This is a genomic window from Rhizobium sp. P2_G2, from assembly GCF_056403555.1.
Window position 1 is genome coordinate 1 of the sequence record NZ_JBFUFF010000017.1, and the last position, 99,593, is coordinate 99,593.

The 99,593-nt window shown below is 59.9% G+C and carries 99 protein-coding genes, 1 tRNA gene and 1 pseudogene; 55 read left to right on the plus strand and 46 right to left on the minus strand.

The genetic code is table 11. The features are described 5' to 3' along the window. Positions 1–609: pseudogene (locus AC1D06_RS15000) on the minus strand (hypothetical protein); the annotation flags it as partial. 61 nt (positions 610–670) lie between these two features. On the opposite strand from AC1D06_RS15000, the gene AC1D06_RS15005 reads away from it, so the two are divergent. Genes AC1D06_RS15005 through AC1D06_RS15025 form a run of 5 tightly spaced genes read left to right on the plus strand, consistent with a single transcriptional unit; the run spans position 671 to position 2,373 of the window. After that, positions 671–1,135, plus strand: coding sequence for a MaoC family dehydratase (locus AC1D06_RS15005; protein ID WP_477986822.1), 465 nt, complete (start codon positions 671–673; stop codon positions 1,133–1,135). Further along, complete coding sequence (locus AC1D06_RS15010) at positions 1,132–1,599, plus strand: MaoC family dehydratase (protein ID WP_477875594.1); 468 nt, start codon at positions 1,132–1,134, stop codon at positions 1,597–1,599. The genes AC1D06_RS15005 and AC1D06_RS15010 overlap by 4 nt, the downstream gene beginning before the upstream one ends. A 43-nt stretch (positions 1,600–1,642) precedes the next feature. Then, on the plus strand, positions 1,643–1,849 hold the full coding sequence (locus AC1D06_RS15015; protein WP_477986823.1) for a hypothetical protein: 207 nt from the start codon (positions 1,643–1,645) through the stop codon (positions 1,847–1,849). A 43-nt stretch (positions 1,850–1,892) separates the two neighbouring features. Next, positions 1,893–2,117: a type II toxin-antitoxin system RelB family antitoxin gene (relB, locus tag AC1D06_RS15020; protein WP_477875593.1), complete on the plus strand. Its 225-nt coding sequence runs from the start codon at positions 1,893–1,895 to the stop codon at positions 2,115–2,117. Then, positions 2,101–2,373: a type II toxin-antitoxin system RelE family toxin gene (locus AC1D06_RS15025; protein WP_477875592.1), complete on the plus strand. Its 273-nt coding sequence runs from the start codon at positions 2,101–2,103 to the stop codon at positions 2,371–2,373. The genes relB (AC1D06_RS15020) and AC1D06_RS15025 overlap by 17 nt, the downstream gene beginning before the upstream one ends. A 21-nt stretch (positions 2,374–2,394) precedes the next feature. Here AC1D06_RS15025 and AC1D06_RS15030 read toward each other — a convergent pair whose 3' ends face one another. The 4 genes from AC1D06_RS15030 to petA form a co-directional block, all read right to left on the minus strand. Continuing rightward, on the minus strand, positions 2,395–2,937 hold the full coding sequence (locus AC1D06_RS15030; RefSeq protein WP_477986824.1) for an adenine phosphoribosyltransferase: 543 nt from the start codon (positions 2,935–2,937) through the stop codon (positions 2,395–2,397). A 118-nt stretch (positions 2,938–3,055) separates the two neighbouring features. After that, a complete protein-coding gene (locus AC1D06_RS15035; protein ID WP_477986825.1) occupies positions 3,056–3,940 on the minus strand; it encodes a cytochrome c1 in 885 nt (294 codons plus the stop codon). Between the two features lie 17 nt (positions 3,941–3,957). Next, positions 3,958–5,217, minus strand: a complete 1,260-nt coding sequence (locus AC1D06_RS15040) for a cytochrome b (protein ID WP_477986826.1) — start codon at positions 5,215–5,217, stop codon at positions 3,958–3,960. 17 nt (positions 5,218–5,234) lie between these two features. Then, positions 5,235–5,807, minus strand: coding sequence for a ubiquinol-cytochrome c reductase iron-sulfur subunit (gene petA, locus AC1D06_RS15045; RefSeq protein ID WP_477875588.1), 573 nt, complete (start codon positions 5,805–5,807; stop codon positions 5,235–5,237). Positions 5,808–6,147: 340 nt separating this feature from the next. On the opposite strand from petA, the gene AC1D06_RS15050 reads away from it, so the two are divergent. After that, positions 6,148–7,107, plus strand: a complete 960-nt coding sequence (locus tag AC1D06_RS15050; protein WP_477986827.1) for an endonuclease/exonuclease/phosphatase family protein — start codon at positions 6,148–6,150, stop codon at positions 7,105–7,107. A gap of 23 nt (positions 7,108–7,130) precedes the next feature. Here AC1D06_RS15050 and AC1D06_RS15055 read toward each other — a convergent pair whose 3' ends face one another. Continuing rightward, complete coding sequence (locus AC1D06_RS15055) at positions 7,131–8,990, minus strand: ABC transporter ATP-binding protein (protein WP_477986828.1); 1,860 nt, start codon at positions 8,988–8,990, stop codon at positions 7,131–7,133. A 119-nt stretch (positions 8,991–9,109) separates the two neighbouring features. Here AC1D06_RS15055 and denD point away from each other — a divergent pair, with 119 nt between their 5' ends. Genes denD through AC1D06_RS15070 form a run of 3 tightly spaced genes read left to right on the plus strand, consistent with a single transcriptional unit; the run spans position 9,110 to position 10,780 of the window. Further along, entirely contained in the window at positions 9,110–10,102 is a 993-nt protein-coding gene (gene denD, locus AC1D06_RS15060; RefSeq protein WP_477986829.1) for a D-erythronate dehydrogenase, read from the plus strand. 26 nt (positions 10,103–10,128) lie between these two features. Continuing rightward, positions 10,129–10,425, plus strand: a complete 297-nt coding sequence (locus AC1D06_RS15065; protein ID WP_477986831.1) for a type II toxin-antitoxin system RelE/ParE family toxin — start codon at positions 10,129–10,131, stop codon at positions 10,423–10,425. A gap of 1 nt (position 10,426) precedes the next feature. Next, complete coding sequence (locus tag AC1D06_RS15070; RefSeq protein WP_477986832.1) at positions 10,427–10,780, plus strand: addiction module antidote protein; 354 nt, start codon at positions 10,427–10,429, stop codon at positions 10,778–10,780. Between the two features lie 54 nt (positions 10,781–10,834). Here the strand turns inward: AC1D06_RS15070 and AC1D06_RS15075 are convergent, their stop codons facing one another. Further along, positions 10,835–12,694 (minus strand): ABC transporter ATP-binding protein, encoded by a 1,860-nt coding sequence (locus tag AC1D06_RS15075; protein WP_477986833.1) that lies wholly within the window; start codon positions 12,692–12,694, stop codon positions 10,835–10,837. A 356-nt stretch (positions 12,695–13,050) separates the two neighbouring features. On the opposite strand from AC1D06_RS15075, the gene AC1D06_RS15080 reads away from it, so the two are divergent. Next, positions 13,051–13,515, plus strand: coding sequence for a tRNA (cytidine(34)-2'-O)-methyltransferase (locus AC1D06_RS15080; protein WP_477986834.1), 465 nt, complete (start codon positions 13,051–13,053; stop codon positions 13,513–13,515). 14 nt (positions 13,516–13,529) lie between these two features. On the opposite strand, the gene AC1D06_RS15085 is transcribed toward AC1D06_RS15080, so the two are convergent. Next, positions 13,530–15,518: a putative bifunctional diguanylate cyclase/phosphodiesterase gene (locus AC1D06_RS15085; protein WP_477986894.1), complete on the minus strand. Its 1,989-nt coding sequence runs from the start codon at positions 15,516–15,518 to the stop codon at positions 13,530–13,532. Positions 15,519–15,826: 308 nt separating this feature from the next. Between AC1D06_RS15085 and hemF the strand changes: the two genes are divergently transcribed. Both hemF and AC1D06_RS15095 read left to right on the plus strand, forming a co-directional pair. Next, entirely contained in the window at positions 15,827–16,738 is a 912-nt protein-coding gene (gene hemF, locus AC1D06_RS15090; protein ID WP_477986836.1) for an oxygen-dependent coproporphyrinogen oxidase, read from the plus strand. A 194-nt stretch (positions 16,739–16,932) separates the two neighbouring features. After that, complete coding sequence (locus AC1D06_RS15095; RefSeq protein ID WP_477875579.1) at positions 16,933–17,142, plus strand: hypothetical protein; 210 nt, start codon at positions 16,933–16,935, stop codon at positions 17,140–17,142. A 37-nt stretch (positions 17,143–17,179) separates the two neighbouring features. Here the strand turns inward: AC1D06_RS15095 and AC1D06_RS15100 are convergent, their stop codons facing one another. The 3 genes from AC1D06_RS15100 to AC1D06_RS15110 are packed head-to-tail and all read right to left on the minus strand — an operon-like array spanning position 17,180 to position 19,688. Beyond that, positions 17,180–18,424 carry a CCA tRNA nucleotidyltransferase gene (locus AC1D06_RS15100; protein WP_477986837.1) on the minus strand — a complete coding sequence of 415 codons (1,245 nt, stop codon included), beginning with the start codon at positions 18,422–18,424 and terminating at the stop codon, positions 17,180–17,182. Beyond that, positions 18,421–19,068, minus strand: a complete 648-nt coding sequence (locus AC1D06_RS15105; RefSeq protein ID WP_477986838.1) for an NUDIX hydrolase — start codon at positions 19,066–19,068, stop codon at positions 18,421–18,423. The genes AC1D06_RS15100 and AC1D06_RS15105 overlap by 4 nt, the downstream gene beginning before the upstream one ends. Next, positions 19,065–19,688 carry a DUF1285 domain-containing protein gene (locus tag AC1D06_RS15110; protein ID WP_477986839.1) on the minus strand — a complete coding sequence of 208 codons (624 nt, stop codon included), beginning with the start codon at positions 19,686–19,688 and terminating at the stop codon, positions 19,065–19,067. Before AC1D06_RS15110 ends, AC1D06_RS15105 begins: the two co-directional genes overlap by 4 nt. Before the next feature lie 151 nt (positions 19,689–19,839). Here AC1D06_RS15110 and AC1D06_RS15115 point away from each other — a divergent pair, with 151 nt between their 5' ends. From AC1D06_RS15115 to AC1D06_RS15130, 4 genes are read left to right on the plus strand one after another with little or no spacing between them, the layout of a single operon-like run. After that, positions 19,840–20,853, plus strand: a complete 1,014-nt coding sequence (locus AC1D06_RS15115) for an AAA family ATPase (protein ID WP_477986840.1) — start codon at positions 19,840–19,842, stop codon at positions 20,851–20,853. 15 nt (positions 20,854–20,868) lie between these two features. Next, complete coding sequence (locus tag AC1D06_RS15120; protein WP_477986841.1) at positions 20,869–21,786, plus strand: DUF58 domain-containing protein; 918 nt, start codon at positions 20,869–20,871, stop codon at positions 21,784–21,786. Positions 21,787–21,789: 3 nt separating this feature from the next. After that, positions 21,790–24,570, plus strand: a complete 2,781-nt coding sequence (locus AC1D06_RS15125; RefSeq protein ID WP_477986843.1) for a DUF4159 domain-containing protein — start codon at positions 21,790–21,792, stop codon at positions 24,568–24,570. 1 nt (position 24,571) lies between these two features. Beyond that, entirely contained in the window at positions 24,572–26,641 is a 2,070-nt protein-coding gene (locus AC1D06_RS15130; protein WP_477986844.1) for a hypothetical protein, read from the plus strand. 46 nt (positions 26,642–26,687) lie between these two features. Here AC1D06_RS15130 and AC1D06_RS15135 read toward each other — a convergent pair whose 3' ends face one another. Beyond that, complete coding sequence (locus AC1D06_RS15135) at positions 26,688–27,242, minus strand: GNAT family N-acetyltransferase (RefSeq protein ID WP_477986845.1); 555 nt, start codon at positions 27,240–27,242, stop codon at positions 26,688–26,690. 248 nt (positions 27,243–27,490) lie between these two features. Here AC1D06_RS15135 and AC1D06_RS15140 point away from each other — a divergent pair, with 248 nt between their 5' ends. Both AC1D06_RS15140 and AC1D06_RS15145 read left to right on the plus strand, forming a co-directional pair. Then, complete coding sequence (locus AC1D06_RS15140) at positions 27,491–28,444, plus strand: glutathione S-transferase family protein (protein ID WP_477986846.1); 954 nt, start codon at positions 27,491–27,493, stop codon at positions 28,442–28,444. 205 nt (positions 28,445–28,649) lie between these two features. Then, positions 28,650–30,347 carry a methyl-accepting chemotaxis protein gene (locus AC1D06_RS15145; RefSeq protein WP_477986896.1) on the plus strand — a complete coding sequence of 566 codons (1,698 nt, stop codon included), beginning with the start codon at positions 28,650–28,652 and terminating at the stop codon, positions 30,345–30,347. Between the two features lie 51 nt (positions 30,348–30,398). Here the strand turns inward: AC1D06_RS15145 and AC1D06_RS15150 are convergent, their stop codons facing one another. Beyond that, complete coding sequence (locus tag AC1D06_RS15150; RefSeq protein WP_477986847.1) at positions 30,399–30,890, minus strand: NUDIX domain-containing protein; 492 nt, start codon at positions 30,888–30,890, stop codon at positions 30,399–30,401. Positions 30,891–30,934: 44 nt separating this feature from the next. Here AC1D06_RS15150 and AC1D06_RS15155 point away from each other — a divergent pair, with 44 nt between their 5' ends. Beyond that, a complete protein-coding gene (locus AC1D06_RS15155; protein ID WP_477875567.1) occupies positions 30,935–31,963 on the plus strand; it encodes a metallophosphoesterase family protein in 1,029 nt (342 codons plus the stop codon). Positions 31,964–32,034: 71 nt separating this feature from the next. Here AC1D06_RS15155 and AC1D06_RS15160 read toward each other — a convergent pair whose 3' ends face one another. The 4 genes from AC1D06_RS15160 to AC1D06_RS15175 are packed head-to-tail and all read right to left on the minus strand — an operon-like array spanning position 32,035 to position 35,688. Then, a complete protein-coding gene (locus AC1D06_RS15160) occupies positions 32,035–33,171 on the minus strand; it encodes an ABC transporter permease (RefSeq protein ID WP_477986848.1) in 1,137 nt (378 codons plus the stop codon). Continuing rightward, entirely contained in the window at positions 33,168–34,085 is a 918-nt protein-coding gene (locus tag AC1D06_RS15165) for an ABC transporter ATP-binding protein (RefSeq protein WP_477986849.1), read from the minus strand. The genes AC1D06_RS15160 and AC1D06_RS15165 overlap by 4 nt, the downstream gene beginning before the upstream one ends. Beyond that, positions 34,082–35,035: an HlyD family secretion protein gene (locus AC1D06_RS15170; RefSeq protein WP_477875564.1), complete on the minus strand. Its 954-nt coding sequence runs from the start codon at positions 35,033–35,035 to the stop codon at positions 34,082–34,084. The genes AC1D06_RS15165 and AC1D06_RS15170 overlap by 4 nt, the downstream gene beginning before the upstream one ends. Continuing rightward, on the minus strand, positions 35,035–35,688 hold the full coding sequence (locus tag AC1D06_RS15175) for a CerR family C-terminal domain-containing protein (protein ID WP_477875563.1): 654 nt from the start codon (positions 35,686–35,688) through the stop codon (positions 35,035–35,037). Before AC1D06_RS15175 ends, AC1D06_RS15170 begins: the two co-directional genes overlap by 1 nt. Before the next feature lie 211 nt (positions 35,689–35,899). Here AC1D06_RS15175 and AC1D06_RS15180 point away from each other — a divergent pair, with 211 nt between their 5' ends. The 5 genes from AC1D06_RS15180 (at position 35,900) to AC1D06_RS15200 (ending at position 39,657) form a co-directional block, all read left to right on the plus strand. Next, on the plus strand, positions 35,900–36,481 hold the full coding sequence (locus AC1D06_RS15180; RefSeq protein ID WP_477986850.1) for a tetratricopeptide repeat protein: 582 nt from the start codon (positions 35,900–35,902) through the stop codon (positions 36,479–36,481). Positions 36,482–36,701: 220 nt separating this feature from the next. Beyond that, entirely contained in the window at positions 36,702–37,220 is a 519-nt protein-coding gene (locus tag AC1D06_RS15185; protein WP_477875561.1) for an RNA polymerase sigma factor, read from the plus strand. A 3-nt stretch (positions 37,221–37,223) separates the two neighbouring features. Then, entirely contained in the window at positions 37,224–38,120 is an 897-nt protein-coding gene (locus AC1D06_RS15190; protein ID WP_477875560.1) for an anti-sigma factor family protein, read from the plus strand. A 159-nt stretch (positions 38,121–38,279) separates the two neighbouring features. Next, a complete protein-coding gene (locus tag AC1D06_RS15195) occupies positions 38,280–38,768 on the plus strand; it encodes a CYTH domain-containing protein (protein ID WP_477875559.1) in 489 nt (162 codons plus the stop codon). After that, positions 38,758–39,657, plus strand: a complete 900-nt coding sequence (locus AC1D06_RS15200) for a CHAD domain-containing protein (RefSeq protein ID WP_477875558.1) — start codon at positions 38,758–38,760, stop codon at positions 39,655–39,657. The genes AC1D06_RS15195 and AC1D06_RS15200 overlap by 11 nt, the downstream gene beginning before the upstream one ends. Before the next feature lie 250 nt (positions 39,658–39,907). Here AC1D06_RS15200 and leuA read toward each other — a convergent pair whose 3' ends face one another. The 4 genes from leuA to AC1D06_RS15220 all read right to left on the minus strand — a co-directional run bounded on the left by leuA (position 39,908) and on the right by AC1D06_RS15220 (position 44,852). After that, entirely contained in the window at positions 39,908–41,626 is a 1,719-nt protein-coding gene (gene leuA / locus AC1D06_RS15205) for a 2-isopropylmalate synthase (RefSeq protein ID WP_477875557.1), read from the minus strand. Positions 41,627–41,965: 339 nt separating this feature from the next. Further along, complete coding sequence (locus AC1D06_RS15210; protein WP_477986851.1) at positions 41,966–43,150, minus strand: benzoate/H(+) symporter BenE family transporter; 1,185 nt, start codon at positions 43,148–43,150, stop codon at positions 41,966–41,968. A gap of 56 nt (positions 43,151–43,206) precedes the next feature. Next, entirely contained in the window at positions 43,207–44,109 is a 903-nt protein-coding gene (locus tag AC1D06_RS15215) for an alpha/beta hydrolase family protein (RefSeq protein WP_477986852.1), read from the minus strand. Positions 44,110–44,261: 152 nt separating this feature from the next. After that, positions 44,262–44,852, minus strand: coding sequence for an ATP-dependent Clp protease proteolytic subunit (locus tag AC1D06_RS15220; RefSeq protein ID WP_477875554.1), 591 nt, complete (start codon positions 44,850–44,852; stop codon positions 44,262–44,264). 233 nt (positions 44,853–45,085) lie between these two features. On the opposite strand from AC1D06_RS15220, the gene AC1D06_RS15225 reads away from it, so the two are divergent. Further along, positions 45,086–45,658: a HupE/UreJ family protein gene (locus AC1D06_RS15225; RefSeq protein ID WP_477986853.1), complete on the plus strand. Its 573-nt coding sequence runs from the start codon at positions 45,086–45,088 to the stop codon at positions 45,656–45,658. Between the two features lie 160 nt (positions 45,659–45,818). Beyond that, positions 45,819–46,646 (plus strand): DUF2076 domain-containing protein, encoded by an 828-nt coding sequence (locus tag AC1D06_RS15230; RefSeq protein WP_477986854.1) that lies wholly within the window; start codon positions 45,819–45,821, stop codon positions 46,644–46,646. Between the two features lie 28 nt (positions 46,647–46,674). Here AC1D06_RS15230 and queF read toward each other — a convergent pair whose 3' ends face one another. From queF to AC1D06_RS15255, 5 genes are all read right to left on the minus strand, one after another. Continuing rightward, complete coding sequence (queF, locus tag AC1D06_RS15235) at positions 46,675–47,139, minus strand: preQ(1) synthase (RefSeq protein WP_477986855.1); 465 nt, start codon at positions 47,137–47,139, stop codon at positions 46,675–46,677. A gap of 19 nt (positions 47,140–47,158) precedes the next feature. After that, a complete protein-coding gene (locus AC1D06_RS15240) occupies positions 47,159–48,061 on the minus strand; it encodes a cation diffusion facilitator family transporter (protein WP_477986856.1) in 903 nt (300 codons plus the stop codon). Between the two features lie 439 nt (positions 48,062–48,500). Beyond that, entirely contained in the window at positions 48,501–49,067 is a 567-nt protein-coding gene (locus AC1D06_RS15245) for a DUF2199 domain-containing protein (RefSeq protein WP_477986857.1), read from the minus strand. Between the two features lie 72 nt (positions 49,068–49,139). Further along, complete coding sequence (locus AC1D06_RS15250) at positions 49,140–51,329, minus strand: anthranilate synthase (protein WP_477986858.1); 2,190 nt, start codon at positions 51,327–51,329, stop codon at positions 49,140–49,142. A 238-nt stretch (positions 51,330–51,567) separates the two neighbouring features. After that, complete coding sequence (locus AC1D06_RS15255) at positions 51,568–53,085, minus strand: M10 family metallopeptidase C-terminal domain-containing protein (RefSeq protein WP_477986859.1); 1,518 nt, start codon at positions 53,083–53,085, stop codon at positions 51,568–51,570. A 371-nt stretch (positions 53,086–53,456) separates the two neighbouring features. Here AC1D06_RS15255 and AC1D06_RS15260 point away from each other — a divergent pair, with 371 nt between their 5' ends. From AC1D06_RS15260 to AC1D06_RS15270, 3 genes are read left to right on the plus strand one after another with little or no spacing between them, the layout of a single operon-like run. Next, on the plus strand, positions 53,457–54,170 hold the full coding sequence (locus AC1D06_RS15260; protein WP_477986860.1) for an extensin-like domain-containing protein: 714 nt from the start codon (positions 53,457–53,459) through the stop codon (positions 54,168–54,170). 45 nt (positions 54,171–54,215) lie between these two features. Then, a complete protein-coding gene (locus tag AC1D06_RS15265; RefSeq protein WP_477986861.1) occupies positions 54,216–54,506 on the plus strand; it encodes a type II toxin-antitoxin system TacA family antitoxin in 291 nt (96 codons plus the stop codon). Further along, the gene (locus tag AC1D06_RS15270) at positions 54,499–55,017 is read left to right on the plus strand and encodes a GNAT family N-acetyltransferase (RefSeq protein WP_477986862.1); all 519 of its coding nucleotides are present in this window, start codon (positions 54,499–54,501) and stop codon (positions 55,015–55,017) included. The genes AC1D06_RS15265 and AC1D06_RS15270 overlap by 8 nt, the downstream gene beginning before the upstream one ends. 18 nt (positions 55,018–55,035) lie before the next feature. Here the strand turns inward: AC1D06_RS15270 and AC1D06_RS15275 are convergent, their stop codons facing one another. From AC1D06_RS15275 to AC1D06_RS15300, 6 genes are all read right to left on the minus strand, one after another. Then, positions 55,036–55,440: a VOC family protein gene (locus tag AC1D06_RS15275; RefSeq protein ID WP_477986863.1), complete on the minus strand. Its 405-nt coding sequence runs from the start codon at positions 55,438–55,440 to the stop codon at positions 55,036–55,038. Between the two features lie 210 nt (positions 55,441–55,650). After that, entirely contained in the window at positions 55,651–57,330 is a 1,680-nt protein-coding gene (locus tag AC1D06_RS15280; protein WP_477986864.1) for a formate--tetrahydrofolate ligase, read from the minus strand. 179 nt (positions 57,331–57,509) lie between these two features. Continuing rightward, positions 57,510–58,430, minus strand: coding sequence for a bestrophin family protein (locus AC1D06_RS15285; RefSeq protein ID WP_477986865.1), 921 nt, complete (start codon positions 58,428–58,430; stop codon positions 57,510–57,512). A gap of 163 nt (positions 58,431–58,593) precedes the next feature. Next, positions 58,594–58,669, minus strand: a tRNA-Thr gene (locus AC1D06_RS15290). Positions 58,670–58,805: 136 nt separating this feature from the next. After that, complete coding sequence (locus AC1D06_RS15295) at positions 58,806–60,857, minus strand: SPFH domain-containing protein (RefSeq protein ID WP_477875540.1); 2,052 nt, start codon at positions 60,855–60,857, stop codon at positions 58,806–58,808. A 327-nt stretch (positions 60,858–61,184) separates the two neighbouring features. Next, a complete protein-coding gene (locus AC1D06_RS15300) occupies positions 61,185–62,156 on the minus strand; it encodes a COG3904 family protein (protein WP_477986866.1) in 972 nt (323 codons plus the stop codon). A gap of 211 nt (positions 62,157–62,367) precedes the next feature. Here AC1D06_RS15300 and AC1D06_RS15305 point away from each other — a divergent pair, with 211 nt between their 5' ends. Continuing rightward, on the plus strand, positions 62,368–62,919 hold the full coding sequence (locus AC1D06_RS15305; RefSeq protein WP_477875538.1) for a TIGR00645 family protein: 552 nt from the start codon (positions 62,368–62,370) through the stop codon (positions 62,917–62,919). A gap of 28 nt (positions 62,920–62,947) precedes the next feature. Here the strand turns inward: AC1D06_RS15305 and AC1D06_RS15310 are convergent, their stop codons facing one another. From AC1D06_RS15310 to AC1D06_RS15335, 6 genes are all read right to left on the minus strand, one after another. After that, entirely contained in the window at positions 62,948–63,697 is a 750-nt protein-coding gene (locus AC1D06_RS15310) for a helix-turn-helix transcriptional regulator (RefSeq protein WP_477875537.1), read from the minus strand. A gap of 646 nt (positions 63,698–64,343) precedes the next feature. Then, positions 64,344–64,661, minus strand: a complete 318-nt coding sequence (locus AC1D06_RS15315) for an ArsR/SmtB family transcription factor (protein ID WP_477875536.1) — start codon at positions 64,659–64,661, stop codon at positions 64,344–64,346. A gap of 113 nt (positions 64,662–64,774) precedes the next feature. Next, on the minus strand, positions 64,775–65,530 hold the full coding sequence (locus AC1D06_RS15320; RefSeq protein ID WP_477986867.1) for a HugZ family pyridoxamine 5'-phosphate oxidase: 756 nt from the start codon (positions 65,528–65,530) through the stop codon (positions 64,775–64,777). Between the two features lie 23 nt (positions 65,531–65,553). Beyond that, the gene (gene choV, locus AC1D06_RS15325) at positions 65,554–66,591 is read right to left on the minus strand and encodes a choline ABC transporter ATP-binding protein (protein ID WP_477986868.1); all 1,038 of its coding nucleotides are present in this window, start codon (positions 66,589–66,591) and stop codon (positions 65,554–65,556) included. Next, positions 66,588–67,481, minus strand: a complete 894-nt coding sequence (gene choW / locus AC1D06_RS15330; RefSeq protein ID WP_477875533.1) for a choline ABC transporter permease subunit — start codon at positions 67,479–67,481, stop codon at positions 66,588–66,590. The genes choV and choW overlap by 4 nt, the downstream gene beginning before the upstream one ends. Positions 67,482–67,544: 63 nt before the next feature. After that, positions 67,545–68,495: a choline ABC transporter substrate-binding protein gene (locus tag AC1D06_RS15335; RefSeq protein WP_477875532.1), complete on the minus strand. Its 951-nt coding sequence runs from the start codon at positions 68,493–68,495 to the stop codon at positions 67,545–67,547. A gap of 285 nt (positions 68,496–68,780) precedes the next feature. Between AC1D06_RS15335 and AC1D06_RS15340 the strand changes: the two genes are divergently transcribed. The 13 genes from AC1D06_RS15340 (at position 68,781) to aptA (ending at position 80,499) form a co-directional block, all read left to right on the plus strand. Continuing rightward, a complete protein-coding gene (locus AC1D06_RS15340; protein WP_477875531.1) occupies positions 68,781–69,209 on the plus strand; it encodes a c-type cytochrome in 429 nt (142 codons plus the stop codon). A gap of 116 nt (positions 69,210–69,325) precedes the next feature. Further along, positions 69,326–69,721, plus strand: coding sequence for a c-type cytochrome (locus tag AC1D06_RS15345; RefSeq protein WP_477986869.1), 396 nt, complete (start codon positions 69,326–69,328; stop codon positions 69,719–69,721). A 188-nt stretch (positions 69,722–69,909) separates the two neighbouring features. Further along, complete coding sequence (locus AC1D06_RS15350; RefSeq protein WP_477986870.1) at positions 69,910–70,998, plus strand: hypothetical protein; 1,089 nt, start codon at positions 69,910–69,912, stop codon at positions 70,996–70,998. Between the two features lie 72 nt (positions 70,999–71,070). Next, complete coding sequence (locus tag AC1D06_RS15355) at positions 71,071–71,958, plus strand: prohibitin family protein (protein ID WP_477875528.1); 888 nt, start codon at positions 71,071–71,073, stop codon at positions 71,956–71,958. Positions 71,959–71,973: 15 nt separating this feature from the next. Beyond that, a complete protein-coding gene (locus tag AC1D06_RS15360; protein WP_477875527.1) occupies positions 71,974–73,119 on the plus strand; it encodes a hypothetical protein in 1,146 nt (381 codons plus the stop codon). A 142-nt stretch (positions 73,120–73,261) separates the two neighbouring features. After that, a complete protein-coding gene (locus AC1D06_RS15365; protein WP_477986871.1) occupies positions 73,262–75,175 on the plus strand; it encodes an AAA family ATPase in 1,914 nt (637 codons plus the stop codon). A gap of 59 nt (positions 75,176–75,234) precedes the next feature. Beyond that, a complete protein-coding gene (locus tag AC1D06_RS15370) occupies positions 75,235–75,489 on the plus strand; it encodes a type II toxin-antitoxin system RelE family toxin (RefSeq protein WP_477986872.1) in 255 nt (84 codons plus the stop codon). Between the two features lie 5 nt (positions 75,490–75,494). Further along, positions 75,495–75,887, plus strand: a complete 393-nt coding sequence (locus AC1D06_RS15375; protein WP_477986873.1) for a helix-turn-helix domain-containing protein — start codon at positions 75,495–75,497, stop codon at positions 75,885–75,887. After that, positions 75,884–76,117 carry a type II toxin-antitoxin system RelB family antitoxin gene (relB, locus tag AC1D06_RS15380; RefSeq protein ID WP_477875523.1) on the plus strand — a complete coding sequence of 78 codons (234 nt, stop codon included), beginning with the start codon at positions 75,884–75,886 and terminating at the stop codon, positions 76,115–76,117. Before AC1D06_RS15375 ends, relB (AC1D06_RS15380) begins: the two co-directional genes overlap by 4 nt. Then, positions 76,101–76,370 (plus strand): type II toxin-antitoxin system RelE family toxin, encoded by a 270-nt coding sequence (locus AC1D06_RS15385; RefSeq protein ID WP_477875522.1) that lies wholly within the window; start codon positions 76,101–76,103, stop codon positions 76,368–76,370. Before relB (AC1D06_RS15380) ends, AC1D06_RS15385 begins: the two co-directional genes overlap by 17 nt. 15 nt (positions 76,371–76,385) lie before the next feature. Continuing rightward, a complete protein-coding gene (locus AC1D06_RS15390) occupies positions 76,386–77,675 on the plus strand; it encodes a DUF6638 family protein (RefSeq protein WP_477875521.1) in 1,290 nt (429 codons plus the stop codon). Between the two features lie 3 nt (positions 77,676–77,678). Further along, entirely contained in the window at positions 77,679–78,800 is a 1,122-nt protein-coding gene (locus AC1D06_RS15395; protein WP_477986874.1) for a DUF2333 family protein, read from the plus strand. 370 nt (positions 78,801–79,170) lie between these two features. Beyond that, complete coding sequence (aptA, locus tag AC1D06_RS15400) at positions 79,171–80,499, plus strand: omega-aminotransferase AptA (RefSeq protein ID WP_477986876.1); 1,329 nt, start codon at positions 79,171–79,173, stop codon at positions 80,497–80,499. 217 nt (positions 80,500–80,716) lie between these two features. Here the strand turns inward: aptA and betI are convergent, their stop codons facing one another. Further along, positions 80,717–81,355, minus strand: coding sequence for a transcriptional regulator BetI (betI, locus tag AC1D06_RS15405; RefSeq protein ID WP_477875518.1), 639 nt, complete (start codon positions 81,353–81,355; stop codon positions 80,717–80,719). Between the two features lie 102 nt (positions 81,356–81,457). On the opposite strand from betI, the gene choX reads away from it, so the two are divergent. From choX to ade, 4 genes are all read left to right on the plus strand, one after another. After that, positions 81,458–82,396, plus strand: a complete 939-nt coding sequence (gene choX, locus AC1D06_RS15410; protein ID WP_477986877.1) for a choline ABC transporter substrate-binding protein — start codon at positions 81,458–81,460, stop codon at positions 82,394–82,396. Positions 82,397–82,412: 16 nt separating this feature from the next. Then, complete coding sequence (locus tag AC1D06_RS15415) at positions 82,413–83,423, plus strand: alcohol dehydrogenase catalytic domain-containing protein (RefSeq protein ID WP_477986878.1); 1,011 nt, start codon at positions 82,413–82,415, stop codon at positions 83,421–83,423. 304 nt (positions 83,424–83,727) lie between these two features. Next, complete coding sequence (locus AC1D06_RS15420) at positions 83,728–84,696, plus strand: CorA family divalent cation transporter (RefSeq protein ID WP_477875664.1); 969 nt, start codon at positions 83,728–83,730, stop codon at positions 84,694–84,696. Positions 84,697–84,822: 126 nt separating this feature from the next. Beyond that, entirely contained in the window at positions 84,823–86,517 is a 1,695-nt protein-coding gene (gene ade / locus AC1D06_RS15425) for an adenine deaminase (RefSeq protein ID WP_477986879.1), read from the plus strand. Positions 86,518–86,623: 106 nt separating this feature from the next. Here the strand turns inward: ade and rpsU are convergent, their stop codons facing one another. The 3 genes from rpsU to AC1D06_RS15440 form a co-directional block, all read right to left on the minus strand. Then, positions 86,624–86,860 (minus strand): 30S ribosomal protein S21, encoded by a 237-nt coding sequence (gene rpsU, locus AC1D06_RS15430; RefSeq protein WP_477875514.1) that lies wholly within the window; start codon positions 86,858–86,860, stop codon positions 86,624–86,626. 419 nt (positions 86,861–87,279) lie between these two features. Next, positions 87,280–87,489, minus strand: a complete 210-nt coding sequence (locus AC1D06_RS15435) for a cold-shock protein (RefSeq protein WP_477875513.1) — start codon at positions 87,487–87,489, stop codon at positions 87,280–87,282. Positions 87,490–87,725: 236 nt separating this feature from the next. Further along, positions 87,726–88,706, minus strand: a complete 981-nt coding sequence (locus AC1D06_RS15440) for a DMT family transporter (protein ID WP_477875512.1) — start codon at positions 88,704–88,706, stop codon at positions 87,726–87,728. A 68-nt stretch (positions 88,707–88,774) separates the two neighbouring features. Between AC1D06_RS15440 and AC1D06_RS15445 the strand changes: the two genes are divergently transcribed. Continuing rightward, the gene (locus AC1D06_RS15445; protein WP_477986880.1) at positions 88,775–89,602 is read left to right on the plus strand and encodes an AraC family ligand binding domain-containing protein; all 828 of its coding nucleotides are present in this window, start codon (positions 88,775–88,777) and stop codon (positions 89,600–89,602) included. Positions 89,603–89,637: 35 nt separating this feature from the next. Here AC1D06_RS15445 and AC1D06_RS15450 read toward each other — a convergent pair whose 3' ends face one another. Continuing rightward, a complete protein-coding gene (locus tag AC1D06_RS15450) occupies positions 89,638–90,537 on the minus strand; it encodes a LysR family transcriptional regulator (RefSeq protein WP_477986882.1) in 900 nt (299 codons plus the stop codon). 144 nt (positions 90,538–90,681) lie between these two features. Between AC1D06_RS15450 and AC1D06_RS15455 the strand changes: the two genes are divergently transcribed. The 5 genes from AC1D06_RS15455 (at position 90,682) to AC1D06_RS15475 (ending at position 95,496) form a co-directional block, all read left to right on the plus strand. Continuing rightward, a complete protein-coding gene (locus AC1D06_RS15455; RefSeq protein WP_477986883.1) occupies positions 90,682–91,446 on the plus strand; it encodes an SDR family oxidoreductase in 765 nt (254 codons plus the stop codon). 251 nt (positions 91,447–91,697) lie between these two features. Beyond that, positions 91,698–92,780: a YheC/YheD family protein gene (locus AC1D06_RS15460; protein WP_477986885.1), complete on the plus strand. Its 1,083-nt coding sequence runs from the start codon at positions 91,698–91,700 to the stop codon at positions 92,778–92,780. A 287-nt stretch (positions 92,781–93,067) separates the two neighbouring features. Beyond that, a complete protein-coding gene (locus AC1D06_RS15465) occupies positions 93,068–93,862 on the plus strand; it encodes a YheC/YheD family protein (protein ID WP_477986898.1) in 795 nt (264 codons plus the stop codon). 17 nt (positions 93,863–93,879) lie between these two features. Next, positions 93,880–94,134, plus strand: a complete 255-nt coding sequence (locus AC1D06_RS15470) for an acyl carrier protein (RefSeq protein ID WP_477986886.1) — start codon at positions 93,880–93,882, stop codon at positions 94,132–94,134. 9 nt (positions 94,135–94,143) lie between these two features. Continuing rightward, on the plus strand, positions 94,144–95,496 hold the full coding sequence (locus tag AC1D06_RS15475; protein WP_477986887.1) for a hypothetical protein: 1,353 nt from the start codon (positions 94,144–94,146) through the stop codon (positions 95,494–95,496). 179 nt (positions 95,497–95,675) lie between these two features. Here AC1D06_RS15475 and AC1D06_RS15480 read toward each other — a convergent pair whose 3' ends face one another. Together AC1D06_RS15480 and AC1D06_RS15485 are read right to left on the minus strand one after the other, a co-directional pair. Continuing rightward, a complete protein-coding gene (locus tag AC1D06_RS15480; RefSeq protein WP_477986888.1) occupies positions 95,676–96,050 on the minus strand; it encodes an Atu4866 domain-containing protein in 375 nt (124 codons plus the stop codon). Continuing rightward, positions 96,043–96,171, minus strand: a complete 129-nt coding sequence (locus tag AC1D06_RS15485; protein WP_477875503.1) for a hypothetical protein — start codon at positions 96,169–96,171, stop codon at positions 96,043–96,045. The genes AC1D06_RS15480 and AC1D06_RS15485 overlap by 8 nt, the downstream gene beginning before the upstream one ends. A 201-nt stretch (positions 96,172–96,372) precedes the next feature. Here AC1D06_RS15485 and AC1D06_RS15490 point away from each other — a divergent pair, with 201 nt between their 5' ends. Both AC1D06_RS15490 and AC1D06_RS15495 read left to right on the plus strand, forming a co-directional pair. Then, on the plus strand, positions 96,373–97,266 hold the full coding sequence (locus AC1D06_RS15490) for an AraC family transcriptional regulator (protein ID WP_477986889.1): 894 nt from the start codon (positions 96,373–96,375) through the stop codon (positions 97,264–97,266). A 145-nt stretch (positions 97,267–97,411) separates the two neighbouring features. Next, positions 97,412–99,238, plus strand: a complete 1,827-nt coding sequence (locus AC1D06_RS15495) for a glycoside hydrolase family 113 (RefSeq protein ID WP_477986891.1) — start codon at positions 97,412–97,414, stop codon at positions 99,236–99,238. Between the two features lie 38 nt (positions 99,239–99,276). Here the strand turns inward: AC1D06_RS15495 and vapC are convergent. Further along, the coding region (gene vapC, locus AC1D06_RS15500) for a type II toxin-antitoxin system VapC family toxin (protein WP_477986893.1) at positions 99,277–99,593 on the minus strand (317 nt) is incomplete at its 5' end.

The window sequence follows — 99,593 nt, forward strand, 5'->3', positions numbered from 1 at the left end:
GCTAAACACGGCCGCGCCATAGCCTGCGACCAAGCCTGTGGCCAACGCGATCGGCGCCTGGTAACGCCAGAAAAAGATGAGCGCGACGATCGCAATGATCGCAAGAACGATAACCGGCTGCCATATCTCCGGCAGCTTACCCCCAAGGTCCTCGATCACCGGGTAGATGCCGAAGCTGCAGGCAATGGAAAAGGCCACGGTCAGCACGACGGCCGGCAATGCGAGGCGCTGCCGGCGCACGAGAATCTCCGCCAGCACAATGGCTGCCGGTATCACGGCATAGACAGTGGCGAGACCGGCAAGCCCCAACAGTACGACGACAACGCCGATGGTGATGAGGATATCATGGAAGCCGCGGATGAAGCGTGGCACCTCGCTTTCCTCGACGGCGGGCGCCGGTTCCGACGCAATCGGCGTATCCAGGCCATCTGCCGATAGCGCTGCTGCTGCGACGCTGTCGCCGATCCGCACGCCGCGCCCGAGCAGGAATTCGGCAAGCCGGCCGAGTTGGTCGCGCCCGATCAGCCCTTCATTCGCCGCCGCATCCAGGACAGGCAAAAGCGTGGCCTTGCGCCTTTCCCAATCGCCGAGATCATATTTCTCTTGCATCGCCCCTCCTGAAGTGATCTGCGAAGCAAAAAAGAGATTTTGGGAGGACGATGCAAGCAAAATGTCCGAAATCCGTTATTGGTACGAAGATCTGACGCCCGGGCGTGTCTTTGATCTCGGCTCCCGCACCGTCACCGCCGAAGAAATCATCCACTTCGCCAACGAATTCGACCCGCAGGATTTCCACCTCGATGCGGAAGCCGGCAAGGCAAGCATCCTGGGCGGGCTCTCCGCCTCAGGCTGGCATAGCTGCGCCATGTGGATGCGCATGTTCTACGACAATCTGCTGCACTATTCGTCCAGCCAAGGCTCGCCGGGCGTCGACATCGTCGAATGGCGCAAGCCGGTACGAGCCGGCGATACGCTGTTCGGCACGACCACAGTGGTCGACTCGCGGCCGTTGAAATCGCGCCCCGGCATCGGGCTTGTGCGCATGCAGCACACGGTGACCAACCAGAACGGCGATGTCGTCATGTTCATGGAAAATCCCGGCATGTTCCGCATGCGCGCGGAGGCCGCCGCATGAGGATGCGCGAATTGCTTGAGGTCGGCAAGCCGGTGGTCATCGGCACCTACGAATTCACCGCCGACCTGATCGTGGAATTCGCCAGGGAATTCGACCCGCATTCCTTCCACACCGATCCGGAACTCGCCAAGCAATCGCTGTTCGGCGGCCTCTGCGCCTCGGGCTGGCATGTCTGCGCCGCAGCGATGAAATGCAACGTCGCCAGTATCTACCACCAGAACGAAGCGATCCGTGCCGATGGCGGCACGCCGCCCAAACTCGGCCCTTCCCCCGGCATCCGCAATCTCAAATGGCTGAAGCCAGTCTTCGCGGGAGATACCGTCACCTATTCGATGCAGTTCAACGGCGACGCTCCGGTTCCGCACCGCCCGGGCCGGCATATCTGCAATCTGACCTATGAGGGGGTCAACCAGCACGGTGAGACGGTGATGCGGTTTGACTGCGGCGTGGTGGAGTTTGAGTGAATTTTCCCGGCGATGACAAAAGACAATAGGTTGGGGCAGAGCCATGTTAAAAAGTGAATCGGCACCGGAACAAGGCGTCGACAAATGGATTGCAAAGGAAATACCAGCAAGGGAAGCGTGGCTTTTCGAAAGCGCAGATGGACTCGAACGCGTTTTGAAGGGTCTCTCTGACACTAGCGCAGGAAAAACGCGGGTTCGCAGCAATTTTGTACCGTTCATCGATGATAGTGCCGAAGAACACTGTCGTTGAAGACTGCTGCTGGTTCCGTTAGAGTTGGGGAAAGGAGCATCGAATGATCGCACTCAACCTTCCTCCGGAAATAGAACGTCGGCTTGATCAGCTGGAGAAAGCGACTGGTCGCACCAAGTCGTCATTTCTTGAGGAGGCGATCATCGAATATCTGGGAGATCTTGAAGACCTCTATCTTGCCGAGCAGGAATTGCAGGATATCAAAGACGGCAAATCCGGTACGACGCCACTCTCCGAGGTTATGAGGCGTTATGGTCTGGGAAATTGAACTTTCCAACCTGGCCATAAGAAATCTCGACGATATCGATCACGTACAGTCCCAGCGAATATTGAAGTTCCTCTTTGAGCGTGTCGCCAAACTGGACGACCCACGCGGCATCGGCGAGGCCTTAAGAGGCTCGAAACTCGGGAATTTCTGGAAATACCGAGTCGGTGACTACCGCGTTATCGCCGACATCGAAGACAAAGTTCTCAAAATCGTCGTTGTCCGGATAGGTGACCGGCGAGACATCTATAAGCGGTGATCTCCGCACCTCTCGATCGCGTCAATGCCCCGCGAAATCGATCAGCGTCAACACGTTGACGCCGAGCGCTTCCAGCTTCTTCCGGCCGCCAAGCTCCGGCAGGTCGATGATGAAGCAGGCGGCAACGATATCCGCCCCCATCTGCTTGAGCAGCTTGGTCGCGCCCTCAGCGGTGCCACCCGTCGCAACCAGGTCGTCGACCAGGATCACCTTTTCGCCGGGCTGCACCGCGTCGCGATGCATTTCCATCTCATCGACGCCGTATTCGAGACTGTAGGCGATCCGCACGGTGTCGTGCGGCAGCTTGCCCTTCTTGCGGATCGGGATAAAGCCTGCCGACATCTGGTGCGCCATGGYGCCGCCGAGGATGAAGCCGCGCGCCTCGATGCCGGCGATCTTGTCGATCTTCATGCCAGCAAAAGGGTGCACCAGCTCGTCGATGGCACGCCGAAACGCCTGCGGATTGCCGAGCAGCGTGGTGATGTCACGAAACATGATCCCCGGCTTCGGATAATCCGGAATGGTGCGGATCGCCGCAAGCAGTGTTTCCCGAGCTGAGCTCATATCACCGTCCATGAGTTGGAAATTCGAAAAGAAAGGCCGACGGACATTATCAAGCCACCGGCGTTTTGGCAGCAAAAAAGGCGGCACGAGGCCGCCTTTCGCAAATCTCAGCAATCGATCAGTGCGCGCCGCCGGTGATCGAGCGCTTGGTGAGCCAGACCAGCACGGCAAGGCCCAGCAGGAAGATCATCACCATGAAGCCGGTCCGCTTGCGTTCCTCAAGCTTCGGTTCAGCCGCCCACATCATGAAGGATGCGACATCCCGCGAATATTGGTCGACAGTCTGCGGCGTACCGTCTTCGTACTCGACCTGATCCTTGGCAATCGGCGGCGGCATTTTCAGCGCCGGGCCGCTGGCGAAGTGCGGATTGAAATGCGTGCCTTCCGGAACCTTGAAGCCTGCCGGTGGATCGACATAGCCTGTTATCAGCGAGTGGATATAATCCGGCCCGCCTTCCTGGTAGCCGCCGACGATCGGGATCATGTCGAAGATGAATTGCGGGAAGCCGCGCTCCACGCCGCGTGCCTTGGCAAGCAGCGAGAAGTCCGGCGGCACCGCGCCGCCATTGGAAGCGGCAGCCGCTTCGTCATTCGCGAACGGGGGCGGGAAATAGTCGGACGGAACCGCCTTGCGGGTGAACATCTCACCGGCGGCATTCGGCCCGTCCTGCACTTCATATCCGGCAGCGAAGGCTTTCACCTGCGCTTCGGTATAGCCGAGGTCTTCCAGGTTGCGGAAGGCGACGCGCTTCATCGAATGGCAGTTCGAACAGACTTCCTTGTAGACCTTGAGGCCGCGCTGCAGCTGCCCCTTGTCGTATTTGCCGAAGATACCGGCAAAGGTCCACTTTTCCTGCTCCGGTTCGAGGATCGGATAATGTCCCGCCTCCGTGGCATGCGCCACGGCAGTCGCCAGATCATCCTTCTTTTCCTCGGCCGCGAAGGCGATGCCTGCGCCGGCAACGGCGGCAGCGAGGACGATGCTCGTAATAAGCTTTTTCATCGGTCCCATCCCCTCCATCAAGCCCTGGCAGTCTTTTCAAGCACGGCTTCCGTAATCGAGTTCGGAATTCGTCTTGGTGTCTCTACCAGGCCCAGGACAGGCATGATGACGAGGAAGAAGGCGTAGTAGTAAAGCGTGCCAAGCTGCGCCATCAGCGTGAAGACGCCGCTTGGCTGCTGCGAGCCGAGCCAACCGAGCATCAGCGCATTGGCGACGAACAGCCAGAAGAACAGCTTGTACCAGGGACGATAAACCGCCGACCGAACCTTGGACGTATCGAGCCAAGGCAGGAAGAACAGCACGAGGATCGAGCCGAACATCACCAGAACGCCACCGAGCTTGGAGTCGATCGGGCCGACATTGAAGGTGATGGCGCGCAGCATGGCGTAGAACGGCAGATAATACCATTCCGGAACGATATGGGCCGGCGTCTTCAGCGGGTTGGCGTCGATGTAATTGTCCGGATGGCCGAGGAAGTTCGGCATGTAGAAGACGAACCAGGCAAAGGCCAACAGGAAGATCACCGTGCCGAACGCGTCCTTCAGCGTCGCATAGGGCGTGAACGGAACGGTATCGGTCTTCGACTTGACTTCAACGCCCGTCGGGTTCGTCTGGCCGGTGACATGCAGCGCCCAGATGTGCAGGATGACGACGCCGGCGATCATGAACGGCAGCAGGTAATGCAGCGAGAAGAAGCGATTGAGCGTCGGGTCGCCGACGGCGAAGCCGCCGAGCAGGAATTGCTGGATCCACTCGCCCACCCATGGGAAGGCCGAGAAGAAGCCGGTGATGACCGTCGCACCCCAGAAGGACATCTGACCCCAGGGCAGAACATAGCCCATGAAGCCGGTTGCCATCATCAAGAGGTAGATGACCACGCCGAGAATCCAGAGGATTTCGCGCGGCGCCTTGTAGGAGCCGTAGTAGAGGCCGCGGGCGATGTGCAGGTAGACGGCGATGAAGAAGAACGAGGCGCCGTTGGAATGCATGTAGCGCAACAGCCAGCCGTGATTGACGTCACGGGTGATCTTCTCGACCGATTCGAACGCGACCGTGGTATCGGCTGCATAGTGCATCGCCAGCACGACGCCGGTCAGGATCTGCACCACCAGCATCACCGCCAGCATGGCGCCGAAAGTGTAGGCGTAGTTCAAATTCCGCGGCACCGGATAGGCAACAAAGGAATCGTAGACCATGCGCGGCAGCGGCAGGCGGGAATCCACCCATTTCTCAATGCCCGTGCGTGGCTCGTAGGTTGAATGATGATCAGCGCTCATATCTAGTGTGTCCCCTCTCAACCGATACGAATGACCTTGTCCGAAATAAAGGCGGCCTTCGGGATCGCCATATTCTCCGGAGCAGGACCTTTGCGGATGCGGCCGGCTGTATCATACTGCGAGCCATGGCAAGGACAGAACCAACCGCCGAATTCCCCCGATTCGCCGAGCGGCACGCAGCCCAGATGCGTACAGACGCCAACCATCACCAGCCAGTCTTCCTTACCCTGCATCGAGCGATCCGCGGCCGTGGCAACGGCGTCAGCGGGCAGGTTGGCGTTGCGTGCGACCGGATCCTTGAGATCGTCGATCTTGACGGTCTTGGCGTCAGCGACTTCCTTCTCGGTGCGGTTGCGGATGAAGACCGGCTTGCCGCGCCACTTGACCGTCAGCGACTGGCCCTTTTCCAGCGCGCCGACATCCACTTCAATCGAGGCGAGCGCGAGCGTCGAAGCGTCCGGGCGCATCTGATCGATAAACGGCCAGGCAACTGCAACCGCGCCGACAGCGCCTGCCATGCCCGTGGTCAAATACAGGAAATCACGGCGGGTCGGACCCGCTTCCCCACTCGTCGTGTCGTGTCCGCTCACGGCTTCTCCATCCTCTCAACGAAAGAATTCGTCCCTAGCACTCCCAAGAGAAGGCTCCCCCTTGGCCACAAAGCGACCATAGATTCCCCCACTTTCGGGCGCGTTCTAAGCTTGATTGCCGGATAAGTCCAGACTTGGCAAGGGGCCACGGGCACAATGTCGCGGTAATTTTGCCGCAGCATGCGAGCCATTTGCAGGAATTGACTTTTTTGCCCAAAACCGTATCGAAAATGTCATAGAAATCGGTTCAAAAGGCCTGCCGCACAGGGTCAAACCAGCACATTTGCCGGTATCTGACCCGTCCATCCACAGATCCCCATCAAGCTCATCCGGAAAGTCCATGAAAAGCATTTCCCTCGTCCTTGGCACGCTTGCCACGATCGTGCTCGCGCTCGTCGCCGCGCGCTATGTCTCCGGCTGGTGGCTGTTCTGGACGTTCGCCAGCATGCAGATCCATCTGGCGATTGTGGCCTTCGTCCTCGGCCTGCTGAGCTTCATCTTCCGCCGCCACATCCTCAATGTCCTGATCATGCTGGCAGCGATTGCCATCGCCGGCCACGGCTTCGTCATGCTGGGCGAATTCCGCCAGCCGGCGCTGGAAAACTATGGCGACATACCCACGGCAAAACTCCTGTCGCTCAATATCGAGGGCGACAATTCCTTCGCCAATGGCAAGAAGATCGCCGACTATATGATCAGCTCCGGCGCCGACGTGATCTTCATCCAGGAATCGGCACCGCTCTTCCCCGAACTCGCGCGCATCAGCGTCGCTTATCCCTACCGGCTCGGCTGCGGCAATTTCACCATCACCTGTGACAGCTCGGTCTGGTCGAAGAAGCCGTTCGTCAACAGCCTGGTCAAGACGGCGAGCCCGATCTACCGCGACCGGCTGCAGATCGCCTCGATCGAATTCGGCGGCAAGGTGATCAATTTCGCCAATGTCCACCTCACCAAGCCCTATTTCGATAATTTCCAGGCAATCGAGCTGAAGAAGATCACCGAGTGGCTGGACAAGGTCCAGGGCCCGCTAGTGCTGGAAGGCGATTTCAACTCCACCGTCCTGAACCCCGTTGTCCAGCGCTTCATCCGGGACAGGAAATTGATGACCGTAGACAACGAGCCCGCCACCATTCCGGTGCAGTTGCCACAACTCGGCATGGCCATCGACCACCTCTTCGTGCAAGACCCGATGCGCATCACATCGCTGAAGCGTGTGCCGGACCCGATCGGCTCGAACCATTTCGGCCTGATGTCTGAAGTCACGCTGATCGACCCCACAGCCAGCTATCCGCCGAAGTGATTCAGCGATGCATTCGCGGCAGTTCAGGTATCGGCGGCGATAAATCCGCCCGACTGCCGCGCCCAGAGTTCCGCATAAAGTCCGCCGCGCGCCAGCAGCGACTGATGCGTCCCATCCTCGACGATCTTGCCCTTGTCCATCACCACCAGCCGATCGAGATGGGCGATGGTCGACAGCCGATGGGCAATGGCGATCACCGTGCGGCCATGCATCAGCCGTTCGAGATTTTGCTGGATCGCCGCCTCGACTTCCGAGTCGAGCGCCGACGTCGCTTCGTCCAGCACCAGGATCGGCGCATTCTTGAGCAGCATGCGGGCGATCGCCACACGTTGTCTCTGGCCGCCGGACAGTTTCACGCCACGCTCGCCGACATGGGCGTCATAGGCCTTGCGGCCCCGAAAATCGACGAGACCGGCGATGAACGCATCGGCCTCGGCTTCCTCGGCAGCGCGATGCATCGCCTCCTCCGTCGCTTCCGGCCGGCCGAACATGATGTTGTCACGGATCGATCGGTGCAGGAGCGCGGTATCCTGTGTCACCATGCCGATCTGCCTGCGAAGCGATTCCTGCGTCACGCTGGCAATGTCCTGGCCGCTGATCAGAATGCGGCCGTTTTCAAGATCGTAAAAGCGCAGCAGCAGGTTGACGAGCGTCGTCTTGCCCGCCCCCGAACGCCCGATAATGCCAACCTTTTCACCCGGCGCTACCGACAGGCTGAACTTGTCGAGGACCTCGGCGCCCTTGCCGTAATGGAAGCTGATATTGTCGAAAGTGATCGACGGCGCGCGCATGACCAGTGGAGGGGCACCCGGCTTGTCGACCAGCCCGATAGGCTGCGAGATCATTTCAGCTGCATTCTGGATGGTGCCGATATTGCGCATGGTCGCGTTGAAACTGCTCATCATCCGGCCGAGCAGCATGTTCAGGCGCAGCACCAGACCAAGCGTGAAGGCAACTGAGCCGGTGGTGATCGCCCCGTCCAGCCAGAGTTGGATCGTCATAGCTCCAACTGCCGTGATCATCACCCCCGACAGGAAAGCAAGCGACGAGCGCACGCTGGTCAGATAGCGTGTGAAGGGTATCAGCGATTGCTGAAAGATATCGAAGCCGTCGCGGATATAGCGATCATTGTCCTCCTCGCGGCCGAAGAGTTTCAGCGTCTGGATATTGGAATAGGAATCCGTCAGCCGCCCGTTGAGCATGGAGGAAACTTCCGCTGTGTCGCGCGCATGTTTGCGCACATACGGCACGTAGTAACGCGCCAGGCAAAGGAAGATGACGATCCAGGCGACAATGATCGCGCCGAGCCGCCAGTCGAGGCGCGTTACAAGCAACACCGTCGTCAGCGTGTAGATCACCATGAACCAGGCGACCTGCATCAGCGACACCATGAGATCACCGACCGCCTGCCCGCCGGACCAGACCTTGGCAACGATGCGGCCGGCAAAATCATTATGGAAGAAGGTCAGCGACTGGCGCGAGATATGCACATGCGCCTGCCAGCGCGTCAGGTTGAAGAAACCGGGCACCACGGTCTGCTCTTCGACCAGGGCATTGAGTGCGATTGCCGCAAAGCGCACGCCCATCACCACGAAGGCCATGCCGAGGATTTCCAGCCCATGCGTCTGAAAGAGACCACTCCACCCCTTGTGCGGCCCGACGCTATCGAGAATGTCGACCAACCCGCCCGTGAACCAGAAGAGCGCCGCCTCCAGCATCGCGGTGATGCCGCCGAGCACCAGCATCGCCAGGAACGGCCCTTTGGCCTGCGACACATAATACCAGATGAAGGCGAGCGTGCTTTCCGGCGGCCGATAACTCGGCCTTGGGCGGAATGGATCGATCCAGGTTTCGAAGAATTGAGCGACGCGGCGAAAGATCATGGGCAGGATATAGGCGGATTCTGTGGCGCGGCAAAGACATGGACTGCGGCGTGTCGCCTATGCTTGCAAAGTCTTGTCGGGCGGCTCTATTGGTATGACAAATCATCGGAGGAATTTCCATGCATATCGCGACAATCGGCGCCGCCGGCATGATCGGCCGCAAGCTCACCGACAGGCTGGTCAGGGATGGCGCACTCGACGGCAAGACAATCGACCGTCTCACGCTCGCTGATGTCGTGCCAGCGGACAGTCCAGCCGGATTTTCCGGCCAGGCCGATGTCCGGAGCGGCGATTTTTCCGACGCGGGCGAGATCCAGAAGCTGGTCGACATTCGTCCCGACGTGATCTTTCACCTTGCCGCGATCGTCTCCGGCGAGGCTGAGGCGGATTTCGAGAAGGGCTACCGCATCAACATGGACGGCATGCTGCACTTGCTCGAAGCCATTCGGCTCGCCCATCTTTCGGACGGCTACAAGCCGCGCCTGGTATTCACCTCCTCGCTCGCCGTTTTCGGCCCGCCCTTCCCCGCAATCATCCCCGATGAATTCCACCTGACGCCCGCCACCAGCTACGGCACGCAGAAGGCAATCTGCGAACTGCTGCTGTCAGACTATAGCCGCAAAGGCTTCGTCGACGGCGTCGGTATCCGCCTGCCGACCATCTGCGTGCGGCCCGGCAGACCCAACCGCGCCGCCTCCGGCTTCTTCTCCGGCATCATCCGCGAACCACTCAACGGCGTCGAAGCGATCCTGCCCGTGGCCGACACCGTACGGCATTGGCACGCCTCCCCCCGCTCCGCCGTCGGCTTCCTCATCCACGCCGCCGGCCTCGATACAAGCCGGCTCGGCAACGACCGCAGCATTTCCATGCCCGGCGTCTCCGCCACCGTCGGCGACGAGATCGAAGCACTGAGGAAGGTTGCCGGTGAAAAGGCCGTCAGCCTGATTCGGCGGGAGCCGGACGAGACCATTCAGCGGATCGTCGGAGGATGGGCTGAGCAGTACGACCCGCGCCGGGCGCTGGAATTGGGGTTCCGGGCGGATGCGTCGTTCGAGGCGATCATCCGGGCACATATAGAAGATGAGATGGGAGGCAGAGTCGCGGTCGGTTGATATATTGTGATTTATAGGTTACATTGATGTATGAGATTGTCCAATCGGAAACATACCGGAAGTGGGAAACGGGTTTGCGCGATCGGCTGGCGCGTGCTTTCATTGCCGCAAGGTTGGATAAACTCCGCTACGGGTTGATGGGCGATGTTCGACCTGTGGGTGAAGGCGTAAGCGAATTGAAGATTCACTACGGACCGGGTTATCGAATCTACTTTCAGATGCACGGCAGAGAAATGATCATTCTGCTTTGTGGCGGCGACAAGAGCAGCCAAGCACGTGACATAAAGCGAGCCAAAGAATTGGCCGGTATGCGAGATTATTGAAATGAAAGAAAAATTCGTTCCCTACGATCCGGCCGAAGCGCTCACTTCCGACGCAGCCGTCGAAGTTTTTATGAATGACGCATTCGAGACCGATAATACAGGCTACATCGTGCATGCCATCGGGGTCGCCGCCCGCGCCAAGGGTATGTCCAAGATCGCTGACGAGACCGGTCTCGCGCGTGAGGCGCTCTACCGCTCCTTCAGTGAGGAAGGCAATCCCAGCCTAAAATCAACGATAGCCGTACTGAAATCGCTAGGGCTTGTTTTATCCGTACGATCACTGGCGGTAGTCGAGGCCGAGCGCCAGAAAATGACTGGTGACAACGAGGACACCGCCTCCGAGGCGGCCGAATAAAAATGCCGGAGCTCTCACCCCGGCATTTCTTTACCCTCAAGCGGCTTCGACCTTCTATTCCGCAGCCGCCTCGACCTCTGCCTCTGCATCGTCCGCGATGAATCCGCCGGATTGCCGGCGCCAGAGGTCGCTATAGATGCCGCCGCTGGCAACGAGTTCGGCATGCGTGCCCTCCTCGCGGATCACACCCTTGTCGAGCACGACGAGCCTATCCATTTCCGTCAGCGTCGACAGACGATGGGCGATCGCGATCACCGTCTTGCCCTCCATCAGCTCGAACAGGTTCTCCTGGATCGCCTGTTCGACTTCCGAGTCGAGCGCCGAAGTCGCTTCGTCCAGCACCAGGATCGGCGCGTCCTTGAGGAAGACGCGGGCGATCGCGACGCGCTGCCGCTGTCCACCTGATAGCTTGACGCCACGTTCGCCGACCTGGGCATCGAGCCCGACGCGGCCCTGCGGGTCGACGAGGCTCTCGATGAAGTCCCAGGCGTTCGCCCGCTTTGCCGCCTCGATCACCTCGGCGTCGCTGGCGCCCGGCTTGCCATAGGCGATGTTATCGCGCACGGAGCGATGCAGCAGCGAGGTGTCCTGCGTCACCACACCGATCTTGCTCCTGAGGCTATCCTGCGTCACACGGCTGACATCCTCGCCATCGATGCGGATCTGCCCACTCTCGATGTCGTAGAAACGCAAGAGGATGTTCATCAGCGTCGTCTTGCCGGCGCCAGACCGGCCGACCAAGCCGACCTTCTCACCCGGCTGAATCGAAAGGGTGATGTCGCTGATCACGCCCTTGGCTTTGCCGTAGTGGAAATTGACGCGGTCGAACTCGATCCGGCCCTTCGGCGCGGCAAGGGGTTTGGCGTCCTCGACGTCGCTGATCTCCTGCTTCTTCGACAGCATTGCCATGCCGTCATAGACGGTGCCGACATTCTCGAACAGCGCCGAGACTTCCCACATGATCCACTGCGACATGCCGTTGACGCGCAGCGCCAGCGAAATCGCCACGGCAATCACGCCGGTCGAGATCGAGCCATGCATCCAGAACCAGATCGACAGTCCCGCCGTCAGCAATGCCAGAACCGCATTGTTGAAATAGACGAGCGCCTGGAACATCGTCACATAGCGCATCTGGCCATGCACGGTGTGCAGGAATTCATCCATCGCCGACTTCGCATAGTCCTCCTCGCGACCGGCATGCGAAAACAGCTTTACCGTCGCGATATTGGTGTAGCTGTCGACGATGCGGCCGGTCATGCTCGAACGCGCATCGGCCTGCCGCTCGGAAATCTTGCGGAGACGCGGAATGAAGAACCAGAGGATCGACGAATAGACGATCAGCCACAGCCCCAGCGGGCCTATCAGCCGCCAATCGGCCGAACCGATGATGACGAACATCGAGATGAAATAGCTCAACACATAGACGAAGACGTCGAGCACCTTCATCGCCACTTCGCGCACGGCGAGCGATGTCTGCATCACCTTGGTCGCGACGCGTCCGGCAAACTCGTTGGCAAAGAAGCTCATGCTCTGCCGCAGCAGATAGCGGTGCATCTGCCAGCGGCCGATCATCGGATAGTTGCCGAGCAGGACCTGATGGATCATGAAGGCCTGCAGGATGACCAGGCTTGGCAGGCCGATACCGGCAAACAGGCCCATGCAGAGCAACCGCCAGCCTTCCTTGTCCAGAAAAGTCTTCGGATCGGATTTCGACAGCCAATCGACGATCTGGCCGAGGAAATTGAACATAATCACTTCGCCGACGCCGATCAGAGCGGTTGCCATCGCCATGCCGACCAGCCACCAAAGGACGGGACGCGAATAGTGCATGATGAATGGGAACAGCCCTTCCGGTGGCCGTGTCGGCTCTTCGGACGGATAGGGGTTTACGCGTTTTTCGAACCAGGCGAACATTTTGAAGCTCTCCAGAGAAGAGACATGATCGGCATGTCTCCCGGGGCCGATCGGCAAGAAAATCGCAGCAAAAGCCATGCTGCAAATGTCAATCGATGATTTTCAGAAGGCGAAGGAATTGAAATTCAGGATGAATATGGGGTCATCCGGCGGAGGCGCCAAGCGTGGGTTACAATATCCATAACGGCCTCCTTTTCCTTCGTGTTGGAGATGCGCTTCAATAACCTGATTTTTGCCAGATCGCCAGAGCCTTGCCCAAACTTTCGGCAGAATGTGGTGATGCCGGAGGGGATGTTGCCAAATAGGCACAGACCGTCTACCGCATCCCAGCGCTGCCAACCCGGATCAGGCCTACCATGCCCAAGCTCTCTATTGCCCTCTACCAGCCTGATATTGCCGGCAATACCGGCACGATCCTGCGACTGGCAGCCTGTCTTGGACTGACCGTGGACATCATCGAGCCGGCCGGCTTCGACACGTCGGATCGCAACCTCAGGCGCTCCGGCATGGACTACCTGCACACCGTGCTCCTCACCCGCCATGTCGACTGGCAGCATTTCGAGGCGTGGCGCGCCGGCGCGGGCCGACGTCTCGTCCTTGCATCGACCAAGGCGGCCATGCCCTACGTCGATTTCGAGTTTGCGCCGGACGACATCCTGCTTTTCGGCCGCGAGAGCGCCGGTGTGCCCGAACATGTCCATGAGGCGGCGAACGCACGCATCCTGATCCCGATGGTGGAAGGCCAGCGGTCGATCAATGTTGCCATGTCGGCGGCGATGATTGCCGGCGAAGCGCTGCGACAGGTGGGTTTTGCGAGTTGAGGTGAACCGCGCGCTCAGGCCCGGATCGCCGTATTCATCTTGCCGATGCCGGTGAAGCCGATGAAATCCTCGATCGGCAGCGGCTTGGCCCAGTAGTAACCCTGGCCGAAATCGACGCCCAGCAGGCCGAGAATATTGGCCGCACGCTGGTTCTCGACGCCTTCCGCAACAATCTTCAAGCCCAGCGACTTGGCCATCCTGACGATGGCCTCCACCAGGGCGGCGTTTTGCGGCGTGTCGAACATCTGGAAGACGAAGGACTGGTCGATCTTCAGGACCTCGACGTCGAACTTGGAAAGGTTGCCCAGGTTCGAATAGCCCTTGCCGAAATCGTCGACGGCGAAGGAAATGCCCTTCTCGGCCAAACGGCTGATCTGGCCCTTGATGTCGTATTCGTCCTCGAGCAGCAGCGATTCTGTCAGCTCGAGTTCGAGGAACTGCGGCGCAAGCCCACTCGCCTCCAGTGCATCGAGGACGATATGTTCCAGATTGCCGCGCTTGAACTGCACCGCCGAGATATTGACGGCCATGGAGAAATCGGGCGCGCCGAGCTCTTGCAGGCGCTTGCACTGCATGCAGGCATCGCGGATCACCCACTCGCCGATTTCGACGATCATGCCGGTCGACTCGGCGACAGGGATGAAGAGGTCCGGACGCACCGGCACCGTTGCCTCGTCGGGGAACCACCGGAGCAAGGCCTCGGCGCCATGGATCTTGCCGGTTTCCAGCTCGAGCTTCGGCTGGAAGAACAGTCGAAATTCCTTCTTGTCGATGGCCGTCTTCAGCTTGGCCGCCATCGATACCGAGGCCATGGTCTGGCTGCTCATCGTCTCGTCATAGAGCTTGAAGACATTGCGTCCCGAGCTCTTGCCCTTGTTCATGGCAATATCGGCTTCGCGGCGCAGGCGCTCGAAATTCGTGGCGACCTCCTCGCGGATTGCGGCACCGATCGAACAGGTAAGCAGGATGAACTGATGGCCGGATCCAAGCGGCTCGGAGCATTTCTTGCGAATCACCTCCGCCATTTCGGCCACAGCTTCAGGCGTGACCGCACGCGAGGTCATGATGCCGAACACGTCGCCGCCGATGCGGAAGATGAAGCAATCCGGCGTCGCAATGCTGAGCAACCGCTCCGCAATGGTCTTCAGCACGCTATCGCCAAAGACGTGGCCGAGCGAGTCGTTGACGGTCTTGAAATTGTCGAGCCCGATCATAAACAGCGTGCATTTGGGGCTGTTGGCAGCCGAATGCTCGTCGCGGTATTTCTTCTCGGCCATGAACAGGTTGGGCAGGCCAGTCAGCGTGTCGTGATTGGCGAGCCGGTAGATCTCGTCCTCGGAAGCCTTGGCTTTGCGATATTCGCTGTTGTAGCGTGAGAGCAGATGCCGCATGTCATTGGCGAGCATGAACACAGTCACCGCCGTGACCGAATAAAGCAGCACGGCATCGCCGACATTCGACCAGTCGAAATAGAACTGGCCATAGTCGACCCAGTGGTATTCATTGGCCACGCCAAGCGCGATGGCGTTGGCAATGACTGCCAGATACATGATGGCGAAATGCCTGGGTGTTGCCAGGATGGCGGTAAACACCAGCGAGATGGAATTGCCGAGAATGATCTGATCGCGCAGGCCGTCGCCCTGCCAGGTGATATAGGTGACGGCGGTGAAGATCGTCCAGATGAAGATGAACTGCGCCGCTGTCGGCCGGTCGCTGTCATAGTAGCGGCGTGCCACGAACAGCACACCGAAAGTCAGGGCAGCGGCAGCGGTTAACCAAATACCGCGGTCGAAGATTAGATTGTTGACAATCGATAGGACGACCAACAGATTGATCGCCACGATCATCTGTTTGACGCGGCGGGCATTGTATCGGGCAAGAGCCTGGATGACGTCGAACCGGCCGGCATCACTTCCCTGGAGCACATCGGGCGCAGTCCGACGATCGGAAAGCTTGCCGCTTGCCGCATCCTTGTCCTGCTTCTTGAACCAGTTAAATGACATGTTCAACCTGACCGCCTAAATTCTGCCCAAGACCAGGGGCCTTAGGCCTTCCTTCCTGCGCCCCGTCGCGCTGGTTCCCATCATGGATCAGTGCGACGAAATTCCGAATACCTCCCGCACTCGTAGACAGGGCACCATGCAGGACCGTATGTCTGGAATTAAGCCCGATGTTCTATCAAACGCTTAAAGTCGGCAAAAAAAATTCGCCACTTTCAAACTATCGGAACCAATGGTTGATTTTGCGTTTACAATTTTCGTTCAAGTTAACCCAGTTCTCGCCGCATCTGATTGATGGAATTTGACAGACTATGGAACGACCCGTTCTACCCACCGGCCTGCCGGCCGATATCGCCGAAAAGCAGGAAACCGCCCGCCTGTGGTTCGAAAGCCTGCGCGACCATCTCTGCGCCAGTTTCGAGGCGCTCGAAGACGAGCTCAGCGGCCCGCTTTCCGACCTGCCTGCAGGGCGCTTCGTCCGCAAGCCATGGCAGCGCCAGGACGGGCGCGGCGGCGGCGGCACGATGTCGACGCTCGAAGGCCGGGTCTTCGAAAAGGCGGCGATCCATACTTCCACCGTTCATGGCGAATTTTCGGCCGAGTTCCGCCAGCAGATGCCGGGTGCCAATGACGACCCGCGCTTCTGGGCGTCGGGAATTTCGCTGATTGCCCATCCGGTCAATCCCAATGTCCCGGCCGTTCACATGAACACCCGCATGGTGGTCACCAGTTCCTGGTGGTTCGGCGGCGGCGCCGACCTGACGCCGGTGCTGGAGCGCCGCCGCACCCAGGAGGATGCGGATTCGCGCATCTTCCATCGCGGGCTGGAGATCACCTGCTCCCGGCATCCTGTCGCGGACTATCCGAAATTCAAAACATGGTGCGATGAGTATTTCTTCCTCAAGCATCGCAATGAAGCGCGCGGCATCGGCGGCATTTTCTACGACTGGCAGCATTCCGACGATACGGCCGGCGGCTGGGACGCCGATTTCGCGCTGACTCGCGAGATCGGCCGTGCCTTCGGCGTCATCTATCCCAAGATCGTGCGCGACAATTTTAACACGCCCTGGACTGAGGAAGACAGGGACGAGCAACTCGTCCGCCGCGGGCGCTACGTCGAATTCAACCTGCTCTACGACCGCGGCACGACCTTCGGACTGAAGACCGGCGGCAATGTCGAAGCCATCCTATCGTCGCTTCCGCCCGTGGTGCGCTGGCCTTGAATCACTCGGCCGGCGAACACCGCATCATGCTTGATCTGGATCAATGGCGGCCGACAGCGGGAATGTAAAATTCAGGTTGCCGGCCGAATGGTTCAAAACCAGTGGATAAAAAACATTTCGTATCCTGCGTCATGCTAATGGAACAAAAGTATGCTATGAATCATTTCGTTCGTGATGCGCCGGAGGAGGTAATCATGACTGTGCAAGACAATAAGACGATCAATCAGGCCAAGGCGACGGAGAAGCCGCTTGACCCTGCGTCGCTCGACTTCATCGACCGCATCTCCTATTTCGAGCGTTTCAATCCCAAGGCAGCCGACAACGACAATAAGAACGTTCCGGCGAGCGCCAAGGGTTCGGATTGCTTCAATGCTTGGGCGATGCCGGACTTTTCGCACGGCTGAGGCCGTGTAAATTGAACGTGGAAGCGACGTTGGCTTCTTAAGACGTCAGCGTCGCCAGAAGATTTTCCTTTGAGCGTTGAAAATCGGATGCGATCCATGCGCGTTCGAGACGATTGAGAACCTCTCCCATTTCGGGGCCGGGGGATATGCCCCGTTCGATCAGATCCGAGCCCTTCAGCGGAAACACGGGTTTCCGCCAGGTTTCAGCGATTTTCAAAAGCTTTCCGAACGCCGCGATGCGTCCGAGAGCCTCGAAATCGTCGTCGCCTTTCGCCACCGCCGAAGCAATCTTGAGCTTCAGTCGGGCAATTGCGCCTTCCGGCCCGTTTTCATAGAGCAGGATACGGAACTGCGCTTCAGAGATAGTCTCAGCCACATCAGGAAAATCCGCAAACTGCTGCAGGAATTTCCGCTCGGCACCCGACATCTTCAGCCGCTCCGCCATGGCGTTCAGCCGATCGGCGACCGGCGGCACGATTGCCTCGAGCCGAAGCATCGGGTTCGCTACCCAGCCGAATTTACTTTCGGCAAGCATGAGGCCCGGAATACCGTCAATGCCCCACTTTTCCGTCTCCGGCAGGATTTCGGTGAGCACGCCCGCAGTGCGCATCCAGAGCAGCGCCCGGAACGGATCGGCGGCACCCAGGAGCTTCTTCATTTCGCTCCACACCCGTTCGGCAGAAAGCGAACTGAGCTTCTTGCGCGCCGCCGCACTGGCGCGCAGGCCCTCGGCATCGGGCCGGCCGCGGCCATAAATGGCAAAGAAGCGGAAGAAGCGCAGTACGCGCAGGTAGTCCTCGGCGATCCGATCTGTAGCGGAGCCGATGAATCGGACCGTCGCCGTCTCTATGTCCTGCAACCCGCCGACATAGTCGTGCACCATGCCGTCCTTGTCTGCATAGAGCGCGTTGATCGTCAGATCGCGCCGCTCGGCATCGGCCTTCCAGTCGCGCGTGAACTCCACGGTCGCATGCCGGCCGTCGGTCTCGACGTCGCGGCGCAGCGTCGTCACCTCGAAGGGCCGGCTGTCGATGACCAGCGTCACCGTGCCGTGTTTCAAGCCGGTGGGCACGCATTTGACGCCAGCCTTTTCGGCGCGCTCGATCACCACGTCCGGCAGAAGCGTGGTGGCAATGTCCATGTCGCTGACCGCCAGGCCCATAAGGCTGTTGCGCACGGCCCCACCGACAATCCGGGCCTCGCCATTCTCATCGTTGAGCAAGCTCAGCACCCGTTGCAGGGCCGGGTCCTGGAACCAGGCATGGCCGGCAATGCTGGTCATTCATAAAGCCTTTCATAGACGGACCGGACGATACCGGCGGTGATCCCCCAGATGCGGCGATCCTCATAGGGCATGACGTAGTAATACCATTCCCGCTCGCCAAACTTTCGGCGCTCCCGCCTGTGATTGACCGGGTTCATCAGAAAAGACAGCGGTGCATCGAAGACGAATTCGACCTCGTCGGGATTGAGCGTCAGTTCGAACCCAGGCCGCACAGTCGCGAGAACCGGCGTGATGCGAAAACCCGACATGACAGGGATCGACGGCAGATGGCCGATCACGTCGACGAAATGCCGCGCCAGCCCGATCTCCTCTTCCGCCTCGCGCAGAGCCGCAATTTCCGGCGTCTCGCCGGAATCGAGCTTGCCGCCAGGAAAGGCGATCTGGCCGGAATGTTTCCTCAGTGTCGATGTCCTCTGGGTGAAGATCACCCGCGCATCGTCATCCTGTTCCACGACACCGATCAGGACCGCCGCATCCTTCAGATCCATGGTTTCGAGGCCAAGCTCGGTGCCCGCATTGAGCTTGTAGTCTCCATACTGCAGGAAATCGCCCGGCGCCCCCGCGATATGCACTTCGGCGCGGCGACGGAACTCCTCGGCCGAATAGCGCGGAACGGCTGACAGCGCCGGATGTGGCTTCATCTCGACAATCTTTCCAGCTCGTCGACCGGCATGACCGGGAAGAGCACGCCAGCGGAGCGGATGGCAAACATCCGCCGGCCGTCGATATCGATCTCCTCGCCGAGTTCCACGAGATCGTACATGACCGGCCGCGACACCAGCGCTTCCAGCCGGCCGCGGACATGCAGATAGGGCTTGAGCTCCTGGTTTTCGCCGGCGATCTCGAAGCGCAACTCATGGTCAGGCCCGGCTTCCGCGACATCGCCGACATTGGTGCGGAACGTGAGCCTCTGCCCCTCGTCCGTTCCTGTCACGGCCATTTCGACGGCGAGGAACGGCGCATCCTCGATCTGTATGCCCACTTTTTCGACCGGCGTGACGAGATAGGTTTTACCGTCCTCGTCCTTCCGCAGCACCGTGGAAAAAAGCCGAACCAGGGGGTGCCGGCCGATCGGCGTGCCCATATAGAACCATGTCCCGTCGGTGCGGATGCGCATGTCGATATCGCCGCAGAACGGCGGATTCCATCTGTCGACCGGCGGCAGGCCTTTGCTGGGATCATTGGTATCGGCCGCCGCACGCGCGATCAGCGAGGCCAGATCGCCGGCATTCGTCTGCGCGCTAATTTGGCCGCCTGCCATTCTTCTGTCCTCATTGCCGGTGCATAAGGCATACGCAATCTTGATCGGAATCGCGCTTGTCAGCCGTTGATACCCCTGTCAGTTTAGAAAGCAACACAACACAAGTGGTTATTTCGATTCGAACTTCAAACGTGTGGACCAGGAGAATTTCATGGGCGCATTGACACCGGTGGATGGTGCCATCGACGAAAAGGCCGTTGCGGCCGAAGCCGAGAAAGCCCTCGCCGACATCGCGCTCATCAAAACCGAAACCGGCAAGGTGATCTTCGGCCAGGAGAAGGTGGTCGAGCAGACGGTGCTCGCCGTGCTCGCCGGCGGCCATGCGCTTCTGGTCGGTGTGCCCGGCCTCGCCAAGACCCGGCTGGTTGCGACTTTGGCCACCGTTCTCGGCCTTGCCACCAACCGCATCCAGTTCACGCCCGACCTGATGCCCTCCGATATCCTCGGTTCCGAAGTGATGGACCAGGACGAAGCCGGCCGCCGCTCCTTCCGCTTCGTCAAGGGTCCTGTCTTCACAGAACTGTTGATGGCAGACGAAATCAACCGCGCCAGCCCGCGCACCCAGTCAGCGTTGCTGCAGGCCATGCAGGAATACCATGTGACCATCACCGGTCAGCGCTATGACCTGCCGCAGCCTTTCCATGTGCTCGCCACCCAGAACCCGCTGGAGCAGGAAGGCACCTATCCGCTGCCCGAAGCCCAGCTTGACCGCTTTCTCCTGGAAATCGATGTCGAATATCCGGATCTCGATGCCGAACGCCGCATCCTGCTCGAAACCACCGGCGTGACCGAAGCGCAGGCCTCGCGCGTCATCGATGCCTCCAGGCTGATGGAAATCCAGACGCTGATCCGCCGTATGCCGGTACCGGAAAGCGTGGTCGAGGCGATCCTGAAGCTCGTCCGCTCCGCCCGCCCCGGCGAAGGCAACGAGCTCGCCAACAGCCGTATCGCCTGGGGTCCCGGCCCGCGCGCCGGCCAGTCGCTGATGCTGACCGCCCGCGCACGCGCGCTCTATCAAGGCCGCTTCGCACCGTCGATCGACGATGTCATTGCGCTTGCCGGTCCCGTGCTGCAGCATCGCATGGCCCTGACCTTCGCCGCGCGCGCCGATGGCGTAACGATGAAGGACGTGATTTCCCGGCTGGTCGAGCCGCTGCGAAACTAAGGACACGAAAAGAAGTTGGCTCCGATTGGCCAGACCGTCACGCCGACCACGCCGGGTGCTGCCCTCGCCCGGGCGCGCGAGCGTGCGCGCACGCTGCCCGATTGCCTGGTCGAGGCGCGCCGCATTGCCAATACGGTGATTGCCGGCTGGCACGGCCGCAAGAAGCGCGGCGTCGGCGAGAATTTCTGGCAGTTTCGACCCTTCGTCGAAGGCGACAGCCTGTCGCGCGTCGACTGGCGCCGCTCGGCCCGCGACGACCACACCTATATCCGCGACCGCGAATGGGAAGCGGCGCACACGATCTGGCTCTGGGCCAGCCTGTCGCCGTCGATGATGTACAAATCCACCCTCGGCAATGTCTCCAAGGAAAGCCGGGCGCTGGTGCTGATGCTGGCGACGGCAGAGATCATGGCCCGCTCCGGGGAACGGATCGGCTGCCCAGGGGTTATGGAGCCCGTCGCCGCGCGCAACGCGGCTGAAAGGCTTGCCCATGCGCTTGCCCTTGCCGATCCCACAGACACATTGCCGGATACACGCATGATCCGGGGGTCGAGCGACATTGTTCTGTTCGGTGACTTCCTCGAGCCGGTGCCGGACGTGCTCACCGGATTGCAGCCCCTCTCCCGTCGCGGCCTGCGCGGTCATGTCGTCGAAGTCGCCGACCCCGCGGAAGAAACCTTCCCCTATGCCGGCCGCGTCGAATTCCGCGACCCCGCGACGGGTGCGAAATTCCTCTCCGGCCGCTCAGAAGCACTGCAGGAGGAATATCGCGCCATCTATTTTGCCCGCCGCGATGCCTTGCGTGAAGGATTGCAGCATATGGGCTGGAATTTCATCGCCCACAATACCGGCCGGCTCGCCTCCGAGGCGCTCGTGGCCGTGCACACCTATCTCTCCGGCCAGCCGGGCCGTGCCGCAATCGGGGGCCACTGACCGATGGGTACCCTCGCTTTCACCGCACCGCTGGTCCTGATCGCGCTTGCCGCTTTGCCGGTGATCTGGTGGCTGCTGAGGATCACGCCGCCGCAGCCCGAGCGTGAAGTCTTCCCGCCCTTCCGCATCCTTTTGGCACTCACCCGTCGCGAGGAAACGCCGGCGACGACGCCCTGGTGGCTGCTCGCACTGCGCCTGCTGCTCGCCGCTGCCTTGATCATCGCGCTTGCCGGCCCGGTCATTAATCCCAATGCCGCCCTGGTTGGCGGGAAAGGTCCGCTTGCCATCGTGCTCGACAACAGTTGGGCAAGCGCACCGAGCTTCGAAAAGCGCCGCCACACGGCCGAAATGCTGATCCGCGAGGCTGATGCCAGCGACGCACCGGTGAGCCTTGTTTTCACCGCCGACAGCGCCCATGACGCGACCTTCAAGCATGCCGACGATGCAATGAAGATGCTCGCTGCAGCAAAACCCGAGCCGCTGCCCGCCGATCGCGACCGCGTGGTCGGTGCCCTGCAGACCGCCTTCAAGGACGAAAAGCCCGGCACCCTCGCCTTCATCACCGACGGCATCCAGTCATCGAAGGATGCCGCCTTCTACGACGCGCTCAAGGTGCTGGCGCCAGGCGAGGTCCACCTGATCGGCCGCCAGAACCCGGATGCAATCGCCATCACCAAAGCGGTCAACTCCGCCGAACGCCTGACGATCGACGCCACGCGCCTGGAAGCGACGCAGCCGCAAATCGTTAACGTCTCCGCCCATGATATCCAGGGCCGCGTCGTCGGCACCGCCAAGCTCGACTTCAAGCCAGGCGAGCGCACGGCCGAGAGCTCGATCGAAGCGCCCTTCGAACTGCGCAACGACTATGCCCGGCTCTCCATCGACGGCTACGACACCGCCGGCTCGGTGCACCTGCTCGACGACAGTTTTAAGCGCCGCAGCGTCGGCCTGATCTCCGGCGAATCCGCCGATCGCAGCCAGCCGCTATTGTCGCCGCTCTATTATATCAGCCGCGCGCTGTCGCCCTTCGCCAATCTTGAAGAGGCCAAGAGCAACGACCTCGCCACCGCCATTCCCGACCTGATCAAGACGCGCCCATCGATGATCGTGCTGGCCGATATCGGCCGCATGCCGCCCTCGGCAGAGAAGGCGCTGACCGACTGGATTGACAAGGGCGGCACACTGGTGCGCTTCGCCGGCCCGCGCCTGGCCGCCGCCCCGACCGGCGACCCGCTGATCCCCGTCCGCCTCCGCGAAGGCGAGCGCGCGCTCGGCGGCGCCATGTCCTGGGCCTCGCCGCAGCCGCTCGACACGTTCCCGCAATCGAGCCCGTTTGCCGGCCTGACGCCGCCAAAGGGCGTGCTGGTCAACCGCCAGGTTCTGGCCGAGCCGTCGCCGGACCTACAATCGATGACCTGGGCCAGCCTCACCGACGGCACGCCACTGGTGACCGCCCGCAAGATCAATGCCGGCCGGATCGTGCTCTTCCATGTCAGCGCCGAATCCTCCTGGTCGAACCTGCCGCTGTCTGGCGACTTCGTTGAAATGCTGCGCCGGATCGTGCAGCTGTCGCACAGCACCGCCGGCACCCAGACCGCCGATGGCAAGACCGTGCTGCCGCCCTACCGGCTGCTCAACGCCAAGGGCGTGCTGACCACGGAAAAAGGCCTTGCCAAGCCGATCGAACCCGGCAAGCCGGTGATCGCCTCCTTCATCAATCCGCCTGGCCTCTATGGCGGCGAGGACGGTTTTGAGGCGCTCAACCTGTTGCCGGAAGACGCAAAGCTGCAGCCGATCGCCCTGCCGAACGATTTGAAAGTCTTGGAAAGCAGCTTTACCGGCGATGATTCCGTATCGCTGAAGCCCTGGCTGATCACGGCAGCCGTCATTCTGGCACTGGCCGACACGCTTGCCATGCTGCTGCTTGGCGGTGCTTTCGCCCGCCGGGCGACCGCGGCAGCCGCCGTGCTTCTCATCGCCGCCGGCGCCACGTTCGGCCATTTTGACAGCGCCCGTGCCGATGATTCCAAACCCGGCGACGATGTGCTGATGTCACGGCTCGACAAGACGCATCTCGCCTACGTGATCACAGGCGAAGAGGATGTCGACCACCTTTCCCAGCGCGGTCTGCAGGGGCTGAGCGACTATCTCTATTACCGCACCACGCTGGAGCCCGGAGACCCCGTGGGCGTCGATATTTCCAAGGACGAGCTCTCCGTCTTCCCGATCCTTTATTGGCCGGTGCATGCGACCGCAAAAATGCCGTCCGAGGAAACGATCAGCCGCATCGACGCCTATATGCGCGCCGGCGGCACCGTGCTGTTCGACACCCAGGACCAGGAATCGGCGATGACCGCCATGGGCCGCGTCAGCCCCAACACCGACCGGCTGCGCGCCATCCTCGCCAATATCGACGTGCCGCCGCTCGAGCCGGTGCCCTCCGACCATGTGCTGACCAAGGCCTTTTACCTGCTGAAATCCTTCCCTGGCCGCTACTCAGGCGGCCCGCTCTGGGTCGAGGCGCAAACGACGAAGTCCGATCCCTCGCGGCCGGTCCGCGCCGGCGATGGCGTGACGCCGATCATGATCACCGGCAATGATTTCTCCGGCGCCTGGGCGACAAGTGACATGGGTGCACCGCTGATGCCGATGGTGCCGCCGGACGAGAACCAGCGCGAAATGGCCTATCGCACCGGCGTCAACATCATGATGTATATGCTGACCGGCAACTACAAGGCGGACCAGGTGCACGTGCCGGCTCTGCTGGAACGGTTGGGGCAGTGATATGAGCGTGGTTTTCAATCCGCTGCTGCAGCCCGTCCTGATCGGCCTCCTCGCCGTCATCGCCGTTCTCTTCATTGGCTTCGGCCTCCATCGCCGCCAACGCGGCATGATCTTGCGCGCCGTAGCGCTTGCTTTGCTCATCGGCGCGCTCGCCAATCCAGTGATCGTCAACGAGGAGCGCGAACCGCTGCCGACGATCGTCGCCATTGCCGCCGATCGCAGCCAGAGCCAGGATGTCGGTGATCGCAAAGCCCAGACCGACAAGGCAGTCGAGGCACTCAGGGCCGCACTTGGCCGGTTCCACGGCATCGAGACACGGGTGATCAATGCCGCAGCCGACGAGGGCTCGGAAACGCCCTCGACGCGGCTGTTCTCCAATCTCGCCAACGAACTCGAAGATGTCCCACCCTCGCGCATCGGCGCGGTGATCGCCGTCACCGACGGCCAGGTGCATGACCTGCCGGCCAACAACAAGCTCGACGGCATCGACGCGCCCGTGCATGCGCTGATCACCGGCAAGGACGGCGAATTCGATCGCCGCATCGAGATCGTCAAGGCGCCGCGCTTCGGTCTGGTCAACCAGGACCAGCAGATGACGCTGCGCGTGGTCGATGACGGCACCAGCCGCAACGATCCGGCCGAGATCACCGTGCGGATCAACGGCGAAGTCACCAACCGCCTGGACGCCACACCAGGCGTCGATCGCGTCGCCACCTTCAAGCTGCCGCGCGCCGGCAGCAACATCGTCGAAGTCGCGGTCAACGAAATCCCCGGCGAGGTCACGCCGATCAACAACCGCATCGTCCAGACGATCGACGGCATCCGCGAGAACCTGCGCGTGCTGCTGGTCTCCGGCGAACCGCATGCCGGCGAGCGCGCCTGGCGCAATCTGCTGAAGTCAGACGCTTCGGTCGATCTCGTCCACTTCACCATTCTCCGCCCGCCGGAAAAGCAGGACGGCACCCCGATCAATGAATTGTCGCTGATCGCCTTCCCCACCCGCGAACTGTTCGTCGACAAGATCAAAGACTTCGACCTGATCATTTTCGATCGCTACCAGCATCGCGGCGTGCTGCCGATCCTCTATTACGACAACATTGCCCAATATGTGAAGGAAGGCGGCGCCCTGCTGCTGGTCTCCGGACCGGAACATGCCGGACCTGAATCGATCGCCTATACGCCGCTTTCTTCCGTGCTGCCGGCCATGCCGACCGGCCAGATGGTCAACAAGTCCTTCTATCCGCGCGTTTCCGAACTCGGCCAGCGCCACCCGGTCACACGCGGCCTGGAGGGTGGAAAGACCGAGCCGCCGCATTGGGGCCGCTGGTTCCGCGTCGTCGACGTCAACCCGCCCGAGGGCAATGTGATCATGGACGGGCCCGACAAGGACCCGTTGCTGGTGCTGTCCCACAATGGCGAAGGCCGTGTCGCCATGCTGCTGTCCGACCAGGGCTGGCTCTGGGCGCGGGGCTTTGAAGGTGGCGGGCCGCATATCGACCTCTATCGTCGCATCGCCCATTGGCTGATGAAAGAGCCGGCGCTGGAAGAAGAAGCGCTGACCGCCCATGCATTCGGCCATGAGATCGAGATCACCCGCCAGACGCTGGGCGATTCCGTCCCCAAGGCGATCCTGAAGAAGCCGGATGGCAGCACCGTGGAGGTGACGCTGTCGCGCTCCGAACCCGGCCTCTACAAGGGCACGTTGAAGACGCCGCTCAATGGGCTCTACGAGGTCAGGGACGGCGACCTCAACACGCTCGTCCATGTCGGCGCCGTCGACGCGCCTGAATTCCGCGAAATGGTCTCGACCACGAAAAAGCTCGAACCTCTTGCCTCCGCCAACAAGGGCATCGTCAAACGTCTCGACGATGGCGCTGATGGAGTCACCATCCCGCAGATTCTCACCGTCAATGGCAAGGTCCGCATCGATGATCCCGACCGCATGGTCATCCGCATGACCGACGAGACGACATTGAAGGGTGTCACCTCGCTGCCGCTCTTCGCCGGCTTCCTCGGACTGGGCCTGCTCGGACTGGCGCTCGGCTCGACGTGGTGGCGCGAGGGGCGATAGTCAGGCGGCCGTTTTGGTAGTTTGCCTGATCTTTCCGCAGTCGATTTCAACCAGCCTTCAATGTCAGGACGGGTTCGACATCCTCAACCGCATGCCTCTCCTCAGGCCGCCAATGGATCGTGCCCTTGAGCCGGGCATGCGCATCTTCAGCGATTGGCACCACCAGCACCCGGCCCGGATCGACAGGTGCCGGAAATTGCAGCGCTCCATAGGTAACCTTCTCGAAGCCGAGCGGCATATAGTAGGGCGGGTCGCCGACCAGCACCACGGCCTCGGAACCTCTGCGCTTCGCCGCCTCGACCGCGATCCGCACCAGTTCACGGCCGATACCCATATTCTTGTGCGATGGCCTGACAGCGAGCGGGCCGAGCAGATGGCCCCTCACCTCACCCGCCATGACAGGCGTCATCCGCACGGATGCGATCGTCTCGCCCTGGTCGGCGCAGATGAAAGACAGCGAGATGTCATGTGGTCCTTGCTCACGAATCCGCGCGGCGGCGCGGGCGAAGCGGCCGGGGCCGAAGGCCTCCTCGTTGATGAGCTCGATAGAATCGTGATGGGACGGATCTTCCGTCAGGTAGACAAGGTCATGCTTCTTCATGGAAAAGACACTGCATTTGAACAAACGATAGCGATGGCGCGCCGCGCATTCGGAATGGCGGGCGGGAAAACATCATCGCGGTCGTCGCAGCAGTGTCATGCCTTGCAAAACTCTTTCGGCTAAGGTGGAAAGGCCGATAGCAGGAAAGTTTCCGCGCAACAAGAGCCAAAACGCAGCGTTCATCATTTTGGCTATCGCAAAATCCGATGGGGATTGCGATGTACGGAAAAAGCGCAAGGAGACTGATCATGGGCCTGTTGGTCGACGGCATATGGCATGATGCCTGGTACGATACGAAGGACAGCGGCGGGCAATTCATCCGTGCCGCCTCGCAATTCCGCAACTTCATCACCCCGGACGGGACGCCCGGACCGACCGGCAGCGGCGGCTTCAAGCCCGAAAGCGGCCGCTATCACCTTTATGTCTCCTATGCCTGCCCGTGGGCTCACCGCACGCTGATCTTCCGCAAGCTCAAGGGCCTGGAGGACCATATCTCCGTCTCGGTCGTGCACTTCCTGATGCTGGAAAAGGGTTGGGTGTTCAAACCGGAGGAAGATGCCACACCCGATCATCTGTTCGGCGCCTCGGCGCTGTCGGAAATCTATACCCGCGCCGATCCGCATTATTCCGGCCGCGTGACCGTGCCGGTGCTGTGGGACAAGCAGACCAACACCATCGTCAACAACGAATCAGCCGAAATCATCCGTATGTTCAACTCCGCTTTCGACGGCATCACCGGCAGCAATCTCGATTTCTATCCCGAGGAACTGCGTGGCGAAATCGATGAGCTCAACGCCTATATTTATGATTCGATCAACAACGGCGTCTACAAATGCGGTTTTGCTACAACTCAAGAGGCATATGAGAGGAATTTCGACGCTTTGTTTCCGGCATTGGACCGGCTTGAACAACGCCTGGACGGGCAGAAATACCTGTTCGGCGACCGGGTCACGGAAGCCGACTGGCGGCTCTTCACCACGCTTGTCCGCTTCGACCCGGTCTATGTCGGCCATTTCAAGTGCAATCGGCGCCGGATCGTTGATTATCCCAATCTCTACAGATACTTGCGTAATCTCTACAACCATCCCGGCGTCAGGGATACGGTGAATTTCCACCATATCAAGCATCACTATTACGGAAGTCACAAGACAATAAACCCGAACGGAATCGTACCGCTCGGACCGTTGCAGCAATTGGATTGACAGTCTTGCCCGGAGAAGAAATAGCGCAGTTTATCTGCGCTATTTGAGAAGCCCGACTACAAAACCAAAGGTTTATAATCTGAAGTACCCTAAATTTCTAATTATATAAATTAGCATTGTCTGAGAAACTTTCATTAAACAATAAATGCATACCCTAAGGCTATAATGCGCTGATTCATGCAGCTGAGGGGAAGCGGTGATGGGGATATTCAATCTTGGACGGGGCAGCGCCGAGCGCGAGATGGCGGCGATCAGCGCGTCGCAGGCAGTGATTACTTTCGACATGGATGGCTGCATCCTCGGCGCCAACGAAAATTTCTGTAACGCGCTCGGCTACAAGCTCGATGAAATCGTCGGCAAGCACCATTCCATGTTCGTCGACCCGGACTATGCGAAGAGCGCCGAATACCGGGAATTCTGGGCCAATCTCAAGGCCGGCAGGTTCGACCGTTGCCAGTACAAGCGCTTCGCCAGGGGCGGCCGGGCGATCTGGATCGAGGCGTCCTACAACCCGGTCTTCCATCATGGCAAGCCGGTGAAGGTCATCAAGATCGCCACCGACATCACCGAGAGCAAGCGCCAGGCGCTGGAGGATTCGAGCAAACTCGAAGCGATATCGCGCTCCCAGGCTGTTATCGAATTCCAGCCGGATGGCACGATCCTCACCGCCAACAAGAATTTCTGCGACGGCCTCGGCTATCGACTCGAAGAGATCGTCGGCAAGCACCATTCGATGTTTTGCGACCGCGCCTATGCCCAATCCGAGGAATATCGCAATTTCTGGAAGAAGCTTGCCAATGGCGAGTTCTTTTCCAACGAATTCGTCCGCTACGGCAAAAGCGGCAACCCGGTCTGGATCCAGGCAGCCTACAACCCTATTCTCGACGAGAACGGCAAAGTCGTGAAAGTGGTGAAATTCGCCACCGACGTCACCGAACGCATGGCCTCGGTCGACAAGCTCGGCAAGGCGATCGCCGAGGTCGCCCAGGGCAACCTGACGGCCCGGGTCGAGGACACACTCGTGCCAAGCATGGAAAAGACGCGGGCAGACTTCAACCTTGCCGTCGATCGCCTGCGCGAAACCGTCAGGACGATCTCGGACAATGCCGGCAATATTTCCTCCAATGCCCAGCATTTGCAGGAGGGCTCCGGCGCAATCGCCGAGCGCACCGAAAGGCAGGCCGCTGCGGTCGAGGAGACCGCTGCAGCACTCGAACAGGTCACGACCACCGTAGCGGATTCCTCCAGCCGAGCCGCCGAAGCTGGCCAGCTCGTGGGCGCGACACGCGTGGCGGCGGAGAAATCGGGCGAGGTCGTGCAAAGTGCGATCGAGGCCATGGGTCGCATCGAGAATTCCTCGAAGGAAATCTCAAACATTATCGGCGTCATCGATGAGATTGCCTTCCAGACTAACCTCTTGGCACTCAATGCCGGTGTCGAAGCCGCCCGCGCCGGCGAATCCGGCAAGGGCTTTGCCGTCGTCGCCCAGGAAGTGCGCGAACTGGCGCAACGCTCGGCGAAGGCCGCCAAGGAGATCAAGGCGCTGATCACCGTTTCCTCCGAACAAGTCGGCAGCGGCGTAAAACTCGTCAATCAAACCGGTGCGGCTCTGTCTGAGATCGTCTCGCAGGTGGCGCGCATCGACGGCAATGTCAAGGCGATCGTCGAGGCTTCGCATCAGCAATCCACGGGTCTGCGCGAGATCAACGAGGCCGTCAACAGCATCGACCAGGTGACGCAGCAGAATGCCGCCATGGTCGAAGAGTCCAATGCCGCAAGCGACTCCTTGGCCGCCGAAATGAGCCAGCTCCTGGACATGCTCCGCCAATTCAACACGGACACGGGACACGATCACCGGCCGCACGGACGTGCCACGCCGCGCTTATCCGTGGTCCATTCGTAGCTGTCAACCGGCAGGGCGCGACCACTTGGCGCCCCGTTGTCAACCGTCCGATTACCAGAGCTCCTCGATCTCCGCTTCGCCGGCGAGTTCCCTGAGCCGCCTGCGTGTCGCCGAGGTCGTGCCCTCGGGTAGCTGGTCCAGCGCGAAGAAGCCGCTCTCGACGATCTCCCTGTCCCTCAGGCGTGGGGCCGTTTGACGCACCCGGCAGCGGAAGAAGACCACGTGATCGCGCTTCGATGTGCGGCGGTTGAAGTAGACATGGATGAGTTCGGCCGGCGCAGTGAGCTCCAGATTGCCCTCTTCCCTCAGCTCCTTGGCCAGCGCCTGGCGCACCGTCTCATAGCGCTCGACACCGCCGCCCGGCATGTGCCAGCCGGGAATATAGGAATGGCGGACGAGAAAGATCCGGCCCTGGTCGTCAAAACAGGCCGCGCGTACGCCAATCGTCATGCCCTTGATGAAGATGAAGACTGTGTGCACGACACGCGTCAGGATGCGGTAGCGAAGCGCACTCATCTCGGGCGGGGTGACGTCGTCGGTCATGTTTGACACTTGCTCCTCGTCCCCCGACCGCCTATGGTCCGGGCATGTTCACGCTTGCCCACATATCCGACATCCACCTGGGGCCATTGCCGGATATGTCTATTCTCGATCTGATGTCCAAGCGCATCACCGGCTACATGAACTGGCAGCGCAACCGCCGCAAGCACCTGTTCGGCGACACGCTCGACCAGCTTCTGCGCGATCTGCACAAACACGCGCCCGACCATCTTGCCATCACCGGCGACCTCGTCAACCTGGCGACCGACACCGAGATCAAGGGCGCCGGCGTGTGGTTGAAATCCTTTGCGAAGCCACATGATGTCTCGGTCGTACCCGGCAATCATGACGCTTATGTGCCGGGAGCCCTCGACGAAGCCATGGAGCAATGGCAGGCGTGGCTGGCGCCGGACATGCCGCGCGCCGATGGCCATAATTTCCCCTATCTGCGCATTCGCGGACAGGTGGCGCTGATCGGGCTGTCGACGGCAACGGCGACCCCGCCCTTCATGGCATCAGGCTATTTCGGCCGCAACCAGGCGCGGCGCTTCGCTGAACTGCTGAAGCAACTGGATGAGGCCGGCCTCTGCCGCGTGGTGATGATCCACCATCCGCCGATCCGCGGCGCCACGGCGAGCTACAAGCGCATGGTCGGCATCCGCCGCTTCGGCGCAGCGCTGCATCTTGGCGGCGCCGAACTGGTGCTGCACGGGCACACCCATCTCAATTCACTCTACTGGCTGCCGGCGCCGGGCGGCGCGCGGGTACCCGTGGTCGGCATCGCCTCCGCCAGCCAGGGCAATGGTGGCCATAAGCCGCCGGCCGCCTATAATCTTTTCCGTATCGACGGCGAAAAGGGCGATTGGTCGATCAGGCGCGAACGTTATGCGCTGGCGACGGACGGCCAGTCCTTCGCCCTGGTGGAGGAAGAAAAACTTCTCGGCCCGATCGACGCCAACCCTCTGTGGCCTCCCGAGCCTTTGTCGAGGGGCGACCAACTCCCACTCAAGGGGGAAGATTTGCAAGTGGCACGCTCCGCACCTCAAATCGTCGGCGAGGATGCGACGAGAAGATAAAGTCAAAGCGGCGCCCGGACGATTTCTCCATTGAAATCGAGATGGCCAGAGAGGCTGCCGCAGAAACGCCGTCAATCCAGCGTTCGCCGGAAGCGCAGCAGCGCCAGACCGGCATAGGCAAGGATGAACACTGCCAGGATCCCAACTTCGAACGACACGTCCGCCCAGGCCGCCCCCTTCAGCATCACGGCGCGAATGATGCGGATGAAATGGGTGAGCGGAAAAATCTCGCCGATCCATTGCGCCCAGACCGGCATGCCGCGGAACGGAAACATGAAGCCGGAAAGCAGGATCGACGGCAGGAAGAAGAAGAAGGTCAATTGCATGGCCTGCATCTGCGAGCTCGCGACCGTCGAGATCGTGTAGCCGAGTAGCACCAGCGCCAGCACGAAGGCGAACACAGCCATCAGCAGCAAGCCGAGCGATCCGACAAAGGGAATGCGGAACAACAGTTTTGCCGCGACCAGCACCACCGTCACCTGCACGGCTCCAACCGTCAGATAGGGCAGGATCTTGCCGAGCATGATCTCGAACGGGCTGGCAGGCATGGCGAGCAGGTTTTCCATCGTGCCGCGCTCGATCTCGCGCGTCAGCGCCATCGAGGTCATCATCACCATGGTCATCTGCAGGATTACGCCGAGCAGGCCCGGCACGATATTGTACTGGGTAACGCCTTCGGGATTATAGCGCCGCTGCACCACCACTTCGAGCGCTTTTGCCGCGGCATCCTTCGAAGCGACCTCCATGCCCTGCTCACGCAGCAGCGCCTGCGCAGCGACGGTGGAGAGCGTCGAGATCGCGCCCGATGCGACGGACGGATCGGTCGCATCGGCCTCGATCAGGATCTGCGGATGGTCGCCCCGATCGACCCGCCGGGCAAAATCCGAGGGAATGGTGACGACGAAGGACACGGCGCCGCTCTGGATCAGATGCTCGGCCTCCTCGGCGCTCGACGCGACGGAGACGAAGCGATAATAGCCGGTCAGTTCCAGCGCCGAGACCATCGCCCGCACATAATGATCCGACGATGACGTGACCAGCGCTGCCGGCAATCCCTTCGGATCATTGTTGATGGCAAAGCCGAACAGAATGAGTTGCATCAACGGCACGCCTAGCATCATCGCGAAGGTGATGCGATCGCGGCGCATCTGGATGAATTCCTTGATCAGCAGCGCGCGCAGCCGGATGAGCGAAAAGATGTCGTTCATCCCATATTGTCCCTCGAGCCGGCCATGAACTGGATGAACACATCCTCGAGGCTAGTCTGTCCTTCGGACACCGTGATGCCCTCCCGGCTACGATAGGGCGCCAGTGCCGCCTCCAACGCATCTTTGTCCTTTCCGACCACGTGCAGCGCGGCGCCGAAAGGCGCCACCTGGTCAATGCCAGGTGTCTTTCCGAGCTCGTCGACCAAATCGCCGAGGCCCTGGCCCGCGAGCACATAGGTATGCAGGCCAGCATTCTTCACCACGTCCGCCACCGTGCCGCTCGCGAGCAGCTTGCCATAGAAAATATAGTGGATGCGGTGGCAACGCTCCGCCTCGTCCATGTAATGGGTTGAGACGAGCACAGTCATGCCATGCGCCGCCAGCCTGTGGATCTCGTCCCAGAACTCGCGCCGCGCCTTGGGGTCGACGCCCGCGGTCGGCTCGTCGAGCAGCAGCAGTTTCGGCGCGTGCATGATGCAGGCAGCGAGCGCCAGCCGCTGCTTCCAGCCGCCGGAAAGTTTTCCTGCCAACTGGTCCTTGCGGCTTGCCAGCCCGAGGTCTTCGAGCGTCTGCCCCACGCGGTCGCGCAATGGACTGAGCCCATAGAGCCGTGCGACGAACATCAGGTTCTCCTCGATCGACAGGTCTTCGTAGAAAGAGAATTTCTGCGTCATGTAACCGACCTGGCGCTTGATCTTCAGGCTTTCGCGCGCCAGATCGAGGCCGAGCACCGTGCCGGAGCCCTCGTCCGGGGTGAGAAGACCGCACATCATCCGGATCGTCGTCGTCTTGCCGGAACCGTTCGGCCCGAGGAAACCGACGATCTCGCCCGTCGGTACCGTCATCGACACATGGTCGACCACGGTCTTGTCACCGTATCGCTTGACCAGGTCATGGACCTCGATCGCGTTCACTTTGCCCTGCCCGACAGAACGGCGTCGACGATCTGCCCCGGCTTCAGCTGCGGCTCGTTGTGCTCTGGCCTCGCCTCGATGAGAAAAACGAGCTTTTGGCGATTCTCCAGCGAATAGATCACCGGCGGGGTGAATTCGGGGCTATCGGACACATAGGAGATCCGTGCCCTGAGATCGCGGCCGCAGCCATCGCAGCGGATGGCAAGCTCCGAACCGAGCTTCAGCCCGGACATATATTGTTCTCCGGCATAAAGCCTGATCTTCACCGCCCCGTCGGGCAGAACCGAAATCACCGGCTGCGATGGCCCTGCCACCTCCCCTTCCCGCCTTATGATGTCGTCGACGACCCCGTTGGAAGGCAGTGTCAACCGCCTGTGGTCGAACCGCCAATGGGCATCGGCGAGCTGCTGTTCGGCCTGCTTCACCTGTGCCTCAGCCGCTTCGATCTCCATCGGCCGCGCCGGCAGCCGCGCCACGGCGAGATTGGCCGAGGTCTGATTGACCAGCGCATCGGCCTGTTGCAGGGCGCTCGTTGCTTGATCGAGTACCGCCGTGGCGTTGATCCCTCGCTTGGCCAGCGCGCTCTCACGATTGAACACGCGCTGCGCCTCCGCCTGCTGCGCTTCGGCCGATTGCAGCGATGCCTCGATCACCGCCAGTTCCTCCGGCCGCTTGCCCTCCTTGAGATTGGCGAGCTGGGCCTTGGCCTGGTCGAGCGCACCTTCCGCCTGGCGCACCGCGATGAGCGCATCGTCATCCTCCATCTGCACCAGCAGTTCGCCCTTGGCGACCCGGTCGCCGCGTTTCTTCAGCAGCCGGACGATCCGCCCGGTCTCGACCGGCGCCACCAGCACATATTCACCCTCGACATAGCCGGTTGCGAGTGGCAGCGGCGGAGCACAGTGGCTGAAAAGCCCTGCGATAACAGGCAGGCTACAGAGAAAATCCATCATGCACCTCCCTTATAGGCGGCCACCAGCCCCCCAACATGCATGACCAACCGCCTGCACAGCCGCTCGGTCTCCTCCGCCCCCATCACATCCCAGTCGAGCCGACGCATGACCAGCGGCTTGGCGACACGGAAATGGAACACCTGGCCGACGCAGGAAAACACCGCGATCTTGACCTCTTCCGAACACGGATCCCGCCCCGTCGCCAGACCGAAGAGCAGACAGAAGCGCATGTGCATGGGCTTCATCCAATTGGCATAGAGCAGTTCCGACACTTCGCCCGGATCGAGCAGCTCACGCAGCATGAAGTTGACGAAGTGCTGGCTTTCCGGACTGGCAAGCCAGAAATGGCAAAAGGCGCCCATCGAATGCTCCATGCATGCGAGGGCATCCGCCGGCGACATCTTTTCCGTCGGCTTGAGGAAAGAGGCACCGAGCGTGCCCCGGACATTGGCGATCACATATTCAGCACAGGCCCGGCGCAAGCCCGGCTTTCCGCCGAAATGATAGGCGATCGAGCCGATATTGGCGGCGGCCAGATCGGCGATATCTCGCGTCGAAACCGCATCATAACCTCTTTCGCCGAACAGGCGTATGGCCGATTCCACCAGGGTGACGCGCGTGACTTCCGCGCCGGACAAGGGTTTCTCCATTCCTGCCTCCATGACATCAGAAGTTTAATCGATTGATTAATTATATGCAACATTGAGTCTTCAATCACTTACAAGTGGTCGGCAGTCACGAACTTGTCAGTTGCGAACAAACGGGATTCAGTCAACTCTGCGCTCTATCTTCCGGAAGATCGCACTCATGTCCGATCAACCTGCAGCACCGCCTAGAACCCAGCAGAAAGGAAACACCGCAATGACCGTACAGAATATCAAGAGAATGACCATGATCGCAGCGGTCTCAGCCCTCGCGCTCTCGTTCGGCGCCTCCGCCTTTGCCGCGGGCGGCAACAGTCCTGGCAGTTCCTCCAGCTCATCCGATTCGGGCGGCAAAGCGGACAAGACCATGGCCAAGTGCAAGMACGGCATGGTCTATTCCGAAAGCAAGAAGAAGTGCGTCAAGGCCGACAAGAGCAGCATGAACGATACGCAGCTCTACGAAATCGCCCGTGATCTGGCCTATGCCGGCCGCTATGAGGACGCGCTGATCGTGCTCGACGCGGCCAAGAACCAGAACGATCCGCGCATCCTCAACTACCGGGGCTATGCCAACCGCAAGGCCGGCCGCGTCGACCTCGCCATGACCTATTACAAGAAGGCGATCGCCATCGACGGCAACTATATCCTGGCGCGCTCCTATATGGGCCAGGGCCTGATCATGCAGGGCAAGATCGAGGAAGCGCGCGCCCAGCTGATCGAAATCCGCGACCGCGGCGGCAAGGACACCTATGCCTACCAGGCGCTTTACGATGCGCTGAAGCGCAAGGTCACCTACTAAGCGCTAGGCATCTGCCCAGGCTGTGGGAAAATCACAACAATTTAACGATGGGCGCGAGCTTTCGCGCCCATTTGTTGTTAATCACTTGCGAACGACTATCAAAATGTTTCATACCTTTGCCGCGTTTTGGGCCTTAGACTCGATTTTCGCGGGCCCAAATTTTTGAATCCACAAATCGAATAAAGCCAGAAGCAACGACGTCATACTTGCAGTGAGGGTCATGAGTAACCAAGCCAAGGCAGATCAGATAAGCCGCGAATTGGTGATCTTACTGCCAAAGCTGAGGCGCTTTGCGATGACACTCACGCGTAATGCATCGGATGCAGATGATCTGGTGCAGGAAGCATGTGAACGGGCAATCACCAGAAGCCACCTTTGGAACGGGGAAGGGCGCCTGGAGAGCTGGATCTATGCGATGACGCGAAATTTGTGGGTTGATGAAGTCAGGAAGAGGAAAGTGCGTACAGGCGGTGGCACCGTCGATGCAAGCGAACAGGATGAGCTTATCGTCGAAGCCAGCGCTGAAAAGGCGATCTACGCCACGCAACTCCACAAGATGATTCTATCCATGCCGGAGGGTTTGTCCTCCGTGTTTCTTCTCGTCAACGTTGAAGGCCACTCTTACAAGGAAGCAGCCGAAATCCTCAATATTCCAATTGGCACTGTGATGAGCAGACTGTCGACTGCCCGGTTGAAACTGGCCGCCATGATCAATGGCACACGTGAAGCGAGGGCATGAAAGATGGAGAATTTCAAGGAGTTGCCGCTTGAAGTGCGGCTGTCGGCCTATATCGACGGACAGGTGAGTGAAGAAGACAAGCGTGAGATCGAAACGATCCTCGCCACCGATCCGCATGCCCGCGAGCTCCTCGATCTTCTGAACGCCGGCTCGGAGCTCGGCAATCAGGCCTTTGCCGAGATGCTCAGGGAGCCGGTGCCGCTCAATCTCGTGCGCACCATCAAGGCGACGCCAGCCAGGTCGAGCAGCGGCGGCAGCCCCTCCGCGGCCAACAACAACACGGTTTCGTTCTTCCGCTTCATTCCGCAGGCGATTGCAGCCTCGGCTGTACTGCTGCTTTCCGGCGGCTATTCCGGTTATTTCATCGGCCTGAAAAGCGCCGCCCAGCCGAACATGGAGATTACCACATCGCTCGACGCGAATGTGGGCAAAACCGGCAAGACGCGCGAGCTGAAGCTCAGTTTCGATACGCCGGCGCCGATTTCGCTGCCGGCCATTGCGATCGCCTCTGTCGCCGGTGTGCATGATGTCTATTCCCGGGAAACGACCCGGCTGGGTGAATTTTCCGCCGCACAGACAAAGGACTTGAAAGTTTGGCTCGCCTCCAGCACCGGCGTGATCTTCAACATTCCGGACCTGAGTGCCGACGGACTGACATTCCAGGGCGGCCGGCTGGTCGCTGTCGACGGCAATCCGGCAGGCGCGCTGTATTACAAGGACGCCAAGGGTGAAGTGGTGGGGCTCTATTTCACCAAGGGCACTGTCACCAAGGGCGAGACCTCGCAAGGCGCGAATCAATATCTGTCCGGCGCCAAGGGCGATACGGCCTGGATCGTTGCTGGTCCGAATGGCGACAATGCGCTGAAAGCCGTAGCAGACAAGGCATCCGCAGCACTCTGAGCAAAAACCTTCTCAGTTCGCCAAAGGCCGGGGCTCAGCTCCGGCCTTTTATGTTATACATTACGGTTTTATGACAAGAATTACCTGTGCCCAGGGTTTTTTGTGACATTGGTTCGTGTTACCCGCCAAGGCCATGAGGAAGACATGGAGCGCCTTTGCATGCCGAAAGAAATCGAGCGAAAGTTTCTCGTCGCCGGCGATGGCTGGCGCGGGGAAGCCGCACCTGGCAGGCGCTTTCGCCAGGCAATCGTGTTTTCCGAGGCAGAGCGTACCCTGCGTGTCCGGGTCGTCGATGGCCAGCACGCCACCGTGACGATCAAGGTCGGCATCAGCGGCAGCAGCATGTCTCGCCATGAATTCGAGTACCAGGTGCCGGTCTCCGATGGGGAGGAATTGCTGTCGCTCGCCAACGGTAAAACGATCGCCAAGACCCGCTATGACGTGCCGCGTGGCAACTACATCTGGGAAATCGACGTCTATGAAGGCCTTCTCGATGGTCTGGTCGTCGCCGAAGTCGAGATGAAGAGCGAAGACGAAAAACCCGAGCTTCCCGAATGGCTTGGCCGCGAATTGACCGGCGACAAGCGGTTTTCCAACCAGGCGCTCGCCCAGGGCAGCCTCGGAGAGAATTGGCGCGATGCCCTATAGGATCGACTTCGACCGGCCGCTTGGTGACGAGGTTCGGCGCATCGCCTCCGAGCTTCTGGCGGACGCCTCGGAACTCCTGGAAAAGCAGCCCGACGGTCCGCACGAAGCGATCCACGACGCCCGCAAGAATATCAAGCGACTGCGCGCGCTCTACCGGCTCGTGGCAGTTGGCTTCCCCGACACCGCCGCCGCCGAAAACGACCGCCTGCGCGACATCAGCCGCAGCCTGTCGCATTTCCGCGACAGCGCCGCATTGGTCGAAACCACCGAATATCTGGAAAGCGAGATCACGGAAAAGCCGGCCAAGGCTACAATCCGCCGGCTCGAAAAACTGTTGCTCGAGCGCCGCGACACCATCGCCGATGACGAACACCAGATTCGCAGGACGGTCATGGAAGCCGTCGAGTCCCTTGGCGAGGCCGCGGGCGCGGTCCGGGATTTCGAACTACCGGACTTGCGCAAGCATGCGGTTGCCTGCATCGCCCAAGGCTGGCGAAAGACCGCAAAGCGCGCTGTTGCGGCACTCGAAGCCTGTGACCAGACCGACGGGGACGAGCCTTTTCACGAATTGCGCAAGCGCAGCCAGGACCGCTTTATGCAGGCCACCCTGCTCCGCTCAGCCTGGTCGTCAGGCATGCTCTCGATCCAGCGCCAGGCAAAAGCGCTGGTCGACCTGCTCGGCCATGAGCACGACCTCGCCATGCTGACTGTTCATATCGACCAGCAGGAAGGCCTCGGCGCGACGGACCGGCAACGCGTGCTGCAGACGATTGAAGCCCAACGGCAGAAGTTGCAGGCCCGCGCGCGCGCCGACGGGGCGGAGATTTTCAATGAAAAGCCGAAGCGCGAGGCGGAGATTGTCTCGCTGCTGATTCGGAATCGGAGCTGAGGTCGCGGGATGCGGCTGGTGGTCCGGGGTACCCCTCTGCCCTGCCGGGCATCTCCCCCTCAAGGGGGGAGATTGGCCAGAGGCGCGCTCCTCGCCTCAAATCGATGTTGAGTGACAGGCATGCGCCGCCGATGATGAGTCGAGCGGGTGCCGCATCCAATCTCCCCCCTTGAGGGGGAGATGCCCGGCAGGGCAGAGGGGGGTAGCCCAGCACTCCACAGAGCGTCGCTCTTTCCAAAGACCAAACGCCCTATTTCCCCTCTTCGATCATCCGGTTGATCGCCGAAATGATCGCCTCAAGCGATGCCGCAACGATGTTGGTGTTGATGCCAACCCCGAAGAGCTTTCCTTTCGGCGTATTCATCTCGACATAGGCGATCGCAGCGGCGTTCGAGCCATGCTGCAGCGAATGCTCGGAATAGTCGTTCACCGAAATATCGGCGTCGAGATAGATCGACATCGCGTTCACGAAGCCGTCGATCGGGCCGGTTCCCTTGCCTTCGATCCGCTTCTTCTCACCATGATCGAGGATTTCGGCGGCGAGAACCCGCACGCCGCGATGATCGACATCCGGATAAGTCGCATGGTCGATGAATTCGAACCGGCCGTTCGGCTGGTCGACATAGCGTTCGACGAAGCGGGCGTGGATAGCCTTGGAGGGCATTTCCTTGCCCTGCTCGTCGGTGATCCGCTGGATGTCGTCGCGGAATTCGATCTGCAGGTTGCGCGGCAGGTTGATGCCGTAATCTTCCTGCATGATATAGGCGATACCACCCTTGCCGGACTGCGAATTGATGCGGATGATCGCCTCATAGGTACGGCCGACATCCTGCGGGTCGATCGGCAGATAGGGCACTTCCCAGAGCGGCTTGTTGGCCACTTTCAGCGCCTTCATGCCCTTGTTGATCGCATCCTGATGCGAGCCGGAAAACGCCGTATAGACCAGTTCACCGACGTAAGGGTGGCGCTCCGGTATCTTCATCTGGTTGGAATATTCGAACACGTCGCGAATGCGCTCGATATTCGAGCAATCCAACTTCGGATCGACGCCCTGCGTATACATATTGAGCGCCAGCGTGACGATGTCGACATTGCCGGTACGCTCGCCATTGCCGAACAGCGTGCCCTCGACGCGATCCGCACCGGCCATCAACGCCAATTCGGTCGCCGCGATCGCGGTGCCGCGGTCGTTGTGCGGATGCAGCGAAATGATCAGGTTTTCGCGATTGTCGAGCTGCCGGCACATCCATTCGATCTGGTCGGCATAGATGTTCGGCGTCGCCATCTCCACCGTCGACGGCAGGTTGACGATCAGCTTGTTGTCCGGTGTCGGCTTCACCTCGGCGATGACGGCGTTGCAGATGTCCAGCGCCACATCCAGTTCGGTGCCGGTAAAGCTCTCGGGCGAATATTCGAAGCGGAAGCCGCCCATATCCTTATTGGCGGCCTTCGCCGCCATGTCGGTGATCATCTTCGCCGCGTCGACGGCGATCTGCTTGATGCCAGGCACATCCTTGGCGAACACGACGCGCCGCTGCAATTCCGAAGTCGAATTGTAGAAATGCACGATCGGCCTATGGGCACCCTCGAGCGCTTCGAAGGTACGGCTGATCAGTTCCGGGCGGCACTGCACCAATACCTGCAGCGACACATCCTGCGGCACGCCACCCTGCTCCACGCACCAGCGGGCGAAGTCGAAATCGGTCTGCGAGGCCGAGGGGAAGCCGATCTCGATCTCCTTGAAGCCCATGTCGAGCAACAGCTTGAACATCCGCTCCTTGCGATCATGGCCCATCGGATCGATCAACGCCTGGTTGCCGTCGCGCAGGTCGACGGAGCACCAGACGGGTGCGGTGGCGATGGTCTTGGATGGCCAGGTCCGGTCCGGCAAGGCGATCTGGCCATAGGGCTGGTACTTGACGGCGGCGTCTGGCATGCCGTCCTTGACGGAATGGGTCTGCATAATCATGTCGTTATTCACCTTCGGGCGCTCGGCTCCGCTGATACTGTCTTTCGATCCGTTTGACGACAGAAAAAGGGACAGCCGATGAAATTGAGATATCGGGTTGGACGAGGAGCGTTGCGCCGAACGGCTTTCCGGCCGCCGGGCGCTCCTCAGTGGACCCGGCAACCGCGGATAAGGCCGAGGAGAAGAAGCGAGTTTGGCGCACGCAACTGCGCCGCAGAGGCGGAATGCGCCTGCGGGCCGAAGTGATTTGCGTGTTTGGCCGTCTGTCTCATGCTTGGCTGTATAAACCAGAGGCGCCGGCAAAGGCAAGTGCGGCAACAGCGCAGGCGTTGGAAATTCTTAGCGTTTCCATCGGCGTGCATAGCCCGTCAGCGTCATCACCGCCCCGCCCGCCAACAATCCCCAGAATGCACCGGAAATGCCGCCGAAGGCCTGGCCCGAGACCGTGACGATGAACGTGACGGCTGCCGCCTCGCGCGTTTCAGCTTCCTTGAATGCCGATGTGACTGAAGCCGAAAAGGCGCCGATCAGCGCCAGGCCGGCGACGGACTCGATCAGGACCGCCGGCGCCAGCGCCACGGCAGCGGTAACGGCGCCCGCAAGAAGGCCGAGGACAACATAGAAAATGCCGCTGATGATCCCGGCCCAATAGCGCCGGCGCGGATCACGATGCGCATCCTCGCCGGCACACATCGCCGCCGTGATCGCCGCGAGATTGACGGCGTGAGCGCCAAATGGCGCAGCCAGAAGCGAGAATATGCCGGTGGCCGTGAAGAGCAGCCCGGGTCCCGGCTCATAGCCATTGACCTTCAGCACAGTAATCCCGGGTATGTTCTGCGACGCCATGGTGATCAGGAACAGCGGAAACGCCACCGATATCAGCGCCGCGAACGAGAATTCCGGCATCACGAAGATTGGCCGCGGCATCAGAGAATCGCCAATGTGGGCCAGCGCTGCCGGATCGATATGAATGCCGAAGATCAGCACCAGCACGAAGACGGCCAGCGCGACCGGCACGGCAAACAGGCGATTGATCGCAGCGGTGACGAAGAAGGCGATGACGATCGGTAAACCAAGCCACGGATTGAAGGCGACAGCCTTGACCGGCGCCAGGCAGAGCGTGACCAGCACGCCAGCAAGCATGGCATTGGCAAGCGCTGGCGGGATCGCCGACACCGCACGGCTCAAAGGCCGGAACAGACCGGCAATGATGATGAGCAGCGACGAGATGACGAAAGCGCCGACGACCACGGGGAAGCCGCCTTTGACCATGCCGACGGAGGCAMGAAAGGCGGCGCCCGGCGTCGACCAGGCGATCGAGATAGGCATCCGCTTCCAGACCGACAGGATGATGCCGCATGCGCCCATCGCCACCGACAGGGCCATCAGCCCCGATGCCGCCTCCTGGTCAGTGGCGCCGGTTGCCTTGAGGCCCTGCAGGACGACAGCAAAGGAGGAGGAAAAGCCGACAAAGGCGATGAGCATGCCCATGAGAGCGCTCTGCGGCGAAAGGTCCTTCAGCATGTCTTTTGTCCGGGAATGCGCGGGGGCCGCGCGGGCGGGAAGCCAATATCAGACGGCTATTGCAGCGTGTTTGCGAACCATTCGGCGGTTTTCTTGATCACGTTGCTGGCATCCGTCTGATCTTTGTTGAGTGCGTTCGAGTCCTTGTCGAGGACGTTGAAGATATGGTCGGCGTCCTGGACGATAAAGGCATCCTTCGTCTGGCTCTTGGACAGGCCGACGAAGCGATCGGTATAGCCGGCCGAAAAATCCTTGGAGCCGGCGATCGTCAGATAGGCCCCTGAATAGGACGCGACGGCATCGTCGATCTTGTACTTGGCAAGGCTGTCGAAAAAGGCCTGCTTCAGCGCGATCGTGCGCCAACCGAGATCGAGGCCGACAACGCCGTCTTCCTTGGCGCGATCAAAGGCCTTCTGGCCAAGCAAGTTGACGAAGTCGTTCTGGAAATCACCAACGGAGGACCAGGTCACCAGAGACTTCACGTTGCTATTGTCATCGGAGGCAAGCAGCGTGGCAATGCCGCCGCCGAAGCTGAAACCAAGCACGCCGATGCGCTTCGGATCGATGCCGTCGGTCTTCTTGAGCGCCTCGAGCGCCGCCTTGGCATTGTCGAGCTCGCTGTCAACAGTCATATTGCCGGGATCGCCCGCACTCTTGCCGAAGCCCGCGAAATCGATCCGCAGCGAGGCTATGCCCTTTTCGGCCAGGGCCTTGGCCTCGCGCGCATACAAATTGCCGACTTCATCCTTGCTGCTGGCAAAACCATGCAGCATCAGCACCGCCGGAACCGGGCCGCTCTGGTCGGGAATATAAAGCGTCGCCGAAATACCGCCGTCGAGCGTCAGCGATGTCTCGCCTGCATCGGCAAGCGCCGGGGCCGCGATGATCACGCCTGCCGCAAACGCGGCGTACGCGATTCCCCGCCATCCACCCGCTAGCCGCTTGACCGCTTCAATCATTGCATTCTCCAGTACGCTTCAAAATCGCGCGGATGCTAGGGGCAATTTCAATTAGTTACAAGGCAATTGCGGAAATTATCGAGAGATTGGCGCCCAACAAAAATGCCTCCGGAATGTTCCGGAGGCATTGTTTGCAGATCATTTTTTGTCGATCAGATATCGGCCTGCGAGGAAATGATGCGCGATACCAAGCCATAGTCCTTCGCCTCTTCGGCGGAGAGCCAGTAGTCGCGATCCGTGTCCTTGGCGATCTTTTCGACCGCCTGGCCGGTGGCTGCCGCGAAGATCTTGTTGAGGCGCTCGTTCATGCGGATGATCTCGCGCGCCTGAATCTCGATGTCCGATGCCATGCCGCGCGTGCCGCCGGACGGTTGGTGCAGCAGGAAGCGGGTATTGGGCAGGCAGAGACGCTGTTCCTTCGGCACGCTGACATAGATGAGCGCGCCGGCGGAAGCGACCCAGCCGGTGCCGATCATCCAGACCTTCGGCTTGATGAACTTGATCATGTCATGGATGGAATCACCCGATTCCACATGACCGCCGGGCGAGTTCACGAAGACGCGAATATCGTCCTCGCTGGCCGCAGCAAACGCCATCAGCTGCGCGCATACGCGATGCGCCAGTTCCTGCGTGATGCCGCCATAAATGAAAATCGAACGCGACTTGAACAGGTTGGACTCGATGTCCTTGCCCAACGGAGCCTCGCTCTTCTTCTCCTTGTCGTCGTCTTCGTCGTCGTTCATCCACGTCTCCAGAGTACAAAACCTTGAGCCCTGAAATAGGGCGACTCGCATTGAAAAACAATGCAGCAAAAATCGATTGCATGAAACCGGTGAATTGCCGGTAAAATCGGACTTACCGAACCGAGCGCGCCGATGTGACTATGCGGCAAACGCCGTATGGACATGACGAGAATTCGGGGCGTAGAAATCCATGACGGAGTTTCGTGCGCCTTCAGACTTCCAAGGGGATCAAAATGTTCAAACGTCTTTCCATTTCGACCGTCCTTCTTGCCGCCATGGCGGCTCCGGCTTTCGCCCATATCAGTCCGCTCGAGCATGGTTCGCTGATGACCGGGTTTGCCCATCCCTTCTCCGGCGCCGACCATATCCTGGCCATGGTCGCCGTCGGCCTCTGGGCAGCGCAGATCGGCGGCCGGGCGCGCTGGATCGTGCCGGCGAGCTTCATGTCCATGATGGCCATCGGCTTCTTCATGGCGATGAACGGCATCCCATTGCCTTTCGTCGAGCCGGGCATTCTCGCCTCGATCGTCGGCCTCGGCCTGCTTGTCGCACTTGCCGTGCGGATTCCAACGGCGGCGAGCGCTGCCGTGGTCGGCGTCTTCGCGCTGTTCCACGGTCATGCTCATGGCGGCGAGATGGGTGCCGCGACACCGATCTCCTTCGCCATCGGCTTCATGATCGCGACGGCCATCCTGCACGTCATCGGCCTTGGCCTCGGCATGACCATCGGCAGCCGCCAGGCCGCACTGACGCGCATGCTCGGAGTGCTCACCGCACTCGGTGGCGCGGCAATGGTTCTCGGCTGACCGCCAGCCTTTCAGACAGCACGATGCGGGCTCGCCGCGAGCCCGCATTTTCATATCCGGAAGATTACATTTATTTAATCTGGCGGAGCCTCGAACCGCCACTTTTCGATCCCTAGATCGTTTCCGACAGATTAAAGACGGATCGAAAAGGAGAGCCGCAATGTCACCGGAAGAACGTCAGTTGCTGACAGATCTCTTCGAGCGCGTGCGCGGCGCGGCCAACACGCCGCGCGACCACGACGCCGAGGACCTGATCGCCCAGAAGTTCCGCGAACAGCCCTATGCCGCCTATTTCCTCGCCCAGGCCGTGATCGTCCAGGATCAGGCGCTGCAGTCGATGACCAATCGCGTCCATGAATTGGAATCCGAGGTCGAGGACCTCGAATCGCAGGCCGGCGCCAATAGTCAGCAGAGCACGGGTTTTCTCGGCAGTCTCGGCTCGCTGTTCGGCAGCAGGGATTCGACACCGCAGCGCAGCGCACCCTATGACCAGCGCGAAGGCCGTCTCTATGATGACTATCGCAACCAGGACCGCCATCGCGGCCGCGACTACTATGATGAACCGGCGCCCGCGCCGGGCCCCTGGGGTCGCTCCGGCGCGACCGGTGGTCCTTGGAGCCAGCCGCCGATGGGGTCGAGCGGCGGTTTTCTGAGTGGCGCGCTCACCACAGCAGCCGGCGTGGCCGGCGGCATGCTGGCGGCCGATGCAGTGCGCGACATGTTCTCATCACACAACAACAATAACCTGACCAGTGGCTTGTTCGGCGGCACCAACACCAATCCGGGCGAGACGGTCGTCAACAATTTCTTCGGCGACAACGACAAAAACGACCGTGACAACAACAAGTCCGATGATCGCGCCGGCGGCGACAGTGCCAGCGGCAGCGGCTTCGCCGACAACAGCCGCGATAACGACAACAACGATGACGACAATGTCGCCGACGACGGCGATTTCGGCGGCAGCGACGACGACAGCAATTACGCCTGAGCCGGATTCAGCTCTGCCGACAGCCCGATCAGCCGCGGCCGCGATAAGGCGGCACGCCCTGGTCGGGCAGCCATAGCCCTTCCGGCGGCGCACCGGTCTGCCAGAAGACATCGATCGGCATGCCGCCGCGTGGATACCAGTAGGCGCCGATTCGCAGCCATTTCGGCTGCAGCAATTCGACAATGCGTTTGGCGATGTCGAGCGTGCAATCCTCATGGAAGGCGCCGTGGTTGCGGAACGAATGGAAATAAAGTTTCAGCGATTTCGACTCGACCAGCCAGGCATCCGGCACATAATCGATGACGATATGGGCGAAATCCGGCTGGCCGGTCATCGGGCAGACAGAGGTGAATTCCGGCATCACGAAGCGCACGATATAGTCGGTGCCCTTGTGGCTGGCCGGCACCCGTTCGAGAATTGCCTCTTCGGGGCTGGCGAAGCTTTTGGTCTCGGAGCCTAGCTGCGTCAGGCTGGAAACATTGGTTTTCGGCATGTTTTAGTTCCTTGGATAACTACTGCGTGACGACGCGGACGCCGTGCGATTTCTCACTCTCCGGCTCCACATGGATTTCACATTGGGCGCTTGGCAGCACCGCATGGATCGCATCTTCCAGCCGGTCGCAGATGCCATGCGCTTCCCCCACCGTCATCGTGTGCGGCACGACAAGGTCGAAATCGATGAAGGTCACCCGCCCCGCCTTGCGCGTGCGCAGGTGATGGGCATTCAGAGCGCCCCCGGCATTCTTCGAAATCGCCTGCTTGACAGCCTCTTCTTCCTCAGGGTCGATGGCGCGATCCATCAGCCCGTTGATTGAATTCGAGATCACCTTCCATCCCTGGTAGATGATGTTGATGGCCACGACGATCGCCAGCGCCGGATCAAGGAAAGCATAGCCCGTGGCAAGCGCCAGCACCAGTCCGACCAGCACGCCGCCCGACGTCACCACATCGGACAGGACATGCTCGCCATCGGCAATCAGTGCCGGCGAGCGATGCAGCCGGCCGAAGCGGATCAGCATATAGGCCCAGGCCGCATTGATGACGCTGGCAATCGCGTTGATGCCGAGGCCGAGCACCGGGGCCTCCGGCATCGTCGGCTTCATAAGCGCACCGACCGCTTCCTGCACAATCAAAAGGGCTGCGACGACAATCAGCACGCCCTCAATAACGGCGGAAATATATTCGGCCTTGTAGTGCCCGAACGGATGGTCGTGATCCGCCGGCTTGGCCGCGTAGCCGACCACGACCCAGGCCATGATCGCCGCAATGACATTGACGGTCGATTCCAACCCGTCGGACAAAAGCGCGACCGACCCGGTCACATACCAGGCGACCAGTTTCAATCCCAACACCAGGATCGAGATCGGAATGCCCCAGAAGGCAAGCCGATGCAGGATGCCGTCAGATGCTCCCATACAATCGCTCCTTCCGCAAATGCGAGTGATTTGCAAACTCGCCAAAACAAACGCAAAACCGCGCACAGGGCAGGTCCTTGCGCGCGGTTTTCTGCCGCGGTCTATGGCGGAGATCGACGACGGGGTCAAGTCAAGATTGATCAGAACTCATAGTGGAAATTCCCCTTATTATGGACTATTTGATTAGCCCATAATAAGCGCGAGAATTGTTATGGCTTCGGGGCGTTTCGAGCTGGATGCCAGTCTTTCCCACATTTCGGCCGTGATCGAAATCTTCAACCTTTTCGGGGATCGTAGCGATTAGGCCACCTTGACCCGCGCTCACTTCGCCAGATGCACCGCGACGTTCTCGCTCACTTGTGTCCCGGCGTTCGACATCCGGGCGGCGACACAGGCGTCTTCCTTGATCCTGTCGATCCTCATCTACGCCTTCCAACATTCAATGCGGCTTATGAATGGCTCGCATACATTGCTGTGCGATCTCGATGGCTTTGTCCCAGCTGATACCGTTTGCCTGGTCAAAATAAAGAGGATGATCGCACTCGTGCAACACGATGGTCGGTCGCTGTCCCGCCGGCCCCCAGTTAACATCACAAGCAAGACTCCCGCTAAAATCTTCGGAGTCGAATTCTCGATAATATACCATCGTCACGGGAAGCCAGCCGAACGAAACCTCATCGGACTGGTCCTCTTCATAGGTTTCCAGATATCTGAGAAAGCTATCCTTGGATTGAGACACCCAAAGGCCCCACTGGAAAGGTTCAGGGCTGTCGTGGATAGGGATTTCCAGAGTGACGCGGATTGCGAAGATATCCTCTTCTGTGCCCTCGTTTTCTCGCGGGTGAACGATGCAAAGATCGCTGTCGAGCATGACTCGGTCTGCCCGCTCCTCTTCCGGCACACTGTGTACAAAAGCCGGAATATCGGAGCCGAACGATGGCGCACCCTCGAATTCATTTCCGCAACAGGCGCATTTATACCGAAAGCTTCCGAGTTGTTTTTCCAACGCGAACTCCCTCGTGGTCATCGAAACGGAGCGCATCACCTTCGATGACGCGCTCCGCCGGAATTCATATTCTCACGCCGCCTTCACCCGCGCCCGCTTCGCCAGATGCGCCACCACATTCTCGATCATCCGCATGCCGGCATCAGAACCGAGCGTCATGATCGATTCCGGGTGGAACTGCACTGCGGCCACCGGCTCCTTGGTGTGCTCGATGCCCATGATCGTGCCGTCCTCGCTCTCGGCGGTGATGATAAACTCCCGTGCCAGCGTCGAGGGATCGGCGAAGATCGAGTGATAGCGGCCGACGGTGACTTCCTTGCCGAGGCCGGAGAACACCACGCCCGGCTCCAGCACGCGGATGCGCGACGGTTTGCCGTGCATGGGGATGGCGAGGTGGCGCAGTTCACCGCCATAGGCTTCGGCGAGCGCCTGCAGCCCGAGGCAGACGCCGAAGATCGGCAAGCTTCTCGCCCGCGCCTTCTTGATCGTCGCCTTGCAGTCGAAATCGGCCGGCGAACCAGGTCCCGGCGACAGCACGACAAGATCCGGGTTCAGCCGGTCGAAAATCTCTTCCGGCACCGGCGTGCGCACTGTGGTCACAGTGGCGCCCGTCTGGCGGAAATAGTTGGCGAGCGTGTGGACGAATGAATCCTCGTGGTCGACGAGCAGGATGTTGACGCCCGTGCCCACCTTGGCGACGTCGCGCTTGGTCATGGCAGAATTCCCCGATCTTGCATCGCGAATGGCCGCGATCATCGCCGAAGCCTTGAGTTCCGTCTCCGCCTCTTCCTCTTCCGGAATGGAATCGTAGAGCAGCGTCGCGCCGGCGCGGACCTCGGCTATACCATCCTTGATGCGGATGGTACGGAGCGTCAGCCCCGTATTCATGTCGCCATTGAACCCGACCCAGCCGATCGCACCGCCATACCAGACGCGCGGGCTCTTCTCATGACCCTCGATGAAACGCATCGCCCAGAGTTTCGGCGCACCGGTGACAGTCACCGCCCAGGCATGGCTGAGGAAGCCGTCAAAGGCGTCCATGTCCTCGCGCAGACGGCCTTCGATATGATCGACAGTGTGAATCAGGCGCGAATACATTTCGATCTGGCGGCGTCCGATAACTTTCACCGAGCCCGGCTCGCAGACGCGGCTCTTGTCGTTGCGGTCGACATCCGAACACATGGTGAGCTCGGATTCATCCTTCTTGGAATTCAACAGCTTCAGGATCTGCTCGGAATCGGCAATGGCATCCTCGCCACGCTTGATCGTGCCGGAGATCGGGCAGGTCTCAATGCGGCGGCCATTGACCCGCACGAACATTTCCGGCGAGGCGCCGACCAGATATTCCTGGTTGCCGAGATTGATGAAGAAGGAATAGGGCGACGGATTGATCGCCTTCAGCCGCCGCGAAATGGCCGAGGGCTTGGAATCGCAGCGCTCCATGAATTTCTGGCCGGGCACGACTTCGAACAGGTCGCCCCGCTGGAAGCTGAGCTTGGCTTCCTTGACCAGTTCGGCATATTCACCGGGGCGATGGTCGCCGCGTGGCGGAATGGTATCCGTGTGGCGGAAGGAATCGGGGGCGATATCGCCTGCCTTCCCCTCGGTCGTCCTGCCGTCCTTGGCGAAATCATAGCGGTCGATCCAGGCCTTGGCGGAATAGTTATCGACCACGAGGATTTCGTCAGGCAGGAACAGCACCATGTCGCGCTGATCCGCCGGCCGCTTCAGCTTCAGTTCGATCGCGTCGAACTGGAAGGCGAGATCGTAGCCGAAGGCGCCGTAGAGGCCAATCTGCCCGTCTTCGGCGGAGTGAAACAGGTTCGTAATGGCGCGCAGCACCGTGAACACGGTCGGCTTCTTGGAGCGCTCCTCTTCGGTGAATACCCGATCCGGCGTGCTGACGCTGAGGTCGAGCCGCTGCTTGGTGCGCTCACCAAGCACGATGTCGTCGACCGTCGCGAGATGCTCGGCAATGATGTCGAGCAGCACTTCACCGCGGGCATTATAGGCTTCCAGCCACAGCGCCCGGCCAAAGGAGGTGATGCCGAGCGGCGGATCGGCGATCGCCACATCCCAGCGGGTGTAGCGGCCGGGATATTCATAATTGGAGGAAAAGACGGCGCCACGACGTTCATCGAGCTTTTCGATATAGCTGTCGATGGCGTCGCTATAGCTCGTCTCGCGACGCGAGCGGGTGACGGTGATGCCACCCTTCGTCTGGTATTGTTCAGACCCGTTATCCAATACGCGCGTTCCCATTCTCGTTCTCCGTTTTGGCCCAGCTCGCGCGGCCTGGATATGAAAAAAGCCGCCTCAGATCTGGGCGGCTTCGTCGTCTGTCTTTTCACATGACTGTTCGAGGCCGCGTTTTCAGCGAACCCACCACCAGCTAGCAATGTTCAAAGATCTGTTCATGGAAAATACATACATGCAGTTTTCCGGATCGGTCAAGAGGGGTACGGCCAGCCGCCGCGCCCGCTGTCACCTGCGAAACAGGTCAGATCACGAAATCACTGGACGTCAAGTCGGCCTTCGCAACACCTTCGACGATCAATGTGTCGCCGCCAATGGTAATGTGCGTGCTGCCGCCGACATCAGTCATGTAGTTTTTGTAAAGCTGGTTGAAGTCGGAAAAGTCATTCAGTCCGAACTTTTTGAGATCGATCGTGTCACCATGGCTGAAATCACCGATCGTGTCGGTGCCATAACCGTCGGAGAACACGAAGCGATCCCTGCCGGCACCGCCGAACAGCATGTCGTCGCCGCGCCCGCCATCGATCACGTCATTGCCGGCACCGCCCTGCAGCGTGTCGGCGCCGTCACCGCCCAGCATCGTGTCGCCGCCGGCGAGACCGGCAAGAAAGTTGCCGAGCGTATTGCCGATGAGTAAATCGCCCGAACCGCCGCCGCTGGCATTTTCGATTCCCGCATCATGGGCGATCGAATAGCCGCCATCAAAAGCCTGGTAGGTGCCGCCGCTCTTGGTCAGTACATGCGAGAAGAAGCCGCCAGCGTGGTGCCAAGTGTCGACGATTTCCTGCTGCAGCTTGTGGGAGAGATCCTTGTAGAAGGACGTCACCTTCAGCTCGCCGAACAACGCGGTCAGATCGCTGCTGTTGGATTTCGTATCCAGCGTCGCGTCGTTGAGGTTGATGAGCGCCGAATATTTCGACCCGCCATAGCGGATCGTGTCATCGCCGCCCGAATCCCAGATGCAGTAATAAGCGCGGCCGATCGAGACATCGCCTTCGGTGAGGTCCAGCGCGCCATTCTTGGGGTCGTTCAAGGTATAGGTCGAATCCCCGTCGGCATAGACGGACTTGCCATAGAGCGCCTGCAGCGCCGCCACGTCCAATCCCATCATCGTCACCGCATGGCCATAGGTCGTTCCGCTCGACGCCGGATTATAGGACATGACGGAATACATCTCATTGTCCATGAATTTGCCGACCTCGGGCAGCGGCGGCAGGCCGCTGGTCTCCTGATGGGTATGCTTGAGGCCCAGGCTATGGCCGATCTCATGGATGATCGTCCAGTTGGCATATTGGCCGCCACCCTCCTCGCCGGCTTTCAGCATATAGCCGAGGCCGCTGTTGAACGCACCGAGCGACCAGCTCTCCTGCCCGCCATCGTGAAAGTAGGTGCCCGGGAAGTCGAAAAAACCTTCCGTATCGCTGCTCGGCTTATCGACGCTGATGATGACTTGCTCGGCATCATCGGGATTATTGGTCTGAGAAATGCTCATCGGCACAATATTGTCGATCGCCTTGAAGGCGTTCTGGGTCACCGACGTGAATTGGAAAACCGAGTCCGGCGTGACGTTACCGAACATGGAATGGAGATCCGATTTGAAGTCGGAATCGAGAGCCAGCGCGTTGCTGCCGCCCAGATAATATTGCAGGCTCGACTCATTCCAGATTTTGTTTGCGGTGATCGCTTCCAAGAGCTTGATACCACTGGCCGAAACGTCGGGCATGGTCTGCGAAAAATCCGGTTTCTTTGTCACCAAGCCCATGGGCCACCCCTATTTCAGCGATCTCTATGCTGTGGACGCGAGCGCCCGCCGCTCTATTCGCTGCCTCTCGGAATATCGCTGAAGCTGCGTTTACAACAGCAGAATACGAAATCCACATTTTGAACGAATGGCAAACCATCCGCGGGCGATCACTTATCGCGTCAGGCTTCCGCGGAACTTTATCGAACCAGACGCCACCTGCCCGCGTTGCTCCCCGATTGTGACTTCGAAGGAGCGATGCCATCTCATACCGTTTCGCCATTCTTTTCTCGGCGCTCTTCTTCCTGCTCGGCGCCGACCTGCCCGATGTCGTGCCGATCCCCGAGCCGCGTCCGGACACGACGGCTCCGGCTGACCAGAAGCAGGAGCCGGTGAAAAAACCGGAAAAGGTCGCGCCGAAAGACAGTGAGACCAAGCCCGACGACAATCAGGGCAAAGCGGAAGAGGGCCAAGCCAAACCTGAAGACAAACTGGCCAAGCCGGAGGAGAAAGTCGACACCTATGTCCCGCCGCCGATCGAGGCAGAGGACCCCGCCAAATTCCAGGCCTGCCTCACTGCACTGAAACAGGCTGGCGTCATCTATCGCGAAACGCCCCGCGTCGACGATGGAAATGGCTGCGGCATCGACCGGCCGATCGTCATCTCCTCGGTGGCAAACGGCATCACGCTGAAACCGGAAGGCACAATACGTTGCGAGGAGGCGCTGGCGCTGTCGAAATGGACGTCGGAGATCATCATCCCGATGCTGAAGACCGCAAAGCCTGAGGAAACGCTTATCGGGCTGAACCAGGCATCCGCCTATGTCTGCCGCAACCGCGACAGCGCTGCGACCGGAAAAATTTCCGAACACGCCCATGGCAACGCCATCGACATAGCCGGCCTCAGCTTCAAAAGCGGCCACAGCTTCTCGATCCAGCCGCGCATGCAGGATTCGACCCTGGATGGCGCCTTCCAGCGCGCCATCACCGCCGCCGCCTGCCTCTATTTCACCACCGTGCTGGATCCATCAAGCGACAAGGCGCATGAGACGCATCTGCATCTCGACGTGATCGCTCGGAAGGCGGGCTTCCGGTATTGCTGGTGAGAGCGGTGTTGACAATGTAAACACATCTCTCTATTTTTTTAGGCCATGAGCGACGCACCAGCTTTATCTGAGGTCAACATCCACCTGCGAGCCAGGATGGATGACCGGGACCTGATTGACCAAGCTGCAACGCTGGTGGGCGCCAATCGCTCGCAGTTCATGCTGGCCTCGGCCCTGAAGGAAGCGAGGAACATATTGCTCGATCAGACCGATATCGCACTGAACGCAGTCAATTTCCAAAAAGTGCTCGCATGGCTTGACGGCGAACCGTCCGCGGCAGAGACCGAGGGGATCAAGCGCCTACTGTCAAGCAAACCGGTCTGGACCGATGATTGAGGCGACGCAGCGCTTCGATAAACCGACAGTCATCCGCAAAGACCATAATCTCTCGACATTCAACTGTGGGGAAGCCATCCTCGACGAATGGCTTCGCAAGCGCGCGCTTGCCAATCTGCACCTTGGCGCAAGTCGCACCTATGTCGTCTGCCACCACGAGAGCTTGGAAGTCGTTGGCTACTACTCGCTCGCCATGGGCAGTCTTTCCAATCGAGAGGCTACAGGCAGCATGCGCCGAAACATGCCGAATCTTATTCCGGCCGCGGTCATAGGACGCCTTGCAGTATCGGTGAATTGCCAGGGCTCAGGACTCGGGCGTGCCTTGCTGAAAGACGCGGCGATCCGCGCCCGTCAAGCCGCAAAGCATGTTGCTGGGCGGCTGGTAATCGTCCACGCCATGTCAGCCGCAGCCGAAACCTTCTATCTCCGCCATGGTTTTGTCCGCCTACCAGTTGAAGCGTCGACATTGGCTCTCGACCTCAACAGGCTGGAAACTGCGCTCCTTGGCTGAGGCCTGCCAGCTGTTCGCTCAGAGCACTCTCTCAATCTGGTGAGGCGGCCGCCAGCCGACCTCAATCAATACTCGGCCCGGTGCAAGGCAATAGAACAGGTAGCCACCCCGCATCTCCTTCGGCTCGGTGAGCGCATCGGCGACGCCATCTTCGCCGATTGCCCTATGCAGCCGATCGACGTCTGTGCGCTCAGGCTGGATGAAGCCAAGGTGATAAGTAACGCGGCCGAGAGAGGCCTGGTCGACGCCGCCGAATGCCGCGATCGGTCGGCTGACGACGATCTCGGTGCCGGCATCGTCGTCGAGGATGGCAAGACCTGCCTTGCCGCGCATCTCGCGCAGTTTGAGCCCGAAATGTCGCGTTAAAAATTCGGTCGTCGCCGCTATGTCTTCTACGTGGATATCCAGATGGTTCAGTCGCATGTCATGTTCCTTTGATCGGTCGGCGGAACATGTGAGCTGTCGCTCCAAAGAATCCGCCGAGCCGGCACGAAATGTGCCGTTGCTCGTCGCGGGTTCTCACAAGGACTGTGGAGCAGAGCTTCCTCATCGGAAGGAACCGGGCTTACCATATCCGGTCCTGCCTTTTCCGACGGCGTGGAAGTACCACGCCGTCGAGATCGGTTCAAGCTCTCAGAACAGCCCTTCGATCTGGCCCAGCTCATTGAGGAAAATCCGCTCCGATGACGGCGACTTCGGCAGGCCCGGCATGGTCATGATCTCGCCGGTGATGACGACGATGAAGCCGGCGCCGGCCGACAGGCGCACCTCGCGCACCGGCACCGTATGCCCCTCCGGCGCACCGCGCAGATTGGGGTCGGTCGAGAAGGAGTATTGCGTCTTGGCCATGCAGATGGGCAGGTTACCGTAGCCCTGGTCTTCCCAGGCGCGCAACTGGTCGCGGATCGACTTGTCGGCAATCACTTCGCCGGCATGGTAGATGTCCTTGGCAATGGTCTCTATCTTGCGGAACAGCGGCATGTTGTCGGGATAGAGCGGCGAGAATTGCGAAGCACCGGATTCGGCGAGCTGCACCACCTTGTTTGCCAGGTCCTCGATGCCGGCGGAGCCTCTTGCCCAGTGTCGGCAAAGGATGGCCTCGGCGCCAAGCGTGGCGACATAATCCTTGATCGCCTGGATTTCGCCCTCGGTGTCGGAGATGAAATGGTTGATGCCGACCACCACCGGCACGCCGAATTTCTTGACGTTCTGAATATGCCGGCCGAGATTGGCGCAGCCGCGTTTCACCGCCTCGATATTCTCCTGGCCAAGATCGTCCTTCTTGACGCCGCCGTTCATTTTCATCGCGCGGGCCGTTGCGACGATGACCGCCGCATCCGGCTTGAGGCCGGCCTTGCGGCACTTGATATCGAAGAATTTCTCCGCCCCCAGATCGGCGCCGAAGCCGGCTTCGGTGACGACATAGTCGGCGAGTTTCAGCGCCGTCGTCGTGGCAACCACCGAATTGCAGCCATGGGCAATGTTGGYGAACGGGCCGCCATGCACGAAGGCCGGATTGTTTTCGAGCGTCTGCACCAGGTTCGGCTGCATCGCATCCTTGAGCAGCACGGTCATCGCCCCATCTGCCTTGATGTCACGGGCAAAGACGGGGGTCTTGTCGCGGCGATAACCAACGATGATGTTGCCGAGCCGCTTTTCCAGGTCCTTGAGGTCCATCGACAGGCAAAGGATCGCCATCACCTCGGACGCAACGGTAATGTCGAAACCCGTTTCGCGCGGATAGCCGTTGGCGATGCCGCCGAGCGAACAGACGATGTGCCGGAGCGCCCGGTCATTCATGTCCATCACCCGGCGCCAGGCAATGCGGCGGATGTCGATATTCTGCTCGTTGCCCCAATAGATGTGATTGTCGAGCAGGGCCGAAAGCAGGTTATGCGCGGCGGTGATCGCATGGAAATCGCCGGTGAAGTGCAGGTTGATGTCTTCCATCGGCACGACCTGCGCATAACCGCCGCCGGCTGCGCCGCCCTTGACGCCGAAGCACGGGCCGAGCGAGGCTTCGCGAATGCAGGTGATGGCCTTCCTGCCAATGCGGTTGAGGCCGTCACCGAGGCCGACGGTCGTCGTCGTCTTGCCTTCGCCGGCCGGCGTCGGGTTGATGGCGGTGACGAGGATCAGCTTGCCGTTCTTCTTGCCCTGCTGGGCGGCGATGAATTCCGCGGAAATCTTCGCCTTGTCATGTCCGTAAGGGAGGAGATGTTCCGCCGGTATTCCCAGCTTCGCCCCGATCTCCATGATGTTCTTCTTGTCTGCCGCACGCGCGATCTCGATATCGGATTTCACCTCAGCCATGCCTCGTCGCCTCCCAACGAACTTGCATTGATCGCACGGAGCCTCCTCGCGCCGAGCGTATCGGAATAGAACCTGAGCCGTTTTGAAAATGCGCTGCCCGGTTCGCCGCCCGATGGGTCATTTGCGACATCAATCGCTCGATTGTAAAATCAAATCGTGCAAGCCGGCACGGAATTGCACTACATCAGGATGAAGTCCCGTGCCTTCGGAAGCGGTGGCAGGTTCGTTTCGCCGAGCGCTTCGCGAACATTGATCTCGATGGTTTCCGCCATCGCCGAAAGGGCAAGCCCGTTCGGGATATCGGCAAACGGCTCTTCCAGATGAACGCTCAACGCATCGAGCCCGAAAAAGGTATAGGCGACCAGGACGACAGCGAGCGGCGTCGCCCAGCCAAGCGAATCGGCAAGCCCGAATGGCAGGAGAATGCAGAACACATAGGCCGTCCGATGCAGGAGCAGCGTATAGGCGAACGGCACCGGCGTATTGGCAATGCGCTCGCAAGCCGCCTGCACCAGGCCCATCCGCCCGACCGTTGCGTCGAGCGTCTGGAACAGCATGTCGCTGAGCACGCCGGCAGCCCTCAGCCGGGCGAGTTCCATGCCGATCAGCCTGAGAATGGCATCGGGCCGATTGCGTGCCTCGGCGACGAACGTGGCATCCTCACCCTCCAGCCAATCCTTCGGGCCGGACCGGCTCTCGGCAGCCGGACGCAGATGTTTGGCAAGCGCCCAGGTAAAGGCGATGACCAGCCGGTTGAGCCGCTCGCGCGCTACGCCGCCGTCAACCTCTTGCAACACCAGAGTCTGGCGGGCGAAATTGCGGGCAAGGAAAATATGCTCGCCCCATTGCTTGCGCGCCTCCCACCATCGGTCGTAACAGGCGTTGTTGCGGAAGCCGAGAAAGATCGACAATGCAATGCCGACCACTGCAAACGGCGCTCCTTCGAACACCGGCAGCGCATGCGGCCATTGCCGGTGCACGAAGATGACGAAAGCCGCAAACATCGCCGCGACTGCGATCTGGCCGATAATGTCGGGGACGATCGAGCCACGCAGGATGAAGAAGAGTTCCAGGGCATTCGGACGGGGGCGGACGATCATGGAGCGGCCTTCTGTGTTGCACATCCCCGTCATAGAGCAGGATTTGTGCACGCCATAGAGACAAACTCGAGAGAACGCTCCAGGGAACTCGCGGACCTTTTCCGCTGAGGAAAGGCGGCCCGTGCACCATCGTTGTTGCGCGAGCCGCCATCAAACAGAAAATTGGTGTCCCCGCCTGGGAATTGAACCCGGATCGGCTGCGAACTGAGCAGCTGCTCTTGCATTGAGCTACAAGGGACGTGAGGAAATCTTTATCACGCCACCGCCCTTCGCCAAGCATATCGTTAAAATGCGGTTAAGGATTAGGGTTAACCAGCCGCGCTTCGCCGGCGTGCCTCAGAAAGGAAGGCCGGCTCTCGCCGGCCTTCCGATCGATCACTGCTGCTCCAGCGCCGGCGCACTCGGCGTCACCTGCACCGGTTGCTGCCGGTTGAGTTTGTCGGACACCAGCATTGACAGCATCATCTCGACGAGGCCGTTCGCCCCACCCTTCTCGCCGCCAGCGCCACCGATCTGGATCTGCGGCACGAGCGGCAGGCGGCCGTTTTCGATCGCTTCGGCGAAGCGCATCAGCACCTGGGCGTTGAGCTGATAGTCCGGGCCGCCGAAGGCCTCGACCTTCTTCTCGGTCGCCTCGGCTTCTGCGAGACCCACGGCGCGCACCTTCTCGGCATCGGCAAAGCCCACGGCCTTGATGCGCTCGGCGTCGGCAAACGCGATCGCCTTGATGCGGTCGGCCTCGCCCTGGCCGCTCAGCCGCACCTTTTCGGCCTCGGCCTTGGCGGTCACCTGGATCGTCTCGGCCTGCTGGCGGGTACGGGCGAGCTGGGCCTTGCCCTCGTTCTCGCTGATCTCGATGGCCAGCGACGAAGCCGTGATCTTGGTCTGCTGCTCAGCCAGCGCCTGCTTTTCGCGCAAAGTACGCTCCTGGATCGCAGCGGCTTCCTGCAGCTTATAGGTCTCGACTTTTTCCACGGCGATCTGGCGCTCGCGCAACTGGATCAGGATCTGCTCTATGCCATTCTGGCCGTTGTCGGCGCGCGGCGTGCCAATCAGCACTTCCTGCAGTTCGAGGCTATAGGTGGCGAATTTCTCGCGCATTTCCTCGCCCGACGTGCTCTGGATCTCGCTGCGCTCCTGCAACAGCTCGATCAGAGTCTTCGTCTGGGCGATGTTCTTGAAATAGGCAGAGACCATCGGATCGAGCGTCTGCTCGACCAGCCGCTTGATATCGCCGAAGCGCTGCACCACCAGCGGCGCCTTCATATAGTCGATATGAACGACGACGGAGAGCGGCAGCATCGGCTCGAACGCATCCCTGGTGATCAGCGATACTTCCGACAGGTTTTCGTCGAGGCGATGTTCGCCGAACTGTTCCCGCCTCCATTTCAGCACGAAGTTGGTGGTCGGCACGACGACGATATTGCCGGCATAGGTGTTGAAGGCATATTTGCCCGGCAGCAGCGGCTGCGACCAGACACCACGATCGCCCATCTCCACCAGTTCGCCATGGCGATAGGACTGGCCGGAAATATCCGGACCGCGACGGCCGGTATAGGAGACGACCACGCCTACCGTGCCGACGTCGATGATGGTTTTTTCGACCAGCTCGACAGTGACGAAGATGCGGTTGAGGAAATACGAGCCGTCGGCGAGCACCTGCAGCTGGCGTCCGCGATAACCACCGGCTTCGAGGAATTTTTCCGGATCCTGGAAATTGTTATGGAAGTTCGGGTCCTTCGGGTCGTTGGCGACTGTCGGCGCGATGATCTCGCCGTCGGGCAGCGCCGGACCGTCATGCACCGTGACGACACCGATCATGTCTTCTGCGTCATGGATCACCACCGGCTGGAAGCCTCTTCGTTCAGAGATCATCAACGACATGTCGCTGAACAATTTCTGCTCCGTGGAGCTAAGATTCACCGCATAGGTCGATTGCGCCGTCAGGACGATGAACTGGGCAAGATTGATGGCATAAGTGCCTTCTCGCAGGATCTTGCGCTGCGGACCCTTCTGGCCGCCCTTTTCCAAAAAGCCGCGCGTATCCTGAAAATCATCGGCGACGATATTGGACGCCAGCGTCTGCGTCGGCGGCAGGGCCTTGCCGTCACGGGCAAAGATATAGCCGATCTGGCCTTGCGGAATGGTCACCAGGTTGGCGCGATGAATCGAATACTGGAACGGCATGAAGAAGTGCAGGCCGCCGCGCAGGACTTCCGGCTGGAAGCCGGCCTCGCCGCGCAACGCAATAAAGCCGCTCTCGACCGAGCCACGCGCGCTCCAGAGCTTTTCCAGAATGCCGAGCCTGTCGTTCGGGATGTAGCGGACGATACCGCTCCAGCGGAACAGGACCGCCAGAACAACGATCAGCACGACCACCTCGATGAGCCGCCACTCGGTAGGGCCGATAGATTGCAGGACTTCCATGAATTTCTCCTATGGGCACGCGGGTCCATCCACCCGACAGCTACCCGGTTGTTGTTGTTGAAGATAAAACGGGGAAGGACGCGCAATTATGCGCATGGCGCGGTCAAAGGTCGCGCAATGATCAGACTGCGGAGGTTTGGGAAGATGTTGCGCGCGCCGCCGTCCCCTGGCGGAATTGCGCGCTTATTGTCTCACATCGGAGTTGCCTTGATAGACATAGCGAGAATGACGTAGGAACCGCCCCTATAGGTTTAAAGAGGTCGAACCGACGAAATCGAATAAGCCATTCCACTCATTCGCAGATTTCGAGCATTCAATTCTGCGAATTTACGTTCTTGTAGGCGGACTTTGCGGCGTCACGATCGTTTGCGGCTGCGGATTGCGCATGATGCAATTGGCCGCCGGCGCATCACCGCGGCAAAGCGTCGGGTCGGTGAGCAGATCGCTATTGCTGAGCTCGGTGATCAGATGCATGGCGAGCATTTCGTCGGGCGCCAGCCTGCGGATCTTGTCGGGCGTAGTCGACAGCATCGCCTTCAGCAGCGTCTTTTCCACGCCCATTTCATGGAAATAGCCGGTCAGCAGCGTGCGCGTCGCCTTGGGCAGCCGCGTGGTCGACTGCGTGCCTGCATTCTTGCGGCTCAGGATCTTGCGGCTGATGATCTTCTTCTTGCCGTCGATCAGCCGGTAACGCTCGCGATAGAACACCTGTTCGCGCTGATAGACGGTGGTCACTTGGTGCACGCCCGTATAGGACCACTCGCTGGAAAGCCGGCGCGCGCCGCCCGCCAGCACCAGCGGACAGGCCGACCAGCAGAAGGCGCCGGTGACCATGGCCATGCCACGGAACTCACCCTTTTGCGGGCTGTCGCCGATGCAGTCTGCATCGCGCGGCGAGCAATTGAAGAAACGCGTATAGCCGATCTGCACCGGGATATTGTTCTTGCGGATCAGACGACCCATCTCGACAGCCGACTCGACATTGCCGCCAGGCGAGATCAGGATCAACGGCAGATGTCGGTCTCCCATCTGCTCAAGAACCTTGCGGAAGGCCGACGGCGTGTTGGCGTCGATCTGGCCTTCGCCATAGATCCATTCCGGGCAATTCGGCTCGCAATAGCCGGCATTGCTGCGGACGATGGCAAAATACATCGGCAAGTCGAATGGGTTGGCCTGCTTGTTGTCCGCAGGTTGGCCTTCATTGGGCTGCCCAGCCGACACGGCGGGACTGGCCACAAGTGTCAGTGCCAGAACCAGGGCCGTCAGGCAGCCGGAAATCTGTTTCGTCAGTCTCGGCATCAAGAGAGGTTATACCGCTTCAAAAGCAAATCATCGTCGCGCGTGCCTAAAATGCGGCGATCGGGCGTCACATTCAAGACCTGCATTTGCAGTTGACGAATCGTGAGCGCAAGAGTGTGGGCGAGTGACTCCGCTTTGCAACAGCCTGCCATTGAACAAGCCCCCTACCCTCGCTAATTATGCCGCAGTGCAAACATTCGAAGGACTGCCGATGAAATCGCTCGAACTGCTCGTGGAACGCATCATCCTCTCCAGTCGCTGGATCCTGGTCGTGTTCTATCTGGGACTGGTCGCAGCGCTGGCGGTCTACGCCGTGTCCTTTGGCTATAAGTTCTGGAAAATAGCGCAGAACGTTTTCGTCTATGACGAGGCGGACATGATTCTCGCCATGCTTACACTGATCGATGCGGCGCTGGTGGCCAGCCTAATCGTCATGGTAATGATCTCGGGCTATGAGAATTTCGTCAGCCGCTTCGACGAAGAAGGCGAGTCCGACGTCTCCTTCCTCGGCAAGCTCGATTCCGGCAGCCTGAAGATCAAGGTCGCTTCTTCGATCGTGGCCATCTCCTCGATCCATCTGCTGCAGATCTTCCTCAATGCCAACCAGTACGACAACACCAAGCTGATGCTGCTCACGGGTATGCACATCGCCTTCGTGATCTCGGCTGTGATGCTCGGCATGCTCGAACGCATCATGTACTACATGAAGCCCAAGAGCGCCGATGCCAAGGTAGAGAAGCCGGACGAAGGACTTTCGGCGTGACCGGCCTCGCTGGTCAACCATGGCCAGATCAGCTGATGAGACGCATCCTGAGCGCTTTGGCGACCAGCTGGGTCCGGCTCGTGCAGTCGAGCTTTCTCAACGCGTTGTTCATATAGGCATTGATCGTGTGGTCTGAGAGCGACATGACCGCCGCGATCTCCAGCGAGGTCTTGCCGGTGGCGCTCCATTGTACGACTTCCAGCTCCCGTTCCGTCAATCCCATGGGGTCGCTCAGGGGATAGCGGGACCGGTCATAGGCCTGGACGAAATGCGCCGAAAGCATGGCGAGCTCGTTGATCTCCGCCTGCGTCAGCGGCGCGCGGTCGCCGTCGAACCTGAGCGCATGGCGCATCCCGTCGATGGAAAACACCGGAAAGACAACGCCGTGGCTGATACCGAATTGCCGGAGGAACGGCACGATGGCCGGCTCGACGCCGTGAATCAACAGGTTTTGCCGTCGTATTTCATCGAGCGACCACGTCACCGGCACCAGCGAACTGCGTGCCGTGTTGAACAGCTGAGAGGTGGGCAGCGGGTAAAGCTGATCGACACGCTCCCAAAATTCTCGCGGCATCGAGCTCAGCAAGATCAGCTTCGACAAGGAATCGTCGGTCTTCGACGGCATCAGCAGGAAGCTGGCATTCTTCATGTCGAAGGCCGTGCCTACCTCAAACAGCAGGTCGGAAACCGCCCCCTCCGGCACGCCATTGGCAAGTGCTGTATAAAGTGTGTCCCGCTGTCCGATGATCGCCCGTCCTATGCTCGCTGCCAAATTCAAGAAATGAAAATCAAGACCCTGCCGGCATCAGCATCTGCTGCAGAGACGACGAGTGTAGCTCGGAGCCCAAAGGACGTTTCGTTCCCATAACTCAATACGCCCTGGATGACATCGATAACGCGACACCATCTATCACATCTCCGCCGCGGCTGAGGCGCAATGGCGCAGAAGCAAGACAATAGACCACGTTTGGCTCCTGACACGACCGCCGATATGTCATCGCCAATGTAGTCATATCCGCCGTTGCTATCCAGCACGCAATCTGAACCTACTTTCCATACGCGGCGATTCTGATCAAGCATCACAGTTGGTCTTTGCGCCATTCCGGCCGCGTCCGTTCAAGTCAACGGCAGAAAGCCACTCGCAGCCGTCGGCTTGAACTGTCTGAGCGCTTTGCAATTCAACGGGGTGTTTTGGGTGAGCACGGCGGCGGCAATAACAACAGTTCGGTCGCCATCGGTGAAAATCGATCGCTGCTGTCCAGGTCAGATATGAATAACAACAATGCCCGGGCCCGCTTTGCGGCGGGCCCGGGAAATTTCTTGCTTTGATGCACTCCGAACCGTGGGAGCCGGTACGAGGCTCTGCTGTCCAACCCCTCAGACATCGAGCCTCGCCACCATCGGCTGTTTCTAATTACACAACCTCAAGCGGCCGTCTTGGCAATTTCCACCTCGCCGTAGATCGACTCCAGCGCCGAGAGCAGGGTTATAACCTGCGCCGAGTTGCTGGAATAATAGATCGTCTGCGCGTCCCGCCGCGTCTTGACCAGCTTCTGCGCCCGCAATTTGGACAGATGCTGCGACAAGGCGGACTGGCTGAGCCCCACCTGATTGGCGAGAATCCCCACGGGAACCTCTCCATTCACCAGATTGCAGAGAATCATCAGTCGCTTAGGATTGGCCATGGCGGACAATAGTGCCGCCGCAGCGCCGGAATGCTCCGATAGTTTCCTCATTTTCATGGCAAATACTTTCATCCACCCCTATTGAATGATCGTTCAATCAATCACCCCACGTTCTTGAAATTGAACGATAAACACTAACAAGGAGAAGACAGCCATGTACACTGCTAAATTTAATGTATATTCATTAGAATATTCGAATATGCAGCAATCACACCGCTTACATCAGCCAGAGTTTGTCCGAGCTCAAAACGTCTCAGATGCTCTCCACGCGCGAGGTCGACTCCTTCGGCATCCACACCAACAGCTCGCCAATCCCCTGTTTTTTCTTTGAAAAAATATTTTATCAGTGAAGCCGCAATACCCGCATCAGGGGAATTCATCTCCGCTAATAATTGCAACTCTTGATCAGCTATGTCATAAATGGCACGTGAATCAATTATTAAATCGGATGCTAAAATTCTGTATGCTTTTCCAAACCCGCCGTTCAAGCTGGCCGATTTTGGCACAAGCCTGAAGAAGGAAAAGTCCTGAAAATCGGCATAAAGACCTGATTTAGGGTGGCGCCGGAGAAACCGGGTACGAATTCGCGAATGTGATTCGGTGTCAGATTCCACGCGTTGGGCATCCGTCAGCACCGTCAGCCGCGGCCAGGCAAGCGGGTCGCCTTTGCCGGGTTCGCCGACCAGGAGCGAGCAGCGTGGATCAGCGAGCACTGCCCGGGTATGGACAGCGAGCGTCGAGGCAAGCATGACGGGGGTTCCATCGACATCGGTGCCGATGAGAACGCGGCTGGAAAACGGATGACCGGTCTCCGGTTCGAGCACCGCGAACGCGGCAAACCGCGCTCCACGCAGAAGTGTGCGCGCCAGCCGCCGTGCATCATCGTCGGTCGGGCGGATGACGGAGGCCGGTTTGTCGGGTTTCATGACGACCCTCCCGGCCTTCCGGCTTAATCTTTGGTGCGGTGCTGCGTCAGGCCGTTGACGACGTCCTGAGCCGAAATCGCGCCGATCAGCGTACCGTTGTCGACCACGCCGATGACGCCGGGCGTGCGCGACATGGCGTCGAGCACATCCTGGAGGCGGGCATGTGGCATCGCAGTGCCGGCGACCTTGGCGGACGGGTCAAAGTCCCGGCGCATGACGTCAGCCGCCGTCAGCATGTTGATCGGATTCATGTGCTGGACGAAATCGGCGACATATTTGTCGATCGGATTGCGCACGATGTCCTGCGGCGTGCCGCACTGGACGATGCGCCCGCCCTCCATGATGGCGATACGATTGCCGATCCGGAACGCCTCGTCGAGGTCGTGACTGACGAACAGGATGGTCTTCTTGAGCTTCCGCTGGAATTCCAGCAATTCGTCCTGCAGACGGGTGCGGATCAGCGGGTCGAGCGCCGAGAACGGCTCGTCCATCAAGAGGATCGGCGCGCCGGTGGCAAAGGCGCGTGCCAGGCCGACACGCTGCTGCATGCCGCCCGACAGTTCCTGCACCTTGCGGTCAGCCCACTTGGACAGATTGACGAGTTCAAGCTGCTCGCCGACCCGCTTCTTGCGCTCGCCATCCGGCACGCCGGCCAGCTCAAGCCCGAAGCCGACATTCTCGGCCACGGTTCGCCACGGCAAAAGCCCAAACTGCTGGAACACCATCGATACGAGATGCATACGCAGATCGCGCAATTGCGGCGCATTACACTTGTAGGGATTGGTCGAGCGGCCCGAGGCATTGACCTTCACTTCGCCGCGCACCACCGGCGCCAGCGCATTGACGGCCCGGAGCAGTGTCGACTTGCCGGAGCCGGAAAGCCCCATCAGCACCAGGATTTCGCCCTCTTCGATGTTGAGCGAGGCATTGGCCACGCCGAGCACCAGGCCGGTCGCGGCGCTGATCTCGTCGCGCGTCTTGCCCTGGTCGGCCATGGCCAGCGCCCGGTTGGCATTGTTGCCGAAGATGATCGAGACATTGTCGAACTGGATCGCGCTCATGTCGTCTCTCCTTCGTCAAAAAAGCGGAAGATACGATCGAGGATGATGGCCAGAATGACGATACAGAGGCCGGATTCAAATCCCATCGGCACATTCATCTGACCGAGCGCGCGCTGCACAAGCGTGCCAAGCCCGTCGGCGCCGACCATCGAGGCGATGACCACCATGGAGAGCGACAGCATGATCGTCTGGGTGAAGCCCGCCATGATCTGTGGCAGTGCATAGGGCAGTTCCACCTTGGTCAGCACCTGCATCGGCGCCGCGCCAAACGCCTGCGCCGCCTCGATCAGGGACGGCGGCGTGGAGATGATGCCCAGCCGCGTCAGCCGGATCGGCGCAGGCATGGCGAAGATGATCGTCGCCACCATGCCGGACACCGGACCGACGCCGAAAAGGATGAGTGCAGGGATGAGGTAAACGAAGGTCGGCACCGTCTGCATCAAGTCGAGGATTGGCCGAATTGCAGCATAGAACCATGGGCGACGCGCTGACAGGATGCCGACCGGCACGCCCACAAGCATCGAAATGAAGGTGGCGACAAGCACCAGGGACAAAGTCTGCATCGCTTCGAGCCAGTAGCCGAGATTGTAAATCAGCAGGAGCCCCAATGCCGTGAAGATGACAACGCCGATTTGTCGGCGCAACAACCAGGCTAAGCCGCAAAATACGACAATGATGAATGCCGCATAGAACATGGCCCAGCGCGATTCACCATCGAACGGCCCGAACAGAGCCAAAACCAACCAATTGTAAACGTCTGTGAAAACGACCGATATGAGATTGAACAGCCCAGCCAGATTATGGGTGATCCAATCAACGACAACTTTGGCGCCTTTGCCGACCTGGATCTTTCCATCATCGTCAAGCAGCCACGAGTGCAGCCATTCCATCCCTTACCCCTCAAAAATGTGTGACGGACAGGGGCGGCAAAGCCGCCCCTGAAGGCCGGATGATCACAGGCCGAGAGCCGACTTCACGGCACCTTCGGCGTCGCCGCCATCCTTGGTCGTCACGCCGGCGAGCCAGGGCTTGATGACATCGGGGTTCTTCTTCAGCCAGGACTTGGCAGCCTTGTCGCCCTGCATGCCGTCATCCATGATCTTGCCCATGATCTGGTTTTCCATGTCCAGCGTGAACGACAGGTTCTGCAGGAACTTGCCGACATTCGGGCACTGCTCGGAATAGCCTGCGCGGGTGTTGGTGAACACGGTCGCACCACCGAAGTCGGGGCCGAAAACGTCGTCGCCACCCGCCAGATAAGTCATCTTGAACTTGGTGTTCATCGGATGCGGCGCCCAGCCGAGGAAGATGATCGGCTTGCCGGCATTGTCGTATTTGGCGACCTGCGACAGCATGCCTTGTTCGGACGATTCGACCAGCTTGAAGCTCTTCAGATCGAACTTGTTGCCGTTGATCATGTCGAGGATCAGCTTGTTGCCGTCATTGCCCGGCTCGATGCCGTACACCTTGCCTTCGAGTTCATCCTTGTGCTTGGCGATGTCGGCAAAGCTCTTGATGCCGAGCTTGGCGCCGGCCTCATTGGTCGCAAGCGTGTACTTGGCGCCTTCAAGGTTGGCGCGCACGGTCAGCACGGTCTTGGCATCGGCAAACGGCTTGATGATCGGCGCCATCGACGGCATCCAGTTGCCGAGGAAGATGTCGAGCTGCTTGTTGGCCAGCCCCTGGTAGACGATCGGCACATCGAGGTCCTTGATGTCGGTCTTATAACCGAGCGCCTTGAGGATCGTCGTTGCCGTGCCGGTCGTGGCCTGGATATCGGTCCAGCTCACCTGGGCAAAATGAATGGTGCCGCAGCTCTCCGGCTCGGCCGCCTGAGCAACACCCACAAAGGCCGCCAGCGACATGCCGAGCGTGACTGTGAGTTTGGTGACGAAAGATGTCATTTAGGTTCTCCCTCTTTTGGTTGTCCTAGCCAACCACCAACGTGAAACAAATTCAAGCGAATTGGCGGCGTTGACGTGTTGATTAGCGACGCCACCATGCCGCAATCCCTCCCTGCGACAAAATTCCTGTAACGATCTTTACCGAAAACCGCCTGTGGATTGTGTTTTTGCAGTGGCTCTGCGACGCAATGCCCCTGTTGGCGATAACGCGGATGTGATTGATTATCGTCAACGGCCGCCGAGCATGTCGCCCGAACGTGGCCATCGGTTTCGGGGAACAGAGACATGTGCAAAACCAAAAATGACGAAGGAAATATCGTGAAAGCCCTCTGTCTTTTCTCTGCTCTGATCCTGACCGGCACGGCCAGCCAGGCGTTTGCCGACGGCGATCCCGTCAAGGGCGAGGCGGTTTTCCACAACTGCCGCTCCTGCCACTCCGTCGACGAAGGCGCAAACCGGATCGGCCCGTCGCTGTTCCACGTCGTCGGCCGGCCGGCCGCCTCGGCACCCAACTACACCTATTCCGACGCGATGACCGCCTTCGGCGCCGCCGGTCACAAATGGGACGAAGCAACGCTGACCGCCTATCTCACGGCGCCTCGCGACTATATTCCGGGCGTCAGGATGGCTTTCACCGGCCTCAGGAAATCGCAGGATATCGTCAATCTGATCGCCTATCTGAAGAATCCGAAGGCGGTGAAATCTGGCTGGTAATGAGGCCTGGAGGAGTCTTCATCCAAAAAGCAGGGACGATCGAAGAACTTGGCCTGTTGGTCCGTCCCAGGTCTGAGCGATGGCCACGACGCACCGGAATGTTCGAGGGACAAGACATGATGACGCCACGGAGACTTCTTCTCGCGGCCGGCCTGCTCACGGCTGCCRCACAGGCACATGCGGGCGGCGATCCCAATCATGGCGAAGCGATGTTCGATAGGCGCTGTGCGGCCTGTCATTCCATCGAGAAAAACCTCAACCGTGTCGGCCCGTCACTCTACGGCGTGATGGATCAGCCGGCCGCAACGCTTCTGAGTTTCCAACATTATTCCGACGCGATGCGCGCATTCGCCGCAAACGGCGTCAAATGGGACGACGGGACCTTCGCGGCCTATGTCAGGAGCCCGCGCAGACTGGTTCCCGGCACCAACATGACATTTGCCGGCTTGACGGACGACAAGGATATTGCCGACATCATCGCCTTTCTGCGCGCCACCAATGCGCGGCAATAGCCGTTCAAAGCCGCGGAAGGAGATCAAAATGAATAATCCCTTCCCCTTGCGCGTTCTCCGACCGTCACCAAATCTTAGTCCTCGCCAGCGGGTCGCGCGGGTTCCATATTGCTGAAAACACGCTATTCTCCCGCCGACCAGACTTGTCTCAACGCCGCACCGCCACGCGGATATCCAGGGGAATCAAAATGGCCACGCTCCAGTCCTTCGATGCCGAAATCGAGAAGACCCGCACTGTCGTCAACGACATGCGCGGCAAACTCGATGCCTCCACCGGAGTGCTCGACAAATTCGCCAAGGCCGACACCAAGCTCGGCGACGTCAATTTCGATATCGAGAATGCGCGCATCCAGGACGTGATCCACCAGCAGAAGGTCATGGAAGGCAATATCGCCGACCTGATCATCGGCCTTGAAGATGCCACCAATGTCTTCGGTTCCGAATTCGAGAGCATGAAGAGCCAGACCGGCATGGAAAAATTCGTCGGCCTGTTCTCCAAGCAGAGCGCCCAGCGCATGCGCACCGAGCGTGTCCGCAACATGTCGCTGGCAGGCAACCTGCAGGAACTGCTCGCCAAGTCCGACACGATCGTCGGCATGCTCAAGGACCAGAAGAACATCCTCGACACGCGCTACAAGCAGTCGGAAAACAACCTCGTCCAGGTGATCGAGCGCCGCAAGAACACGGTGACCAACCTCGAAGCCGTGCAGAAGCGCATCGAAGAATTGAACCCGATGCTACTGGACATCGAAAACAAGATCGCCGCCGCCACCGACCAGATGGGCCGCACCGAGTTGGAGGGTGAACGTTCCAAGCTCGCCACCGAATATAACCAGATGCAGGCCAAGGAGCAGGAACTGCTCGCCGAAAGCCAGACGCTCGAGCGCTATACCTCGATGTTCCAGACCTTCGTCGATTCGCTCAACAACCAGATCGCCGCCCAGAACACGCTGATCAACAAGCTGACCATCGACACCGAGCAGCGCATCGTTCTCTACAAGGCGCTGGAAGATTCCTTGAAGACCGCCGCCCAGCAGGATGTCGCCCACAAGATCAACACGCTTGGCAGCCAGGTCGATACCGCCGCGGAAGAAACCATGGCCGGCATCGGCGCCGCCTCGCAGCGCCATATCGGCGACCTCCTGGAACTGCATGAGAAGAACATGCTGGCGTCCGCCGACATCCAGCGCCGCAAGAAGCTCGCCGACGACGCCTTCGCCCGCCGCTTCCAGACGGTGATGGATAAGCACAATTCAGCGAACTACGTGAAGGAATAAACGCAAGGCCGGTTCGACAAACGCCGCGAGCGGATGATCCGTTCGCGGCAAACCGCTTTGCCGGAGGGAATCATGGCGGACAATGCCGCAGCGTCGTCGTCCAGACGAAACATCATTCTGAAAGCGATCGTCGTCATCGTCCTGATCGTCATCTTCGGACCGATCTTCGTCGGCGGCAGCTTCTATACCGTCGATCAGGGCGAACGCGGCGTGATCCTGCGGAACGGTGCCGTGGTCGGCACGGCTGAACCAGGCCTGGGTTTCAAGCTGCCCGTCTTCGACAAAGTCGTGAAGATTTCGGTGCAGAACCGCGCGCAGGTCTACAGCAAGGTCAACACCTATTCGCGAGACCAGCAGCCAGCCGACATCACGCTTTCGGTGAGCTATCACCTGCCGGCCGACCAGGTCGCAAAAATCTATGCCGAATATGGCGGCGAAGAAGGCATCGTCAATCGCCTGATCGACAGGCGCGTCTACGAGCAAGTCAAGAATGTCTTCGGCCAGTTCAATGCCGTCACCGCCATCCAGGAACGTGCCCGGCTGAACGCTGACACTGAAGCGGCGATCCGCAAATCGGTCCAGGGTCCTGTCATCATCGATAGCGTGCAGATCGAGAATATAGATTTCTCCGACGCCTACGAGCAGTCGATTGAAAACCGCATGCTGGCCGAGGTCGAGGTGCAGAAAATCCGCCAGAACGCCGAGCGTGAAAAGGTCCAGGCACAGATCACCGTCACCCAGGCAAACGCCCGTGCTGACGCCGTCCGCGCCGAGGCGCAGGCCAATGCCGACGCGGTGCGGCTGGCGGGCAATGCCGAGGCGGACGCGATCCGCGCCAAAGGCGCCGCTCTGAAGGACAATCCGCTGCTGATCAGCCTCACGGCATCGGAAAAATGGAATGGCCAATTGCCGAATTCGATGGTGCCGGGCTCCGCCCTGCCGTTCATCGGCGTCAAGTAATGGTGTGAACAGCCTATGAATGCATTGGAACCCGCCGTCGGCCAGTATTTCCAGACCGTCCGCTCGGCCTTCGACGGCATGGAACTCTATCTCGACGACGTGACGCGCGGCCAGCAGATGCGCGACCTCACGGCCACCGTGATCATGAAATATATCGACCGGCTGAAGGCCTCGCTGCGCTGCTGGGAAAACAAGATCGGTTTCATGGACCGCTTCCGTATCTCGCGCGCCGAATCCGGCTTCCCTGTCTACCAGAATGTCCTGGAACTGGAAAATGACCGCAAGGCCGCGCCGGAGCGCCTCGCCGCCATCCCCGATGCCGGCCGCCTGCGCGCCGAAATGGTCGACTTCATCCTGCGCAGCAAGGCCTTTCCCGAAGTGCTGCAGACGCGCATGGCCGAGCGCCTCTATCTCGAAGAGGTGCTGAAAGGCGAGGTCTTCTCGCCGGTCGTGCTGCCGGAAACGTCGTCCGTCGCCGTCAACCGCGAGACGATGCGGCCGGCCTGCGTGGTCAACTGGGCCTCCTTCGACGGCTCGCAGACGCTGCCGATGATCTATATCGCCCGCATCGAGGATTCGTCCGAGAACATGATGCGCATGCTGGTGACTCGCGACGGTCATTTGAATCCCGAGGTCGATATCCCCCTGCCCGTCGGCGGCCTGCTCAATCCGGAACTGGCCGCCCGCTTCGACGATTTCGTCATCCGCAACAATGCCTATTCGCTGTCGCCGGTGACCATTGCCACCAATCTGGACAAGGATTTTCCAACGCTGCACCCAAAACAACTCCGCCGCATCGTCGTCGGCCCGTTCTATTCAGCCGGGATCACCGAGAACAATGCCGTGATCAACGGCATCCTGTCGCGCGTCAAGAAGCCGGAAAATGCCTGGCTTCTGACCTGGACGGCGCAGGAAGTGTTTTCCAAGCGCGAAAAGCCGGAAGTGAAGGGCTTCTTCTCGTCGACCCCTGCGGAAGAGGAATTCCACATCGACACCAACGACCTCGAAGCAGCGCGCATGGGCGTCAGTGGCTTTGAGAAGCATGCGCTGGTGCCGCATGAGGCCTATACCGCGCTCTATGCCTCCGGTGAAGCGGAGTCGATCTTTGCCGGGTACAAGGTGCATGTGATTTCGGGAAATCAGGTGACGAGCGAGGTATGAGGCAGGGACACCCAACCGGCCTCGCGGTCTCATACTTCGGAGATTGACCACACCCGACCGCGTTTGCAACTGCCGCCGAGATCTTGCCCTTACGCAACGCCGGCAAAGGCACCGATACCGTTAACTCGAAAGGCTCTACCCCATGGCACTGAACACCGGCCTGACGGCAATCCCCGAGGAGGACATCGCCAAGCATATGGTGACCGCACAGAGCATGGTGACCAAGCTGGTGATGCTGGAAAGCGACGCCAGCGGCACCGGCACCACGATCGCCGGCACCGGCCGCCGCTTTGTGCCGACCGTGTCGACGACGGGGGTGCGCAAGACCCGCGAGGTGGGCTTGGCTCAGATGATCCAGGCGATCCGTCCCGGCGACCAGATGCTGTCGCCGGCCCAGCACGCTTTGCTCTATCGCACCCGCCGCGGCATCATGGTCGGTCTTGCCGTCGCCGATGTTTTCGCCCGCCAGACCAGTCTTGAAGGGCTGCAGGCGCGCAACGCCGCGGCCCCCCTGCAGGGACAGGACGCCGAGACCTTCAAAAGCCTGCTCGCCGCCGCGGCCTATATCGCCGCCTTTTCCGTCGCTGCTTACCTCTCAGTCACCCTCTCCGGCGAAGGCGAGCCAGCCGAGGATGTGCCGGAACCCGACTATCTCTTCGACACGCCGCAGGATGCGGCAAAATCCACGGTCGCAGGCCTTGAACGCGCCATCCAGGGTGCGCCGGACGATCTCGGCCTCACCAGCCGCGCCCGCGCTTTCGCCCGCGTCGCCATCGAAGGCCTGATCTCGCGCAAGCCGCGCTTTGCCGGCCTCGCCGCCTTCGAAAATGTTCATATCCGCATCGAGCAGGACGATTTCGATCTCAACGGCTTCGACGTCGCCCCCGGCCAGAAGCGCAAGCCGCTGACCATGACCTTCAAAAAGCCGGAGGAAGTGGTCGGCAATCACATCGCCAAATATCAGGGCATGAAGCTTGCCAAGATGATCATGGCCTATGATTTTTCCCGACAGATGAACCCCTTCGTCGAGCTTGGCGGCTTTCTGTTCACCTTCATCGGCGACGGCATGCCCGGCACCGGCAAGACGACGCTGATCCAGATGATTGCCGGCCTGATCAACGACTATTGCCAGGTCGCCGGCTACACTTTCCACTACGAGAATTTCGGCGTCGACCAGATCTCCTCCTACCAGGGCAAATCCGGTCAGAACTGCAAGGATTTCATCAACAACGTCATCAATCCGAAGGCGATCGGCTTCGGCACCATCGACGACATCGATCAGGTGGCGGCAAAGCGCTCCGACGACCGCGCTTCTGCTGGCCAGCAGGAAGTCACCGCTGTGCTGATGGAAAGCTTCGCCGGCGCCTCGACCGTGGTGCGCGGCAATGCCAGTTTCGGCATGTTCTCCAACTATCCGGAAAATGTCGACGACGCGTTGCGCCAACGCGCCGGCGCCCGCTGGCTGGTCGATGGCCCGCAGACGCGCGAGGACTATATCGACATCTTTGCCCTGCTTGCCGGCAAGAACCACTCGATCCCGCTCGGCGACCACAGGCTCTACGCCAACCAGGAAATCAAGCGCGCCGTCGCCACCAGCTACGAGGCGCATGCCAAACCCCAGGAAGAAGGCCTCGCCGCCGTCTACGACAAATTCACCAAGGAAAAAGGCGGCCTGAAAACGATCGCTGATGTCGGCACCTATCTGCACATGATCCGCGAGGCCGAACCCCGCTTCACCGGCCGCGCCATCAAGAACATCACCGACGCGATCAAGATGCGCGCCATGGATGTCGAACTGCCGGACGACTGGTTCGTCAAGCCGGAAGCGTTCATGCATAAATCCTACGACGAGAAGAAGACCATGATCGAGGACCTGCGCGGCCCGATCACCCTCGACATGATCCTGCAGGAGATCAACCGCTACGCCGACAGCGAATTCCGATACACCGACAAGTCTGATGACGCCGCAATCAACGACATCATCCGCCGTGAACGGCAGAGGGAGAAGGCGGTGAAGGAAATCGAGGCGATGAAGCGCGATGGGCGGTGGGGTTGATAGAAAATTAGCCGGCAGCGAATTCTCTTGATAGCTCGGGTCCAAAAAGCTATGCTCGCATGAAGAAAATAGCTTACAGCGAACAGGCGATCGGAACGCTCAAACGCATCCCAAAGAATGAATCCGAAAGAATCAGATCGAAAATTCGCCAACATGCCTCCGATCCTGCATCGGAGGCAAACAACGTGAAAAAGCTGCAGGGTAAGGATTCTTTTCGGCTACGGGTCAGCGACTGGCGCGTTATCTTCGATGAGAACGATATCGTCATCGAGGTGATCAAAGGCGGCCCGCGGGGCGATGTCTACAAGGAATGAGAGCCATGAACACGGCCGTGTCTTTCAAGACTCCGAATGGTGAGGAAATGGTTGTTCTCAGCCGTCATGACTATGACGCGTTGCTGGAGAAGGCTGAACTGGCGGAGGATCTCGCAGCTATTGCGGAATATCGGAAGAAGCTCGCGGCCGGAGACGAAGAGGCTATCCCGGAGGAATTCGCCAATCGTTTGATGGATGGAGAAAGCCCGATCCGAGTCTACCGCGAATTACGCGGCTTTACCGGCAAGGAACTTGCGGAGCGAACGGGCATCAGCGCAGCTTTCCTCTCGGAGATCGAAACCGGCAAGAAGGATGGCGGCATCGTAACCTTGAAAAAAATTGCGCAGGAGCTTGAAGTGACGCTAGACGATCTGGTGGAAAGGATGGACCAGCCATGACAATCCAAACTGCTATCCATTTGCCCGAAGCGCTATTCGAACGCATGAAATCGCTTGCGGATGCAGCAGGACAATCGCCAAATGACTTCATTTCAGAAGCCATCCTTGAACATATCGAGGACATTGAGGATGTCATGCGCGCCGAAGAAGTGTTAAGAAAAATCGAAGCCGGGGAGAGCAGAACCTATACCTTGGAAGAGGTGGAGCGCAGGCTTGGTCTGGAAGATTGAGATCGACGCCAGCGCCGAGAAGCAGCTAGGAAAGCTGAACAAGTCCGATGCCCGACGTATTAGCGATTTTCTACGAGAACGGGTGAGCGGCGTCGAAAGTCCTCGTCGTATTGGCAAGGCGCTCGTCGGTAAGCAGTATACAAACCTCTGGCGCTATCGAGTCGGCGACTATCGGATCATCTGCCACATCCAGGACCAACGCCTCGTCGTTCTCGTCATCGAAATCGGACATCGTCGTGAAATCTACAGATAGTCGTTTGGCCCCCGCATGAAACGCCTCCTCGAAGCAGAACTGATCTACGGCCGGCTGCTCACCGTCAACGAGCCGCATTTGATCGCCCGTTACAACAAGGCGCTCAAGGGTTTCGGCATGCCCGAAACCAAGCTCACCGAATTCAACATCGACATGACCGGCTTCTCGCCCGAGGTCGCCGAGGAACTGAACGACGAGGATTATCTCGATCCGCATCGCGTCAATCGCCGCTTCATCATCCTGACTCCGGACCAGGAAAACCTGCCGGTGGTGCATACGAGCTTCTCCAACACCGCCGGCCTGATGCATGAATTCTTCGTCGCCAATGCCCGCGCCATCAGCGCCGTCACCATCAAGGACGCTCTCTATGGCGAGATCGAGGATTCGGTGGCGACCGTCGACCATATCGAGGACCTGCTCTCGATCAACGAGGTGAATTTCCGCGTCCATTCGGCCGAAGATATCCTCGGCAAGGCCTCGGAACTGCGCGCCTTGTCCGACAAGCTCCTCTCCCAGCCGAATGCCTGGCGCGACGACGACATGCTGACCCGCATGGTCGACCTGGCGAAGCTGACCGGTGACATCCGCCAGAACACCCTGGTGCCCGACAAGCTGGTCTTTCGCCACGACGCCTTCTGGGCCAATCATTTTGGCGGCGTCTTCGTCTTCCACGATGACCGTAACTCGACCGTCATCTGTTCGTCGACCGTGCCGGGCTTCCGCAAGGCGCGGCCCTGGCAGGTTTCTTATATCGACAGCAGTGACTACGAGACGATCTACGGCTTCCTCGCCCGCACCAAGCGCATCCAGTTGCCGCAGGCCTCCTGGATCCAGGATTCGGGCCTCTACGAACATCGGCTGAAGATGATCCTGATCGGCCTCGCCGCTGCCCATGACCCCAATTTCGATCCCGCCAAGGCCGACATGGTCTGGCTGCAGACCTGGGCGCATATGAATGCCCGGCTGGTCTCCGAGGAAGGCAGCTATCCGGTGCTGAGCGAGATGTACCGCGTGGTCACGACCACCGGCCAGGTCCGGATGAAAGATATTGCCGCCCGCTACCGCTTCCTGCTCACCCGCGCCGAACCCGACCATCCGGACCAGTGGCTGGTCAACCGGCTTCTGTCGCAGATGCAGCCCTTCGATTTCGTCTCCCGCTATATTTTCGATAAGCAAGGCTTTTACGACGCCTATGAACGCTACTCGGAAAAGTTCAGGGACTATGTTGTGAAGACGCTGGAAGGCACATATCTCAAAGACAAACTGGCATTCCGCCGCCGCCTCTATGGCATAACCAGGGATTGACGCATGCTGGACCCGATCATCAACTTCATCCAGGGCATATTCAGCGCCATCGGCCGTGGCATCGGCATTCTGATCGCCTGGATCCTGTTTCCGTTCATGAGCGCCAGCCGCTGGTATGCGTCGCGCGGCCTGATCATCAAGGCCGTGATCGGTCTGATCCTGCTGATCCTCGTCGTCGCCTACGGTCACTTTGTCTGGATCACGCAGTCCTGGAACGGCTTCGATCCCGACTATGTCGCCACTTACAAGCTCGGGGAGCGCAAGCTGTCCGCCGGACAGCCGCTGGCCGGCGAGGATACCTCCGCGCCGAAGAAGTGTGAGCGCTCGGCAATCGTCGACGTCACCGCCGATCTTATCAACAATGAGGTCAACCAGAACACCTGGATCAGTTCGGCACTGCTCTACAAGATGGGCTTTTTCGGCCTTGACTGGGACGACACGCCATTCCTCGACAACAAAGCCAGCTTCCAGCGCGGCATGAACCAGACCATCCGCCGCACGACCATCGAACTGGTCGACACGCTGGCGCGTGTCCGCGCCACCTCGAGCGTCAACAAGAACCTTCAGGATGCCCGCCAGAACATGCAATACAACGAAGAGGCCTGGTATATCGGTCGCTCCCCATTCGGCTTCCGCACGCCGGCACCGGCCATCTTCAACCAGGCGATCAAGGAACTGCATGACTTCAATGTCGAACTGGCGAATTGCCAGGCAACCTTCGACGGTCGCGCCGACAACCTGCTGCAGTTCCTCGATCGCGTCTCGAGCGATCTCGGCAGCACGTCGAGCATCCTCCAGGAGCGTTCCGAAAAACATAGCGCCGGCTGGTTCGACACGCGCGCCGATGACCGCTTCTGGTTCGCTTACGGCCAGATGTACGGCTATTACGGCCTTCTCTCCGCCGCTCGCATCGACTTTGCCTCGACCATCCAGGAAAAGAACCTTGGCCAGATCTGGGGCGTGATGCTCAGCCGCTTCCGCAAGGCGCTCGATATCCGGCCGCTGATCATCTCCAACGGCGCCGAGGATGGATTGATCATGCCGTCGCATCTGGCGACCGAAGGCTTCTACCTGCTCAACGCCCGTTCGAGCCTGGTGGATATCCGCGACGTGCTGGATCGCTAAACGGCACCCGAAAAGAGCGGACCAGACGCCAAGAACTCCGTTTCCCCGGTCATTGGGAAACGGAGTCTATTCTGGCTTGCCGCCACATTTGGGGAAGCGCGCGCCACCATGCCCTGATTCCCTGCCGCGGCACGTTCTTCCCGCGCGAGCTGTGTCACGTCAAGCTTGCTTCGGGCTTGCCCGGGCCCTGATCAATTCCGGTGATCTCTTATGAAATTCCGTGCTACGCCTTGAAAAAGGCCGCGTGCTTGGTAGTTTGACCGACCAATACGAATATGCTGGTTTGGCCGCCGAACGCTCGAAAAAAGCACGAAGGGGGAGGATTTATCGGCCTATTCCCCGCGTTTTTCGACCAATTCCGGAGAAAACTATGTCGAACCGCCTCAATACCACGCCCAATGACATGCGTGCGTTCTGGATGCCCTTCACTGCCAACCGGCAATTCAAGAAGGAGCCGCGGCTTTTTGTCAGCGCCCAGGACATGTATTACAAGACACATGATGGCCGCACCGTGCTCGACGGCACCGCCGGTCTCTGGTGCGTGAATGCCGGCCATTGCCGCCCCAAGATCACCGAGGCGATCCGCCAGCAGGCAGGCGAGCTCGATTACGCGCCGGCCTTCCAGCTTGGCCATCCCAAGGCATTCGAACTCGCCAACCGCCTGATCGACATCGCGCCCGAAGGCATGGAGCATGTGCTCTACACCAATTCCGGCTCTGAATCGGTCGAAACGGCGCTCAAGATCGCGCTCGCCTATCATCGCATCAAAGGCAACGGTTCGCGCTTCCGCCTGATCGGCCGCGAGCGTGGCTATCATGGTGTCAATTTCGGGGGCATCTCCGTCGGCGGCATCGTCGCCAACAGAAAAATGTTCGGCACGCTGCTGACCGGCGTCGACCACATGCCGCACACCCATTTCCCCGACAAGAACGCCTTCACCAAAGGCCTGCCGGAACATGGCGGCGATATCGCCAGCGAACTCGAGCGCATCGTCACCCTGCATGACGCCTCGACCATCGCCGCCGTCATCGTCGAGCCGGTCGCTGGTTCCACCGGCGTCATCCTGCCGCCGAAGGGTTACCTGCAGAAGCTGCGCGAGATCTGCACCAAGCATGGTATCCTCTTGATTTTCGACGAAGTCATCACCGGCTTCGGCCGCCTCGGCACGCCATTCGCCGCGCAATATTTCGACGTCAAGCCGGATATCATCACCACCGCCAAGGGCCTGACCAACGGCGTCATCCCGATGGGCGCCGTGTTCGTCACCGCCGAGATCCATGACGCGTTCATGCAAGGCCCGGAGCACATGATCGAGTTCTTCCACGGCTATACCTATTCCGGCAACCCGATCGCTTCGGCTGCAGCGCTGGGCACGCTCGACACCTACAAGGAAGAAGGCCTGCTGACCCGCGGCGCCGAACTTGCGTCCTATTGGGAAGATGCGCTGCATTCACTGAAGGATTGCCCGAATGTCATCGACATCCGCAATCTCGGCCTGATCGGCGCCATTGAACTCGCGCCGATTGCCGGCGAACCGACCAAGCGCGCCTTTACCGCCTTCCTCAAGGCCTATGAAAGCGGCCTCCTGATCCGCACCACCGGCGACATCATCGCACTGTCGCCGCCGCTGATCATCGAAAAGAGCCATATCGACGAACTGTTCGACAAGCTCCGCAAGGTGCTGATGTCGAATATCTGACAGAGATCGAGAATATCAGCGAAAGCGGCCGTCTCCGGCCGCTTTTTTGATTCATGGCCAGGAGGGCTTGCAATATCCCGCCGGAGGCCTTGCCCATGAATGCCTATGCCCTGGTCGAAGTGGTGAATGCCGGCAAGATCGAGCGCGTCGGATAAGCACCAGCATATCCAAGCATTGGGCAGGCGCCAGTCTGGCGCTTGCCGCACTCTCTGGGAGATCAAATGTTGCGGTAAATCTCGGCTTTCAACATCCGCACCATGTCCGCCCCAAGGCTCTGCTCGACATATTCGACAAGCAAAAGCTTCGCCTCGGATAGCCACATGTCCTCTTCCGAATGACCCCGCCTCATCCACAGGCCGTCGATCATCGCAGCAAAGCCGCGCACGAAATGGTCGATCGCGTCGCGCGCCATCAGCGGCTTCAGCACCGAGGCGACATTGGACCGCAGGCGTTTGTAATAGGGCCGCTGCAGCCGCGCATAGCTCTCATTATGTGCCGCCTCCGAATAGAGCGAAATCCAGGCGCTCGCCGCCGGCCGGTCAAAGCGATTGGCGGGAAAGTTTCCATCGATCAGCGCGATCAGCCGATCCCAGCGGGTGCGGGCAGCGCGGAGATGAACGACGACCTCATCGGCCAGCACCCGGTGGTTCATCCGCACCATCTCGAACAGCACCTCCTCCTTATCCCTGAAATAATAAGTAAGGATGCCCTGCGACATGCCAGCTTCGGCGCAAATCTTCGTCGTGGTCAGGCCCTTCAGCCCTTCCTGCAGGAAAATGCGATGCGCCGCGTCGATGAGTTCGACACGGCGGATGTCCTCGATGCGGGTCTTCTGTTTCTTCGATCCTGATGGCATGGCTTTTCTTATCAGAACAATTTTTTGTACGCTCTAACAATTTTTTATCTTGGAAAAAAATTTCATCGTTCTATGCTCGCCGAAAACAACAGGGGAACAGTCATGAATACCAAAGCCATTGCCGTTTCGATTGCATTGAATGCCATTCTGCTGCCTGCTGCGCTCGCGGCCGAAAAACCGGAATGCAGGACCGTGCGCATGTCCGATCTCGGCTGGACGGACATTGCACTGACCAACACCACGGCTGAGACCATTCTGAAAGCGCTGGGCTATGATGCCAAGCAGACCATGCTCGCCCTCAACGTCACCTACCAATCGCTGAAGAACGGCCAGATGGATGTCTTCCTCGGCAATTGGCGGCCGGTGCAGGACCTCGACTACAAGGAATTTTTCGATAAGGGCTGGGTGATCCCGGTGACGACGAACCTCACGGGCGCCAAGTACACGCTTGCCGTGCCGAAATATGAATCCGATGCCGGCCTGAACTCCTTCGACGACCTGCAAAAATTCGCCGACAAGCTTGACCACAAGATCTATGGCATCGAAGCCGGTTCCAACCAGCCAGTGCTCGACATGGTCGAGAAGCACACGCACGGCCTCGACAAGAACTGGAAAGTCATCGAATCGAGCGAAGCAGCGATGCTGACGCAGGTCCGCCGTTCGCTCCCCAACAAGGATTGGATCGTCTTTCTTGGCTGGCAGCCGCATCCGATGAACGTCAACCTGGATATGACCTATCTCTCCGGCGGCGACGTTGAGTTCGGCCCGAATTTCGGCGGTGCCACGGTGCGCACCATCGTCCGGCAGGGTTACCCGGCGGATTGCCCAAACGTGACAAAATTCCTCAGCAACCTCGTCTTCGATATCACCTACGAGAATACCGGCATGAACATGATCATGACCGGCGGCATGGAAGCGCCAGCCGCGGCCAAGAAGATGATGAAAGCCCATCCGGAAAAGCTCGAAGCCTGGCTGAAGGACGTCAAGACATGGGACGGCAAGCCGGGGCTCGACGCGGTCAAGGCAGCACTGGGTAACTGACCTGATGGATGAATTCATGCGTGCCGCGGTCCTGACCCGCTACGGCGAACCGCTGGAAATCAGGACCGTTCCCCGACCGGTCGCCGGTCCCGGCCAGTTGCTGGTGCGGCTCGAAGCCTGCGGCATCTGCCATTCCGACGTCCATATCTGGAAGGGCGACGTCCGCCCGCCCGAGGCGCCCTCGCCTTTCATTCTCGGCCACGAGGGCGTCGGCATCGTGGCCGCGATTGGCGATGGCGTTGAAGGCTGGGCCATCGGCGATCATGCCGGCGTGCCTTGGCTGCACGACACCTGCCTGCATTGCGACGAATGCCTGGATGGGCAGGAATCCTTTTGCCAACACCAGCGCGCCCACGGCCTCAATGTCCCCGGTGGTTTTGCCGACTATGTCGTCGCAGACGCGCGTTTCGCTGTGCCGCTGCCGACAGGTGTCGATCCGGTTGCCACTGCGCCAGTCATGTGTGCCGGCGTCACCGCCTATGGCGCGCTCCGCCGCGCCGGCGTCACTGCCGGGGAACGAGTTGCCATTTTCGGCTGCGGCGGCCTTGGCCTCTATGCCGTCCAGCTTGCAAGACGGCTGGGTGCCGACGTCCTCGCCATCGATCGCGATCCTGCCAAGCTCGAGCATGCCGCCGGCTATGGCGCAAACTGGACCGAACTGGTCGACGCCGACCTGCCGGACCGGCTTCGGCAACGCACAGACAAATTCCACGCCGTCATCAATTTCGCCCCCAGTCCCGCTACCTGGCAACCGATGACCGCCGCCGTTCGCCCTCGCGGTCGCATCGTCGCCGCTGCCCTCGTCTCGGAACCGGTGCCGCTGAACCAGGAATGGCTGACCGGCACCGGCGTCACCATCACCGGCACCAGCGTCGGAACACGGCGGGAGATGGGCGAAGTCGTAGCGATCCATGCGGAAAAGCCGCTCCGCAATCCGATAGAGGAAATCAGTATTGAGCATGCATCGAGAGCGCTCGAAAACCTTGAGCAGGGCAAAGCCGGCGGCCGCTTCGTCATTCGTTTTTGAACCAATTCTTTGCCGCGACCTTGCTGTCTGTCCACCTTTCTGATCTGCCCTGCCGACATCAAGCAAGCGTTGAGAGGCATATCGCATTGAAAATCAGGTCGGATCTTTAACGGCCTGCGTCAATCTGTCATCTCCCTGATCACCCACTGGATCGCAGGTGGGACCCTTCGCGACTTTCCTGTTTACTGTTATTATAGCAGGACTTGGCATACTGCTTGCAACACATGCCCCGAGGGAGGAGAGTGGATTGGACCTACCGAGACTGCCGCTGCGCTACGGTGCCGAGCCGGGTTTACGTTTTGCCATGCTGCTTGACGGGAAAGGCGGCAGCAAGGCGCTGGATCTGAAGAGCATTTGCCAATGGCAGCCTTCGGACGGCGTCGCCTGGTTCCATTTCGAACGCAACCACCCCGCCGCGGCCGACTGGATTACCAACGAGAGTGGGCTCGATCCGCTGGTCGCTGAGGCGCTGCTTGCCGAAGACTCCCGGCCGCATGTGGAAGAGGTCGAAAACGGCCTTTTGATCATCCTGCGCGGCGTTTGCGCCGTGCCGCCCGACGAAGTGCAGGTGCCGACTGACGACATAGATCTCGTGCCGCTGCATGCATGGATCGACGAGAACCGGCTGATCACGCTGCGCGACAGCGGTCATTACCTCACCGGGCTGCGCGATATCCGGCTGGCGCTCGAAGCCGGCAAGGGGCCTCGCCAGACGGGCGAATTGCTCGCCATGGTCAGCGACAAACTCTGCCGCGACATCGAGCCGGTGCTCGACGCCATGGACGAGGAAGTCGACGAGCTCGACGAAATGATCTTCCACGGCAATGCCGGCGAGGTACGAGGGCGGCTGAAACTGCTGCGTCGCCGTGCAGTGCAATTGCGCCGCTATCTCGCGCCGCAACGCGATGCGCTAGGCCGGATCGAGCATGACGATGCGCATTGGCTGAAGGAGCGCGACAAGATGCGCTTCAGAGAGGTGATCGACAAACTGTCACGCTTCATCGAATATCTGGATGCCATCCGCGATCGAACCAGCATTCTGCATGACGACCTTTCCACCGTCATCAGCGAGCGGATCGCCCGCAATTCCAATCGCCTCTCTGCCCTCGCTGCACTACTGCTGCCGCCGAGTGTCATAGCGGGGCTGTTCGGCATGAATGTCGGCGGCATACCTGGCGTCGGCGACGGCTGGGCCTTCATGGCGATCGTGGGCTCTATGGCCGTGCTGTCCGCGCTCACGCTTTTCGTGCTGCGGCGCATTGATTGGCTGTGATCCAGGGCCTGTTGGCCGACGGCGGCGTTTGCGGTCTGGATCAACCAAAGCAGGCCGCCGCGCGAAGGCCATTTGCATCCTCTCGCCGCGCCGCTAAAATGCCTCGATCAGGAATCGGAGCGGCCCATGACGAAACTCGAACGACTGATCGACCAGGGCACAGGCCGCGAGCCAGCCGACATCGTGCTCAGAGGTGGGCGCTTCCTCGATCTTGTCACGGGCGAACTGGTCGCCTCCGACATCGCCATCTGCGAGGATCGTATCGTCGGCACCTGCGGCGGATATGAAGGCAGGCAGACGATCGATATTTCAGGCAGGATCGTCGTACCTGGCTTTATCGACACGCATCTGCATATCGAATCCTCGCTCGTCACGCCGCACGAATTCGACCGCTGCGTGCTGCCTTATGGCGTGACGACGGTGATCTGCGATCCGCATGAGATCGCCAATGTGCTGGGCACGGAAGGACTGCAATTCTTCCTTGATTCGGCCCTCGAAACGATCATGGACATCCGCGTACAACTCTCCTCCTGCGTGCCGGCGACGCATCTCGAAACGTCCGGCGCCGACCTGCCGATCGAGCGCCTCCTGCCCTTCCGCAAGCATCCCAAGGTGATCGGACTGGCGGAAATGATGAATTTTCCCGGCGTGATCGCCAAGGACCCGGTGCCGCTCGCCAAGCTCGAAGCCTTCCAGGAGGGCCATATCGACGGCCACGCGCCGCTGCTGTCGGGCTATAGACTGAACGGCTATCTCTCGACCGGCATCCGCACCGAGCACGAATCCACCAGTGCCGCGGAAGCGCTGGAAAAGATCCGCAAGGGCGTGCATATCCTCGTTCGCGAAGGCTCGGTCTCCAAGGACCTGCATGCGCTGATGCCCATCATCACCGAACGGCTGTCACCCTATCTCGCGCTCTGCACGGATGATCGCAACCCGCTCGACATTGCCGAACAGGGTCATCTCGACTATATGATCCGCACGGCCATCGCCCACGGCGTCGAGCCGCTCGCCATCTACCGCGCCGCCTCGATCTCCGCGGCAAAAGCCTTCGGCCTGCGTGACCGCGGCCTGGTGGCGCCCGGCTGGCGCGCCGATCTCGTCGTCATCGACAGCCTGGAAAACTGCAGGGCGGAAATGGTCTTCACGGCCGGCCGACGCGTTACACCGGACCTGTTCGCGGCCCGCAAGCCGGTGGAACCGGTCGGTCTTGACAGCGTGAAGGCGAAGCATGTCACGTCGGCGGATTTTGCCGTTGCGGCGCGCGATACGGAAAGCCCGGTGCTCGGCGTCCTGCCGGGAAAGATCATCACCGAGCATCGCCGCTACCGACTGCCGATGCAGGGCAACCAGGCCACGGTCGATTTCGTCAACGATATCCTGAAAATCTCAGTCATCGAACGCCACGGCAAGAACGGCAACATGGCCACGGGCTTCGTTCAGGGCTTTGGCCTGAAGAAGGGCGCCATCGCCTCCACCGTCGGCCATGACAGCCACAATATCTGCGTCGTCGGCGCCAGCGACGAAGACATGGCCATCGCCGCCAACCGGTTGTCTGAAATCAAAGGTGGTTTCGTCGTCGTCGAGGATGGCCGCGTCACCGGCGAGATTGCCCTCCCCGTCGCCGGCTTGATGAGTCTCGAACCTTACGAAAAAGTTCGCGACACCCTCCATCACCTGCGTCAGGCAGCCTTTGCTTTAGGCTCGACATTGCAGGAGCCTTTCCTGCAGCTCGCCTTCATGCCGCTGCCGGTGATTCCGCATCTGAAAATATCGGATAGGGGTCTGGTCGACGTGGACCGATTCGAACTGATCGAGTGATACCAAGTGTCGATGATATGCAATGGGTTCATATTATCGACACTTGGTATGGGGTCGGGCGCCTCGCGACAATGATTGCCGGCGCCCGGTAGAGGCGGGCCGGCGCTTATCTGGCGTGCATGACCTTTTTCGGCATCGGCAGCAGGCCTTCGCGTTGCGCCTTTTTGCGCGCGAGTTTGCGTGCGCGGCGGATAGCGTCGGCCTTTTCGCGGGCACGCTTTTCCGACGGCTTTTCATAAGCGCTGCGCGCCTTCATTTCGCGAAACACGCCTTCGCGCTGCATCTTCTTCTTCAGCACGCGAAGCGCCTGCTCGACGTTGTTGTCTCTAACAAGTACCTGCAATGATATCTCCTTCGGTCAGTGCCGCTATCGGCTTGTCTTGATGGATTTGTGATTGATCCATGAGCCCGCCGAGCTGTTCGAGCCTGGCCGTTCTCTCCCTGTCGTCATCGACATATCATCGTCTATTTCGACAGCAGAGATATGCCGCTCACAATTCTCGGCATCGAATTTCACACGATATTGCGATATCCCCTCTGCATCTGCAGGAAGGATCGCGAGAACGCGGCCGGCGCCGCTCGGCGCGGCATTTCGAATGGGCCCCGTCCGCAGGAGCACGATGTCGTCAACCTTATAGGCATGCCTCGACATTTCCGGCTCCTTTCTCGGAAAAACAAAAGGCCGGGAATTTCCCGACCTTCCATAATCATCGCCCGTGACGCACCAGTACATCCGTGCTGGCGCGTGGCAATGAAGATATCTCAGACGGCGCGAAGATGATCGGCCGAGCTCTTGCCCGTACGACGGTCCTGCACGATCTCGTAGCTGATCTTCTGGCCTTCATTGAGGCCCTGCATGCCGGCGCGCTCAACAGCGGAGATGTGGACGAAAACGTCCTGGCCGCCGTTATCGGGCTGGATGAAGCCGAAACCCTTGGTGCTGTTGAACCATTTTACTGTGCCCGTGGTCATAACGATTTCCTTTCAATCGTAGGTGTGGCCGGTCTTATCGACCAAGTTAGAATCGACGATGGATGGAAATCCGAAAATCCCCAAAAAGGCTGGGATAAAGTCGCCAACAAAGTTCGATGCGAGCCATATATGCCAAAAACGCTACGAAAACAATCACCGGAAGAAACTTTGTCGTCAGCCGTTAGCGGCAATGTCAAATCCCACTTCCGACGGCTGCCGACAGGCGGTTCATGGGCTCAGCGAGCCGCCTGCCTCATGCCACTTTCCACACTTGTCCGGGCGATGCCGTCATTTCCCAATCTCCCTTGGCGTCGTTGCCTGATCCAGGGATAAGCGCTGACAATCACGATCCCCACCAACACGCCGGCAGCACCCGTGACAAACGCGGCCGTCAGCGGCTCATGGAGCAGGACGATGCCCGCGACCACGCCGAACAGCGGCGTCGTAAACGAGAACACACCGAGTTGTGACGCCTTGTACTTGGTCAGCAGCCAGAACCAGGTAAGGAAGCTCAAGAACGAGACGACGATCGACTGAAACGCCAGTTGCGCCACGAGGATCGCATTCAGCTCGATATGGCCGTTGCCGGTCATGACAGCTGCGGTCGTCAAGATGACGAAGGCCGTCGCCAATTGGTAGAACAGCACATGGGCCGCCGGAATCGTGCTCAGGCTCGTCGTGCGGATGAGAACAGTCGTGGCGCCCCAGAATGCGCCGCCGAGAAGCGCCATCAAATCCCCGAGAAAGATCGAGCCGAGATCCTGCCTCGAGCCGGCCGACGGCTGCAGGAAAGCATAGGCAATGCCCATGGCGGCGATGATGATGCCAGCCCATTGAACCGCGGACAGCCGCTCGCTCGCGAGCCTGATATGCAGGCCGATCCCGGCGAAGATCGGCGCCGTGTAGAGGAAGACCACGACATGCGAGGCCGATGTGTGCTTGAGCGCCTCACCGACAAAGAAGAATTCCACCGCAAACAGCAATCCCGCCATGACGCCCAGCGCCGCGTTTCTGCCGAACCATTGCAGTTTCTGACGCTTCACGACGATCAGGATGAAGACGAACAAACCCGCAAATCCCGATCGCAATCCAATCTGCAGCACCGGCGCCGCATAGCCGCCGGTAAATTTCAGACCAATCGGCTGCAGCGCCCAGATCAGGCAAACGACGAGCATCAGACCGACGGCGCTGGCATCGATGGATTTGCGGTTTTCCACGGCTGGCATCCCTCTTTACGAAGACTGCTCCTCTATCATTTGTCAGGATCGCGGGATATGCTGACTTCATGACAGTCGGTATCGAATTCCTGACAGGAACCTGGCCGCAAGCCAACAAGGCGCTGCATTTCCGCGAGGCGCCATTTCGCGACGCGTTGCCGTCGCCGCTTTATTTCCGCTCGGCGGACATGCCGGATAACGCCACCTATCCCCGCCACAGCCATCCCTGGGGCGAATTCGTTTATTCCTACAGCGGCGTCATCGAAATCAGCCTCGCCGACAGGCACTATCTTGCACCGCCGCAATACGGCGTGTGGCTGCCGCCCGATGTCGAGCACCAGGGCTTCAACCGCCATGCCGCCTGCCATTGCTCGCTTTACGTCTCTCCGGAATTGTGCGGTCCGATGCCCGAGACGACCACCGCCCTGGAAATCAGCCCTTTGTTGCGCTCGATGCTCGAACATCTCAGGATAAACGGCAATTCCCGGGAGATGCCGTCGCAGCATCAGCGCTTCCTGCAAGTGGTGATAGACCTCCTCGCCACCGCCCGCCGAACCGGCACTTACCTCCCTTGGTCGGAGGATCCTCATCTACAGCCCATCCTGTCGCATCTCGAGGAGAGCCCGCAGGACAATCGCGCGCTTGCCGAGTTCGCGCGGCTCGGCGGCACCACGGAGCGGACGTTGATTCGCCGCTGCATGCGCGATCTCGGCATACCTTTCGCCGAATGGAAACAAAGGCTGCGGGTGATAAAAGCCATGCCCCTTCTGGAGGGCAGCGACACAATCGAACGCATCTCGACCGCAATGGGCTATGGCAGCGCCTCAGCGTTTATCGCCATGTTCAAGCGCATGACGGGGATGACGCCGGAGGAATATCGGGCATCGGCGCGATGAAGTCCGGCTAAAGAATCGTTCGGCAAAACGGATAGCTACAGGTCCCAATAGGGAGGATCGCCGAACACTTTCTTCAGGTGATCGGCGATGGCGCGCAGCTTGGCCGGTGGATTTCGCCCCTGCGGATGCGCCACATAGACGAATTCCGGCTCGGGTCTCGGATCGATATCGATCACGCGCAGCCTCCCCTCCCGAACAGCGAAGCCGGCGATGAAGGGGGGCAGCAAAGCAATCCCGAGCCCGGCTATCGCCGCCTCGCGCAGCATGTCGCCGTTGTTTATCCCGAGCGCGAACTTGGCCCGGACGATGGTCGTACCCTCGGCCGTCTGGAAGCGCCAATCCGCAACGCCGCGATTGGTGTAGAAAAGGCCGCGGTGGCATTCCAGATCTTCGAGCGTACGCGGCACGCCAAAGCGCTCCAGATAGTCGGGAGAGGCAAGCAGCAGCCGATGGCTGGACGCCAGTTTCCAGGCCACGAGCCGGGAATCGGCGATCGGCCCATGCCGGATGATGGCATCGTAGCCGTCCGAGACTGCGTCCACGCGACGGTCGTCCATGTCGAGCGTCAATTCGAGCTCCGGATGCTGCCGCAGGAACGGATAGAGCGCCGGCCCGAGATGCATCCTGCCGAAGGTGACGGGTGCCGCGATACGAAGTGAACCGGCCAGCGTTCCCCGCCGCTCGGTCATATCCGTGGCGGCTTCTTCGAGCTCGCGCGCGATGCGCCGCGCCCGCTCGAGAAAGGCCGCACCATCTTCCGTCAGCGTCAACTTGCGCGTGGTGCGGTGCAGGAGCACGCCGCCGAGTGACGTTTCGAGTTCCACGAGCCGTTCGCTGACCACGGATTTGGAGAGCCGCAGYCGCCGTGCCGCCTCGCTGATGGAGCCTCCCTCGACAATCGCAACAAAAGCCGTGATACTTTCGGTTTTTATCATCTCTCGGCCCTCGTCATTGTTCGGTTTTCCCGGATTTCAGTTCCTCTATTTGAAGACTAATCCGAACGAATGTGGAATGCCATCTTAGCTTCATCACAAGGGATGGCAGGCGCCATCCTTCCTCTGGATATCGGGAGACGAACAATGAACCGCCTGAACAACAAAGTTGCCATCATCACCGGTGCAAGCGCCGGCATCGGCCGCGCCACCGCCAAGCTTTTCGCCGAGGAAGGCGCCAAGGTAGTGGTCGGCGCGCGTCGCCAATCCGAGCTCGATCAACTGGTCAAGGACATCGAAGCTTCCGGCRGCAGCGCCGTGGCCGTGGCAGGCGACGTCCGTAGCGAAGACTACCACAAAGAACTCGTCGCCACCGCGCTCAGCCGCTTCGGCAGGCTCGACATCGCCTTCAACAATGCCGGAACGCTCGGTGAAGCCGGCGCCACGACCGACGTTTCGGAAAAAGGCTTTTCCGACGCACTGGCGATCAACCTGACGGCGTCCTTCCTTGCCGCCAAGCACCAGGTTGCGCCAATGGCCGCCAATGGCGGCGGCTCGATCATCTTCACCTCGACTTTCGTCGGCTACAGCTTCTCCTTCCCCGGCGTTGCCGCGTATGCCGCCAGCAAATCGGGCCTGATCGGCCTGACACAGGCTTTGGCGGTCGAATATGGTGCGCAGAATGTCCGGGTCAATTCCATCCTGCCGGGTGCCGTCGACACCGACATGTATCGTGAGATGAACGACACCGCCGACAAGCGCGCCTTCATCACCGGCCTGCATGCGCTGAAGCGGGTGGCGACACCTGAAGAACTTGCCCGCTCGGTTCTCTACCTCGCTTCCGATGAGTCGAGCTTCGTCACCGGCACGGCATCGCTGGTGGATGGCGGCGCATCCGTTACTCGGACCTAAAACGGATGTCACTCCGTCGGCAGGGCTGTACCCTGCCGATGTGGTGTCTACGGACATATTGGGCGTTCGTTGGTGCAAGCGAATGTCATCGCTACACATGAATTGAAACACAGGCCCGGGTGAGCTGGTTGAAAAGCGTTTTTCCTGCGGAGAATTGTGTGCAACCCGGCCGCTGCATCTTCAAAAGCCGCCGCTAATACACGATAGTGCGAGACATAGTTGTTTTCTCCCACGCGCGCAGAAAGGCCCTGATGACCTCCAAGCTGTTCGGCCTGTTCATGGTCAGTGAGGCGTGGAAGGCAAGGCTTCCTCCCTATCGGCTCAAGGCGACACTGGCCGAAGTGGTCCTGCGCGGCGGATCGATGGCGGTTTTTACCAGCGAGGGCTGCGATATAGAAGCAGGGACGATCAGTGGCGACCTCTGGCAAGACGGCCGCTGGGTCTTTGCCCGGATCGACGTGCCCGATGTCGTCGCTTGCTTCGGCGGCGCCGCGGTGCTTCGCCGGCAGCAGGATGTTTTCGACTGGCTGTCGGGGCACTTTCCGGTGATACGCGCCCGCGGACCCGACAAGGCGCGGCTAGGGGCCTTCCTCCAAAATAGCCCGGCGGCCGAACGGATCATCCCTCAGGGCGTGCTGAACCCCGACGATGTCAAAGGCTCGATCATGTCGGCGATGCGGCTCTATGGCTCGGTCGTCGTCAAGCCGGCGATCAGCAGTTCGGGCCGGGGCGTGCGTTTCATCATGCGCGATGGCGAAGACTGGACTGTCAGGCACAATCGCGAGACGCGACGCGGCACGATGGACGAAGTCGTCGAACATATTGCACATGACCTCAGCGGACGCGCAGGCTACCGGACGATCGTCATTCAGAAATTCGTGGATTCCTCGACTGCCGACGGCCGGGCACTGCAACTGCGTGTCGACGTCGGAAAGAATGGAAGCGGCGAATGGGCTGTCTTGCGGGCATTTGCCCAAATGGCGGAAATCGGCGAACGCGCCAGCAATATTGCCTTTGGCGGTTATCTAGGAGCACTTGAACCCACGCTCCGGCAGCGCAAGGTCCGTCCGCCATCCCTGATCTTTGATGATGCAGTCAACCTAGCCCTGAACACGGCGAAAGCGCTCGATGCCCATCCGGAAGCATCGATCTTCGAACTGGGAGTCGACATGCTTCTCGACAAACAAGACAATGTCTGGCTACTCGAAGCCAATCTCCAGCCGGAAACGACAAGCTATGAACAGCGCCGCGCGGAGTTTGCGGTCGACTATGCTTTCGCCGTCGCTTCCGGCACGTTGCCACAGGCAACGAAATATATTCGAGAGGCGCTATGACCGATTTGTTCGCGTCGGGCAAACCGTTGATCGCGATCGTCCACTTCGGCAGCGAAGAGCGCGACCGGTTTCCGCCTTTGCGTCTCAGGGCTCTGCTGGCAGAGACGATACTACAGGGAGGCGAATTCTGCCTGATAAACGCCGCCGATTGCGACGTCGAGATGGACAGAATCGGCGCTGATGTCTGGATCGACGGTGCGTTTCAACAGCGGCAGATCGCTCGGCCGGATGTCGCGGTTATCCCAGCCCGCCCGACATTGCGCCGGCACCTCGACATCCGTGACTGGATGCGATCGAAATGTCCCACCGTCGAAGACATAGGCCCCGACAAGGCCGACCTGCCCGTGCGGCTCTCCGACACTCCCCTGCGAAAATACCTTCTCCCCCAACGGATCATCGCGCCCGACGAAGACGTCGCGCAGGCGGTCGAGGATTGGCTGAGAAAGGTGGGCTCCGCGGTCATCAAGCCTGCAGACGGCAATCGCGGCCGGGGTATCCAATTCATCCTTCCCCAGGCCGATGATTGGACGCACCGCGCTGACCAGGAGAGTTGGACCGGCAGTCTGCAAGAGGTCTCCAGACGGGCCGCCCAGACGATCGAAGGCCGAACCCGGTATCGCCGCTATATCCTGCAAAAGTATGTGAAGTCGGTCACGCCGGATGGCCGCGCCTTCTACATCCGGTTTGATGTCCACAAGGATGGGACAGGCGACTGGAGAGTTGTAAAGTCGGGCGCCCGGATCGGCGAGATTGGCTTTTCCGTGGGCAATCCGACAAACGGCGGCTATGGCGGCGACATCGCTGTCGCGCTCGAGCAGCGCAGATGTCGCCGCAGCGAGGAAATCCGCGATGAGGCGGAATCGCTCACTCTGGAACTCGGCCGGACATTGGATCGGTTCCAGGATTTCCGCATCAAAGAGCTCGGTGTCGATATGGTTCTCGATGAAAGTGACGCCATTTGGCTGATCGAAGCTAATATCCAGCCGCAGTCTTCCGGACATAATCTGGAACGCGCCAGAGTAAACGTGGATTATTGCTTGGCTATTGCGAAAGGAACACTTAAACTCAATTTTGCCGGATAGAACAACGGGGGGCGTTTATGTCGGCTGAGGGGAGACTCCAACTATCGCATCGACTGAAACTGCACATTGCGGTCATGACCGGCAGGAGCGCCGATTCCATCGATGGCAGCGACACGATCGGATCATTCGATATCGACTCGGTCGACAGCATCCAGTTGGCGAYGGAAGTCGAAAAAGACCTGGGGCACGAAATCGATCCGGAAATATTCCTGAGGTCCGGTTCGACGATAGACCATATCATCGATAGACTGATCGACAGTGGGCAGGAGTGAGGGCTGGACATGCTGGCACCGATCCTGCGCTTGATGGAAGATCCGAATGCAACGCCGAAGGAAAGGATCAAGGTCGCCCGCAAGCTTGCCAAAGATGGGCGTTTGAGGGAGGCCTTGTCGCTGCTCGAAGCGCTCACTGCCCAAAGCAAGCGCCACCAATTGAACGCAATGGTCAATCTGCTGCGCAAGCGCCAGATCAAACGCGGGCTAAGGGCCATCCTGTGCATGCTGCGATCGGAGCGGTATCGCACTGAAGCCAGCAATCTCTTGGTCGCGCTCAGGAGAGCTGTTGGCGGCGCCGACTTGCAGGGAACGTCGAATGGCGAAGCCGTCAGCCATCTGGGAATCGATACGCAGTTGGCCTCGGCGGCCATGCCGGGCCGGGATTGGAACGCGGTATCCCCGGCGCTGCATCTCGCCTACGATCGCGACGCGACGCTGAAGGAAAAACTCAAGGCTGCCAAGTTGATGGTAAACGAAGGGCGGGTCGAGGAAGCCATCTCGCTGCTCCGTGCCGCAGCCGAAGCGGGTCGAGGTTCGCAACTTCGCGCAATGGTCAATCTCGCGCAAAGGGCGCAGTTTATCAGGAGTTTCAGAGCGTCGGCTTGTCTGGTACGCACCGGCAAATATCGTGCGGATGTCCTCAAATTGCTGGACGTGTCGACAAGTCTGACGGGGTATGAGAACCAGCCGGAAAGCGTAAAGACCGATGGGGCCGATTATCGGATCAAGGATGCAGGCTCCACTGTCACCGTCATCGCATTTACCGGCCTCGACCGGCGATTCACGGTTGCAGTCTACTTCCTCGAACGGCTCTTAAGCCGCTTTGGCGTTAACCTGATCATTCTCTATGATCGGCAGGAGGCTTATTATCTTGCCGGGATTCCGGGTCTTGGCTCGAATGTCGGGGAGACCTGTATTGCGCTCAAGCACCTTTGCGAAAAAATGGGAACACGGCAAATCATCTGCCTTGGCCAGTCTTCCGGCGGCTACGGCGCCCTTCGCTACGGCATAGAACTCGGTGCTCACCACGTGCTGGCATTCAGCCCCGCCTATGTCGGCGTCTTGACACCGGATAAACGACTGGAGATTGAAGCGCGCACGGGCCATCGTCTCGACGACGACATCGTCGATCTGCGAATGCTCTATGCTCGTCGTGAAACGGTGCCCGGCGCTACGATCGTCTATGGCGCCGAAAACCGCTATGATGAGCGCTCGGCCGATGCGCTGGCGACGATGCGGCATGTGACCGTTCGTCCCCTTCCCGGTATTTCCCGCCATGGGACGCTGAGCGAAGCAGTTTCTCAGGGCCTGTTCTTCGATTTGATGTCGACAGCGCTGGGAAACGTCGCGACAGCTTAAATCATGCCGCGTGAATCCTATTCACGCGGCTTGATCTGGAGCACCGGGACTATGCAGTATTACAAACCTGGCTGCGGCGAGAAGACGAATGCTTTTGGGAATGAACGACCATACCTCACTTCGCCTGTGAGGACAGCGGTTCACGCTCTGATGGCCGCCTCCCATCTTCGAAATAACCCTCAATTATCCCGCCGATAAAGCACCATGCCGGCGTGATAAAGGATGCCATCCTTGAAATCGCCATCGGCGGTGAAGCCGGTATCGTCCTTATAGTCGATATGGTCGCCGGCCATCCAATATTGGCCGAGATAGGCCTGTTCCCGGTTGCCGCGCGCCTCGACATAGCGGCCATTCGGCAGCAATTCATGGCGGATATAGCCGTCACCGGTCACCCAGACGCCGGCATATTTGTTCTCGGCCAAGCCGATCTCCTTGCTATGTGCTTCGATCTTCTTGCGAGCCGCCTCGCGATAGGACGGCGCAAACGGCGACAGAGCCGCCACCAGCGACAGCGAGAAACTCGCCGCGTCGAACAATATTCCGTGCCTAACCATTGAGCCACCTCTCATCCGCCAAGGCGCGATCACGAGCGAACCTGTCGATTTTTTCGCGCAGTGTATTGAAAATACGCACCGGGAAATCCCAGATGACAGTGGTGAGCGTTTTCGGAGCCATGGTCTTTCCTTTCTGGTTTGCGTTGGGGCGTTGCTGGCAGTGACGATATAGCCCGGGAAACGAAAAAGGTGGTAGACCATTCCTCCACAATGATTGCACAATTCTCCGAATGGCAGAATCGTGCAATTGGCGAAAGCAGAGGATTGGATTATAAACCCTGCCATAGCGATATGAAAATGCCCACGAATTCGGAATTTTTTCATGGAACGGCATAAAGAACTTGCAAGACTGATTGCACGATACGCTGAAAAAGATGGCGGCCACCAGACGGCTGTGCCGCGACTGACGATCTATCGGCGCTCCTCGCCGTCTGAGCCGCATCATGCAGTGCAAAAGGCAGCGATCTGCTTCATCGCCCAAGGCGGCAAGCGGATGATCCTCGGCGAAGAAGTGTTCCATTATGGCCCCTCGCAACATCTCCTGGTCTCGATGGATCTGCCGGTCATGGGTCAGGTGATCGAGGCGAGCGAGGGTGAGCCCTATCTCGGCATGAAACTGGAGCTCGACCTGAGCCTGGCTGCCGAAATGATCATGAACACGCCGGCCCCCTCGGAAGAGTTGAGCCTCGGCATGGCGACGCAGAACACCTCAGCCGAACTGCTCGACGCGGCGATCCGCCTGCTCCGCCTGCACGAAACGCCGGAGGACGCTGAAGCATTGGCGCCGCTGATCGAGCGAGAAATCCTCTACCGGCTGCTCAAGGGCGAGCAGGCCGCCTGCGTGCGCCGCCTGCTGCAGCCGCCGGCGCAGCACCGCCATGTCGGCCGCGCCATCACCTGGATCAAGGAGAACTACACGCGCTCCTTCAGCATCGAGGAAGTGGCTTCCCTCTCCGGCATGAGCCCATCGTCACTGCACCAGCATTTCCGCGAGGCCACCGCAATGAGCCCGTTGCAGTATCAGAAGCAATTGCGTCTGCAGGAGGCGCGGCGGCTGATCCTGACGCGGACGCTGGATGCGGCGAGCGCCGGTCATACGGTCGGCTATGACAGCCCGTCGCAGTTCAGCCGGGAATACAAGCGCCTGTTCGGCGCCCCGCCGCAACGTGATATCGACCGGCTGCGCAGCGAGCCGCAACGCTACGCGGATGCTTGAATCTCATCTGCCGGCTCCATACAGCGCGGATGCCGGCATATTCTCCACGGCCTGCGCTGATCTTCACGGTTATTTCGTCTTTATAAGCTTGCACTGAAATAAACTTGAGTCATCATGCAGCCGTTGATCAGCGGGAGGCTGTTCCATGGCGACGAGTTTCAAGGTACAGGGCTACAACTACACCGGCTATGGCACCAGTGTGTATGGCACGGCGACATCCAAGGACCAGTTGTCCCAGATCGTCTCGACCGGCGCAAACTCCATCGCCATCATCCCCGAATATTACCAGAAGACGCTACAGTCCGACACGTTGGCGCCCAACGACATCACCCCGAGCGACAAGGACCTGATCGCCGGTATCAAGGCTGCACAGGCTAAGGGGATCAATGTCCTGCTCAATCCCCACATCGACACGATGGATGGTCAGTGGCGCGCCTATCTCGATCCGAAAGATCCCGACAAATGGTTCGCGAGCTACAAAGCGATGGAGGTGCACTATGCCGAGATTGCAGAAAAGACAGGCGTCAAAAGCTTCTCCGTCGGCTGCGAACTGGAATCGATGACCGGGGAGAAATATCGCTCGCAATGGCTCGACATCATCAACGCCGTCCGCGACGTCTACCACGGCCAACTGACCTATGCCGCGACCACGACCGAAGCCGCGACGCTGTCCTTCTGGGACAAGCTCGACGTGATCGGCGTCGACGGCTATTTCTCGCTTGCCGTGAAGGACACCAATCCGACCGTCAAGGAACTCGAATATGCCTGGACGCATCGCTCCGGTTCGGCCGAGATCGATGACGGCCTCGACGGCAAATCGCCTGTCGATTACGTCCATGACTTGGCTGAGAAATACGGCAAGCATGTGCAGTTCACCGAATGCGGCTTCCGCGCCATCAATGGTGACGCCATCGATCCCGGCGACTGGTCAAGCAACGGCGCATTGGACGAAAAGGAGCAGGCAGACCTCTTCAAGTCGATGTTCAATGCCTTCGCCAGCCAGGGTGGCGATTGGTTCGATGGCTTCTACATCTGGGACTGGCGCGCCGACGGCCATAAAGAAGACAAGGACTATCACACCCAAGGCCGGGCCGCCCAGAAAGTCGTCAATCTCTGGTACGGCATGGACAACAATGGCCACGCCGCGCCCGACACCGGCATGACGCTGTTCGGCACCGTCCGTAACGACCGCCTGGTGGGTGGCGTCGGCGGCACCAGGATTCTCGGCGGTGACGGCAATGACAGCCTGATCGGCGGCGAGGGCAATGACGTGCTGATCGGCGGCAGCTCCCAGCATCCCGGCAGCGACTCGCTGATCGCCATCACCGCCCATGCCGACATGCTGGATGGGGTCGGTGCCAAGTTCAAGATACTGATCGATGGTCAGGTGGTCGGCACCGGCGAGGCCAAGGACGAAGGCAAGGAAGCCTGGGATATCAGCCAGTTCGCCTACGATTTCTCCACCCCGAAGAGCTTCCATTCGCTGAAAGTGGTGTTCACCAACGACGATGCCGCGGGCAAGGTGGATCGCAACCTCTATGTCGATTCGATCGTCATCAACGGGCAAACGATCGACCTGAGCAAGGCCAACAACGATCAGGAGCCGCATAGCGGCGCACTCTATGCCGACGGCTCGTTTACGGTCGATCTTACCGGTCTTTCGAAGGCGCTCACGCCATCACACGGCGACGACGACGTGCTCGACGGCGGCTACGGCAACGACAGGCTGACCGGCGGCGCCGGCAGTGACACATTCGGCTTCGCCACCGGCTATGGCAAAGACACGATCACCGATTTCGGTAAGGGCGACGACATCTATGTTGCCAACTGGAAAGCCGTCGACAGTTTCAACGCGGTGAAAAGCCATGCCGAACAGCATGGCAACGACCTCTGGATCGTCGCCGGGCACGACACGCTGATCATCGAGAATTTCCAAAAGAGCGAATTGCAGGCGAGCGACTTCGAGTTCTGAAAGCGCGCATAGCAGTGGGCATCGGGACAGGTTTCGGCTCAGAATTCCCTGAGCCCGAGATGCTGGACCATTGGCAGGAAGTCGCGATCGTTGTGCAGCAATGGACAGTGGTTTTCGATGCACCATGTGCCGATGATAATATCAATCGTCTTTCGGATCGTGATTCCAAGGCTTCGAAGTTTGCGCGAATGCTGAGCAGCATTGACGGCTATTTCGAATGACATCGCGCACTCCAGCCGCAATTCACGCATATTTCTCTCCAACCGACGACTGTGCAAATCGTCCCGCGCACCTTGCAGAACTTCGAGCATGACGACGTCAAGCAGGATTATCTCTTCTTCCGAAGTCCTAAGAG

Coding starts and splice junctions, on each gene's coding strand:
- AC1D06_RS15005 (WP_477986822.1), top strand. CDS start 671: ATGTCCGAAATCCGTTATTGGTACGAAGATCTGACGCCCGGGCGTGTC.
- AC1D06_RS15010 (WP_477875594.1), top strand. CDS start 1,132: ATGAGGATGCGCGAATTGCTTGAGGTCGGCAAGCCGGTGGTCATCGGC.
- AC1D06_RS15015 (WP_477986823.1), top strand. CDS start 1,643: ATGTTAAAAAGTGAATCGGCACCGGAACAAGGCGTCGACAAATGGATT.
- relB (WP_477875593.1), top strand. CDS start 1,893: ATGATCGCACTCAACCTTCCTCCGGAAATAGAACGTCGGCTTGATCAG.
- AC1D06_RS15025 (WP_477875592.1), top strand. CDS start 2,101: ATGGTCTGGGAAATTGAACTTTCCAACCTGGCCATAAGAAATCTCGAC.
- AC1D06_RS15035 (WP_477986825.1), bottom strand. CDS start 3,940: ATGAAAAAGCTTATTACGAGCATCGTCCTCGCTGCCGCCGTTGCCGGC.
- AC1D06_RS15040 (WP_477986826.1), bottom strand. CDS start 5,217: ATGAGCGCTGATCATCATTCAACCTACGAGCCACGCACGGGCATTGAG.
- AC1D06_RS15050 (WP_477986827.1), top strand. CDS start 6,148: ATGAAAAGCATTTCCCTCGTCCTTGGCACGCTTGCCACGATCGTGCTC.
- AC1D06_RS15055 (WP_477986828.1), bottom strand. CDS start 8,990: ATGATCTTTCGCCGCGTCGCTCAATTCTTCGAAACCTGGATCGATCCA.
- denD (WP_477986829.1), top strand. CDS start 9,110: ATGCATATCGCGACAATCGGCGCCGCCGGCATGATCGGCCGCAAGCTC.
- AC1D06_RS15065 (WP_477986831.1), top strand. CDS start 10,129: ATGTATGAGATTGTCCAATCGGAAACATACCGGAAGTGGGAAACGGGT.
- AC1D06_RS15070 (WP_477986832.1), top strand. CDS start 10,427: ATGAAAGAAAAATTCGTTCCCTACGATCCGGCCGAAGCGCTCACTTCC.
- AC1D06_RS15075 (WP_477986833.1), bottom strand. CDS start 12,694: ATGTTCGCCTGGTTCGAAAAACGCGTAAACCCCTATCCGTCCGAAGAG.
- AC1D06_RS15080 (WP_477986834.1), top strand. CDS start 13,051: ATGCCCAAGCTCTCTATTGCCCTCTACCAGCCTGATATTGCCGGCAAT.
- AC1D06_RS15085 (WP_477986894.1), bottom strand. CDS start 15,518: ATGTCATTTAACTGGTTCAAGAAGCAGGACAAGGATGCGGCAAGCGGC.
- hemF (WP_477986836.1), top strand. CDS start 15,827: ATGGAACGACCCGTTCTACCCACCGGCCTGCCGGCCGATATCGCCGAA.
- AC1D06_RS15095 (WP_477875579.1), top strand. CDS start 16,933: ATGACTGTGCAAGACAATAAGACGATCAATCAGGCCAAGGCGACGGAG.
- AC1D06_RS15100 (WP_477986837.1), bottom strand. CDS start 18,424: ATGACCAGCATTGCCGGCCATGCCTGGTTCCAGGACCCGGCCCTGCAA.
- AC1D06_RS15105 (WP_477986838.1), bottom strand. CDS start 19,068: ATGAAGCCACATCCGGCGCTGTCAGCCGTTCCGCGCTATTCGGCCGAG.
- AC1D06_RS15110 (WP_477986839.1), bottom strand. CDS start 19,688: ATGGCAGGCGGCCAAATTAGCGCGCAGACGAATGCCGGCGATCTGGCC.
- AC1D06_RS15115 (WP_477986840.1), top strand. CDS start 19,840: ATGGGCGCATTGACACCGGTGGATGGTGCCATCGACGAAAAGGCCGTT.
- AC1D06_RS15125 (WP_477986843.1), top strand. CDS start 21,790: ATGGGTACCCTCGCTTTCACCGCACCGCTGGTCCTGATCGCGCTTGCC.
- AC1D06_RS15130 (WP_477986844.1), top strand. CDS start 24,572: ATGAGCGTGGTTTTCAATCCGCTGCTGCAGCCCGTCCTGATCGGCCTC.
- AC1D06_RS15135 (WP_477986845.1), bottom strand. CDS start 27,242: ATGAAGAAGCATGACCTTGTCTACCTGACGGAAGATCCGTCCCATCAC.
- AC1D06_RS15140 (WP_477986846.1), top strand. CDS start 27,491: ATGGGCCTGTTGGTCGACGGCATATGGCATGATGCCTGGTACGATACG.
- AC1D06_RS15150 (WP_477986847.1), bottom strand. CDS start 30,890: ATGACCGACGACGTCACCCCGCCCGAGATGAGTGCGCTTCGCTACCGC.
- AC1D06_RS15155 (WP_477875567.1), top strand. CDS start 30,935: ATGTTCACGCTTGCCCACATATCCGACATCCACCTGGGGCCATTGCCG.
- AC1D06_RS15160 (WP_477986848.1), bottom strand. CDS start 33,171: ATGAACGACATCTTTTCGCTCATCCGGCTGCGCGCGCTGCTGATCAAG.
- AC1D06_RS15170 (WP_477875564.1), bottom strand. CDS start 35,035: ATGGATTTTCTCTGTAGCCTGCCTGTTATCGCAGGGCTTTTCAGCCAC.
- AC1D06_RS15175 (WP_477875563.1), bottom strand. CDS start 35,688: ATGGAGAAACCCTTGTCCGGCGCGGAAGTCACGCGCGTCACCCTGGTG.
- AC1D06_RS15185 (WP_477875561.1), top strand. CDS start 36,702: ATGAGTAACCAAGCCAAGGCAGATCAGATAAGCCGCGAATTGGTGATC.
- AC1D06_RS15190 (WP_477875560.1), top strand. CDS start 37,224: ATGGAGAATTTCAAGGAGTTGCCGCTTGAAGTGCGGCTGTCGGCCTAT.
- AC1D06_RS15195 (WP_477875559.1), top strand. CDS start 38,280: ATGCCGAAAGAAATCGAGCGAAAGTTTCTCGTCGCCGGCGATGGCTGG.
- AC1D06_RS15200 (WP_477875558.1), top strand. CDS start 38,758: ATGCCCTATAGGATCGACTTCGACCGGCCGCTTGGTGACGAGGTTCGG.
- leuA (WP_477875557.1), bottom strand. CDS start 41,626: ATGATTATGCAGACCCATTCCGTCAAGGACGGCATGCCAGACGCCGCC.
- AC1D06_RS15215 (WP_477986852.1), bottom strand. CDS start 44,109: ATGATTGAAGCGGTCAAGCGGCTAGCGGGTGGATGGCGGGGAATCGCG.
- AC1D06_RS15220 (WP_477875554.1), bottom strand. CDS start 44,852: ATGAACGACGACGAAGACGACGACAAGGAGAAGAAGAGCGAGGCTCCG.
- AC1D06_RS15225 (WP_477986853.1), top strand. CDS start 45,086: ATGTTCAAACGTCTTTCCATTTCGACCGTCCTTCTTGCCGCCATGGCG.
- AC1D06_RS15230 (WP_477986854.1), top strand. CDS start 45,819: ATGTCACCGGAAGAACGTCAGTTGCTGACAGATCTCTTCGAGCGCGTG.
- queF (WP_477986855.1), bottom strand. CDS start 47,139: ATGCCGAAAACCAATGTTTCCAGCCTGACGCAGCTAGGCTCCGAGACC.
- AC1D06_RS15240 (WP_477986856.1), bottom strand. CDS start 48,061: ATGGGAGCATCTGACGGCATCCTGCATCGGCTTGCCTTCTGGGGCATT.
- AC1D06_RS15250 (WP_477986858.1), bottom strand. CDS start 51,329: ATGGGAACGCGCGTATTGGATAACGGGTCTGAACAATACCAGACGAAG.
- AC1D06_RS15255 (WP_477986859.1), bottom strand. CDS start 53,085: ATGGGCTTGGTGACAAAGAAACCGGATTTTTCGCAGACCATGCCCGAC.
- AC1D06_RS15265 (WP_477986861.1), top strand. CDS start 54,216: ATGAGCGACGCACCAGCTTTATCTGAGGTCAACATCCACCTGCGAGCC.
- AC1D06_RS15270 (WP_477986862.1), top strand. CDS start 54,499: ATGATTGAGGCGACGCAGCGCTTCGATAAACCGACAGTCATCCGCAAA.
- AC1D06_RS15275 (WP_477986863.1), bottom strand. CDS start 55,440: ATGCGACTGAACCATCTGGATATCCACGTAGAAGACATAGCGGCGACG.
- AC1D06_RS15285 (WP_477986865.1), bottom strand. CDS start 58,430: ATGATCGTCCGCCCCCGTCCGAATGCCCTGGAACTCTTCTTCATCCTG.
- AC1D06_RS15295 (WP_477875540.1), bottom strand. CDS start 60,857: ATGGAAGTCCTGCAATCTATCGGCCCTACCGAGTGGCGGCTCATCGAG.
- AC1D06_RS15300 (WP_477986866.1), bottom strand. CDS start 62,156: ATGCCGAGACTGACGAAACAGATTTCCGGCTGCCTGACGGCCCTGGTT.
- AC1D06_RS15305 (WP_477875538.1), top strand. CDS start 62,368: ATGAAATCGCTCGAACTGCTCGTGGAACGCATCATCCTCTCCAGTCGC.
- AC1D06_RS15315 (WP_477875536.1), bottom strand. CDS start 64,661: ATGAAAATGAGGAAACTATCGGAGCATTCCGGCGCTGCGGCGGCACTA.
- AC1D06_RS15320 (WP_477986867.1), bottom strand. CDS start 65,530: ATGAAACCCGACAAACCGGCCTCCGTCATCCGCCCGACCGACGATGAT.
- choV (WP_477986868.1), bottom strand. CDS start 66,591: ATGAGCGCGATCCAGTTCGACAATGTCTCGATCATCTTCGGCAACAAT.
- choW (WP_477875533.1), bottom strand. CDS start 67,481: ATGGAATGGCTGCACTCGTGGCTGCTTGACGATGATGGAAAGATCCAG.
- AC1D06_RS15335 (WP_477875532.1), bottom strand. CDS start 68,495: ATGACATCTTTCGTCACCAAACTCACAGTCACGCTCGGCATGTCGCTG.
- AC1D06_RS15340 (WP_477875531.1), top strand. CDS start 68,781: ATGTGCAAAACCAAAAATGACGAAGGAAATATCGTGAAAGCCCTCTGT.
- AC1D06_RS15350 (WP_477986870.1), top strand. CDS start 69,910: ATGGCCACGCTCCAGTCCTTCGATGCCGAAATCGAGAAGACCCGCACT.
- AC1D06_RS15355 (WP_477875528.1), top strand. CDS start 71,071: ATGGCGGACAATGCCGCAGCGTCGTCGTCCAGACGAAACATCATTCTG.
- AC1D06_RS15360 (WP_477875527.1), top strand. CDS start 71,974: ATGAATGCATTGGAACCCGCCGTCGGCCAGTATTTCCAGACCGTCCGC.
- AC1D06_RS15365 (WP_477986871.1), top strand. CDS start 73,262: ATGGCACTGAACACCGGCCTGACGGCAATCCCCGAGGAGGACATCGCC.
- AC1D06_RS15370 (WP_477986872.1), top strand. CDS start 75,235: ATGAAGAAAATAGCTTACAGCGAACAGGCGATCGGAACGCTCAAACGC.
- AC1D06_RS15375 (WP_477986873.1), top strand. CDS start 75,495: ATGAACACGGCCGTGTCTTTCAAGACTCCGAATGGTGAGGAAATGGTT.
- relB (WP_477875523.1), top strand. CDS start 75,884: ATGACAATCCAAACTGCTATCCATTTGCCCGAAGCGCTATTCGAACGC.
- AC1D06_RS15390 (WP_477875521.1), top strand. CDS start 76,386: ATGAAACGCCTCCTCGAAGCAGAACTGATCTACGGCCGGCTGCTCACC.
- AC1D06_RS15395 (WP_477986874.1), top strand. CDS start 77,679: ATGCTGGACCCGATCATCAACTTCATCCAGGGCATATTCAGCGCCATC.
- aptA (WP_477986876.1), top strand. CDS start 79,171: ATGTCGAACCGCCTCAATACCACGCCCAATGACATGCGTGCGTTCTGG.
- betI (WP_477875518.1), bottom strand. CDS start 81,355: ATGCCATCAGGATCGAAGAAACAGAAGACCCGCATCGAGGACATCCGC.
- choX (WP_477986877.1), top strand. CDS start 81,458: ATGAATACCAAAGCCATTGCCGTTTCGATTGCATTGAATGCCATTCTG.
- AC1D06_RS15415 (WP_477986878.1), top strand. CDS start 82,413: ATGCGTGCCGCGGTCCTGACCCGCTACGGCGAACCGCTGGAAATCAGG.
- AC1D06_RS15420 (WP_477875664.1), top strand. CDS start 83,728: ATGCTGCTTGACGGGAAAGGCGGCAGCAAGGCGCTGGATCTGAAGAGC.
- ade (WP_477986879.1), top strand. CDS start 84,823: ATGACGAAACTCGAACGACTGATCGACCAGGGCACAGGCCGCGAGCCA.
- AC1D06_RS15435 (WP_477875513.1), bottom strand. CDS start 87,489: ATGACCACGGGCACAGTAAAATGGTTCAACAGCACCAAGGGTTTCGGC.
- AC1D06_RS15445 (WP_477986880.1), top strand. CDS start 88,775: ATGACAGTCGGTATCGAATTCCTGACAGGAACCTGGCCGCAAGCCAAC.
- AC1D06_RS15460 (WP_477986885.1), top strand. CDS start 91,698: ATGACCTCCAAGCTGTTCGGCCTGTTCATGGTCAGTGAGGCGTGGAAG.
- AC1D06_RS15465 (WP_477986898.1), top strand. CDS start 93,068: ATGCGATCGAAATGTCCCACCGTCGAAGACATAGGCCCCGACAAGGCC.
- AC1D06_RS15475 (WP_477986887.1), top strand. CDS start 94,144: ATGCTGGCACCGATCCTGCGCTTGATGGAAGATCCGAATGCAACGCCG.
- AC1D06_RS15480 (WP_477986888.1), bottom strand. CDS start 96,050: ATGGTTAGGCACGGAATATTGTTCGACGCGGCGAGTTTCTCGCTGTCG.
- AC1D06_RS15485 (WP_477875503.1), bottom strand. CDS start 96,171: ATGGCTCCGAAAACGCTCACCACTGTCATCTGGGATTTCCCGGTGCGT.
- AC1D06_RS15490 (WP_477986889.1), top strand. CDS start 96,373: ATGGAACGGCATAAAGAACTTGCAAGACTGATTGCACGATACGCTGAA.
- AC1D06_RS15495 (WP_477986891.1), top strand. CDS start 97,412: ATGGCGACGAGTTTCAAGGTACAGGGCTACAACTACACCGGCTATGGC.